The organism is Pseudomonas sp. Rh2 (genome assembly GCF_040762985.1).
GTDB lineage: Bacteria > Pseudomonadota > Gammaproteobacteria > Pseudomonadales > Pseudomonadaceae > Aquipseudomonas > Aquipseudomonas taiwanensis.
In genome coordinates, this window is record NZ_CP142890.1 from 2,787,844 (window position 1) to 2,902,014 (window position 114,171).

Sequence of the window (114,171 nt, forward strand, 5' to 3'; positions counted from 1 at the left end):
CAGGTAGCCGACCTGGCCGCGGGTTTCGCGGATCAGCTTGCCGTTGTCGCGGCTTTCGAGCTGGGCGAGGTGCTCTTTGTTCTGGGCGATCAGATCGCCGAGGCGACGCAGCAGCTTGCCTCGGGCGGTCGCGGTGAGGCTGCGCCAGGCTCTGCTGTCGAAGGCACGCTGGGCGGCCTGCACGGCCAGTTCGACATCGGCCTCACCGGCGTCGGGCAGTTGCGCCCAGGCCTTGGCGGTAGCCGGGTCGAGGCTGTCGAAGGTCTTGCCGCTCTGGGCATCGAGCCATTGGCCGTCGATGCACATCTGGAAACGAACGAGGGTCATGCAACAATCCCCTTGGCGGATTCGGTAAGGGTGCGGGCTTGCGCCAGGAAGTCCAGAAGCATCTTGTTGACTTCCCGCGGCGCTTCCACCGGCATCATATGCCGTTGCTCGGCGAGGACCACGCTTTGCGCACCAGGAATGCGCGCGGCAAGCTGGCGAGTCATGGCCGGGGTGGAGCCTGCGTCGAGTTCACCGGTGGCGATCAGCGTCGGCACCTGGATGCTGCCCAGGTCGTCGGCGCGATACATGTCTTGGGTGGCGAACAGCGCATAAGTGGTGTGATAGCCCTGCGGATCGTTGCTCGCCAGCACCTGGCGGATGGCGGCGACCTGCGCGGGGTTGGCGGCTTTGTATTCGCGGCTGAACCAGCGGTCGAGCGCGGCATCGACGTTGGCGTCCGGGCCTTGTTGCGCAGCCTGGGCGGCACGGGCGATGACGCCGGCGCTCTGCTCGGGGGTGCGGTTGAACACGCTGTTGAGCACCACCAGCGCGGCAAGGCGCTGCGGGTGGTGAAGGGCGAATGCGCGCGCCACCAGGCCACCCATCGAGAAGCCAATCACGGTGGCTTGGGCAATCTGCAGGTGATCGAGCAGTTCGGCCAGTTGGTCGGCGTAGCCTTCCAGGCCTACGTCGGGCGGTGGCAGGGCGCTCTGGCCATGGCCGAGCATGTCATAGGCGATGACCCGATAGTCGTTGGCCAGGCCCACGAACTGCCCGCCCCACATTTCTTTGTTCAGGCCCACGCCGTGGATCAACACCACAGGTTGGCCCTGGCCTTGGACCAGGTAGCTGGTTCCGGCCGGTGTACGTTCAGCGACAGGCTGAATCATGGAGGGCGCTCCTTGAAGGTCGGGCGTGGCGCTTGCACGCAACGCCCCGGCCCGTCTTGGTTGTTGTTATTGAGCGTTGGCTTTTTCGGCAGCCAGTTCTTCCAGGTCGATGTAGCGGTTGCCGATGCGCGGGTGCAGGCGACCGCCGTCGGAGGCGCCCAGGACCACGACGATTTCATCGGCGCGCGGGGCGTCTTCGATCTGCATTTCCAGGGTGATGTAGTGAGAACGCAGGCCTTCGTCGTCCTTCTGCATCATCGGGATCTGAATCGAGGTGCCTGGGCCGCCGCGCTTGTTGGTGAAGCTCAGGTAGCTCTTGGCCTTGACGGCTTCGCGGTAATGGTTGCCGAAGCGCAGGGTGTGGATCACGGCGGAAGCGTGTTCGATTTCGCCATCGGCGCCGACCACGGCGGCCTTGCCGTAGGCTTCGATCTTGTCGGCACCGCCGATGGCGGCGGTCAGGCGCTCGACCATCAGCGCGCCCAGCTCGGAGCAGTTGGCGCGGATTTCCGGCTTCAGATCCTCAACGAAACCGCGACCGGCCCATGGGTTCTTGATCACCACGGCCAGGCCGACCATGGTCACTGGCTTGTCGGTGGCTTTGCCGCCTTCGATGCGGGTCTCTTCGGAGTAGGTGACGATCTTGCGGATTTCGAAACTCATGGGGGGCTCCTGGTGAGGGTTATCAGCTCTTGTTGTCTGATGGTATACCATAATATTTGTTGTGCAAGAGGTGCCGAACAATTTCTCTGGTCAGGGGGACGAAAGGTGGGCTGATCCCTTGGTTTTTGGGCTGTCTGTGCTGGACTTCTCGCGGGTAGCCATGCACCTGCAGGTGCTGCACTGTTCTCGATTTCAGTGGGCTGGCGATGGGAACGCCGCCCATGCAAAAAAATGCCCGCTCACGCGGGCCACGAGGGCCCGCGGGAGCGGGCTCATCCCGCAACGGTTTCAGGCAATGGGAATTCAGGCGAACGCCGGCACCACTTCCTTGATGAAGAGTTCGAGCGACTTTTTCTTCTCGGCGTGGGGCAGGCTGTTGTCGCACCAGAAGCTGAACTCGTCGACGCCCAGTTCCTGGTAGTACTTGATGCGCGCGATGATTTCTTCCGGCGTGCCGATCATGGTGTTCTTGCGGATATTCTCCAGCGCGAACGCCGGCACTTCAGCGAACTTGGACTCCGGGCTTGGCTCTAGGAATCCGTTGACCGGCGTGGTCTTGTTGCCGAACCAGGCGTCGAAGGTGCGGTAGAAGCGCGAGATGGCCTGGGCGCCAACCTTCCAGCCTTCGGGCTCCGACGGGCTGTGTACGTGGGTGTGACGCAGCACCATCAGTTGCGGGCGCGGTACTTCGGGGTTGTTGTCGAGTGCGGCCTGGAACTTGTTCTTCAGGTCCAGCACTTCTTCGTCGCCCTTCATCAGCGGGGTGACCATGACGTTGCAGCCGTTTTTCACAGCGAAATTGTGCGAGTCCGGGTCGCGCGCGGCGATCCACATCGGGGGCATGCCTTTTTGCACGGGCTTGGGCACGCTGGTGGAGGTCGGGAACTTGTAAACCTCACCCTCATGGGCGTAATCGCCTTCCCACAGTTTGCGTACGGCCGGCACCATTTCACGCAGCGCCTTGCCGCCGTCGGTGGCGGGCATGCCGCCGGCCATGCGGTCGAACTCGAACTGATAGGCGCCACGGGCCAGGCCCACTTCCATGCGACCGTTGCTGATCACGTCCAGCAGGGCACATTCACCGGCCACGCGGATAGGGTTCCAGAACGGCGCGATGATGGTGCCGGCGCCCAGGCGGATTTTCTCGGTGCGCGCGGCCAGGTAGGCCAGCAGCGGCATCGGGCTCGGCGAGATGGTGTATTCCATGGCGTGGTGTTCGCCGATCCACACGGTGCTGAAACCGCCGTTCTCGGCCATCAGGGTCAGTTCGGTCAGGTCTTCGAACAGCTGGCGATGGCTGACCTGTTCATCCCAACGTTCCATGTGCACGAACAACGAAAATTTCATGGGGCTTTCCTCGGAGCTTTAAGGTGTCGCCTGGTGCGCCAGGCGTCATTGATGACGATAGGTGGCTCAGGCGAAGGCGGGCAGGCTGGCCATCTTGCCGCGGCAGTAGACCATCGGCCGTGGGGCCTCTTCGGGCACGATCAGGTTGTGCACCTTGCCGACCATGATGGCGTGGTCGCCGCCTTCGTATTCACGCCACAATTCGCATTCGATGACGGCGGTGGCGCCGGCCAGAATGGGGTTGCCAAGCTCGCTCAAAGTCCACTCGATACCAGCGGCCTTGTCCTTGCCTTTCTTGGCGAACGCGTAGGCTTCGGTCTGTTGCTCGCCAGAGAGCAGGTGGATGGCAAAGCGCTTGTTGCGCATCAGTACCGGGTAGGAATCGGAGCTGTAGTTCGGGCAGAACAGCACCAGCGGCGGGTCCATGGACAGGGAAGAAAATGCGCTTGCGGTAAGGCCGACGATCGAACCATCGTCGTCCAGGGTGGTGATGACCGTGACGCCGGACGGGAAGGAGCCCAGGACATGCTTGTAGACGGTTGCATCGATCATGGCGAATACCTCGAGAGGGCTGCGGTGGTCCGCGGTTTTTATCGTTGATGTGTCTGATGGTATACCGTAATACTCGATTTGCAAGTGGAATTTTACACCGGGTAAAAATCACGATGAATGGCGCAAGGCCGCATGAACAGCGGCTTTGAAAAAATCAAGCAAGCATTGCGGGTGCTGCTGAACCGGATCAGTTACACATTTTTCAGCCGCATCAGTGTTGTCAAAAGTTTGGAATACCATAATATGGTCTTCAGCTGAGAGGCCGCCCCGCGCGGTTTCCTTACAAAGATAAAAACGACCTTTCGAGCTGAAAACCTATGTCCCAACCGTCGTCGCAACACCAGTTTGTCGAGAATCACACGGTCGATTACGTTCCACCTGCCGAGCGCCATGGGAAGGCGCGTGATCTGTTCACCCTTTGGTTCAGCACCAACATAGCGCCCCTGCCCATCGTCACCGGCGCCATGGTGGTCCAGGTATTCCACCTGAATCTGTTGTGGGGGTTGGTCGCCATCGTGCTGGGTCATCTTGCCGGGGGCGTGGTCATCGCCTTGGCCTCTGCCCAGGGACCGCAGTTGGGCATTCCGCAGATGGTCCAGAGCCGTGGCCAATTCGGCCGCTATGGCGCCTTACTGATCGTGTTCTTCACGGCGCTCATTTATGTGGGCTTCTTCATTTCCAACATCGTGTTGGCGGGCAAGTCGATCCATGGCATCGCCCCCAGCGTGCCGATGCCCACTGCCATCGTCATTGGTGCGCTGAGCGCAACGGCCATTGGTGTGATCGGTTACCGCTTCATCCACACCTTGAACCGTATTGGCACCTGGGTGATGGGCTCGGCATTGCTGGCAGGCTTCATCATGATGTTCGCCCAGCAGCTGCCGGCTGACTTCTTCAGCCGCGGAGGGTTCAACCTGTCAGGCTTCATCGCCACGGTGTCGCTCGGCACTATCTGGCAGATCAGCTTCTCGCCGTACACCTCCGACTACTCGCGCTACCTGCCGCGTGAGGTAGGCATCGCCAAGCCATTCTGGGCGACCTATTTCGGCGCCACACTGGGCACCATTTTGTGCTTCAGTTTCGGTGCCGTGGCGGTGCTGTGCGTGCCGCAAGGTACCGATGCGATGGACGCGGTCAAGCAAGCCACCGGTTGGCTGGGGCCGATCCTGATGGTGCTGTTCCTGCTCAACATCATCAGCCATAACGCCCTCAACCTCTATGGCGCGGTGCTGTCGATCGTCACGGCCATCCAGACCTTCGTCGCCCAGTGGACCCCGAGCATCAAGGTGCGGGTGATTTTGGCGTCGCTGATCTTGGTGGGCTGCGGCCTGGTAGCGCTCAATGCATCGGCGGACTTCATCGGTCAGTTCATCGGCCTGATCCTGGCGCTACTGCTGGTGCTCGTACCGTGGGCATCGATCAACTTGATCGACTTCTACCTGATCAAGAAAGGCCAGTACGACATTGCCTCGATCTTCCGCGCCGATGGCGGTATCTACGGGCGCTTCAACCACCATGCGATTGTCGCCTATGCCTGCGGGATCCTGGTGCAGTTGCCGTTCGCCAACACTTCGCTGTATGTCGGGCCCTACTCGAACATCGTCGAGGGGGCCGACCTGTCGTGGCTGTTTGGCTTGTTGGTGACGGTGCCGCTCTATTACTGCCTGGCGACCCGAGGCAAGGAAGAGAAAGCGGGGCAGGTTGTCAGTGCGAATGACTGACTGGGCTTCGTAACGACCGTGATGGCGCTGCTTTGGCAGCGCCATCTTCGTTTTCGGGGGGCCTACAACGGATAGTGCTTCAGTTCCCGAGCGATCAGCATCCGCTGGATCTCGCTCGAGCCCTCATAGATCTGCGTGATCCGCGCATCGCGGTAATACCGCTCCACCGGATAGTCTTCCAGGTAGCCATAGCCTCCGTGCACCTGAATCGCCATCGAACACACGCGCTCGGCCATTTCCGAAGCGAACAGCTTGGCCTGGGATGCTTCCGACAAGCACGGCTTGCCCGCGCTGCGCAGGCGCGCAGCATGCAGTATCAACAGGCGCGCGGCATTGACCTGTACCTGCATGTCGGCCAGCAGGTTAGCGATGCTCTGGTGTTCATTGATCGGCTTGCCGAACTGCACACGGTCGCGCGAATAGAGAAGGGCAGCCTCGAATGCCGCGCGGGCTATCCCCAAAGCTTGGGCGGCGATGCCTATCCGCCCGCCTTCGAGGTTGGAGAGGGCGATAGCCAGGCCCTTGCCGCGCTCGCCAAGGATGTTGGCGGCCGGAATACGGCAGTTGTCGAGGGAGACCGCGCAGGTATCCGAAGCGCGGATGCCCATCTTGTGCTCGCTACGGTCGACCTTGAACCCCGGATTGTCGGTCGGCACCAGAAAGGCAGAAAGACCCTTCTTGCCCAGCTCCGGGTCGGTGACGGCGAAGACGATGGCCAGTCCGGCACGGCGGGCGTTGCTGACGAACTGCTTGGAGCCGTTGATCACCCATTCGCCGTTGACCAGCTCTGCACGGGTGCGCAGGTTGTGCGCTTCGGAGCCGGCTTGCGGCTCGGTCAGGCAGAAGCAACCGATGACTTCGCCGCTGGCCAGGCGCGGTAGCCAGGCCTGTTGCTGCTCGGGCGTGCCATAAGCCAGCAGCGGGCCGCAACCGACGGAGTTGTGAATGCTCATCATCGCCCCGGTAGCGCCGCAGCCAGCAGCGATCTCCTCGACGGCCAGGGCATAGGCGACATAGTCGGTGTAGCTGCCGCCAAAGTCTTCAGGCACCACCATGCCAAGCAGGCCCAGTTCGCCCATTTTCTTCACCACGGCGTCATCGATCCAGCCGGCCTTTTCCCAAGCCTGGGCGTGGGGGGCGATCTCGCCGCGGGCAAAGTCCCGGGCCATGTCGCGGATCATGATCTGCTCTTCGCTCAGTTCCAGGTCTTGCATGTGCGTACTCCCAGGCTCACAGGCCTTCGAAGAATTGGTCGACCCGCTGGCGGCTCAGCCCGCTCAAAGTCGGCGGATTCCAGCGTGGTTGTTTGTCCTTGTCGACGATCAGGGCGCGTACGCCTTCGATGATATCGCCGTGCTGGAACCACTGGCGGTCCAGGTGCAACTCCATGGCGAAGCAGTCTTCCAGTGCCAGGTGGCGGCCTCGGCGCAGCATCTCCAAGGTCACTGCCATGGCCAGCGGCGAACGGCTTTCCAGCAGGTCGGCTGTGGCTATGGCCCACGGGCGACTGTCACCGATGCTGACCGCGCGCAGTTGCTCGATGATTGCGAGCGGGTCGGGTTGGGCGAAGAAGTGGTCGATGACGGGGCGCAGCTTTTCCAGAGGGGCATCGTTCAGGGTCTGGGTGCCGAGGGTGGCCATCAGGTTTTGCAGGTCCTTGAGTGGGTATTCGCCGAACGTGATGTTATCCAGGCCTTGCTCCAGGGCAGTGAGGGCGTCGCTGGCCAGGTACCAGTCGGCCAGCCCGCAGTACAAGGCATCGGCGGCCTGGATCTGCACGCCACTGACCCCCAGGTAGATGCCTAGTTCACCGGGAATGCGCGGCAGGAAATAACTGCCGCCCACGTCCGGGAAGTAACCGATGCCCACCTCGGGCATGCCCAGGCGGCTGCGCTCGGTGACGATGCGCAGGTCCGCGCCTTGGGCCAGGCCCATGCCGCCGCCGAGGGTGAAACCGTCCATCAGCACCAGAACCGGTTTGCGGTAGCGATGGATGAGCAGGTCGAGGGCATATTCCTCGACGAAGAAATCTTCGTGAAGCCTGTCACCAGCCTTGAAGCTGTCATGCAGCGAGCGGATATCGCCACCGGCGCAGAAGCCCTTGGGGCCTTCGCCGCGCAGAACCACGGCCTTTACCTGTGCGTCCTCGGCCCACCGGTCCAAGTGCTGGCGCAGGCTGCGCACCATGTCGAGGGTCAGGGCGTTGAGGCCGGTAGGGCGGTTGAGGGTGAGGTGGCCAATGTGGTTGCGAACCTCGGCCAAAACGTGATCCGTTGCCGAGATGTGAGCATGCGCGGTCATCGCGTTCTCCCTGCTTTGTTATTGATTTTCCAAGTGAAGTCTGGAGTGCGCTGGAGTGTCGCAGGATCGTGGCATGCGAATTTACCGTGCACAATCGACAAATCTGCAGGGGTGTCCTGCATTTTTGCCTTATGTGCGCGCCTTCCGGACAAGTCATGCAACTTTAGCGCTGTCGCGTCCCCGCGTCGTCCGTCGCTGGCCACCTTCGATCCTTGCACCGTGAAACGTCACGCTTACCGATCTCGCCCGATGTAGTCCGTATCCCACGAGTCGTGTCGAACTGCATCTGACATACATGGGAAGCGCGTCCCCGTACCGTTCTCGCACCGCGACTTGCCACGTTCACCTGTCAGGTCGCAGTCGTTTTCACTACGTTTTCCTAAAGGAGGACAGGGATGTTTGCCGCCGCGAACCAGACCCATTTCAGCTTGCACATCGACGGCCTGGAGCACGATTTCCAGGTCCTCGCCTTCAACGGCACGGAAGCCATCAGCCACGCCTATGCCATTGACCTCGAGCTGGTGAGCGAATGCCCTTCGCTGGACCTGGAACGCCTGCTACACAAACCCGCCTTCCTCCAGCTCGACGACAGCGGGCGTGGCCTGCACGGCCTGATCCATCGCGCCGCCCAGGGCAAGCTCCTGGCCTGCACCGGCATGAGACTGGCCCAGAGCGGCCAGGCCGCGCTGCAACAGGTGCAACTGCCCACGCTGCCGACGCTGAGCCCTCCCGCCAACCCGGCCAAGCGCCCGCTGGGCAGTGAGGTGCTGGCATGAGTGGCGAATCCAAGCAACGCGAAGCGCAAGTCGCGGTCGCCCCGCTCAACACCATCGACGCCAAGGACGTGGGCCGCGGCGCCGCCGCCTTCGACGCCTGGTTGCAGTCGGTCAGCAGCGGCTACGTCACCCTCGAACGGATCAAGACCGTGGCCGGTGCCTTGCCGGTGGTGGGCAACATCATGGCCCTGGTCGACGCCCTGGGCGATGTGGTCACCCTGGTCAAGAGCAAGCACCGCCAGGTGCTCGACTGGGTCAGCCTGGGCATCAACCTGATCGGCGTATTGCCGGCGCCGCCGACCATGGCAGCCGCCCGCATGAGCTTGCGCCCGACCTTGTTCCTGGTCCGCCAGGAGCTGCGCAACAGCGCCAAGATGCTGCTGGGCGACTCGCTGATCACGGTGCTGATGGGCCACCTCAACGCCACCATCGCCGGGACCCTCGACGACTTTGTGACCCAGGCACAGCCAAAGATCGCCGGCATTCTCAAGGACGCGGGCGATCTGGGTACCAAGGTGACTGGCGAAATTGCCACGGGCCTGGAGAAAGTCGTGCTCGGCCAACTCGACGCCCAGGGCGACAAGGCGGCGGCGAGCAAGCAGATGGCAGCCGCCAGCGACCAGTTGCTCAACGACCCCAAGGCGGCGATCAGCAACTTCTTCGGGGCGGTGCACAGCGCCTGCAAGGCGGCTGGTAAAGGCATGGCCAACAGCGCTACCAGCAAGCTGTTGCCCGATGACATCAAGAACAGCGTGCTGGCCAATACCGGGCAGCTGCGAGCGCTGGGCGGGGAAATGGCCACGCAGCTGAACAAGCTGTCCGATCCTGCGACGCAGATGAGCATCGGCTGGATGCTGACGGTGCTGGGTGGGGCGGTGGCAGGCTTCCGCAGCCGCAACAAGAACGGCCAGCCAGGGGTGGCCAAGCCGGATACCGTGACCAAGGTGGAGCGGGAGCAGAGCAAGGGTGAGCTTGCTGTCGTGGGTAAACAGGCCCCAGCCGAGCAGACCCCAAGCCCCAAGCGTCCACCGTGCCCCGCTGAACCGAAGGCCCGTACCGGCCACAGCATCAGCTTCTCGCTGGGCTCGGAATTCATTCAGCACACCGATTTCAGCTTGCCTGGCCCATTTCCCATCGAGTGGGAGCGGATCTACCACTCGCGCCTGGCCGAGTACGACCAGGGCAGCCTGGGCGCTCGTTGGGTAACCGAGTTCACCACCCGCATCGACATCGTCGGCAAAGGCGTGCTGTTCCACGACTTCGACGGCCGCAGCCACGCATTCGAGCTGCCCAAGGTCGGCAAGGCGCTGTTCAACGCCATCGAAGACTTGCTGCTGGTGCGCAGCACCGACAGCGAACTGGTGATCTGCCGTGGGTTCGTGCGCAAGGAATACTACCTGCGCGTGGGCGATCGTTATTACCTGCGCAAGATCCTGCTGGAGAACGACGCCGGCTGCATGCTGCATTACGAGCATCGCCACGAAGGCCGCCCGGTGCTGTCCGACATCATCACCTTCCAGGGTGATGCGAAGAACGTGCTGCGTCACCTCGGCACCCTGATCGATGATCACGGCCATATCAAAGGCCTGTGGGAAATGCGCGATGGCCAGCCGCTTCGTCAGCTCTGCGCCTACCACTACGACGACCAAGGCGACCTGATCGCCGCCCAGGACGAGAACGGCGCCGCCTGGCATTACCAGTATCAGCACCACCTGGTTACCCGCTACACCGACCGCACCGGGCGCGGCATGAACCTGGAATGGGAGGGCAGCAGCGCCCAGGCCAAGGCCATCCATGAATGGGTCGACGACGGCAGCTACGACACGCGTCTGGCGTGGGACGAGAACATCCGCCTGACCTACGTCACCGACGCTCACGGCCAGGAGACCTGGTACTACTACGATATCCAGGGCCACCTGTATCGCATCCGCTACCCGGACGAACGCTCCGAGTGGCTGTTCCGCGATGAGCGCAAGAAGCTCCTGCGCCACGTGCACGCCGATGGCAGCGAAGACCGCTACGACTACGACGATCAAGGCAGCGTCATTCGCCATATCCGTGCCGACCACAGCAAGACGCACTTTGCCTACGACGACCGTCGTCACCCGATCAAGATCCGCGACGCAGAAGGCGGCCTGTGGCTGCGTGATTACGACCGGAAAGGCAACCTGGTCGAAACCACCGACCCGCTGGGCAACAAGACCGAATTCGCCTACACGCCTTCGGGCCTGGTGAAGGCGATCAAGGATGCCAACGGCAACGAGAAGAAGCTGGCGTACAACGCGGCGGACCAGCTGATCGAGTACACCGACTGCTCGGGCAAGACCAGTCAATGGGAGTACGACGACGTCGGTCGTCTGGTGCTGTTCACCGATGCGGCGGGCAACAAGGCCACCTACGTGTACAAGGCCGGTCAGCTGGCGAAAGTCACCCACCCCGACAACACCGAAGAGCGTTTCGAACGCGATGCCGAAGGCCGCCTGTTGGCCCACGTCGACGCGCTGGACCGCTGCACCACCTGGTCCTACGACGCGGCCGGCAAACTGGTCGAACGGGTCGACGCCAACGAGCACAGCTTGCGCTATCGCTGGGACAAGCTGGGCCGCCTGATCGGGCTGGAGAACGAGAACGACAGCAAGGCCACGTTCCTGTACGACCCGGTCGGTCGCCTGCTGGAAGAAAAGGGCTTCGATGGTTTGGTCACCCGCTACCAGTACGACCCGGACAGCGGTCGACTGGCCAGCACCCAGGTCGGTCAGCGTCTTACCCAGGTGTCCTTCGACGCCGTGGGAAGGATCGTTTCCCGAGTCGCCCGCCAGGGCGACCAGCGCCAGGAAGAAACCTTTGCCTACGACGGCAACGGCAAGCTGATCCAGGCCGTCAATGCCGACAGCAAGCTGCAATGGTTCCATGACGAAGCGGGCAACCTCACTCGCGAGCATCAGTACTACCTCAAGACCGCTGTGCCGATGGTCGCGGTGTGGAGGCACGAGTACGACGCGCTGAACCTGCGCACGGCGACGATTCGCCCCGATGGCCATAAGGTCAGCACGCTCACCTACGGCAGCGGTCACGTGCTGGGCATGACCATCGACCAGCATGAGCTGCTGGCCTATGAGCGCGATGCTCTGCACCGTGAGGTGGTTCGGCACCAGGGCAACCAGCTGATGCAGACCCAGGCGTGGGACCCGGCAGGTCGCCTGCAGGCGCAATGGCTGGGTAGCCACGACGGCAAGTCCACGTTGCTCAAGCGCCAGTATCAATACGATGCCGTCGGCCAGCTGACCGACATCCACGACACCCGCCGTGGTCACCTGGCCTATCAGTACGACCCGGTGGGCCGCCTGCTGCAAGCCACCAGTCGCCTGGGTGTCGAGACCTTCGCCTTCGACCCGGCCGGCAACCTGCTGGACCAGAAGACCCAGGAACTCAACCGCCCGCTGGAAAGCGACCCGCGTCGCAACAAGCTGATGGACAACCTGCTGCGCGAGTACGCCGGCACGCATTACCAGTACGACGAACGCGGCAACCTCATCCACCGTCTGCATAACGGCGACAAGGCCCGCCTGACCTGGGACCTGTTCGACCGTCTGGTCCGCTTCGACGATGGCAAGCTCAGCGTGGCGTACAGCTACGACGCGCTGGGCCGTCGCCTGCACAAACACTCGACCGCGCATCACTACGACGATCCCCGTGCGGGCAGCGGCTGGAACCAGATGCAACGCGCCAAGCGCCAGCGCGAACTGGGTTGCGGTTACACCCTGTACGGCTGGGATGGCGACAACCTCGCCTGGGAAAGCTCGCCGCCGCAGGACGAAGGCGAGATACCTGTACAAACCGGACAGCTTCGTGCCCGTCGCGCAGGCGCTGCGCAAGGTACCGATTCGCCTGTTGCGTCAGCCGGACTGGCGTGGACGAAGCCGTGCTGATCCCCCTGCAGTCGTCACGGTGCTCAATGCCCCGCCATCGTTAACCTGAGCGTAACGATCACGCACCCAGCTTGATTGATCGAGCCGACAGTACCGCCCTAATGTGCCTCCACGACAGCGAACCGTGGAGTCACCCATGACCATAACAACGAATCCACCGCCGCAATGGTCGAGGCGGCGCGCCGAGAAGCAGCGTCGTCTCGATCGGGTCCGGCACCTCGCCGACAGTGTGGTGCTGCCCACCGAGCGGATCGTCGAGGCCCTGGAGTTGCTGATCGCTCCCGGCGACCGGGTCGTGCTCGAAGGCAACAACCAGAAGCAGGCCGACTTTCTCTCGCGCGCCCTGGCCAAGGCCGACCCCGAGCATCTGCATGACCTGCACATGATCATGCCCAGCGTGAGCCGTGCCGAGCACCTTGACCTGTTCGAACGCGGCATCGCCCGCAAGCTCGACTTCTCCTTCGCCGGCCCGCAGAGCCTGCGCATCGGCCAGCTGCTGGAAGACGGCCTGCTGGAAGTCGGCGCCATTCACACCTACATCGAACTGTATTCGCGGCTGCTGGTCGACCTGATCCCCAACGTCACCCTGGTCGCAGGTTTCATGGCCGACCGCGACGGCAACCTGTATACCGGCCCCAGCACCGAGGACACCCCGGCCTTGGTGGAACCGGCAGCCTTCAGCGATGGCATCGTCATCGCCCAGGTCAACCAATTGGTCGAGCGTACCGATGACCTGCCACGGGTGGACATTCCGGCTTCCTGGGTCGATTTCGTGGTCGTTGCCGACAAGCCGTTCTATATCGAGCCGCTGTTCACCCGCGACCCGCGTCACATCAAGCCGGTGCATGTGCTGATGGCGATGATGGCCGTCCGTGGCATCTACGAAAAGCACCAGGTCCAGTCGCTCAACCATGGCATTGGCTTCAATACCGCCGCGATCGAACTGATCCTGCCAACCTACGGCGAGTCCCTGGGCCTCAAAGGCAAGATCTGCCGCAACTGGACCCTCAACCCGCACCCAACCCTGATCCCGGCCATCGAGACCGGCTGGGTCGAAAGCGTGCACTGCTTCGGTACCGAGCTGGGCATGGAGGACTACATCGCTCAGCGCCCTGACGTGTTCTTCACTGGCCGCGATGGCTCGCTGCGTTCCAATCGCATGATGTGCCAACTGGCAGGGCAATACGCAGTGGACCTGTTCATCGGCGCCACCTTGCAGGTCGATGGCGATGGCCATTCCTCGACCGTCACCCGTGGCCGCCTGGCAGGTTTCGGCGGTGCGCCGAACATGGGGCACGACCCCAGGGGACGGCGCCATGCTACTCCGGCCTGGCTTGACATGACCGTGCCGCAAACCCTGCTCGAGCGTGGTCGCAAACTGGTGGTGCAGATGGTCGAGACCTATCAGGAGGGCGGTAAGCCCACCTTCGTCGAGACGCTCGACGCGGTCGAGGTCGCGAAGAAAACCGGCATGCCCCTGGCCCCCGTAATGATCTACGGCGACGACGTCACCCACCTGTTGACCGAAGAGGGCATCGCCTACCTGTACAAGGCACGCAGCCTTGAACAACGTCAGCAGATGATCGCCGCCGTGGCCGGGGTTACCGCCATCGGCCTGCGTCACGACCCGAAAGTCACCCTGCGGCTGCGCCAGCAAGGCCTGGTGGCTTTGCCCGAAGACCTGGGCATTCGACGCACCGACGCCGGCCGCGAACTGCTCGCCGCGCGCAGCATCGCCGATCTGGTGGAGTGGTCCGGCGGTTTGTACAACCCGCCTGCGCGTTTCAGGAGTTGGTGATGGAAACCTTGAATCCCCAATCGGATTGGCCATCGCGCCGCCCCCTGAGCCTTGAGCCTCCTGCAGGAGCGAGCTTGCCCGCGATGAGGCCCGAACGGTCATCGGCCATCACCTTGCCCGAGCACCTCGCCGACCTCGCTGTGGCGGCCTTGATCGACGAGGCCGACCTGTCGCCCAAGCCTGGGTTGGTGGACCGCCGCAGCAGCGGTGCTCACAACGACATGACCCTGAGCTTGATGCATGCTTCGGCAATGGCGCTGTGGCCTTGTCTGCGACAGATGGCCGAGGCTGCCCAGGATCATGGGTATATCGACCAGCCACTGCGCGGCGCGCTCGGTCGCATCGGCCGTGAAGGCGAAGCCGCCATGCTGAGTGTCACGGCCGGGGTGAATACCCATCGAGGCGCAATCTGGGCGCTTGGCCTGCTGGTTGCGGCCTGCGCCCTGGACCCTGGCGCAGGCGCCCAGGTAGTGGCCGCCCGCGCAGGGCGTATTGCGCTGCTCGACGACCCGGCCGCCATCGCCCCGGACAGCCACGGCAACCAGGTACGCCGTCGCTACGGCGCCAGTGGGGCGCGTGAGCAAGCTCAGCAAGGCTTCCCAGCCGTCATCGAGCATGGCCTGCCGCAACTGCTGCGAAGCCGCGCCGCCGGAGCCAGCGAAACCCATGCCCGTCTGGACGCCTTGCTGGCGATCATGGCCGCACTGAGCGATACCTGCGTCCTCTGGCGCGCTGGGCCACAGGGTCTGGCCACGGTCCAGCAGGGGGCCCGCGCCGTGCTCGATGCTGGGGGCAGCGCCACCCTCGGCGGGCGCCGGCAACTGCGTCAGCTGGAGATGCAACTGCTGCAACTGAATGCCTCACCGGGCGGTGCCGCCGACTTGTTGGCCGCTTGCCTGTTCCTCGACTTTGCCGGGAGCCTGTGACATGCAAACCCTTACGTTTCAATTTCCCGCCGCCGGACCGGGGCGTGGCCGCACCCTGGTGGGGTGCGTCAGCTCCGGGGACCTGGAGGTACTGATCGAGCCCGGCACCGCCGGCCGCCTCGATATTCAGGTGGTAACTTCGGTCGACGGCAGCGACGCCCGCTGGACGCAACTGTTTCAGCGCTTGTTCGAAGGCCGCACATTGCCGGCGGTGAAGATCGACATCCACGATTTCGGCGCCACTCCAGGAGTGGTGCGACTGCGCCTGGAGCAAGGTTTCGAGGAGATTGCCCATGACTGACATCGACCGCCTGCTGCGCAGCCGCAGCTTCGTCGAACTCGGCGCACGCCAACGCGCCCGCGCCTTGTTCGATCCTGGCACCTTTCGCGAACTGCTTGGCCCGTTCGACCGACTCATGTCGCCTTGGCTACCGCGTCAGGGCATCGTGCCCCAGGCCGACGATGGCGTGGTGATCGGCAAAGGCCGTTTGAAAGGCACACGTGCAGTGATCGCGGCCATCGAGGGCGGCTTCCAGGGTGGCAGCATGGGCGAAGTAGGAGGTGCCAAGATCGCTGGGGCGCTGGAGTTGGCCATCGAGGATAACCGCAAGGGTATTCCCACGTGCGCGGTGTTGTTGCTGGAAACCGGTGGTGTGCGCCTACAGGAAGCCAACCTGGGCCTTGCTGCCATTGCCGAGATTCAGTCCGCCATCGTCGAGTTGCGCGCCCATCAACCTGTGGTAGGCCTGATCGCAGGCTCGGTCGGCTGTTTCGGCGGCATGTCCATCGCCGCTGGCTTGTGCAGCCACTTGCTGGTCACCCGCGAGGCCCGGTTGGGGCTCAACGGCCCCCAAGTAATCGAACAGGAAGCCGGTATCGAGGAATACGACGCCAAGGACCGTCCTTTCATCTGGAGCCTGACCGGCGGTGAACAGCGTCATGCTTGCGGGTTGGTCGACGCCTACGTTGCCGATGATGTCGACCGTATCCGCCAGCGACTGGTGCAGTTGCTCGACAGTCCCTCTGCCAATCGGGTCGCTCGCCATGCCTGGTTCCTCGATCGCCTGGCAAGCCTCGGTGATGACTGCCCGCAATTGGACGCCGCTGCCGTGCGAACTCTCTATCAAGGAGCAATCTCATGAACCGTGCCTTGAACTGGCTGCCCGGCCTGGCCGGAGGTGAGGCTCTGCCTGGTTACCCGGCGTCGATACAGGTGATCGATGGTGAGCTGGATAATCGTCTGGCGCGCTTCATCGCGGTGGTGCCAGATGCCAGCAACCCCTTTCCCCGCGCGCGCTCGGGGGAGGTTGGGCTACTCGAAGGCTGGGGCTTGGCCAAGGCGGTGAGCGAAGCTGTGGAAGCCGATCGCTCGGGTGAAAAACGTGCCATCGTCGCCGTCATTGACGTACCGAGCCAGGCCTACGGCCGACGGGAGGAGGCGTTGGGCATACATCAGGCCTTGGCCGCCGCGGTGCACGCCTATGCCCAGGCGCGCCTGGCCGGCCACCCGGTGATAGGCCTGCTGGTCGGCAAGGCCATGTCTGGCGCGTTCCTGGCCCACGGCTACCAGGCGCAGCGCCTGATTGCTCTGGAGGATGACGGCGTCATGGTTCATGCCATGGGCAAGGCCGCCGCGGCGCGCATCACCCTGCGCAGCGTCGAGGCACTGGAGGTGCTGGCCGCCGAAGTTCCGCCAATGGCCTACGACCTGGCCAGCTATGGGTCGCTTGGCTTGTTGTGGCGGCGGCTGTCGGTCGACAACGCCCGGACCCCGAGCGTCAGGGACCTGGCTCAGGTGCGCGCCTGCCTGGCTGATGCCGTGCGCGATATTGGCAGCTCCACGTCGCTTGCATCACGCCTGCTGGGTGAAAACCGCCGTGCTTCGCGCGAAGTTCGCGAACAGTTGCGTCGCCAGTGGCAGGAGGCCTGAGATGGGCGTCCCATACCCCCACGACCTGCTCTGGGGCATGACCCCGCAGAACCTGCCTGATGCAGCGCCGGCCTGGGCGCATCAGGTATTGGCAGGTGGCGAGCCCGTGGTGGTCCGTCGGGCCTGCAGTCCACCCGGCTGGGTGGCGGTGGGGCTTCGTGGGCACGGACGCGAGCAGCGCCTGGGCGTGCAGATGCCTCTGGCCAAAGTCCAGCGGCGGTTGAGCCCGCAAGCGCTGCGCTGGCAGGGCGATAGCCCCTGGCCGGCACTGCAGGCCCTGGCTTCGGTGGCTCCGGTGCTCGATAGCACAGGCTTGGAATGGGGGCCGACCGGAAGCGTGGGGTACCAGATCGCCACCGCTCGCAATGTGCTGCACCTGGCCAGCGATCTGGATCTGCTGCTGCGCACACCGCAGCCGGTAGCACGGGCAAAGGCGCGGGAACTGCTGGCCATTCTGGACTGCGCTCCCTGCCGTATCGACCTGCAACTGGACACCCCAAATGGCGCCATCGCCCTGCGCGACTGGGCGGGGATGGCACGGCGGGTTCTGCTCAAGTCGGCCAATGGCGCCCGCCTGGTGACAGACCCCTGGAACGCCTTGGAGTGTGCGGCGTGAGCAGTCTGTTCGCATTTCCCGGCCAGGGCGTTCAGCAGCCAGGCATGCTGCATCGTTTGCCCGAGGGTTCCGGGCGGCTGCTCGAAGAGGCCAGCGATACCTTGGGCGAACAGGTGCTGGACCTGGACAGTGAAGCAGCCCTGCACTCCACCCGTGCCGTGCAGTTGTGCCTGCTGCTGGTCGGCGTCGCGTGGGCACGTTGGCTGATGCAGCGCGGCCCAGCCCCGGATTACGTGGCGGGGCTGTCGATCGGGGCCTATCCCGCCGCAGTGACCGCCGACGCGCTGGATTGGCGTGATGCCGTGCGCTTGGTAAGCCTGCGTGGCGAGTTGATGCAACGCGCCTATCCGCAAGGGTACGGCATGATCGCCATCAGTGGCCTGGACCTGGCCTGTGTCGAGCGTCTGCTGGCGCAGGTGGGGGGCGAGGTGTTTCTGGCCAACCTCAACAGCGACAACCAGATCGTCATCGCCGGCCGAGACACTGCGCTGGATGAAGTCGCCGCTCGCGTTCGCCGCCAAGGCCAGGGCGTCGCTCGTCGCCTGGCTGTCAGCGTGCCGTCCCATTGCGCCTTGCTCGACGAACCCGCGCGGACGTTGGCCGAAGCCTTTGCCGATGTGCCATTGCGCCGTCCACGTATCACCTACCTGAGCAGCACCAGCGGCCGGCCGATCTTCGACCCAGAGCGCCTGCGCGACGACCTGGCAGGCAACATGGCGCGGCTGGTGAACTGGCGTGCTACGTTGCGCAACGCATATGAGCGCGGTGTGCGCCTGCACCTGGAACTGCCGCCAGGCAGCGTATTAAGCGGCCTGGCGCGTCCTGTATTCGAACAGGGCAGGGTGCTGGCAGTCGAGTCGACCCGGCCCGATACCATGGACGTCTTGTTGCGTCAGGAGGTGGCCAACGACCGATGATGTCCCTGGGCTAGCTGTCTCCTTCAGCCGCGGTAGCCGTCGGCTTGCCGGCGATGAGGCTGGCACGGGCAGCGCAACAAAAGCGTTATCGAAGAACAACAACAAGCAACTTCGACACAAGCTGAGGACAACGACAATGATTATCTATGGTGTGGCTCTGCTGGCGGTATGCACGCTGGCCGGCGTTATCGTCGGCGACTTCCTGGGCGTGCTGCTTGGGGTCAAATCCAATGTGGGCGGGGTTGGCATCGCCATGATCCTGCTGATCTGCGCGAGGCTGTACATGCACCGCCACGGCGGCATGAGCAAGGAATGCGAATTCGGCGTTGGGTTCTGGGGCGCGATGTATATCCCGGTGGTGGTGGCCATGGCGGCCCAACAGAACGTGGTCACGGCCCTGCATGGTGGGCCTGCCGCACTGCTGGCGGCGGTCGGTGCCGTGCTGGTTTGCGGCTTGACGATCGCCCTGATCAGCCGCAGCCATCGCGGCGAACCCTTGCCCGCGCTGAATGCGGACCCCGCAACCCAGACGCAGGTCGTCCCTGCGGGAGGTCGTTGATCATGTGGCCGATCATTGACAATGCCCTGGAGCACAACGGCCTGATCACCGCGTTCGCGGTGGTGGGTGGGATCATGTGGTTGTCGGTACTGCTGTCGAAATACCTGACCTTCGGCCGGGTGCACGGATCGGCCATCGCCATCGTCATTGGCCTGGCACTGGCCTGGGTCGGCGGCACCGTGACCGGCGGGCAGAAAGGCTTGGCCGATATGGCGCTGTTCTCGGGCATCGGCCTGATGGGAGGGGCCATGCTGCGTGACTTCGCGATTGTCGCCACAGCGTTCGAGGTGCAGGCCACCGAAGCACGCAAGGCGGGGATGATCGGTGCAGTATCGCTGCTGCTGGGAACGGTGCTGCCGTTCATGGTCGGGGCGGCGGTTGCTTATGCCTTCGGTTATCGCGATGCGGTGAGCATGACCACCATCGGAGCCGGCGCAGTGACCTATATCGTCGGGCCGGTCACTGGCGCCGCGCTGGGGGCGAGTTCGGACGTGGTCGCGCTGTCGATTGCCACCGGTTTGATCAAGGCGATCTTGGTAATGGTGTTCACTCCGGTCTCTGCGCGCTTGCTGGCCCTGGACAACCCACGTTCGGCCATGGTGTTCGGCGGGCTGGCGGGAACAGTCTCGGGTGTAACAGCGGGCCTTGCGGCGACGGATCGACGGTTGGTGCCCTATGGCGCTCTGACGGCGACCTTCCATACCGGGCTGGGGTGTTTGATGGGACCTTCGATACTGTACTTCTGTGTGCGTGGGCTGGTGGGCTAGGCGTCTGCGTTGCGGTGCAGCCTATCGCCAGCAAGCCGGCGCCTGCAGGTTCAATCGGCAGGCGTCGGCTTGACGGCAATGAAACTCGCTCAGTTTTCCCGGCTATACATCCGGCATTCAGCCAACAACGCCAACAGGTTCGGCTCTCGCTCCCGGGCCTTGAGAAACACCACGCCAATGTGCTGTTGCAAGCGGTAGCGCGGTTGCAGCGGTAGCAGCCGCACGCGGTTCTCGTACACTGCGGCGATGCGCCCCGGTAGCAGGGCATAACCCACGCCCGAGCTGACCATGCTCAACAGTGTGAAGATATCGTTCACCTGCATCGCTACCTTTGGCTCGAAGCCGGCCTGTTGGAACACCCGCGCGCCATCACGGTGTGTGGCGAAGCCCTGGGTCAGGGTTATGAAGGTAGAATCGGCCAGGTCCGCCAAGTCCACCTCGGCCTGTGCCGCAAACGACGAATCGGTGGGCACGGCAAGGAAGATATCGTCCGAGAACAGCGGCAACTGTTCGCAGGTCGGGTCATCGACGCTGTCGTCCAGCGACACCAGAATCGCATCCAGTTCGTGGTTTTTCAGGCGCTGTAGCAGGTCGATGTTCGAGCCAAGGGTCAGGTCGATATTCAGTTCGCTGCGCCGCAGCTTCAGGCCCATCACCAGCTTGGGCACGGTCTTGACCGTCAGCGAGTACAGCGCACCCAGCCGAAAGCGCTCGGCATAGAAGCCTGCCGCTTCCCGGGTCTGCCGCACCATTTGCTCAGCATCCTGAATCAGCTGGCGGGCTTTCTTCTCCAGCACATAGGCGCTTTCCAGCGGAATCAGCTGACGGCCTTCGTGCTTGAACAGCGGGCAGCGCAGGGCGCTTTCCAGGGAGTGGATCGCCCGGTGCACGCTCACCGCGCTGGTCGACAACTCAGCGGCGGCACGGCCGAGGTTGCCGCTGCGCATGAAGGCGAGAAAAGTCTCGAGCTTCTTGAGGGTCAGTTCTTCGTCGATGAGCATGGAATGGCTCGCAGTCGAGGGAGACTGATCTTGCCACAAGCGCAGTGGATTTAGGTCAGCTCAAGCTTGCAGCGCCTGGCCCTCGGGCGGTTGTCTCTGCACCCGCGACTTGATGCGTGGAATCAGCGCTTGGCCGTACTCTACGGCATCGCGAAGCTGATCGAAGCCACGGAACAGGAAGGTGGTAACACCCAGCTCGTAGTAGGCCAGTGCTGCCTCGGCGACCTGATCGGCAGTGCCAACCAGCGAGGTGGAGTTGCCAGCTCCGCCGCCCAGCGCAGCGATCTCGGTCCACAAGCGGGTGTCGTGAACCTTGCGTTGGCTGGCCAATTGCACCAGGCGCTCCGAGCCGACGTTGCTCTTGCCGACGTTTTTATCGCGGCGGTTGCCCTGGCGCAAGCCGATGCGGTGCTGAGCGTCGGCGAGGATGCGTTCGGCCCGTGCCCAGGCCTCTGCCTCGGTGGCACCAAGGATCGGCCGTAGCGACAGGCTGAAGCGGATCTTCTGTTCGCGGCCATAGCGTGCCGCGGCCTTGCGCACCTTGGCGATGCGCTCGCGTACTTGCTCCAGCGGTTCGCCCCACATCATGTAGACATCGGCATGCTTGGCCGCCACCTCCACCGCCGCGTCAGAGGCACCGGAGAAGTAGACAGGCAGCTTGGCCACCGGCTTGACCAGGGTCAAGTTGTCCTCGACCCGGTAGTGTTCACCGTGGTGGTCGAAAGGTTCGGTGCGGGTCCAGGTCTTGCGCATCACCTCCAGGTACTCGTCGGTGCGGGCGTAACGTGCATCCTTGTCGAGGAAGTCGCCGTCGCGTTGCAGATCACCGCTATCGCCGCCGGTGATGATGTTGATCGAGGCGCGGCCACGGCTGAGCTGGTCGAGGGTGGCGAGCTGTCGAGCGGCGAACGTCGGCGCTTGGAACCCGGGGCGGTGCGCCACCAGCAGGCCGATGCGCTCGGTTAGCGCCGCCACATAGCTGGCCAGAATCAGCGAGTCCGGCTCGCTGGTGTTGACTGCCAGCAACGCTTTGTCGAAACCGCCGTATTCCTGGGCGTGGGAAAAGGCCCTGATGAATTCGAGGTCGACCAGCGGGCCACGCGGCGCCTGCGATTCGCTGCCTTCCTGGGGGCCGATGAGGCCGATGAATTCGAGACTCATGAATCAGAACTCTCTGTCGTGGTGGGCTCAGGCCGCCGCGTCTGTCCGGTCGAGGCGAGCCAGGCGGCCGGGAAGTGGGTGGTTGTCGGCCTCCGCCAGGAAAGGGGTCGGTCTGCAGTGAACTTAGCGGTTGTGGGGTGAGGTTGTGAAAGGCTTTGTGGTTCTATTCTAATTATGTTTATTATTCATAAAAAATATATATATAAATGCATTATTGTAATTTTGCGATGGGCTTGGGTGCCGATCCAGAACGCCGCCGACGTGCAGTCGATGAGGCCGATCCAATCAGCGCTGGTAATCAAGCCCCTCCCGGTCCAGTTGCCGAATCAGTGCATCCCAGTGCCGCTTGATGCCCTCACCCTGCCCATCGGAAAACCGCTTGGATTGCTCATGGACCTTGGCGATCGCTGCCGGCGATGCATGCAACAACTGATCATGGCCGCCAACTTGCGCCGCCACTTGGATGTTGCAGGCGCGCTCCAGCCCATGCAGTTCGCGAAAGGCATGCTCGACACTGATGCCGCCCGTCAGCAGGCCGTGATTGCGCAGAATCAGGATATTGCCGGTGCCCAGGTTGGCCACCAGTCGTTGTTGCTCGTCAAGGTCCAGCGCGACGCCTTCATAGTCGTGGTAGGCCACCCGGCTGTAGTAAGCCAGGGCATGTTGCGAGATCGGCAGCAGACCCTTGCGCTGGGCCGACACGGCGGCACCGTCACGGGTATGGGTATGCAGCACCGCCTTGAGGTCGGGGCGGGCACGATGGATAGCGCTGTGAATCACGTAGCCGGCCTGGTTGATGCCCAGGCCCAGTGGGTCGTCGATGATCGTGCCGTCGACATCCACCTTCACCAGGTTCGAGGCGGTGATTTCGTCGAACCACAGGCCAAACGCGTTGATCAGGAAGTGTTCATCCGGCCCAGGCACGCGGGCCGAAAAATGTGTGTAGATATGGTCGGTCCAGCGGAACAGTGCCGCCAGCCGGTAGGCCGCGGCGAGCTTGACTCGCACCTCCCATTCTTCGGCGCCGACCCGCTGGCGCACGCCGCTTTCGTTGGGGGATACCGCAGACAATGAACTCATGATGCTCTCCAGAAGTCAGGAACGGTAGCCGCGCTGGGTGTCCACCCGCGCAGCGGGGCTTGCTTGGGGGAACGGGCACAGTTGTCGAGGAAGGCGTCCTGCAGGGCGAGGTAGCCTTCTTCGAAAATCACCGAGGCGTGAGGCGACAGGTACACCCGCCGATGGCGATAGAGCGGATGTCCGACAGGAAGTGGCTCCGGGCGGTGACCTTGAGGCTGGGCCGAGCGATCAGGCCCCATCGCATCGGCCGGCTCGTCCAGTTGCAATTGGCCGGTGATCACCGATTGGCTCTTGCGGCCACCTCCGCCAGCGCAGTGCGCACGGTCTGGCCGAGCACCATATCGTCTTGCGGGGCGTGGACGGGGGTGACTCATGGGGCATTCATCCATCCCTGGAACACGTTAGGTTTCAAAGAACGTATTCGTAGGAGCGGATGCTGTAAAAGTCTTTTTGGTTCTATGCTAATTATTTGTTTTGAGAATAAAATAATTTCTTATTTATGCGGTATGTGCATTTAGCGATGGTGCCGGCGCGGATCGGCTCGCCCCTCGCAAGCCCACTCTCACAAGGGCCGGCGATAGGAGCGTGCGAGCTCACTCCGCTTTCAATCGATTGCCCGCGATTTCCCCGAACAACTCAACCGGCTCTTGCAGATTCCCCAGGTATCGGGGGTGGAACAACCACAAGTCGACCTGCGGCTTGAAGTCGGACACATTGACCACCTCCAGTGCATCGCGATGGCGGCTGCCCTCCAGCAGCGGTTCTGGCACAAGGCCCAGTCCTTGGCCTGTGGCGACCAGGCCCAGTTGCAACTCGGTACCGAAGGTCTCCAGGTTGATCGTCAGGCTCAGGCCCTGTTCGCTCAGTGCCCGCTGCAACCCGGCGCGAAAGCCGCAACCATCGGGGTTGAGTACCCAGCCGCGGGTGTAGCAGTCCTTGAGCTTGAAGCTACGTTTGCTGGCACTCCCCTTGGCAGCCACTACTCGCAACGGCATTCGTGCAACCGACTGGCTGGCGATGCCCTCCGGGAAAATCTTGCCCGGCGGGAACAGCGCCGCAGCGGCGTCGAGTTCGCCATTTTCCATACGGGCGATCAGGCTGCTGCCCCAACCGCTGGTGACTTGGGTACGCAGTTGCGGATAGGTTTCGCGCAACTGCGCCAGGGCATCGAGCAATATCACATCGCCCAGTGTCTGTGGCACGCCAAGTCGCAGGGTGCCGGACGGTGCACCGTCGTTGGCCACCAATTCGCGCAGCGAGTCGATCTCGCGCAGGATGGCCTTGCACTGCTCGTATACCCGCAGTCCCATGGGTGTCGGTCTGAGCGGTTTGGTGTTGCGGTCGAGGAGGGTGGCGCCCAGGTCTTGCTCGAAGTTCTGCACCCGGCGCGTGATGGCCGGCTGGGTCAGTTGCAGGGCCTCGGCGGCAAGGTTGGTCGACTGGCAACGGATGACCGCCACGAAGGCGTCCATGTCATCGATTTTCATATTCGGCGCTCACATATTGAAACGTGGGGACATGCCTACAGAGCATAATCCCCGTGACGCCGATTGTCACAGCGAGTTGGGCTGCCAGGCCGTTCCGCCTCAGCCGTGGGCGAAGCCCAGCAAGGTTTCACCCTCCATCCGATACCGGACCCACTCATCCTGGGCCTCTGCGCCCAACGATTTGTAGAACCCGATGGCGGGCTCGTTCCAGTCCAGCACGCTCCACTCCAGGCGCCCACACTGGTTTGCCACCGCCTCACGGGCAATGTGCCGCAGCAGTTGCCGTCCTGCGCCATCGCCGCGTTGCTCGGGGGTGATGTACAGGTCTTCCAGGTAGATGCCGTTGCGCCCCAGCCAGGTCGAGTAACTGTAGAAATACACGGCAAAGCCGATGGCCCGGCCGTCTCGCTCGCAGATCAGGCTATGCACCGTGCTGCCCTCGTCGAACAGGCTGTGCTCGATGTCGGCTAGGGAGGCGACCACTTCGTGGCGGGCACGTTCGTAGTCGGCGAGCTCGGTGATGAAGGCCAAAATCTGCGCAGCATCGCTACGAACGGCAGGGCGGATGTTGAGGCTCATGGGGCGTCCTTGTGGGTGGAGAACATCGCGGGTCGGTACAGTGATTTGTATCTGTTTAATTTAACCCAACTGTATCGGTTGCAGTCAGGGCGACTCGGCTAGTGTGGCAGCAACGACAATAAATGCGGAATGCCGATCATGCTTGCCTCTGCCGATTTGCTCATGGCCTTCATGTTATTCGCCTTCGTTTCCTCCATCACCCCAGGGCCGAACAACACCATGTTGCTGGCGTCGGGGGTGAACTTCGGCGTGCGTCGGACCATTCCCCACGCCATCGGAATCAGTGTCGGCTTCATGGTGATGGTGCTGGCGGTGGGCTTTGGCCTGGGCGAAGTGTTCAAGGCCTGGCCGCCGCTGTATACCGTGCTGCGTTATACCGGCGCCGTTTACTTGCTTTACCTGGCCTGGAAAATCGCCACCTCCGGACCGGTCGGCAGCTCTTCTTCCGGCGCCCGCAAGCCCCTTGGGTTCTGGGGCGCGGCAGCGTTTCAATGGGTCAATCCCAAGGCCTGGGTAATGGCCGTGGGGGCGATCACCACTTACACACCGGCCCAAGGCTATGTGCTCAATGTCATCGTGATCGCTGCGGTGTTCGCCCTGGTCAACCTGCCCAGCGTCGGGGTCTGGGTGATGTTCGGCAGCGCCTTGCGCAATGTGCTGCAGAACCCGCGCTGGCTGATGCTGTTCAATGTCCTGATGGCCTTGTTGCTGGTGATTTCGCTGTACCCGTTGCTGTTTGTAGAATCGGCGTTTTCCTAGAACGATGAGTAGCGCGCGCCGATGGAGTTGATTCCCTGGTCCCATACCTGCACCGAAGGTTTCACCTTGCGCGGCTGGCGTTCGCCAGCCAGTGGCAAGCCGCTGGTGCATTTTCTCCATGGCAATGGTTTTTGCAGCCTGGCTTACCAGCCACTGTTGATGCGTCTGGCAGAGCATTTCGACTTGTGGCTGAGCGACGTGCAGGGGCATGGAGACAGCGACCACGGCGGTGATTTTCTGGGCTGGAACCGCACGGCGGCACTGGCCTTGGAGGCCTTCGAAGCGGGACGCGGCGAATATGGCGATGTACCTCGATATGCCGTCGGGCATAGCTTCGGTGGCGTGCTCACCGGGCTGATGCTGGCCAGCGACCCGCTGGCCTTCGCGCGAGCCGTTTTGCTTGACCCGGTATTGTTCAGTCGGCGGATGATCGGGGTCATGGGCGCGGCCGCAATGGTTGGCCTGCATCGTCGTCATGCCCTGGCGCGCAAGGCGGCCAGCCGCCGCAGTCACTGGCCGGATCGCGAAGCCGCACTGGCCTCGCTTCAAGGGCGGGGTATCTTCAAGGGGTGGAGCGCCGCAGCGCTGCAGGCCTACGTCGAACACGCTATCGGTGACTGCGGGGAAGGGGTGGTGCTCAAGTGCCGGCCCAGCCGCGAAGTGGAGATATTCAGTTCTTTCCCCACCCGCATGTGGCCCAATCTTGCCCGTATCCAGGTGCCGACCCTGGTGCTGTACGGCGAGCACACCTATCCCTTCGTCCCTCGCTCGGTAAACCGCCTGGCCACGCTCAATGCCAATGTCACCGCGCTACCCGTACCCGGTGGTCACTGCTTCATGCAGGAAGACCCTGTCATGGCGGCGGAACAGGTGCTCTCCTTTCTTCACCAATGAGCGTATTGTCCTGTCAGTGGAACGATCCATGCCATTTGAGCCGTCTTCCGGCGGATTGACATGGTTGTTAAGGTGAGCCCAGCCGAGAGAGGAGACTTCTCATGAAAACGATACTGGGTATCCACCGCAGCCCCCATGCGCACTGGGTGGGGGACGGTTTTCCGGTACGCAGCCTGTTCACCTATGACAACCTGGCCAGCCAGATCAGCCCATTCCTGCTGTTGGACTACGCGGGGCCCCATGACTTCACGCCCACCCATGACCGGCGTGGGGTTGGGCAGCACCCGCACCGGGGCTTCGAGACCGTGACAATCGTCTACCAGGGCGAACTGGAGCACCGTGACTCCACGGGTGCCGGCGGCCTGATCGGCCCAGGCGACGTGCAATGGATGACCGCCGCCAATGGCATCATTCACGAAGAATTCCATTCGCCAGCGTTCGCGCGCCAAGGCGGTACCCTCGAAATGGTGCAACTTTGGGTCAACCTGCCTGCGCGGGACAAGCGCGCCGCTGCGGGCTACCAGACGCTGCTGGCCTCTGACATTCCTGTGGTGCCGTTGGCGCATGAGGGGGGCAGTGTCCGGGTGATTGCCGGTGAGTACGAAGGCCGGCGAGGCCCCGCCCGCACCTTTACCCCGATGGACGTCTGGGACTTGCGCCTGAAAGCCGGTACTTCGCTGCAGTTGCCGGTGGCGCAGGGGCGCACGGCCGCTCTGGTGGTGTTGCGCGGTATGCTGCGCGCCAACGGCGAGCGAGAAGCCGGCCCGGCCAGCCTGGTGCTGTTCGAGCGCGACGGAGAGCATGTGGTGATCGAGGCGCAGCAGGACAGCAGTGTGTTGCTGCTCAGTGGTGAGCCGATCGACGAACCGATAGTGGGCTATGGTCCGTTCGTGATGAACAGTCAGGTCGAGATCGCCGAGTCGTTCGATGACTTCCATGCCGGTCGGTTCGGACAGATGGCCGAGGACCGCGACGGTGCCGCGCACTGACCGCCCGTCGCGAACTGCCAGCATCCAGTCGAACCACCCGGCCCGGATCGCATTCTTCCACTAAGGTGCTTAGGGATATCTGAGCCGATCATTGTTCAGGCACATGGAGTGCCGCTTGGACATGCGCATTATCAATTGGCACCCCACGCGGCAAAGGCGTACTCACACAACAGGCCATCCAGTACAGAGAGGGTCGTACCATGTCGTTGATTGGAGTTTCGATGCTAGAGATGCGGCAGATGATCGAGCAAGCCTGCCTGCCCGATCGTTGCGAGGTAAGCTGCCCGGACGGCGCCACCCTGACAATCCGCCTTGGCCAGGGACAATCGCTCGATGACGGTGTAACGTTGACATCGATCCCGCTGCAGAATCTGAACAGTTGCCGTGACCTGGTGCATCTGGTCAGTCAGTTGCACGCCCTTCGTGACGCACAGCCAACGGTGCTGAAAGCCATTGCCTGACAGTGTCTAGCCTCTAGCCCCGGCTGGCCTAAGCTGGCCGGGGGCGATCCCCGCTACTGCAGTTCGAGCAACAGGTTCAGCCCGCCGTCTCCGCACTTTCCATGGTCCCGTACCACTCCACGGTAGTCTCGCCCGTCCCAGATGAAGGCGACGCTATGGGCACGGTCGACTTTATCTGGCAGCGGGGGGCAGATGTGCAGGCGTAACGCGGGGCGGCCCTGGAGCGTGAGGGCGGCCAGTTGGCATTGGCATTCGACGCTCTGGGCCACGGGCCCGAAAAGCGTATCGCGCACATAGTCCAGTTGTAGGCAGGCATTGGGCGAGCGACCGGGCATTTTCATGGGCGTGGCGTCCCCATGGGCGGTCGCTGTCCAGATTGGACGCGGGTCATGACAGGCTCCTCGCAGGTGGCGATTGGTATCTTCGTTTGAAGCGTGTTTTTCGCAGATGTTCAATCGATTTGATGAACATGCGACCGATCGCTAGCGGGTGCTGAACTTGAACGACGGTACATACCCTGAGCCAAGCAAGTACGGGCATTTGGACGGTACAAACGCATCGGTCATCAGGTCGTGGGCGCTGTTGTATTCATTGGTCAGCACACCCGTGATACCAAGCAGCGTATGGGGTAGCGAAGAGGTACTGATGGGTTGGTCGGCCCGGTCCTTGAGTTTTGCGAGCCTGAGGTTGAGCGGTGCCGGCAGGTTGTCGGATGCCCAGATGAACGAAGAGACCGCCAGGTCGTATTCATTGCCGATGCCATGACCCAGCAGCTCGCGGTGATCGTCCAGGATATTTTCGCCATGGTCGGACGCGTAGACCAGCAGGGCAGGCCGTCGACGGGCCTGCAGTTGGGTGATGAGGCTGTTCAGCAGCCAGTCGGTGTACAGAATGGTGTTGTCGTAGTCTGCGGTGATCTGGTCTTTCGCACTGCCGCTGGCCGGTTTGAATTGCTTGAAGTTGTCGGGGTAGCGCCGGGCGTAGTCGAAGTGGCTGCCCTTGATGTGGATGAAGATCGCCTGTTTGCGCGTGCCGCCGTCGCGCACTATTTTTTCGTAGGCAGGAAGCAGGGCGCCGTCATGACTGCGTTCGAAATACTGACGGTACTGCGCTTCCGCGGCGATGTGCGGGATGATGCCGCCGAAGCTGTCGACTTCCTGGACCGAAAGCCAGTGGGTGTCGTAGCCCGCTTTTCGGTAGATGCCGACCAGTGATTGGGTCGAGGCAATCATGTCCCAGTTGGAAATGGGCGACAGGCTGAGCATGGCGGGAACGGCCACCGACGTATACGGCGAGGTGGTGCACACGTTGTCCAGCCTGTAGATACCCTTTTGCCGGTCGAGGTTCGGCGTGGTGGGTTTGTGGTAGCCATAGAGTGACCAGTTATGTGGCCGTGACGATTCGCCGATCACGAACACCACTGTTTCGATACTCGCTTCGTCGGCCTGGCTGATGATGTCGATCTTCGCGGTGCGACGTTTGCTGATGTGTTCCTGGGATTGCATGTGCAGGTAGGTGGTCAGGCCGATCTGCGACAGGTAGCCGAACGGCGTGCTCTGGTCCTTTGCGGCAAGGTCCAGGACTGCACTTGTGCCAAGGCTGTTGAGTTTGACTGTCTTGTAGAAGTAGGCGCCGTAACCTAGCAGCAGGGTGCAGGCCGTCAACAAGGCGAGGGCCGGGCTTCTGTAGTAGCGCCGTTTGTACAGCCCGGCCAGTCCCAGGCCGTAGCACAGGGCGAATATGGCCAGCACCGAGACGACCGGCTTCCAGTAGGTGGCTGCGAAATCGCTCGCCTCCTTGTAATTGGTCAGGGCAATGAATACATAGGTAGCAGTCAACCGGGAGTTGAAGTTCAGTACCAGGAACAGGTCGATCGTGGCCAGCAGGTAGAAGGGCAGCAGCAGCGCGTGGACTTTGAACTGATTGGACGAAACGAGCCGCAGCAACACCAGCCAAAGCCCGGAGATGGCAAGGTTATAGAGGGCCAGCAAGTCGATGCTCGCATGCTGCTGGTTGGCAATGCCCCGTATCAACAGGGGGGACAGAAGGTATGCCCACAAGACCAGGGTTGGCCATTGCGATATCAGTGAATGAGGGGTAAGCGGGGGCGTTCGTTCCGAGGTCTGCATGTTTGAATCGTCCTCGTGATAAGCCCAACCACCCCAGCGCGGGTAGCGCCTGAAGAAGGTGTGGCGAGCTACAACGTTCCATGCGCAAGCGTGCAATAGCCAATTGCCGGTAGCTAAGCACCAGCATAGTCAGCCCAACACACTCCCAGCACTCAGTGCCCTGATATTTTGTGTAACCGCCCGATAAGCGGTGGCGTCGCATCAACCTGTGCGTGACTTTTTCTTCCGCTGCCGGTTTATTTGGCGGCAGTTTGAGGCTAGCTTCCTCGAGTCGCTGTCCCAGTTGTCCTGCTCGCGCCGCCGTGCTTCTGGGGCAGACCACGCTCCTTACTTAACCAACAGACATCGCTCCCTATGCCCGAAGGCTTCCCGAACCTGCCATCGTTGAACGCCCTACGGGTGTTCGAAGTGGTTGCGCGCCATCTGAACTTTCGCCTGGCGGCCGAGGAACTGGGTGTTACCCAGGCTGCGGTGGCCCAGCAGATTCGCGGGCTGGAAGCCAGCCTGGAGATTCGTCTGTTCGAGCGCTTGCCGCGAGGGCTAGGCATGACCGATGCCGGGCGCTCCTACGCCAGCCGCGTGCGCAGCGCCTTGTCCATGATCGACGAGGCGACCCGTCTGCTCAGGCCGCAGCCGCTTCACCTCACGGTCAGCGTCACCCCCTCCTTTGCCTCGAAGTGGCTGATCCCAAGGTTGGGGGCCTTCGCCGAGGACTACCCGGATATCGACCTGCGCGTACTGGCCACGGACAAGCTCTCGCACTTCAGCACGGATAGTGTCGATTTGGCGGTGCGCTATGGCCAGCCCCCGTTCGGGCCAGGGCTGAATACCGAGTTGCTGATGGACCAGCGGATCGTGGCGGTGGCCAGCCCACGGTTGCTGGCCAGCAAGGGGGCCCCCGACAGCTTCGAGGCATTGCAGGACTTCGTGATGCTGCATGATGCGCATGATTTCTGGCCAGAATTTACCGGTGCGTTGTTTGCGCAGCACGCCCAGGGCACGGCGAAAAACGTGCGGTTCAACCAGACGTCGCTGGCCATCGAAGCTGCCATCAACGGCCAGGGCATTGCCTTGGCCAGCCAGATGTTCGTTCAAGGAGACATCGATGCCGGACGACTGGAGCAAGTGTTTGCCCAGCAGTTGCGGCTCGATAAGGCGTTCTATCTGGTCTGGCCACGCAAGGCTGGTACACCGCCAGGTTTGGCGGTGGTCAAGGATTGGCTGTTGCGTCAGGCTCATCTGTAGACAGTAGTTTTGCTACTGCCAGCACCAACTTCGGCTGCCTCCCTCACCGGCGACTCTGCTGCTAGTGTGATGACATCAATTCACACGATGTCCATCCAGAGGAGGCATTATGTCCACAGAAAAAGTAGCGATCATCACGGCAGGCGGCAGTGGTATGGGCGCGGCAGCTGCGCGGCGTCTGGCAGCGGATGGCTTCAAGGTCGGCATCCTCTCATCGTCGGGCAAAGGTGAGGCGTTGGCCAACGCACTGGGAGGCGTCGGCGTGACCGGTAGCAATCAGTCGAATGAGGATCTCCAGCGCCTGGTCGATGCCGTGGCGGAAAAATGGGGCCGTGTCGACGTGCTGGTCAACAGCGCAGGTCACGGCCCGCGCGCGCCGATCCTGGAAATCTCCGACGCCGACTGGCACCTGGGTATGGACACCTATCTGCTCAACGCCATCCGTCCGTCCCGCCTGGTCACGCCTATCATGCAGCGCCAGGGCGGTGGAGTGATCATCAATATTTCGACGGCCTGGGCATTCGAGCCCAGCGACATGTTCCCCACTTCGGCGGTGTTCCGCGCAGGTCTGGCCGCGTTCACCAAGATTTTCGCCGATACCTACGCCGGCGATAACATCCGCATGAACAATGTCTTGCCAGGCTGGATCGACAGTCTGCCCGCCACCGAGCAGCGCCGCGACAGCGTACCGCTCAAGCGCTACGGTACCTGCGAGGAAATTGCAGCGACCATTGCCTTCCTGGCCGGGGAGGGTGCCGCTTACATCACCGGGCAGAACATCAAGGTCGATGGCGGTATCACTCGCCATCTCTGACAGGAGCACGCGCCCACGGCATCGGCCCTGTTGTGCGATTGGATGGTTCATCGGATAGCCGCTCGTGGCTTTTACCTGTGATGCCAAAAGCGGCCTGGCAGCTGGCCGTCGATGGTCCAGACTGTCTGATGCGAGCGGCTTGCGATGCCATCGCTGCCATTGAACCATGGCAGCGATGGCATTCATGTCTGGCCGTCGAATGCCAACCGTGCCGAGGGTCGTACATGGATGAGCGTGGTCCTTGCCTGGCGATTCTGCTGGTCTGCGTCCTGGCGGTGCTACCAAAGACGGCACTGGCGGCGCGAGACTGCCATTATCTCACTGCAACAGGTAATCCCGAGTATCCGCCTTACCTGTGGCGTGACCCGGACAATCCACGGCAGCTGATCGGCGCCAATGCCGACCTGCTCCTGCACCTGGGCAGAAGCCTGGGCCTGGAGGTACAGGTGTTGTATACCGGGCCCTGGTCCCGGGCGCAGGAGGAAGTACGCACTGGCCGTATCGACCTCATGGCGGGCTACTTCCTGACCCAGGCGCGGCAACAGGTGATGGATTTCGTGATGCCGGCGTTCCTGCATACGCCCAGCGTGGTCTGGGTGCGCCAGGACAGCGTCTTTGCCTATCAGGGGTGGGCTGACCTGCAAGGACTCAAGGGCGGGACCTTGGTCAGCAACAGCCATGGCCAGCAGTTCGACGACTACGCCAAGGCACACCTGAACCTCGAAGCGGTGCCCAGCGCCAGGCAAGCCTTCGAGAAACTGCTGCACAAGCGCAACGACTATGTGGTCTACGAGCAATACCCCGGCATGGCGCTGGCGCGTACGCTGGGCATGGACCCGCTACTGAAGGTGTTGGAGCCACCGGTGGCCAGCGAGGGGCTGTATCTGGCGCTGTCACATCAATCGCCGTGCAACCAGCCTCTGCTTCGGCAACAGCTGGCGCAGAAAATGAAAGCGATCGTCGATGGGCCGCTGCCGGCGCAATGGCTTGAGCAAAACCTCGAGCGCTGGAAAAAACAGCAGAAGAACGCGGCGCAACCCTGAAGGAGGCTGGCCCACGATGGCCAGCACCGCGGCCCCTTCTGACCCTAACCGAGCAAATCAGTCGGGGTATCGACATCCCGCAAGACGCCGGAATCTTCCACGTCCACCCTGCGCCAGGCATGCCGGTTGTCCAGAATGACCTGCCGACCACCCTGGTCACCCTGCACGCATTCAAGCGCCGGCCAGAACGCCCGCCCGAACAGCACCGGATGGCCGCGCTCGTCCTGGTGGAACGGCATCACGATATGCGTTTCGCTGGCCTCGGCGCGCAGGCGTCGCAGTGTGTGCGCTGTTACCCAAGGCATGTCCCCAAGCATGATCGCCACCGCCTGGGCCCGCGACGCCTGCAGCGCTTGGATGCCGGCGGCCAGGCTGGCTGACAGGCCGTTTTCGGCGTGCGCGGCGTAGACGAGCTTCGCGTCTGGCCCGATGCCCAGTCGCTGTGGCTCATCCCCCGGGCGCACCACCACCAACACTTCGTCGAAGTGCTCAAGCGCTTGCCTGAGTGTCTCGGCCAGCAGTGTCTGGCCCGAGGGCAGGGCGGCGACGCGTTTGTCGCTGCCAAAGCGCGTTGCCCGCCCAGCCGCCAGTACCAGTGCTGCGCAGGTCGCCAGGCCCGCCGTCACGCGCCCTCCTCTTGGGCGTACTTGGCCTGGCTGACATCGAGGGTACCAGGCAGTACCACGCCATTCTTGGCCGCGAGCAACTCGGCCATGACGCTGACGGCGATTTCGGCCGGGGTCTTGCTGCCGATGTAGATGCCGATGGGGCCGTGCAGGCGCTGCAGCGAGGTTTCGCTCTCGCCGAAGTGTTCGATCAAACGCGCGCGGCGCAGCTCATTGTTGCGCCGCGATCCGATAACGCCGATATAGAACGCCGGGCCTCGCAGGGCTTCGAGCAGGGCCAGGTCGTCGAGCTTGGGGTCGTGGCTCAGGCCAACGATGGCGGTACGCATGTCGGCGGCGTAGGCGCGCACCACGTCATCCGGCATGCCGACGAGCTTCTCGACACCGGCAACGTTCCAGCCATCCATGTACTCCGGGCGCGGGTCACAGACCGACACCTTGAAGCCATTGAATAAAGCCATGGTCGCCAGGTATTCGGCCAGCACACCAGCGCCTATCAGCAGCAGGCGGTAGCCTGGCCCCAAGGTATTGACCATGCGTTGGCCGTCGAAGCTGAACGGGACCGGCGTATCGGTAACGTTCAGCCGAGCCTCGCCAGTGCCAACTTCCAGCGTGCGCTGTACCAGGTTGCCGGCGTCGAGCTGGACCAAAAGTTGATCCAGGCTGCGCCATGCTGGGTTGGCCTCCAGGATCAGTTCCAAGGTGCCGCCACACGGCAGGCCGAAGCGATGAGCTTCATCGGCGCTGACGCCGTAGCGCAGCACTTGCGGGCTTCGTTGCGCAATTCCGCTGCCGCCATAGGCGGTGGTGTGGCGATGAATGAGGTCGTCCTCGATACAGCCACCGGAAACGCTGCCAACCACTCGACCGTCGTTGCGCAGGGCCATCATCGAGCCGACGGGCCTGGGCGACGAGCCCCAGGTCCGAGCCACCGTGGCAAGCAGCACGGACTCGCCGGCTTGCAGCCAGTCTCGGGCGGTGCGTAGGACCAGCAGGTCGATACTTTCCATCGGTCAATCCTGTTCAACGCATATGCAGAATGATCGGGCTGCTACTGGCTGGGTTGGTGTGCCCGCGCAGCTTGGCCACTGCCGGGGCATCGACCGCGCCGCCATGGTTGCCCCAGGTGGTGCGGATATAGCTCAATACTTCGGCAATCTCCTGGTCGGATAGCTGTTCGCGGAACGCCGGCATGCGATAGGCATCCGGCAGCCCGGCCGTGACCACCCGCTGCGAGCCATTGAGGGTGATATTGATTGCCGATGCTTGCTCCTTGGCCAGCGCCGACGTGGCGCCAGCCAGCGGTGGCATCCACTCTTTCTGGCCTTTGCCGTCCAGGCCATGGCAGGCGGCGCAGCGGGTAATGTAGGTGTGCGCGCCTGGCGTGTCCGGCTGGGCGTCGGCAGCGACGGCCTGGTACTGCCACGGCGTGCCGTCACGTTGCGGGTCGCCAGGCAACGACGCCAGGTAATGGGCGATCGCTGCCAGGTCCTGGTCATTCATGAACTGGGTGGAGTTGTTGAAGGCCTCGGTCATCGAGCCGAACACAACCGTGTGTTGGTTGCGACCGGTCTTGAGGAACTGCACGATGTCGGCCTCGCTCCAGCGCCCCAGGCCAGTGTTCGGGTCAGCACGCAGGCTTGGCGCATACCAGCCATCGAGCAGGGCGCCGGACAGGAACGTGTCGCCAGCCTCGTCCAGGGCTTTTTCGTTGAACGCCAGGCCCCGTGGGGTGTGGCAACTGCCGCAATGGCCCGGACCCTGGACGATGTAGGCGCCGCGGTTCCACTGGGCATCCTGTGCGGGTTTTTCCGCATAGGGCATGTCGGGGGCGAACAGCCCGTTCCACAGCGCAATCGGCCAACGCAGGTTCAGCGGCCAGGGAATCTCGCCAGGGAGGTTGGGCTGGTTGGCCGGTTGCACGCCTTTCATGAAGAAGGCGTACAGCGCACGCACATCGTCGTCACTGAGCTTGGCGTAGGAGGGGTAGGGCATGGCCGGGTAGAGCCTGCGTCCACCCGGCGCGACCCCGTGGCGCACGGCGCGGTCGAAGTCGGCAAGGCTGTAGTTGCCGATGCCGGTAGCGCGGTCGGGGGTGATGTTGGTGGCATGGATGGCACCCAGCGGGGTGGCCATTTCCAGTCCGCCTGCGAAGGGAGCCTGCCCAGGCAAGCTGTGGCAGGCCACGCAGTCGCTGAGCCTGGCCACGTACTCGCCGCGGCTGATGAGCGACGGTTCATGTTGGGTGATGGGCTGGTTCTGGAACGGCGAGGCGGGCTCGCGGCTGACATACCAGGCCAGCAGGCCTGCCGCCACGAGGCAGGGCAGCGCGAGCCAGCCTGCGGTGCTTGCGAAACGGCTTTGGGTCATGGGCAATCCTTGCTCGGTCAGCTGAAGGTGTAACGGCTAAGGGGCATGCTGCGAATGCGCTGGCCGGTCAGCCGCGCCACGGCGTTGGCCACAGCCGGGGCGACTGCCGGCAGTGGTGGTTCGCCGATGCCGCCCATCTTCGCGCCGCTTTCCACGATCCGCACATGCACGTTTGCCATCCGCGACGGTGGCAGGATCGGGTACAAGTCGTAGTTGCGCGCCTTGGGCTTGCCGTCGACGTACACCGCTTCCTCAAGCAGCGCCTGAGACAGCCCCAGGGCCACTGCACCGTTGACCTGCGCTTCGATGATCGCCGGGTTGACGATGCTACCAGGGTCGATGGCCTGCCAGATGTCGTGCACCTTGACCTGGCCATTCTCGATGGAGACCTCGGCGATGACCGCTGCCTCGGAGCCGAACGGAGAGGCCATGGCCACGCCACGGGCGCGCTTGCTGCCATCTTCGGCGGTGAACGGGCCGCGCTTCCAGCCGCCGGAAAGCTCACCGACAGCCTGTAGCAGTTGGGTCAGCCGTGGGTTACCTTTGAGCAACTGCAGGCGCAGTTCGAACGGGTCCTTGCCGCCTTTGTCGGCCAATTCGTCGAGAAATGCCTCGTAGAAGAAATCGTTCAGCGAATTGCCCACCGAGCGCCAGTAGCCAAGCATCACCGGACCTTTCACATAGATCTGCGCAATGCGCTTGTTGGCAATGGCATAGGCCTTGCCGGACAGCCCTTCCAGCGCGGTAGGGTCGATCTTCTCGCCCTGCTTGCCGGCCAGCGCCTCGGTTGGACCCTCGGTGGCACTGACGGCCTCGATGGCGACTGGCAGGCCCTCGGCATCCAGCGCGGCGCGAAACTTGACCACCGCCATGGGCCGATGCACGTCGCGCAGGAACTCTTCCTCGCGACTCCAGATGAGCTTGACCGGTCGGCCGACCGCCTTGGCCAGCGCGATGGCCTGTGGGTAGGGGTTGGCCGAGTCGTACAGGAAGTGTCGCCCGAAGAAGCCACCCAGCAGCGGTGAGTGCAGGGTGATGCGTGCCGGGTCCAGGCCGGTGCGCTTGGCGATGTCGTCGCGGAACATGTCCGGCGCCTGGTTGGGTAGCCAGACTTCCAGCGAGCCATCCGGGTTGAAGCGTGCGATGGCCGACGGCGGCTCCAATTGGGCATGGTTCAGGTACTGGTTGTGGTAGGTGGCCTCGACCGTGGTCTTGGCTTCGGCCAGTACCTTGGCCACGTCTCCCTCTACCTCGTCATCACGGGCCGGTCCTTGCTGGGCAGCCAGGTGGTCGCGGTAGGCGTCGCTGGAGAAGTCGGCCGGCATGGCCCGCACTTTTGAGTCGGCGGCAGGTTCTTGCCAGTCGACCTGAAGGGCCTCGACCGCACGCTTGGCGTGCCACCAGCGCTCGGCCACCACCGCAACGGCGCCAGGCAGGCGGTGCACCGAATGCACGCCTTTCATGGCCTTGACCTGGTCCTCGTTGCGCAGGTTGCCGACGGTCATGCCCAAGCGTGGCGCATGTTGCACGGCGGCGTGGAGCATGTCGTCGACCTTGATATCGATGGTATACAGCGCCTTGCCGGTGGACTTGTCATAGGCATCGACCCGGCGCACCGGTTTGCCGATCCAACGGAACTGACTGGGGTCGCGCAGCTTGATGCTGGCAGGGTCCGGCACCGGCAGGTCCATGGCGCGCCCTGCCAGCTCACCGTAGGCCAGCGAACGGCCAGATGCGGCATGGACGACTTTGCCAGGCTCGGTGGACAGCTCGCCGACCGGCACGCCCAGCTGTTGAGCGGCGGCCTGCAGGAGCATGGCCCGGGCCAGGGCGCCGAGGCGGCGCATGGTCGGGTAGCTCATGCGCACCGACATGCTGCCACCGGTAATGCGCATGCCGTTTTCCATCACCACATAGGTTTCGCCGGGCGGTGCACTGTCGAGCACGAAGGTGGCGGGGTCGGCATCCAGTTCTTCGCCGACGATCTGCGCCATGGCGGTGTAGATGCCCTGGCCGCCTTCCATGAATGGGCACAGCAGGCGCACGGTGCTGTCCGGGCGGATTTCCAGAAATGCCGGAACCTGGGTGCCGCGCGCTTCGGGGGCAGCGGTTGCGGCCTGGATCCGGGCCGAGCCCAGTGGCAAGCCGAAGCCCAGGACCAGCGCGCCTACCGCGCTGCTGGCCAGGAAGCGTCGGCGCGACAGGTTGACCGTTTCGCCCGCCGTTAGCTTCAGCAGGTCTTCAGGGGTGTCGATCCGAGGTTTCATTACGCCTTACCCCCTTCGGCCAGCGCATGCACCGCCGCATGGATGGCGTTGTAGGTGCCGCAGCGGCACAGGTTGACCATTGCCGCATCGATCTGCTCGTCACTGGGTTTCGGGGTGTGCTTGAGCAGAGCCGTGGCAGCCATCACCTGGCCGGACTGGCAGTAGCCGCACTGAGCCACCTGGTGCTCGACCCAGGCAGCCACCACGCGTTTGCCCACCTCGTCGGTTTCGATGGCCTCGATGGTGGTCACCTCGCGGCCGACCACGCCTGCCACCGGCGTCACGCAGGCGCGCACCACATTGCCGTCCACCAGCACCGAGCAGGCGCCACATTGGGCCAGGCCGCAGCCGTACTTGGTGCCGGTCAGGCCCAGGTCGTCACGGATCACCCACAGCAAGGGCGTGTCCGCATCGGTCTCGACCTGATAGGTCTTCTGGTTGATCCGTAGTTCCATGGTTCACCTGCTGATCATCGGTTGCTGTCGCATGTTCTGGGTGGGCTGGGAATACACTGTTCCCTGACCCAGAAACGCTAGCACAGGAGGGTGACCGCTGGTCTGGTGCGGGGTGCAGGTCAGGAGGATCAGGCAAGTAATTCGGTGAAATGCGCAAGCCAGCAACGATGATGCCGGTGCAGACAAACAGGACTTCCGGGTCGAAAACCCGGATAATGCCGGCCAATTTCGTTTTGCACGCTTAAATCACGGTAATCCCGCATGGAAATCAAGGTCAATTTTCTCGACAACCTACGTCTTGAAGCCAAGTTCGACGACTTCACGGTAATCGCCGACCAGCCGATCCGCTATAAAGGCGATGGCTCGGCGCCGGGGCCGTTCGACTACTTCCTGGCGTCGTCGGCCTTGTGCGCGGCTTACTTCGTGAAGTTGTACTGCCAGACACGCAATATCCCCACCGAGCACATCCGTCTTTCGCAGAACAACATCGTCGACCCGGAGAACCGCTACAACCAGATCTTCAAGATCCAGGTCGAGCTGCCCGAGGACATTTCCGAGAAGGACCGTCAGGGCATCCTGCGCTCCATCGACCGCTGCACGGTCAAGAAGGTGGTGCAGACCGGTCCGCAGTTCATCATCGAGGAAGTCGACAACCTCGACGCCGATGCCCAGGGCCTGCTGATGCCGGTGGCCGACACCACCACTTACATCGCCGGCAAGGACCTGCCTCTGGAGCAGACCATCGCCAACATGTCGTCGATCCTGGCGGGGTTGGGCATGAAGATCGAGATCGCGTCGTGGCGCAACATCGTGCCCAACGTGTGGTCGCTGCATGTGCGTGACGCACAGTCGCCGATGTGCTTCACCAACGGCAAGGGTGCGACCAAGGAGGCTGCGCTGGCTTCGGCGCTGGGCGAGTTCATCGAGCGGCTGAACTGCAACTTCTTCTACAACGACCAGTTCTGGGGCGAGGAAATCGCCAATGCGCCGTTCGTGCACTACCCCAATGAGCGCTGGTTCAAGCCAGGGCCAAAGGATGCGCTGCCGGTGGAGATCCTCGACGCGTATTGCCTGGACATCTACAACGCCGATGGCGAGTTGCGCGGCTCGCACCTTTACGACACCAACTCGGGCAATACCGAGCGCGGTATTTGCTCGCTGCCATTCGTGCGCCAGTCGGACGGTGAAGTGGTCTATTTCCCGTCCAACCTGATCGAGAACCTGTTCCTTAGCAATGGCATGAGCGCGGGCAATACCCTGGCCGAAGCCCAGGTGCAGTGCCTGTCCGAGATCTTCGAGCGGGCGGTCAAGCGCGAAATCCTCGAAGGCGAACTGGCGCTGCCGGATGTGCCGCAGGAAGTGCTGGCCAAGTACCCAGGCATCCTGGCCGGAATCCAGGGGCTGGAAGAGCAGGGCTTCCCGGTGCTGGTCAAGGATGCGTCGCTAGGCGGTGAGTTCCCGGTGATGTGCGTGACCCTGATGAACCCGCGCACCGGTGGCGTATTCGCCTCGTTCGGCGCCCACCCGAGCTTCGAAGTGGCACTGGAACGCAGCCTCACCGAATTGCTGCAGGGCCGCAGTTTCGAAGGGCTGAACGACTTGCCGCAGCCAACCTTCGAAAGCCATGCCCTGACCGAGCCGAACAACTTCGTCGAACACTTCATCGACTCCAGCGGCGTGGTGTCGTGGCGCTTCTTCAGTGCCAAGGCCGATTTCGAGTTCGTCGAGTGGGACTTCTCCGGGCACGGCGAGGATTCGAACGTCCAGGAAGCCCAGACCCTGTTCGGTATTCTCGAAGACATGGGCAAGGAAGTGTACATGGCGGTGTACGATGACCTCGGCGCCAATGCCTGCCGCATCCTGGTGCCGGGCTACTCGGAGATCTACCCGGTCGAAGACCTGATCTGGGACAACACCAACCGTGCCCTGGCGTTCCGCGCCGACATCCTCAACCTGCACAGCCTCGACAACCGTGCGCTGCGGGCGCTGCTCAAGCGCCTGGACAACTGCGAGGTGGATGACTACACCACCATCACCACCCTGATCGGCGTCGAGTTCGACGAAAACACCGTGTGGGGCCAGTTGACCATCCTTGAGCTCAAGTTGCTGATCTGCCTGGCCTTGCAGCGTTTCGACGACGCCAAGGAGCTGGTGGAGGCCTTCCTGCAGTTCAACGACAACACCGTCGAGCGCGGCCTGTTCTACCAGGCCTTGAACGTGGTGCTGGAGGTCGTGCTGGACGATGAGCTGGAAATGGCGGATTACGAAGTCAACTTCCGTCGCATGTTCGGCAACCCGCGCATGGACGCGGTGCTGGGTTCGGTGGACGGCAGCGTGCGCTTCCATGGGCTGACCCCGACCAGCATGAAGCTCGAAGGCCTCGACCGCCACTTGCGTTTGATCGAAAGCTACAAGAAGCTGCACGCGGCACGGGCCAAGGCCGCCCAGTAAGGGTCAGTCGGGCGCGACGTTGCAACGGTTGCGTCCGAGCCGCTTGGCTTCGTACATCGCCTTGTCCGCGCGCGCCAATACCTCTTCCGGGGTGTGGCTACCGCCCCCAGCACCGCGCACGTAGATGCCAATACTGGCACCGATGGTGACCTGCGTATCGGCCAGGCGGAACGGGCTGGCCAGGGTGTCGCAGAGCTTGCGTCCGATATCCCGGGCAGCGGCCTGGTTGGCCACGGACTGGGCAATGACGATGAATTCGTCTCCAGCCAGACGGGCAACCACATCATCGGCCCGCATGACCGCCAGCATCCGACTGGCGGCCGCCTGCAGCAGGAGGTCGCCGGTTTCATGGCCGCATTCGTCGTTGACCTTCTTGAAACCGTCCAGGTCGATGAAGTACAGGGCGAAGGCAGTCTGCTGGCGCAGCGCGTAGGTCAGCTCGTGCTGCAGCACCGCACGATTGGGCAGGCCGGTCAGCGGATCGAGGGTCGCCTGGTCCAAGAGCGATTTTTCGCGTTTCTTGCGTTCGGTCACATCCAGCGACATCACGAAGAAACCTTCAACCTTGCCCTGGCGCACGTCGGGTACATAGCTGGTGTGCCAGATGCGCGGGTCGGCCGGGTTGTAGCGGACATCGTCGGCCTCCACGCGCTCGCCGGCCAACGCCTTGCCAAAGTATGGGAGCAGGTGTTCGTAGACATGCTCTGGCAGCACTTCGGCGACCTTGCGCCCCTTCAGGTGAGCGGGGTCCAGGCCGAAGATTTCCTTGTACAAGGCATTGTTGAAACGGTACCTGAGCGCCGTGTCGATGTGTGCGATCAACACCGGCAGGTTGTCGGCGATGGCCTGCAGCGTGGTCTGGCTGCGCTGCAGATCTTCGGTGCGCTGGGCCACTTGTTGTTCCAGCGAGGCCTGGTATTGCTGCAGGCGTGACTGGGTGCGGCGCAACTCGGTGATATCGCGCACCGAAGCCACCAGTTGCGCGGGCAGACCGTGCTCATCGCGCAGCGCCGACATGCTCAGTTCCACCCACACCACGCCACGAGCATGGCTGTGCAAGCGCAAGGTCTGCATGGCGTTGTCCTGCTCACCGGTCAGCAGGCGATGGACCAGGGCGGTGTACAGTTCGCGATCCTCGGCATGCACTTGCTGCAGTAGGGTTTGCAGCACCAATGCCTCGGGCGGCTGGCCCAGCAATTGGCAGAACTCCCGATTGGGCTCGTAGATACGGCCTTCCAGGCTGATGATTGCCTTGCTCGAAGGGCCCTCCTGGAAGACCGCGCGGAAGCGCTCGGCCGAGGACACCAGGGCGCTGCGTTCGGCTTCATCGACGATACGCGCGTCGATGGCCAGGCTGCGGTGCAGCAACTCACGCTCGACGATCCGGGCCAGGTCGCGCAGGTGCTCCAGGTCTTGCTCGCCGAGTTGCCTCGGACGGGTGTCCAGCGCACACAGCGTGCCGACGGTCAGCCCGCCGGCAAAGCGCAGTGGCACGCCAGCGTAGGAGCGGATGAACGGGGCACCGACCACCAGCGGGTTATCCGCGAAGCGTGGGTCGGTTTTGGCGTCGGCGATCACCAGGATGTCATCGGCGTGTAGGGCATGGGCGCAGAAAGCGACATCCCGCGAGGTCTGTTGCGCATCGAGGCCGTGGCGTGACTTGAACCATTGGCGGTTCATGTCCACCAGCGAAACCAGCGCCATTGGCACGTCGAGCAGGCGGCTGACCAGCCGTGTGATGCGGTCGAAGTTTTCCTCTGCCGGCGTGTCGAGGATATTCAGGCTGTCCAGGAAGCACAGTCGGGCAGCTTCGTTGAGGGGTGGTGGGGCAATTAGCATGACGGATTTTGTTTTCCAGGCTGCGATGTCCTGAAGCCAACCTTAGCGGGACGTTCGGCAAGCGCAAGCCCCTGCAACGGGCATCTAAACAGATGCATCGTTGTAATGAACCGTTCTTGCCATTCAGCCAGGTGCTGCTTGCCGCGCAGCGAATGTGGGGTTTAGCTGGTGAATGGCCCTCAGCGGGTCTCAATTCTTTCTGACTCAAGGCGCATCGACCGCCGCAAAGTCGTCCGGTCGAGCACTACACAGTAGGCGTGGACCATGAGCACATCCCTGGATTTCAATGCGTTGAAGACCCGCCAGCAGGCCGCCTGGGCCAGCGGCGATTATGCCGTGATCGGAACCACCCTGCAGATTGTCGGTGAGCGCCTGGCCGAAGCCTGCGACTTGCGCTGGGACGAGCAGGTGCTGGATGTCGCGGCCGGTAACGGTAACGCCACACTGGCTGCCGCGCGGCGCGGGTGCAAGGTGACGTCTACCGATTATGTACCCGCGCTGCTCAAGCGCGGCGAGGAACGCGCCCGTGCAGAACACCTGAGCGTGGACTTCCAGGTGGCGGACGCCGAGGACTTGCCATTTCGAAACGGTGCCTTCGATGCCGTGATCTCAACCTTCGGCGTGATGTTCGCCCCCAACCAGGCGCAAGCGGCCCGCGAGCTGGCCAGGGTTTGCCGTTCTGGTGGGCGTATCGGCATGGCCAACTGGACGCCCCAGGGCTTCGTTGGGCAAATGTTCAAGACCTTGGGACGACATGTCCCGCCACCTGCCGGGGCGTTACCACCGTCGCGCTGGGGGGACGAGCCGCAGTTGAGGGAAATGTTCAGTGGTGAGATCGGCTCGATGACGGTCAGCCATGAGCTGTTCAATTTCCGTTATCGTTCGGCTTCGCATTTCATCGATGTCTTCCGTACCTGGTACGGCCCGGTGCACAAAGCCTTTGCCGCGCTGGAGCCGGAAGCGGCGAGGGCGCTGGAGGATGACCTGACGGAGCTGCTCAATGAAAACAACATCGGCGGTGCGTCGCTGGTGGTGCCCAGCGAGTACCTTGAGGTCGTGATCGTGCGGCGCTGAACCGGGTTGTCGCGGCCCGGGTACCCGTCAGTTCTTGCACTTGGCCAGGACCACCTGGCACGTGTCCGGGGTGCCCCCGGACCTGCTGGCATAACGGATGCAGTTGTTCAGTGATTTTTGCTGGGCGATGCTCAACGTGTTGCCCCAGGCCAGGCCGCCTTCGCCGCTGCTGGGCAGTGCTTTTGCGTAGCATTTGGAGCCCGTTGTCGCCATGGCGTAACGGGCCTTGCTGGTTTTGTTGGAACACCCGGCCGTCATGGCCAGACTGATGGCGATCAGAGCACTGGCGAACAGGTAGTTGCAGTGCCGTAGAGGGTGCGCATTCATGACATGCCCCAAGCTCGGTGAACGCTACGGTCCGGTTGGTGAATGCGCGTCAGGATATGTCATTCCGGCCAAGCGGTGAACCCGACGGTCCCTCTTTCCTGGGGGGTACAGCAAATGTAGTCGAGCCGCGAAAGGGCCGCAGGGTCGCCCCAGCGCTTCATCCATCGAGGCTGAAGTCTGGGGCCACTTTTGTGGCACTTTCGCGGCACGAGGCCGCTTCCACAGCAGGCGCGTAGGGTCAGAAACGGTAGTTCAGGCTGGCTTCCAGGGTGCGCGGCGCACCTGGGGTTATCAGGTCGACCGAGCCGTGCGCGGAGGCATAGTAGTCGCGGTCGAACAGGTTCTTCAGGCGCAAGGCCATGTCCCACTGCGGCACGCTGTACAGCAGCGCCGCATCGAAGGTGGTGTAGCCAGGCATCACCACCTTGTTATCCAGCGCGGTGTAGCGCTCGTCGACGTAGTTGGCGCCTGCAGCCACCCGCCATTGCGGGGTGAGGGTGCGCACCAGCCACAGGTTGGCGCTGTTGCGAGGGGTCAGCGTGGGCGTCTGGCCTTCGTTGGACACCCCGTTGGTCTTGCTGTTGGACTTGGTGATTTCCGCATCCAGGTAGGCGTAGCCTGCGTAAATCTGCCACTTGTCGGTCAACTGGCCGCTGACGGTGGCTTCGAAGCCGTCGGTGCGTTGTTCGCCGGCCAGTATGGTGAGGTTCGGGTTGGCTGGGTCCGCCGTCTTCATGTTGGTGCGTTCGAGGCGGAAGATCGCCGCCGTCAGCGAAAGACGGTTGTCCAGCAGGTCCCACTTGGCGCCCAGCTCGTAGTTGGTGGTCTCTTCAGGTTCCAGGTGCTGGTTGCTCGGGCTGACCGCGAACACTTCACCAGACGGCTGGTAACTGCGGCTCACCGAAACGTAGTACGACTGGATCGCGTCAGGTTGATACACCAGGCCGGCACGCGGGCTCCAGGTCTTGTCGGTGCGGTCGAGGTCGACATTCTGGCGACGGTCGTCGTCGTACTCTTGGCCGAAGATGTCATAGCGCACGCCGACCAGGGCTTTCCAGTGCTCGCTCAGCTCGACCAGGTCCTGCACGTACAGGCCTGTGGTCTGCTGATAGTTGGTGCCCTTGGACGACAGGTTGGCCGCATGCTCTGGTACCGGTACCAGGCCGTCGCGATACACCGGTACCTGGGCCACGTTGTTCTGGCTGAAGACCCGCTGGTGCTTGTCCTGCATGCCCACTTCCACGCCGTACAGCAGGTTGTGCTGCATGCCAAGCAATTGTGCCTGCTGCTTGAGCTCGGTCTGGTTGAACACGCCGTACTCGTCACGCGCCACGTTGCCGCGGTTGAGCTTGACGAGCAACTCGCCGTTGGGCGCGGTGACGAAGCGGGTAGGGCTGCTGTCGGCCAGCGTGTTGTTGCGGTCCAGGTCGTAGCGGTAGAAGCGGCTGGTGTTGGTCAGGGTGAAGTCGTCGTTGATGCGGTAGTCGAGGCTGGCGGTGAACGAGAATACCTCGCTGCGGGCGTAGTCCTGGTCGGCATCGCCTGAGCCGAAGCGCTTGTCGCGATCGACATCCACTGGACGGTTGCCCAGGGCGGGGATACCGAAGTCGATCAGGCGCTTGTCGTACAAGTAGGTAGCACCCAGGTTCAGCTCCAGGTCGTCGGACAGCCTGAAGTAAGCCGACGGGGCGATGGCCTTGCGGTCGATGTAGCCATCGTCGCGGAAGGTGTCGCTGTCTTCGAAGGCGCCAGTGACGCGGTAGGCCTGGTTGCTTCGCTGGTCAGCCCAGCCGGTGTCGAACTGGGTGCGGCGCTTGCCTTCACTGTCGAAACTGACGCCGACCTCGCGCGTGGGCGCAAAGCCAGGTTTCTTGCTGATGCTGTTGATCAGGCCGCCCGAGGAGCCACGGCCGTAGAGCACGGCGGCAGGACCTTTGATGACTTCGACCCGCTCGATGTTGGACAGGTCGCGAAAGTACAGGGCGTCGTCCCGAACACCGTCGATGTACATGTCGCCGATGGCGCTGAAGCCGCGGATGGTGACCTGGTCGCGCTGACCATCGCCGTTGGACAGGCCGACGCCGGGCACGTTCTTGAGCACGTCCGCCATGGACTGAGCGCCCTGGTCCTTGATCACGCTCTCTGGAACGACGTTCACGGTCTGTGGAATGTCGCGCAGCGGCGCATCGATCTTCAGCGCGCTTTTGCTTTCGCTGGCCTTGTAGCTTTGCTGCTCGTAGGCGCTGGTAACGGAAGTTGCGGGGAGGGCAAGGGCCTCCTGGGTGTCGGCATGAGCGGTGGGGGCGACCAGCAAGCCGAGTACTGACAATGAGGCAGGAGCAGCAGACAGTTTTGCCATGAAGGGCGACTCAGTTGTTGTTTTGAAGTCGCGAATGGTAATGGTTAACAAATGTAAAGCAAGTGTAAAGGTTAATCATTCCCTAATAATTTTGTAATGGCTTTTGGGATCCAAAAATGGCGCCCGCTGCTAACGGGGGCGGCGGGTTGGTACGCAGTGGCTATGCTTGTCTGCGCGTAAGGATTTCCCCACTCATTCGCTCTGAATCACATGGAAGCTGCCTATGAAACCCATTAGCTCCCTGGCTCGCGCCGTTGCCCTTGCTTCGATGCTGACCACTGTCAGCCTCCTCGCCCAGGCGGCGGACGTACCGATTGGAAGTGAGGCGCTGGAAAGTCATGTCACCACCCAGGTGCAGGCCATCGACCTGGAAAAGCGTCAGGTGACGGTTAAAGGGCCTAACGACAAGGATGTAACCTTTCAGTTGACCGAGAAGGCCAAGGCGTTGCCCAACCTGAAGGTCGGTGACACCGTCGACATCTATGTCACCCGCGCGGTGGCCTACGTGCTCAACACCCATGTAGGTGGGGCGCCAAAGATGAGCGATGAGTCTGGCACCCTCCGTGCCACTGCCGACAACCCCAACCCAGGGGGCGAAGCGTTCCGCCAGGTCAGGGTGACGTCACAGATCCAGAAAGTCGACCTTAAGAACCATGAGGTAAGCCTGCTGCCGCCTGAGGGCAAGTTACAGGTGGTCAAGGTCGAGAACCCTGACCTTCAGGCCCGGATGAAGAACCTCAAGGTCGGGCAGACGGTCGATGCCATCTACACCGAAGTATTGCGCGTGGAGACGTCACGCTAGCGACGGGATGAGGCGCCGTCCCCGCATAACGCTCGTACTCGCCGGCTGAGCGGTTTTCGAAGACCCAGGGCGTTATACTCGGCGCCCGTTTCATTGAAATCCGAGTATTGTGATGGGTCTTTCCTCTGCCGCCACACCCGAACCGCGCCGCTTGGGCGCCCCCTCGATCGCCCTGGTCTTGTTGCTGGCCGGGGCCTGGTTTCTCAACCGCAATGCCGGTTTCAAGCAGGTATTGCTGCTGCTTGTCGGCGCGGCCTTGGGCCTGACGCTCTACCACGCAGCGTTCGGCTTCACATCGGCCTGGCGAGTGTTCATCAACGAGCGCCGTGGCGCCGGTCTGCGGGCCCAGATGGTCATGCTGGCACTGGCGGTACTGCTGTTCTTTCCGGCGCTGTCGGCGGGTAGCCTGTTGGGTAACCCGGTAAGCGGACTGGTGGCTCCGGCAGGGGTCTCGGTGGTGTTCGGCGCGTTCATCTTCGGCATCGGCATGCAGTTGGGCGGTGGTTGCGCTTCCGGGACGTTGTTCACCGTCGGCGGTGGCAACGCGCGAATGCTGGTGACCCTGTTGTTCTTCATCATCGGTTCGGTGTCGGCGACCCATCACGCTGATTGGTGGTTTGCGCTGCCATCGTTTCCGGCCACTTCGATCGTTCAGGTGTGGGGTGTCGGACCCGCTTTGCTGGTGAGCCTGGCGCTGTTCGGCCTGATTGCCTGGACGACCGTGGTGCTTGAAAAGCGTCGGCATGCAACCCTGCAAGCGCTGGTTGCCCGCGAACACCAAGGCTTGCAACGCTTTGTGCGTGGCCCGTGGCCGCTCTTGTGGGGCGCTATCGCCCTGGCCTTGCTGAACTACGCCACCCTGGCCCTGGCGGGGCGACCTTGGGGGATCACCTCGGCGTTCGCCCTGTGGGGCGCCAAGACTCTGAACGGCCTGGGGGTGGACGTGAGCAGTTGGGCGTTCTGGCAGATGCCAGCCAACGCCAAGGCGCTGGCGGCGCCACTGTGGCAGGACATCACCACGGTCATGGACCTGGGTATCGTTCTGGGGGCTTTGCTCGCCGCGGGGCTGGCAGGCCGTTTCGCACCTAGCCTGAAGATTCCCCTGCCATCGTTGATCGCTGCCATGGTCGGCGGCTTGATGCTGGGTTATGGTTCACGCTTGGCTTACGGTTGCAACATTGGCGCTTATTTCAGCGGCATCGCCTCGGGCAGCGTGCACGGTTGGTTGTGGTTGCTGGCGGCCTATGCCGGCAACGTGATCGGTGTGCGCCTGCGTCCGTGGTTCTTTGCCGGTGAGCGTGGTCCCGTGGCGCTCACCGGCTGCTGAATTCTAATGATGATCTGAACAAGGAGGTTTGCGTGGCGCAATACACGGCACAAGTAGCCTGGGCCCGTGAGGGGCAGGATTTCCTCGGTAACCAGTACAGCCGCAGGCACCTGTGGCGTTTCGATGGCGGTGTCGAGGTAGTGGGTTCCTCGTCGCCCCATGTGGTGCCGTTGCCGCTGTCCGATGCTTCGGCGGTCGACCCCGAAGAAGCCTTCGTCGCATCGCTGTCCAGTTGCCACATGCTGTGGTTTCTGTCGCTTGCGGCCAAGCAGCGTTTCTGCGTCGAGCAGTACGTGGACGATGCTGTCGGCGTGATGGATCGCAATGAAGCGGGGCGCACGGCGATGACCCTTGTGACCCTGCGCCCCCGGGTGGCGTTCTCGGGCGAGCGCCAGCCGACTCGGGAGCAGTTGGAGCGCTTGCACCATCTTGCTCATGAAGAGTGCTTCATCGCCAACTCGGTGAGGACAGAGGTGCGTTGCCAGCCAATCTACCCAGGCTGACCCTTACTTCACTGCGTGCGGCAATGATAAACATGCAGCTGATTGCGGTGACAGGGTGGCCTATTTTCTCGATTTTGATTCATTTTGTGCAATTAAGTTATTGATCGAAAAAGGAAAATACTTCTGGATGTAATGGATCGCCAGCTAGATTATTCATCAGTATTTAGCCATAACATTTTGATAAATAAGAAATTATCTCTTGGCGACCGCATGCTGCACGCACTGCTCGTAATACGTCTGCTTGATAGCCGCCGGCTTGAGTCGCGAGCGGCTGTTGTAGGTCTGCTCGGTGATGCCGAATGCGGTCATGCGCATCCATGGTTTGGGGAATTTACGTACCTGCAGCTTCTTGCGGGTGGCGTACAGCGTAACCCCGGAGAGCTTGGCCTGCTGAGCCTCGGCGGCGATCTGCGAACCCCAGGCGCAGACGTGGCGATCATTCTGGCTCAACGTCCTGGCTTGGACGCCGAAGGCGATCGTGGCCAACAGGCAGCCGGCCATGGTTGCTAGAAATACCCGCATGTTGCTGTCCTAAGCTTCTGAAGGAGAAGGGAGTTTGCCTCGCCTGCGAAGGGCTGGGGGCCAGCAGTTTGCTGGCAGGTGGGGGCAATGCGACCGCCAATCGCCAGTTCAAGTGGGGAGCGGTGCGGCACGGTAATAAATACCGGGCGGGGTGTATGTGATCGTACAACTGCTTGCGCTATCATGACGGCTGTCTTTCAAGGTGAAATACAGGGCATGACAGAGCAACAGGTACAGGCAAGAACCCGGCGCAAGCCGCGCAGTCTGGCCCAGGAACTGGTTACGGTGCTGACCGAGCGCATTCGCAGCGGCCAGCTCAAGCGTGGCGACAAGTTGCCGACCGAATCGCAGATCATGGCCGAGGAAGGCGTGAGCCGCACGGTCGTGCGTGAAGCGATCTCGCGGCTGCAGGCAGCCGGTCAGGTCGAGACTCGCCATGGTATCGGCACTTTCGTGCTGGACGCTCCGGCCTCTAGCGGTTTTCGCATCGACCCGGCGACCGTGGTCACGCTGCGTGAAGTGCTGGCGGTGCTGGAATTGCGCATCGCTCTGGAGATCGAGTCGGCAGGCCTTGCGGCGCAGCGGCGCAGCGACGAGGAACTGGCCGGCATGCGTGCTGCGCTGGACGAGCTCAACGAAGGTGTTGCCCATGCCTTCGATGCGGTGTCGGCGGACTTCCAGTTTCACCTGCGCATCGCCCAGGCCAGCGGCAACCATTACTTCGCCGATATCATCAACCACCTGGGCACCAGCATTATCCCGCGCACCCGGCTGAATTCGGCGCGCCTGGCGCGTGACGACCAGGCCCATTACATGAGCCGGCTGAGCCACGAGCATGAAGCGATCTATGAAGCGATTGCCCGGCGCGATAGCGAGGGGGCGAAGATGGCCATGCGCATGCATTTGAGCAATAGCCGCGAGCGGTTGCGCCAGGCGCATGAGGAGGCTGAGGCGCAAGAGGGCTGAGGTTTTTAGGGCAGGGTTGGAGTGGGTTGGTGTGTGTGAGATCGAGCGCCGCCCGCGCGGCGCATCGCGAGCAAGGCTCGCTCCTACGTTTGTTTCGGGCCAGTAACCCCAGCAATAGACGTGCGCGACCGCCTCGTTTGTACGGCTCAATCGCGCCCAGCACCAAAGTGGTCGCGCGCAACTCTCACAGGAATAATTGGCCCGAAACAGACGTAGGAGCGAGCCTTGCTCGCGATGCGCCGCGCGGGCGGCGCTCGATCTACCGGACGGCGCAACTCTAACGCCGAACAGCCAAAAACGCCCCGCATCAGCAGGGCGTTCTTGCATCAGGCCACTTAGATCGCCCCATCGCTCCATTGCCCATTCACCAGCCGACGCAGCCCAAGCGGATTGCTGTCACGCAGCGCCTCGGGCAGCAGCGTCTGCGGGTAGTTCTGGTAGCACACCGGGCGCAGGAAGCGATCGATGGCCAGGGTGCCGACCGAGGTGCCACGGGCATCGGACGTTGCCGGGTACGGCCCGCCATGCACCATCGCATCGCACACTTCCACGCCGGTCGGATAGCCGTTGACCAGAATGCGGCCGACTTTTTCTTCAAGCAAGGGCACCAGCCAGGCGAAGGCTTCGAAGTCTTCAGGCTCGCCGATCAGGGTAGCCGTCAGTTGCCCGCGCAGGCCTAGTAGGGCAGCGCGTAATTCGGCATTGTCCTTGGCTTGCACGGCTACCGTGGCCGGGCCGAACACCTCCTCCTGCAGCAGCGGGTCGGACTCGACCAGCAGGCGGGTGTCCGCCTTGAACAACTGTGCGCGGGCCTGGCCGCCTTCCTGCGGCTGGCCGGCCAGGTGTTCGATGCCAGCGTGGGCATGCAAATGCTTCAGGCCGTCCACATAGCTGCGCAGGCCGCCCGCGTTGAGCATGGTCTGGCCGGCTTGCTGCTCCAGGTGTCGGCCAAGGTCGGCGAGTAGCTGGCTGAATGGCGCCGACTGCAGCCCTATCACCAGGCCCGGATTGGTGCAGAACTGGCCGGCGCCAAGGCATACGGATCCCGCCAGTTCACGGGCGATGGCGTCGCCACGCCTGGCCAGGGCGCCCGGCAGGATGATGACCGGGTTGATGCTGGACATCTCGGCGAACACTGGAATCGGCTGAGGGCGTTCGGCGGCCATGCGGCACAGGGCATCGCCACCTTTGAGCGAACCGGTGAAACCGACCGCCTGGATAGCCGGGTGCTTGACCAACCACTCACCGACCCCGCCACCAAAGACCATGTTGAACACGCCTTTGGGCATGCCGGTACGCTCGGCGGCCCGGATGATCGCGGTGGCGACCATGTCGGCGGTTGCCATGTGGCCGCTGTGGGCCTTGAACACTACCGGGCAGCCTGCGGCGAATGCAGCGGCGGTGTCGCCGCCGGCGGTGGAGAAGGCCAGCGGGAAGTTGCTGGCACCGAAGACGGCGACCGGGCCTACACCGATGCGCATCTGGCGCAGGTCGACGCGGGGCAGCGGTTGGCGCTCTGGCAGGGCCAGATCGATGCGCGCGCCAAGGAAGTCGCCACGGCGCAGCAGCTGCGCGAACAGGCGCATCTGGCCGCTGGTACGACCGCGCTCACCCTGGATGCGTGCGGCGGGCAGGGCAGTTTCACGGCAGACGATGGCGACGAAGGCGTCATCGAGTTCATCCAGTTCGGCGGCAATGGCGTCGAGGAACTCGGCGCGGCGGGCCGGGCTCGACTGGCGGAATTCGGGGAATGCCGCGGCAGCGGCCTTGGCGGCTTGGTCGACTTCGCTTTCGGTGGCCTGCATGAAGCTGAAAGGCAGGGCTTCGCCGGTGGTGGCGTCCAGGCTCTGCAGGCGCAGCGAACCTGTGGCGCTGCGCTGGCCGGCGATGAAGTTGTGGCCGAGGATCTCAGGCATGGGGTACTCCTTTGGAGAAAAAGACTGGAGGACAACGTCGTTCCTGTAGGCGCCAGGCGCCAGGCGCTGGGCGAGTGCTGCGCACTCCAATCGCCGACAAGCCGGCCGCCACAGGGCAGGTGGCGTATCAGGTGATCGGCGCCGGGTTGAACAGCGTGATGTCGTTGTGCAGCTTGTGCTGCTCGGCCCAGGTCCGCTTGCGGCCGCTGGCCACGTCCAGGTAGTAGTGAAACAGCTCCCAGCCCAGTTCCTCGAGGGTCGAACGGCCACTGGCAATGCGCCCGGCGTCGATGTCGATCAGGTCAGGCCAGCGCTGGGCCAGTTCGGTCCGGGTGCAGACCTTGACCACCGGCGTCATGGCCAGGCCATAAGGCGTGCCGCGACCGGTGGTGAACACATGCAGGTTCATGCCTGCGGCCAGTTGCAGCGTGCCGCAGACGAAATCGCTGGCGGGGGTGGCGCAGAAGATCAGGCCTTTGCGCTTGACCCGCTCGCCAGGGCCAAGCACACCCTGGATGGCACTGCTACCGGACTTGACGATAGAGCCCAGGGATTTTTCGACGATGTTGGACAGGCCGCCTTTCTTGTTGCCCGGTGTCGTGTTGGCGCTGCGGTCGGCCGCGCCTTGTTGCAGGTAGCGGTCGTACCAGTCCATCTCGCGCACCAGGGCATCGGCGACTTCCTGGTTCTCGGCGCGGGAGGTGAGCATGTAGATGGCGTCGCGCACTTCAGTCACTTCCGAGAACAGTACGGTAGCGCCGGCGCGTACCAGCAGGTCAGCGGCAAACCCCAGCGCCGGGTTGGCGGTGATGCCCGAGAAGGCATCGCTGCCACCACACTGCATGCCCAGAATCAACTCGCTGGCGGGTACCGTTTCGCGGCGGCGTTGATCGAGCTTCTTCAGGCGCGTTTCGGCCAGTTCCATGATCTGCTCGATCATTTCGACGAAGCCCAGGCTGGCATCCTGCAGGCGGTATAGCCACGGTTCGCTGAGGTCCACCGACGGGTCGTCATCGTGCATCACCTGACTGGCCTGTAGCTTTTCGCAACCCAGACTGATGACCAATGCCTCGCCGCCGAGATTCGGGTTGCGTGCCAGGTTGCGCACGGTACGGATGGGGATGTAGGCGTCGCGCGCATTGATCGCCACGCCGCAGCCGTAGCTGTGGGTCAGTGCCACCACGTCGTCGACGTTCGGGTACTTGGGCAGCAGTTCGCTGCGGATGCGCTTGACCGCATGTTCGAGAACGCCGGTCACGCATTGCACCGTGGTGGTGATGCCAAGGATGTTGCGGGTACCGACGGTCCCATCGGCATTGCGATAGCCTTCGAAGGTAAAGCCTTCCAGTGGCGGCAGGGGCGCGGGCACTGCGTCGCAGCGTGGCAGGCTGTCCAGTGCCGGGGCCGCTGGCATGGCCAGTTGGCTTTCCTGGACCCAACTGCCCTGGCGCAGGTCCTCAAGGGCGTACCCGATTATTTGCCCGTAACGGCGCACCGGCTCGCCCTTGGCGATGTTCACGGTGGCGACCTTGTGGCTCTGCGGTACACCCTCGATCAAGGTCAGGCCGTCGGCGAAGCGGGCGCCTTCGCCCAGGCCGCCGTCGTTGACCACCACCACGACGTTATCGTCGTCGTGAAGGCGAACGTAGCGGGGCGAGTCTGAGTGTTCGATCAACTGCATATGGGGGCCCTGTTTGTCAGATTCTCAGGCGTTGTACGTCCGCCCGCCCACGGCATCCGCCGGCGCGGGCGTGCTCTGTCAGTGGCGAGAGCTGGCCAGCTCGCCAGTGGCGCGTAGCTCGGCTTCAGTCTTTGGGTCGTCGCGCAACTCGATCCGTTTGATCGGGCCGACGATCACCAAGTAGCTGAACACCGCCACCAGCGCGTTGGCGCCTACATACACCAGCGCCCACTTGAACGAACCGGTGGCGCTGATGATGTAGCCGATGACGATTGGCGTGGTGATCGAGGCAATGTTGCCGAAGGTGTTGAACAGGCCACCGGACAACCCGGCGATCTGCTTGGGCGAGGTGTCGGCGACCACTGCCCAGCCCAACGCGCCGATGCCTTTGCCGAAGAAGGCCAGGGTCATGAATCCTACGACCATCCATTCGGCATCGACGTAGTTGCAGAAGACCATGGTGGTCGACAGCAGCAGGCCACAGACGATGGGCAGCTTGCGGGCGAAGGTCAGCGAGTTGCCCCGTCGCAGCAGCCAGTCCGAGATCACCCCGCCAAGCACGCCACCGATGAAGCCGCACACTGCCGGCAGCGAGGCGATGAAGCCGGCCTTGAGGATGGTCATGCCACGTTCCTGCACCAGGTATACCGGGAACCAGGTGAGAAAGAAGTAGGTGATGGCGTTGATGCAATACTGGCCAAGATAGACGCCCAGCAACATGCGGCTGGTCAGCAGTTGCTTGATGTAGCCCCATTTGGGGCCTGCGTTATCGCCACGCTTTTGGTCCATGTCCACGAGGCCGCCGTTCTGCTCGATGTGTTCGAGCTCGTCCTGGCTGATGCGTGGGTGCTGACGTGGGTTGTAGATGGTCTTCATCCACACCATCGAGAACAGGATCCCGAGCGCGCCCATCACCACGAATACGTGCTCCCAGCCGAAGCTGAACACGATCCAGCCCATGATCGGGGCGAACAATGCGGTGGCGAAGTATTGTGCCGAGTTGAAGATGGCCGAGGCGGTGCCGCGTTCCTGTGTAGGAAACCAGGCCGCGACGATGCGGGCATTGCCCGGGAACGACGGGGCTTCGGCAAAACCGACCAGAAAGCGAAGGGTGAACAGGGTCACCACTGCCCAGGCCACGGGCAAACCGCCGACGAAGCCTTGCAGCAGGGTGAACAGCGACCAGGTGAAGATGCTGAAGGCGTAGACGTTCTTGGAACCGAAACGATCGAGCAGCCAGCCACCAGGAATCTGGCCAGCCACGTAAGCCCATCCGAAGGCGGAGAAGATATAACCGAGGGTTACGGCGTCAATGCCGAGGTCTTTCTGCAGGCTGGAACCTGCGATGGCGATGGTTGCTCTGTCGGCATAGTTGATCGTGGTCACCAGGAACAGCATGAACAGGATCAGGTAGCGCACATGCGTCTTTTTAGTCGCTTGCATGCTGGCAATACTCCCACTAGTTATTTTTGTGCGGGCTCACGAGTTGTAGCCGGAGTGGGGCATCCCACTCCGGTGGCGGCGATGGCAGGCCGCCGGGGGCGCTTATTGCGGACCCATCTTGTCCATCAGCGCTGCGAGCATTTCGTATTCTTCGCCAGTCAGGTCGGTCAGCGGGGTGCGTACCGGCCCTGCGTCGTAGCCGGCGAGCTTGGCCCCTGCCTTGACGATGCTGACGGCGTAACCGGCCTTGCGGTTACGGATGTCCAGGTATGGCAGGAAGAAATCGTCGATCAGCTTGGCCACGGTGGCGTGGTCGTCGCGGGCGATGGCGTTGTAGAAGTCCATCGCAGTTCTCGGGATGAAGTTGAATACCGCCGACGAGTAGACCGGCACACCAAGTGCCTTGTAGGCGGCAGCATACACCTCGGCGGTCGGCAGGCCACCCAGGTAGCTGAAGCGTTCGCCCAGACGGCGACGGATCGACACCATCAGCTCGATGTCACCCAGGCCGTCCTTGTAGCCGATCAGGTTCGGGCAACGCTCGGCCAGCCTCTCCAGCTGTACCGCGTTAAGGCGGCAGACATTGCGGTTGTAGACCACCACACCGATGTTCACCGATTTGCACACGGCCTCGACATGGGCTGCAACGCCGTCCTGGCTGGCTTCGGTCAAGTAGTGTGGCAGCAGCAGCAGGCCTTTGGCGCCCAAGCGCTCGGCTTCCTTCGCATATTCGATGGCCTGGCGGGTGGAGCCGCCGACGCCGGCGAGGATCGGCACCGACGTGGCGCAGGTGTCGACCGCGGTCTTGATGATCTGGCTGTATTCGCTGGCGGCCAGCGAGAAGAATTCACCGGTGCCGCCTGCGGCGAACAGGGCGCTGGCGCCATAGGGGGCGAGCCATTCCAGGCGTTTGATGTAGCCGGCCTGGTTGAAATCGCCCTGGGCATTGAAATCGGTTACCGGGAACGACAGCAGGCCGTGGGAGAGGATGGATTTGAGTTCTTGTGGAGTCATTGTTGTTGGCATCCTATGGCGCTTGGGTGACGAGTGATGTTTAGCGATGGATGTAAGTTATCGTACAACTATGGTGTTGGCTAGTCCCTTTTGGGGATTTTTTGCTTGGGTGGTGCTTGTCTTGGGATTTGCGGCGTATGTCCGAAGAGGCGTAGCGCCTGGGAGATCGAGCGCCGCCCGCGCGGCGCATCGCGAGCAAGGCTCGCTCCTACGCTTGTTTCGGGCCAGTGATGTCGGTGGCCGATGCGCGACCGTTTTGTTTGTACGACCTCATATCGCGCCGTGCACTGAAGCGTTTGCACGCCAATCCCACGGGATTCATTGGCGCGAAACAAACATTGGGGTATGCGGTGGGGGGGAGATCGAGCGCCGCCCGCGCGGCGCATCGCGAGCAAGGCTCGCTCCTACGCTTGTTTCGGGCCAGTGATGTCAGTGGCCGATGCGCGACCGTTTTGTTTGTACGACCTCATATCGCGCCGTGCACTGAAGCGTTTGTACGCCAATCCCACGGGATTCATTGGCGCGAAACAAACATTGGGGTATGCGGTGGGGGGAGATCGAGCGCCGCCCGCGCGGCGCATCGCGAGCAAGGCTCGCTCCTACGCTTGTTTCGGGCCAGTGATGTCAGTGGCCGGCGCGCGACCGTTTTGTTTGTACGACCTCATATCGCGCCGTGCACTGAAGCGTTTGTACGCCAATCCCACGGGATTCATTGGCGCGAAACAAACATTGGGGTATGCGGTGGGGGGGAGATCGAGCGCCGCCCGCGCGGCGCATCGCGAGCAAGGCTCGCTCCTACGCTTGTTTCGGGCCAGTGATGTCAGTGGCGCGATGCGCGACCGCCTTGTTTGTACGACCTGATATCGCGTCAGGTGCCAAAGCGTTCGCGGGCAATCTCACAGGCATAGTTGGCCCGAAACAGACGTAGGAGCGAGCCTTGCTCGCGATGCGCCGCGCGGGCGGCGCTCGATCTCGCAGGCGTAGGGTCTGTCACGACGACCACACTCAGTCATCGTATCTCTGGCTGCGAAAAGGGAAAAAACGATCGCGGAGACAGGCACAAGCCCGCCGCCCGCTTCCACGGGAAGTATTCTGGGACCAGCAGAGGGTGACCGGGGAAACGGGGGCGACGTTGCGCCGCCCCGCGATCAAAGCTAACGAAGCAGAGGAATCAAGCCGCCAGGTGGCGTTTGCCGGCCTGGGCCTTGCGGACCTGGGCACGGCAGGCGTCGCCAAAGGCCTGGAACATTTTGATCGAGTCAGGGTTCTTCGCAGCTTGCCACTCTGGGTGCCACTGCACAGCGAAGAGGAAAGGCGAAATGCTTGGCGCGTGGATGGCCTCGACCAGGCCGTCTTCGGCGTGAGCGATCGGCTCGATGCCTTCACCCAGATTGCGCAGGCCCTGACCGTGCAGCGAGTTGACGCGGATCTCATCGGTACCGAGCGTTTCGCGCAGCCAGCTGCCTGGCTTGATCTTCACGCTGTGGACCTGGGCGTATTGCACCTCGACCGGGTCTTCCGGGTTTTCCCGGTGATCGTTGAAACCTGGCTCTGCGTAGACCTTCTGGTAGATATCACCACCCAGGGCCACGTTGATTTCCTGCATACCCCGGCAGATGCCGAAGATCGGCAAGCCACGCTTGATGGCTGCCTTGACCAGCGGGATATCGAACAGGTCGCGGTTCTTGTCCTGGCCTTTGCCTGGGGTCTCGTTTTCCTGGCCGTACAGGGTGGGGTCGATATTGCTGCCAGCACCGGTCAGGTACACGCCGTCGGCCATGTCCAGATAGGTCTCCAGGTCTTCGGTACCGCAGCAAGTGGGCACCAGTACCGGGACGCAATCGGAAAACTCGACCAGCGGGGTGATGTATTTGTGGGTCATGACCTGGTAGTCATGGCCTTTGCGCTCTTGCATGCCCATGGTCATCAGGACGACGGGTTTGCGCAGGGAGGGTTGTTTGCTGCCAATGTTGCTGTTGGACATATGTCACCTTGAGACAGGTTCGACCTGTCGTTGTTGTGCAGGCGCACGGCCTTGGCCTTCTGTGCTGCCTGGAGCCCCGAGCACTGCCGGCTCGTCCGAGTCGACGATTCCGGTCGGGGCTTAAGCGATAGATTGCCAGAGCCGTTCGATATGTCAAACGACACGCAGGGGCTTTGATGGGGGGCGGGCGCCGAAATACGGGGGGTTAAACCCTTGCGAGCCTCAGGCGGCAAGGGTTTGACGTAAGGTGAGGTCAATTATATTTAACGATGCAGTCGGCTCATTGCAGCCGTGCAATGAATCGCCGCCAATTCGGCGCCGGCAAAGGCTCCGCAACCCCAGCAGGCATCGGCTTGCCGACGATCAGGCCTCAATGCAGTATCTGCGCAAGGAACGCCTTGGCTCGCGCAGTGCGTGGCTGGCCGAAAAAGACCTCTGGCGGGCTGTCTTCGATGATCTGACCACCTTCAAGGAACAGCACGCGCTCGGCGACCTGCCGGGCAAAGCCCATCTCGTGGGTCACGCACAACATGGTCATGCCCGTGCCAGCCAGTTGTACCAGCACATCCAGCACCTCGGCGACCATCTCCGGGTCGAGCGCCGAGGTCGGTTCGTCGAACAGCATGATCCGCGGCTTCATGCACAGTGCACGGGCAATCGCAACCCGTTGTTGCTGGCCGCCGGAAAGCTGGCTGGGGTACTTGTGCGCCTGGCTCTCGATGCCGACCTTGCTCAGGTACATCCGCGCGCGTTCCTCTGCGTCCTTGCGTGACAGCCCGCGCACGCTGGTGGGGGCCAGCAGGCAGTTGTCGAGCACGCTCATGTGCGGAAACAGGTTGAAGTGCTGGAATACCATGCCAATTTCGCTACGCACCTGGGCAGCTTGCCGGCTGGTCGCAGCAAGGTCGGTGCCGTCGACCCGAATGGTGCCTTGCTCGGCCACCTCCAGACGGTTGATGCAACGGATCAGGGTCGACTTGCCCGAGCCGGATGGGCCGCACAGGACGATGCGCTCGCCTTCGCGCACCTTGAGGTTGATGTCACGCAATACATGGAAGGCGCCGTAATGCTTGTTCAAGCCCTCGATGCTGATCAGCGTTGGACGCGGATCGGGTTCAGGAGCAAGGCTGGCAACGCTCAGGGGGGCGGTCATATTGTTGTTCTCCCGCGTGGGTTCAGTCGAAACGTGCAGCGCTGTAAGGCGCAGGGTCGGTGAATGGCCGTTCGCCGGTGACCATCTCGGCCAGCAGGCGGCCGCTGACCGGGCCCAGGGTCAGGCCATGGTGGGCATGGCCGAAGTTGAACCACAGCCCTTTGTGCCTTGGCGCAGGCCCGATCACCGGACGCATGTCCGGCAGGCAGGGGCGACGACCGAGCCAAGGGCTGTCGTCCAGGCGCTCGCCGAGGGCCGGGAACAGTTGGCGGGCCAGGATTTCGCAGCGCCTTAGTTGGATTTCATTGCCCGGCGCGTCGCTGGCGGCGAACTCGATGCCGGTGGTCAGGCGCACGCCTCGGGCCATCGGTGCCAGCACGTAGCCGCCTTGTGTATCGCAGATCGCATGTTCGAGCTGTGCACCGTCACGGGTGCCGTAGTGCATGTGGTAGCCGCGCTTGATACCCAGCGGGATGCGGTAACCCAACCGCTCGTAGACTTGGGCGGATTGCGGGCCGAGGCAGGCGACGACTTCGTCGGCGGTGATCGGGCCGCGCTGGCTGTTCACCTGCCAGCGACCTGCGACCTGGCTCAGGCTGCGTGCATCGCCATGCAGGAACTGCCCGCCGCGCTGGACGAATAGCGCAGCGTAACCCTGGGTGAGGGCGCCGGGGTTGTTCACGGTTTTCGGGTCGAGCCAATGAATGCCACCGACCACCGCGCTGTCGAGCTGATGCTCTCGCGCCTGCAACTGGCCGCGCTCGAGAATCTCGTACTGCAGACCATAGCGGGCAAGCCCCCTGATCTCGGCCTTGGCCTGTTCGAACAGGGCCGGGTCGCGGTACACCTCGATCCAGCCTTTGGCTTGCACCAGCCCTTCGAGGCCAGCAGCACCGATCAACGCGTCATGCTCTTCGACGCAGCGCTGCACCAGCGGCAGCATGTCGGCGGCCGCGCCCGCCAGACGCCCAGGAGCCGACTGGCGCCAGTAACGCAGCAGCCATGGCGCTGCCTTGGGCAGGTGCAGCAGGCTGTAGCGAACATCGGGCTGGCGGTTCAGGCCATAACGCAGCAGAGCGCCCAGTTGGCGGGGGAACGCGTAGGGGATCACGCTCGAGCGCTCGATCAGGCCCGCGTTGCCGTGGCTGGTACCGCTGCCGGGTTCGTCGCGGTCGATCAGGATCACCTGGCGACCACGCGCTTGCAGGTGCAGCGCGGTGCTGACGCCGACGATACCGGCGCCGAGGACAAGGGTCTGGCAATGCATGGAACGTATCCTTCCGTCAGTTCAAGTGGCGGCCCAGGCGGGCTTCCAGGTGTTTGAGCAGGCGCCGTACCAGTTCCACGATCACCAGGTAGAGCACAGCGGCCCACAGGTAGATCTGGAAGTCGAAGCTGCGCGAGAAGGCCAGCTTGGTCACGCCCATCAGGTCGTAGATGGTCACCAGCGAAGCGATGGCGCTGGCCTTGATCATCAGGATCAACTCGTTGCCCAGCGGGCCGATGGCCACCAGCAGCGATTGCGGCAGGATCACCTTGAAGAAGGTGGTCGAGCGTTTCAGGCTCAAGGCTCGCGCGGCTTCGTACTGCCCTGGGGCGACCGCCATCAGGCTGCCGCGGAAGATTTCGGCTTGGTACGCCGCGGTGTTCAGGGTGAAGGCCAGCAGGGTGCAGAACCACGCCTCGCGGAAGAACCACCACAGCCCTACGTCCTGCCAGAAGCCTTTGAGCGAACCCAGGCCGTAATAAAGTAGGAACAGCTGCGCGAGCAGCGGCGAACCCCGGAAAAAATAGATGTAGCCAGCGGCCATGCGCTGCAACAACAGGCTGTGTGACATCCTCGCCAATGCCAGCAGCAAGCCAAGGACGGCGCCCAGACTGAAGGAGATGGCCACCAGTTTCGCGGTCACCAGCAGGCCATCGACGAAGCGTGGCCCGTAGCGCTCCAGCAGGTCAGGGTCTAGTACCAGGCCCAGCAGTTGTTCGAAGCTCATGCCCGTGCTCCTTGCAGATGTCGGTTGCAGCGTCGTTCGATCCAGGCGAATACCCGCCCCGACAATGCCGAGAACAGCAGGTAGCCCACGCAGGCAACGCCATAGAAGAACATCGGCTCTTTGGTCACGCTGACTGCCAGATTGGTCTGGCGCATCAGGTCGACCAGGGAAATGGTCGAGACCAGCGAGGTGTCCTTGAGCAACGACAGCCAGTTGTTGGAAAGGCCGGGCAGGGCGATGCGCGTCAGTTGCGGCAGCACCACCTTGAAGAACGCCGTGCGCTTGCCCAGGCCCAGGGCCGAGCAGGCCTCCAACTGGCCTTTGGGCAGGGTCTTGAAAGCGGCCAGCCAGATCTCGCTGGAGAACGCCGCGAATACCAGGCTGAAGGCGACCATGGCGGCCAGGAAGGTGTTGATCAGGAACTCACCTTCATAGCCCATGGCTGTCAGGATCTTTTGCGCGGCGATCTGGCAGCCGTAATAGATGATGAGCAGGGTGAGCAGTTCGGGCAGCCCACGAAACACGGTGGAAAAGGTGGTCGCCCAGGCTCTTGGCAGGCGTTTGCGAGAACGCGCAGCCATGGCCACGCCAAGGCCCAGCGGCAGGCCGATGGGCAGGCAGGCCAGGGCCAGCGAAACAGTGACCAGGGCACCGGCCAGCAGGGCCTGGCCCCAGCCTCCGCTGGCGAACGACAGAAGTGACAATTGGTCGAGCATGACAAGCCCTCACGCGGGATCACTTACCCTCCCTGCAGGACCGGGTTTATCCGCGAAAGTGCCAGCAACAGCGGCACCTGTCGCCCGGTCGGGCGCATTCGCGGGCAAACCCGCTCCCACAGGGCAGCAGGTCAGTTGTAGATGTCGAAGTCGAAGTACTTGCTGGCGATCTTCTGATAAGTGCCGTTGGCGACGATCTCGGCCAGGGCGGTATTCAATCGCTGGCGAAGCGCATCGTCGTCCTTGCGCACCGCGATGGCGGCGTCGGCCTTGGTCCCGGCCACATCACCGAGGATCTTGCAGCAATCCTTGCCATTTTTGTTGACCCACTCCTGCAGCGGGAACTTGTCGGCGATCACCCCGTCCAGGCGGCCGGCTGCCAGGTCGGCGTTGGCCTCGTCCATGGTTGGATAGAGCTTCACCTCGGCGCCGGCCTTGGCGTAAACGTCCTCGGCGTAGATCGCCTGGGTGGAGGAGGACTGGGCGCCCACGGTGTAACCTTCGAACGTGGTCTGGGCGTCGTCGATCTTGCTGTCCTTGGCCACGGCGACGGCCAGCGGCGTACGGTAGTAGTGGTCGGTGAAGGCGATCTTTTTGCGGCGCTCTTCGGTGTCGATCATCGAGGCGACCACGGCATCGTACTTGCGCGCCATCAACGCCGGAATGATGCCTTCCCAGTCTTGTGCCACCAGGGTGCACTCGACTTTCATCTGTTCGCACAAGGCGTAGGTAATGTCGATGTCGAAACCGTGCAGCTTGTTATCGGCGTCGACATAGTTGAAGGGCGGGTAGCCGCCCTCGGTGGCGAAGCGCACGGTTTCGGCACTGGCAGCACCCGCCAGCAGCAGGGCACACGCACCCACCATAGCCATGGTCTTGTTCATCTCGCACCTCTTGCACTCTTGCTATTGTTGTTTGCCCGACGGCCACGAGGTGTAGCCGACGAACTCGTTATGTAGAGCGGCAGTTGCTTCCAAGCGTCTTTCAACATCCGGTCCGAGCTTCTTGCAGACCTCGTTGACCATCAGGTGCACCCACGACAGCATGGGGGCAGTAGATTCCCAGAACAGATTGAACTCGGTAGGTACGCGGAACACTTCGTCGGCGTGGGCATCTGCCCAGTCGCAGAAGGTATCGGTCACCAGGGTGACGGGTATACCGGCGGCCCGTGCCTTCTGGCACAGCAGCAGGGCGTGGCGTGAATAACGGCGGGCCTCGAACACCACCAGGGCGCTCTGTTCGGCGGGCCCGAGCAGCACTTCGCCGAAGTGCCCGGCGCTGCCATCGACCTGTTGCACGCCATCGCGTAGGTATTGCAGCAGGTGGGTCATGCACAGGGCGACGCCGCGCTCGGTCTGGAAGCCGGCGATGAATACCCGTGGTTTCTGCGCCAGGCGCTGGGCGACCTGGTGCCAGGCGTCGGTCTGACGATACTCGTGGACCCGTACCAAGGCGGCCATTTCCAGCTCCAGGCTGCCAGAGATATCGCTGGGGTCATGGTTCTGGCGGTATTCTTGCAGACGATCACCCACCAGCCAGGGGCCGTCGCCCAGGTCGCTTTGCAGATCTTGCTTGAGCGCTTTGAGGTGAGGGTAACCGAGGGCGCGGCAGAAACGGCCGACACTGGATTCGCTGACACCCAGCTTGGCAGCGATGCTGGCCGAAGTCTGGAATGGCAGTTCGTGCAGATTGGCGAGCATGTACGTGGCGATCTTGCGGCCTGAGGCAGCGGCCCCTTGCAGGCTGTTTTCCAGGCGTTGCTTGATCGGTTGGCTCATGCTGTGGCTCCCGGTGAGGCGTGGAAAAGAAAATGGATGTTTTCTGTCATCAAGTCAACATTTGACAGGTAGCTGTCACTTGCAGGAAAGTTTTTGTCGTTGCCAACGCTGTAGCCACTCCAAATCCAATAAGGAGCTTCAGATGTCCGCACCCTCCACCAGCCCCGTCGTGCGTGTGCCTTTCGCCGAGTTGCAGGCGCTGTTGCAAGCGATTTTCCAGCGCCACGGTTGCAGTGAGGCAGTGGCCGAAGTGCTGGCCCACAATTGTGCCAGCGCCCAGCGCGACGGCGCCCATAGCCACGGGGTGTTCCGTATTCCGGGGTATGTCTCGACACTGGCCAGCGGCTGGGTCGATGGCCGCGCAACACCGCAGGTCACCGATGTCGCCTCCGGTTATGTCCAGGTGGATGCGGCGGGCGGTTTTGCCCAGCCCGCCTTGGCAGCCGCACGTGCGCTGCTGGTGAAAAAGGCCCGCAGTGCCGGAATCGCCGTGTTGGCAATCCACAACTCGCACCATTTCGCAGCCCTGTGGCCGGATGTCGAGCCGTTCGCCGAGGAAGGCCTGGTTGCACTGAGCGTGGTCAACAGCATGACCTGTGTGGTGCCCCATGGCGCACGCAAGCCGTTGTTCGGTACTAACCCCATCGCCTTCGCTGCTCCGTGCGCCGACCATGACCCCATCGTCTTCGACATGGCCACCAGCGCCATGGCCCACGGCGATGTGCAAATCGCCGCCCGTGCCGGCCAACAGTTGCCTGAAGGCATGGGGGTCGATGCCAATGGGCAGCCAACCACCGACCCGAAGGCCATCCTCGAGGGCGGGGCGTTGTTGCCGTTCGGTGGACACAAGGGCTCGGCACTGTCGATGATGGTCGAGCTGCTGGCGGCGGCCCTGACCGGAGGTAACTTTTCCTGGGAGTTCGATTGGTCCAAGCACCCTGGGGCCAAGACCCCATGGACCGGGCAGTTGATCATCGTCATCGACCCCAGCAAGGCCGAAGGCGAACGGTTTGCCCAGCGCAGCCGTGAGCTGGTCGAGCAGATGCAGGCCGTGGGGTTGACGCGCATGCCTGGCGAGCGCCGCTACCGCGAGCGAGAAATGGCCGATGAGCAAGGGGTGGCGTTGACGCAGTGTGAGTGGGAGTCCCTTCAGGGAATGATTGGCTGAGCGGGTTCGAGGCCAAGGTTGCTTCGTCGCGAGCAAGGCTCGCTCCTACCTGGTCGTGTCGCACAGGCATGGCGGGACAGGGGCGAACCTTGCTCGCCATCACCGCGCAGGTGGCGTTCGATCCAAAGGGCGAAGAAAACGCTCCCGTCATGCAATCTTGCATAGACAACCTTGCACGATAGGTGATGTTTCTTGGCCCCGACTCCGGGTATCCTCAGGGCAGCCTTTCCGAACTGTCCTGATCCAAGGAGCTGCACGCTGTGTTCAAACATGTCGATGCCTATGCCGGCGACCCGATCCTCTCGTTGATGGAGACCTTCAAGGCCGACCCACGCGCCGATAAGGTCAACCTGAGTATCGGCCTGTACTACGATGAGGCCGGCGTGGTGCCGCAATTGGCGGCTGTGGATGCGGTGGAAAAACGCATCGCGGGCCAGGACCACGAAGCCTCGCTGTACCTGCCGATGGAAGGCCTGGCCAGCTACCGTCAGGCCATCCAGGCGCTGCTGTTCGGTGCTGACCACCCGGCCGTCACCGGCAAGCGTGTGGCCACCGTGCAGACCGTCGGTGGTTCCGGCGCGCTGAAAGTCGGTGCCGACTTCCTCAAACGCTACTTCCCAGGCTCCGAAGTCTGGGTCAGCAACCCGACCTGGGATAACCACCGTGCCATCTTCGAAGGTGCCGGTTTCAAGGTCCACACCTATCCGTACTTCGACCAGGCCACCCGTGGCGTGGACTTCGCCGGCATGCTCGCCACCCTGCAGACCCTGCCGGAAAACAGCATCGTCCTGCTGCACCCATGCTGCCACAACCCTACGGGTGCCGACCTGGAGCAGAACCAGTGGCAACAAGTGGTGGAAGTGGTCAAGGCGCGCAACCTGATTCCGTTCCTCGACATCGCTTACCAGGGCTTCGGCGAGGGCCTGGTGGAAGACGCCTACGCCATCCGTGAAATGGCCCGCGCCGGCGTGCCGTGCTTGGTCAGCAACTCGTTCTCGAAGATCTTCTCGCTGTATGGCGAGCGGGTAGGGGGGCTGTCGGTGGTCTGCGACGACGAAGCCACCACCCAGAGCGTGCTCGGCCAGCTCAAGGCCACCGTGCGCCGCAACTACTCCAGCCCGCCCAACTTCGGTGCCCAGTTGGTGGCCGGCGTGCTCGGCGACCCGGCCCTCAACGCCCAGTGGGTCGCGGAAGTCGAAGTCATGCGCAAGCGCATCCTCGACATGCGTCAGGCCCTGGTGGACGCCCTGGCGGTATTGCTGCCAGGCCAGGACTTCCAGTTCTTCCTGCGCCAGCGCGGCATGTTCAGCTACACCGGCTTCAGCGTCGAGCAGGTGCGTCGCCTGCGTGACGAGTTTGGGGTGTACCTGATCGACAGCGGCCGCGTGTGCATGTCGGGCCTGCGCCCGGCCAACCTGCAAAGGGTTGCCGAAGCGTTCGCTGCCGTCCAGAAGTAAGCCTTCATCACAGCCCATCGCCGGTAGGCCGGCGATGTGGCTTGTCCGGTAACACCGCCTCTTGTAAAGACAAGTGCAACCGTCCCTCGGACGGGGCTTCCCCAAGTGCAACCTTTGCAGGCACAATCGCGCCCCTCTTTTCCGGTTGAGTTGGGCGAAACGTCTATTTCGCCATTCTCAGCCTGTTGCAGTCTTGCGAGTGGAGCTTCACCCGGAATGAATGAGCAGGCCCCAAGCGTTGAACAACGCTTTGCAGAATCGACCCCCGCCACCCTCGGCAGCTGGTCGCGTCACGACACCACCTGGATGCTGGGCCTGTTCGGCACAGCCATCGGCGCTGGAACCCTGTTCCTGCCGATCAACGCAGGCCTCGGCGGTTTCTGGCCGTTGCTGATCCTCGCCGCGTTGGCGTTCCCCATGACGTATTTCGCCCACCGTGGCCTGACCCGTTTCGTGCTGTCGGGGCGCAACGGTGGCGATATCACCGAAGTGGTGGAAGAGCATTTCGGGCTCAAAGCCGGTGCCCTGATCACCGTGCTTTACTTCTTCGCCATCTTTCCGATCCTGCTTATCTACAGCGTGGCGTTGACCAACACGGTGAGCAGCTTCATGGAGCACCAGTTGCACATGACCCCGCCGCCACGCGCGATCCTCTCGTTCGTGCTGATCCTCGGCCTGCTGGCCATCGTCCGTTGCGGTGAGCAGGCCACGGTCAAGGTCATGAGCCTGCTGGTCTATCCGTTCATCGTCGCCCTGGCGCTGCTGGGCCTTTACCTGGTGCCGCACTGGACCGGCGGTATCCTGGACAGTGCCAACCAGGTGCCGTCCGGTTCGGCCTTTCTGCACACCGTGTGGCTGGCGATTCCGGTGATGGTGTTCTCGTTCAACCACTCGCCCATCATTTCCGCGTTCGCGGTGGACCAGAAGCGTCGCTACGGTGAGCACGCCGACGAGCGCAGCGGCCAGATCCTGGCCCGTGCCCACCTGCTGATGGTGGCCATGGTGCTGTTCTTCGTCTTCAGCTGCGTGCTGACCCTTAGCAGCGCCCAGCTGGCCGAAGCCAAGGCGCAGAACTTGTCGATCCTCTCGTACCTGGCCAACCACTTCAGCAACCCGACCATCGCCTTTGCCGCGCCGCTGATCGCCTTCATCGCCATCGCCAAGTCGTTCCTGGGGCACTACATCGGTGCCAGCGAAGGCCTCAAGGGCATCATCGCCAAGGCTGGCCTGCGCCCCGGCGCCAAGACCCTGGATCGCGTGGTCGCCGCGCTGATGCTGGTGGTGTGCTGGATCGTCGCCACGCTCAACCCGAGCATCCTCGGCATGATCGAGTCGCTGGGCGGCCCGATCATCGCGGTACTGCTGTTCCTGATGCCGATGTACGCCATCCGTCGCGTGCCGTCGATGCGCAAGTACAGCGGGGCGCTGTCCAACGTCTTCGTCGTTGTGGTCGGCCTGGTCGCACTGACCTCGGTGGTCTACGGCCTGCTGGGCTAATCCACCGCCAAAACTAAAAATGTCCGGATGGTCTGTGGCCATCCGGACATTTTTTTGTCCACAAGAATTGTCCGGCAATAAAACAATTTCTCCGCCACCCATAGGCACCCGGCTGCCTTCATGCTTAACTCAGTGTCCTTTTCAAACCCCGCATAAGGATTTCTGCCCATGGCTCAAGTGACTCTCAAAGGCAACCCGGTTCAGGTGAACGGCGAGCTGCCAAAAGTCGGTGCCCAGGCTCCCGCTTTCTCGCTGGTCGCTGGCAATCTGGCCGACACCTCGCTGAAGGACTTCGCCGGCAAGCGTAAGGTGCTGAACATCTTCCCAAGCGTCGACACGCCAACCTGCGCCACCTCCGTGCGTAAGTTCAACGCCCAGGCCAACGACGTCGCCAACACCGTGGTGCTGTGCATCTCCGCCGACCTGCCATTCGCCCAGGCGCGTTTCTGTGGTGCCGAAGGCCTGGAAAACGTGAAGAACCTGTCGACCCTGCGCGGCCGCGAGTTCCTGGAGAACTATGGCGTAGCCATCGCCGATGGCCCGCTGGCTGGGCTGGCCGCCCGCGCCGTGGTAGTGCTGGACGAAAATGATAACGTGCTGCACAGCGAGCTGGTTGGCGAAATCGCTGACGAGCCGAACTACGCGGCGGCGCTGGCGGTTCTGAAGTAAACGCTGCGTGGGGGCAGGCCGTTGTGGCCTGCTCCGGCCCTGTCGCCGGCACCTGACATCGCAGTGCTTGCAGGCGCCCGGTACTAGGGCTTCAAGCAATACCCTGTAAACGGCCCGGAACGCGTTCCGGGCCGTTTTCATTTAAAGTTCAGCATCTTGGCAACGTCAGCCGAAGGTAAACCTCTGGTAAAGGGCCTTTGCTAAAACGAAGCCAGTGCTTATCGTTCAAACTTTCCAAGCCGTCCTTTTCTGAACAAGGTTCGTTCAATCCATGCAAGCTTCTGTCTCCCGTTCCCCCCGTCGCTGGCTCGTTGGCCTGCTGATCCTGCTGCTGGTGGCCCTGCTGGCCTGGTGGTTGTGGCCTGCAACGCCGGCACATAAAGAGGCCGGTGGTGGTCGCATGGGCATGGGAATGGGCAAGGGGCGCCCAGGCTTCGGTGCATCCACCGACCCGGTGCCGGTGCGGGTCGAACCGGTGCGGGTTGGCGACTTCCCGCTCTACTACAAAGCCCTCGGCACGGTAACGGCGACCAACACGGTCAATGTGCGTAGCCGGGTTGCAGGCGAACTGGTGAAGATCCACTTCAAGGAAGGCCAGCAGGTCAAGGCCGGTGACCTGCTCGCTGAAATCGACCCGCGCAGCTACCGCATCGCCTTGCAGCAGGCTGAAGGCACCCTGGCGCAAAACCAGGCGCAACTGAAGAACGCCCAGGTCGACCTGGCGCGTTACAAAGGTTTGTACGCCGAAGACAGCATCGCCAAGCAGACCCTGGATACCGCCGAAGCCCAGGTCGCGCAGTTCCAGGGCTTGGTCAAGACCAACCAGGCGCAGGTCAACGATGCCCGTTTGAACCTCGATTTCACCCAGATTCGTGCGCCGATCAGCGGCCGTGTAGGTCTGCGCCAGCTCGACCTGGGCAACCTGGTCGCCGCCAATGACACCACGGCCCTGGTGGTCATCACCCAGACCGAACCGATCAGTGTCACGTTCACCTTGCCGGAAACCGAACTGAGCAGGGTGCTCGAGCGCTACCGCAGTGGCGCCAGCCTGCCCGTCGAGGCCTGGGACCGCAGCGACAGCAAGCTGCAATCGACTGGCGTGCTGGGCAGCCTGGACAACCAGATTGATACCACCACTGGAACCCTCAAGTTCAAAGGCCGTTTCGAGAACAAGGACCAAGCCTTGTTTCCCAACCAGTTCGTCAACGTGCGCCTGCTGGCCGACACCCTCAAACAGGTGGTGCTTGCCCCTGCAGCGGCCATCCAGTTCGGAAACGATGGCACCTTCGCCTACGTCGTCAATGCCGATAACAAAGTCAACATCCGCAAGCTGAAGGTCGGCGCCAGCGACGGCGAGCACAGCGTGATCCTCGAAGGCCTGGCCGCAGGCGACCGACTGGTGCTCGAAGGTACCGACCGCCTGCGAGAAGGCACCCAGGTGGAGGTGGTGGAAGACAGCTCGCAGGTCCCCACCACGCCCGGTCAGCACCTGCAGGGCCAGGATGCCAAAGGTTCGGCCCAGGCGGGTGAAGCAGGCAAGGCGGGCGCATGAACCTCTCGCGCCTGTTCATCCTGCGCCCGGTCGCAACCACGCTGAGCATGCTGGCCATCGTCCTGGCCGGCCTGATTGCCTACAAACTGCTGCCGGTCTCGGCCTTGCCCCAGGTCGATTACCCGACCATCCGGGTCATGACCCTGTATCCCGGTGCCAGCCCTCAGGTCATGACCAGCGCGGTCACCGCACCGCTGGAGCGCCAGTTCGGCCAGATGCCAGGCCTTACCCAGATGGCCTCGACCAGCTCGGGTGGGGCTTCGGTGCTGACCCTGCGCTTCAGCCTGGACATGAACATGGACGTTGCCGAGCAACAGGTGCAGGCCGCGATCAACGCCGCCAACAACCTGCTGCCCAGCGACCTGCCTGCACCGCCGGTGTACAACAAGGTCAACCCCGCGGACACCCCGGTGCTGACCCTGGCCATTGCCTCCAAGACCATGCCGTTGCCCAAGCTCAACGACCTGGTGGATACCCGCGTGGCGCAGAAAATCGCCCAGATTAGCGGCGTGGGCATGGTCAGCATCGCCGGCGGCCAGCGCCAGGCGGTACGTATCAAGGTCAACGTCGACGCCCTGGCTGCCAACGGCCTTAATCTCGAAGACGTGCGCACCTTGATCGGCGCGTCCAACGTCAACCAACCCAAGGGCAACTTCGATGGCCCGACCCGGGTGTCGATGCTCGATGCCAACGACCAACTGCGCTCGCCCGAGGAGTACGCCAACCTGATCCTGGCGTACAACAACGGTGCGCCACTGCGCCTCAAGGATGTCGCCGAGATCGTCGACGGCGCCGAGAACGAGCGCCTGGCCGCCTGGGCCAACGAGAACCAGGCCGTGCTGCTGAACATCCAGCGCCAGCCGGGCGCCAACGTCATCGAAGTGGTCGACCGGATCAAGCAGATGCTGCCAACGATCACCGACAACCTGCCTGCCGGCCTGGACGTTTCAGTGCTGACCGACCGCACCCAGACCATCCGCGCAGCGGTCAAGGACGTGCAGCACGAGCTGCTTATCGCCATTGTCCTGGTGGTCATGGTCACGTTCGTGTTCCTGCGTCGCGTCAGTGCAACCCTCATTCCTTCGATCGCCGTGCCGCTGTCGCTGATCGGTACCTTCGGCGTGATGTACCTGGCCGGTTTTTCGATCAACAACCTGACACTGATGGCCCTGACCATCGCCACTGGCTTCGTGGTGGACGACGCCATCGTCATGCTGGAGAACATCTCCCGTCATATCGAGGAAGGTGAACCCCCCATGCAGGCGGCGCTCAAGGGCGCCCGGCAGATCGGCTTCACCCTGGTTTCCCTGACCTTCTCGCTGATCGCGGTGCTGATCCCGCTGTTGTTCATGGCCGATGTGGTCGGCCGGCTGTTCCGTGAATTCGCCATTACCCTCGCGGTGGCGATCCTGATTTCGCTGGTGGTGTCGCTGACCCTGACCCCAATGATGTGCGCGCGCTTGCTCAAGCGTGAGCCCAAGCCTGAAGCGCAGGGCCGCTTCTATCGCGCCAGCGGCGCCTGGATCGACTGGCTGATCGCGCACTATGGTCGTGGCCTGCAATGGGTGCTCCGGCACCAGCCGCTGACCCTGCTGGTGGCGGTGGCGAGCCTGGCACTGACGGTGGTGTTGTACCTGGCAGTGCCCAAGGGCTTCTTTCCGGCCCAGGACACCGGCGTGATCCAGGGTATTTCCGAAGCTCCGCAATCGACTTCGTTCGCCGCCATGAGCGAACGCCAGCAGGCCTTGAGCAAAGTGATCCTGCAAGACCCTGCGGTGCAAAGCCTGTCATCCTACATAGGCGTGGACGGCGACAATGCCACGCTCAATAGCGGCCGTCTGCTGATCAACCTCAAGCCCCACGGCGATCGCGATGTGACTGCTGCGCAAGTCATCGAGCGCCTGCAACCGCAGCTCGACAAACTGGTGGGCATTCGCCTGTTCATGCAGCCGGTGCAAGACCTGAGCATCGAAGACAGGGTCAGCCGCACCCAGTACCAGTTCAGCTTGTCGTCGCCCGACGCCGAGTTGCTGGCGCAATGGAGCGGCAAGCTGGTCCAGGCTCTGCAGCAGCGTCCCGAACTTCAGGACGTGGCCAGCGACCTGCAGGACAAAGGCCTGCAGGTGTACCTGGTGATCGACCGCGACATGGCCAGCCGCCTTGGCATCAACGTGTCGCAAATCACCAATGCCCTGTATGACGCCTTCGGTCAGCGGCAGATCTCGACCATCTATACCCAGGCCAGCCAGTACCGTGTGGTGCTGCAGTCCCAGACCGCGGCGAGCATTGGCCCACAGGCCCTGGAGTCGATCCACGTCAAGGCTTCAGACGGTGGCCAGGTGCGGCTGTCGGCACTGGCGCGCATCGAGCAGCGCCAGGCCCAGCTGGCCATTTCGCACATTGGCCAGTTCCCGGCGGTGATGATGTCGTTCAACCTGGCCCATGGCGCGTCCCTGGGCGAGGCAGTGAAGGTGATCGAGCAGGTGCAGCAGGAGATCGGCATGCCGATTGGCGTGCAGACCCGCTTCCAGGGCGCCGCCGAAGCTTTCCAGGCCTCGCTGTCGAGCACCTTGCTGCTGATCCTGGCCGCCGTGGTGACCATGTACATCGTGCTGGGCGTGCTCTACGAGAGTTACATCCACCCGATAACCATCCTCTCCACCCTGCCATCGGCAGCCGTCGGTGCCTTGCTGGCGCTGATCCTGAGCGGCAACGACCTGGGTATGATCGCCATCATCGGCATCATCTTGCTCATCGGCATCGTCAAGAAGAACGCGATCATGATGATCGACTTCGCCCTCGAAGCCGAGCGCAACCAGGGCATGGCACCGCGTGACGCGATCTACCAGGCGGCGCTGCTGCGCTTCCGGCCAATCCTGATGACCACCCTGGCGGCGCTGTTCGGCGCCGTGCCGTTGATGCTGGCGACCGGTTCCGGTGCCGAGCTGCGACAACCCCTGGGCCTGGTGATGGTCGGCGGGCTGCTGGTCAGCCAGGTGCTGACGCTGTTCACCACGCCGGTCATCTACCTGTACTTCGACCGCCTGGCGCGCCGCTGGCGTCCGGTCGCTGACGTGAAGCAGGCCGAGGCATGAACCTGTCCGGACCTTTCATCCGTCGCCCCGTGGCGACCATGCTGCTGAGCCTGGCGATCATGTTGCTCGGTGGCGTCAGTTTCGGCCTGTTGCCTGTGGCACCGTTGCCGCAGATCGACTTCCCGGTGATCGTGGTACAGGCCAACCTGTCCGGTGCCAGCCCCGAAGTCATGGCGGCCACGGTCGCCACGCCGCTGGAGCGCAAGCTGGGCACCATCGCCGGCGTCACCACCCTGACCAGTAGTTCGAACCAGGGCTCGACCCGGGTGATCATCGGTTTCGAACAGGGCCGTGACATCGATGGCGCGGCGCGCGAGGTGCAGGCGGCGATCAATGCCACTCGCAACCTGCTGCCCAGTGGCATGCGCAGCATGCCCACCTACAAGAAGATCAACCCGTCCCAGGCGCCGATCATGGTGCTGTCGTTGACGTCGGATGTGCTGCAGAAAGGCCAGCTGTACGATCTTGCCGACACCATCCTGTCCCAGAGCCTGGCCCAGGTGAGTGGGGTAGGCGAGGTGCAGATCGGCGGTAGCTCGTTGCCGGCAGTGCGTATCGCGGTGGAGCCGCAACTGCTCAACCAGTACAGCCTGTCGCTGGACGAAGTGCGCACAGCGGTGGCCAATGCCAACCAGCGGCGGCCCATGGGTTTTGTCGAGGATGCCGATCGCAACTGGCAGGTGCGTGCCAACGACCAGCTGGAAAAAGCCGAGGACTACGCGCCGATCGTGATCCGGCAGGAAAATGGCACGATCCTGCGCCTGTCCGACGTGGCTACCATCACCGACGGGGTGGAGAACCGCTACAACAGCGGTTTCTTCAACGACCAGAGCGCGGTGTTGCTGGTGGTCAATCGCCAGAGCGGTGCCAACATTATCGAAACCGTCGACCAGATCAAGGCACAGCTCCCGGCGTTGGAGTCGCTGTTGCCGGCCAGCGTCAAGCTGAACGTGGCCATGGACCGCTCGCCGGTGATCAAGGCCACCTTGAAGGAGGCCGAACATACCCTGCTGATCGCCGTGGTGCTGGTGATCCTGGTGGTCTACCTGTTCCTCGGCAACCTGCGTGCTTCGCTGATTCCTAGCCTGGCGGTGCCGGTGTCGCTGGTGGGCACCTTCGCGGTCATGTACCTCTGCGGCTTCTCGCTCAACAACCTGTCGCTGATGGCGCTGATCCTGGCCACCGGTCTGGTGGTGGATGACGCGATCGTGGTGCTGGAGAACATCTCCCGGCATATCGAGGGCGGCGAACCTCCGATGCGCGCTGCGTTCCTCGGCGCCAAGGAGGTGGGGTTCACCTTGCTGTCGATGAACGTCTCGCTGGTGGCGGTGTTCGTCTCGATCCTGTTCATGGGCGGTATCGTGCGCAGCCTGTTCCTGGAGTTCTCGGTCACGCTCGCGGCGGCAATCATCGTCTCGCTGGTGGTTTCCCTGACCCTGACGCCGATGCTCTGCGCCCGCTGGCTCAAGGCGCAGCACCGCGAGCAGACTCGCCTGCAACGCTGGAGCGACCAGCTCCACCAGGGTATGGTCGATGCCTACGATCGCAGCCTGGGCTGGGCCCTGCGCCACAAGCGACTGACCCTGATCAGCCTGTTGCTGACCATCGGGGTCAACATCGCCTTGTACGTGGTGGTGCCCAAGACCCTGATGCCGCAGCAGGATACCGGCCAGCTGATCGGCTTCATTCGCGGTGACGACGGCCTGTCGTTCAGCGTGATGCAGCCGAAGATGGAAATCTACCGACGCGCCTTGCTGGCCGATCCGGCGGTACAGAGTGTCGCCGGCTTCATCGGCGGCAACAGCGGTACCAACAATGCCATGGTGCTGGTGCGTCTGAAACCGATCGGCGAACGAAAGATCAACGCTCAGCGTGTCATCGAACGCTTGCGCAAGGAAATGCCCAAGGTGCCGGGTGGGCGACTGTTCCTGATGGCCGACCAGGACCTGCAGTTGGGCGGCGGTGGTCGCGACCAGACTTCGTCGCAGTACCTCTACACCTTGCAGAGCGGCGACCTGGCAGCGCTGCGCGAATGGTTCCCGAAAGTGGTCGCCGCCTTGCGTGCGCTGCCGGAGCTGACCGCCATCGACGCCCGTGACGGCTCGGGTACCCAGCAAGTGACCCTGGTGGTCGATCGTGACCAGGCCAAGCGCCTGGGCATCGATATGGACATGGTTACCACCGTGCTCAACAACGCCTACAGCCAGCGGCAGATCTCCACCATCTACGACAGCCTCAACCAGTACCAGGTGGTGTTGGAGATCAACCCGAAATACGCCTGGGACCCGACCACGCTCGAGCAGGTCCAGGTCATCACCGCCGACGGTGCCCGGGTACCACTGTCAACCATCGCCCGTTACGAGAACAGCCTGGCCAACGACCGGGTCAGCCACGAGGGGCAGTTCGCCTCCGAAGACATCGCGTTCGACGTCGCCGAAGGCTACAGCCCCGACCAGGCCATGAGCGCGGTGGAGCGGGCGGTGGCCAAGGTTGGCCTGCCTGAAGAGGTGATCGCCAAGCTCGGCGGTACTGCCGATGCTTTTGCCAAAACTCAGGAAGGCCAGCCACTGATGATCCTCGGCGCCCTGGTGCTGGTGTACCTGGTGCTGGGCATTCTGTATGAAAGCTACATTCACCCGTTGACCATCCTTTCGACCCTGCCTTCGGCTGGGGTTGGAGCCTTGCTCGCGCTTTACGCCACCGGTGGCGAGTTCAGTCTGATTTCGCTGCTGGGGCTGTTCCTGCTGATTGGGGTGGTAAAGAAGAACGCCATCCTCATGATCGACCTGGCCTTGCAGCTTGAACGTCATCAGGGCTTCACGCCGGAGGAGTCGATTCGACAGGCCTGCCTGTTGCGCTTGCGACCGATCCTGATGACCACTCTGGCGGCTATTCTGGGGGCCTTGCCATTGCTGCTCAGCCGTGCCGAAGGCGCTGAAATGCGCCAGCCCCTGGGCCTGACCATCATTGGCGGCCTGGTGGTCAGCCAGGTCCTGACCCTCTACACGACGCCGGTGGTATACCTGTACCTCGACCGTTTGCGTCACCGATTCAACCGTTGGCGTGGCGTGCGCACCGACGCCGCCCTGGAAACCCCGCTATGAACTTTGCCCAGACACCTCTTCACCGTGCCCTGCAGTTACTGACACGTGGGCGTGGCTCGCGCCTGGTCGGCGCGGGGCTGTGCGTGGCGCTGCTGAGTGCCTGTACCCTGAGCCCCGACTACCATCGTCCGCAGATGAGCACCCCGGTCCAGTTCAAGCAGGCCGAAGGTTGGACCCAGGCCAAGCCGTCCGATGCCATTGACCGTGGGGCGTGGTGGGAGATCTACGGCGATGCCGGGCTCAACGCGCTGGTCGAGGAGCTCAATCGCAGCAATCAGACCGTCGCCCAGTCCGAAGCCCAGTATCGTCAGGCCCAGGCGCTGGTGCGCAGCAGCCGTGCCTCGCTGTTCCCCAGCCTGGACCTGACCACCAGCAAGAACCGCTCGGCCCAGGGCACCGGTAGCAGCAGTTCGAGCTTGTCCAACAACAGCAGCGGCATCCGCAACACCTACAACGCGCAGCTGGGGGTGAGCTGGGAGATCGACCTGTGGGGCAAGTTGCGTGAAACGCTCAATGCCAATGAGGCGAGCGCTGAAGCCAGTCTTGCCGATCTGGCGGCCATTCGCCTGAGCCAGCAGTCGGAGCTGGTGCAGAACTACCTGCAACTGCGGGTCATCGACGAGCAGAAGCGCTTGCTGGAGGCCACGGTGGCCGCCTACCAGCGGTCGCTGCGGATGACCGAAAACCAGTACCGAGCGGGCGTCGCCGGGCCCGATGCGGTGGCCCAGGCCCGGACCCAGCTCAAGAGCACCCAGGCCGACCTGATCGACCTGGTGTGGCAGCGCGCCCAGTTCGAGAACGCCATTGCGGTGCTGATGGGCAAGGCCCCGGCCGAATTCAGCCTGGCTGATAACCAGTCGATACCGGCGTTGCCGGACATTCCGGTAACATTGCCGTCGCAATTGCTCGAACGTCGTCCCGACATCGCGTCGGCCGAGCGCAATGTAATGGCTGCCAACGCCAACATCGGCGTGTCTCGCGCGGCATACTTCCCCGACTTGTCCCTGAGCATGAGCGGCGGTTATTCCAGCAGCAGTTTCAGCAACTGGATCGAGCTGCCCAACCGTTACTGGTCGGTGGGGCCATCGCTGGCCATGACCCTGTTCGATGCTGGCAAACGTAGCGCCGAGGTGGATCGCACCGTGGCGGTGTATGACCAGACGGTGGCGCAGTATCGGCAGACGGTGCTCGACAGCTTCAAGGAAGTTGAGAACTACCTGGTGCAGCTCAAGGTCTACGCCGACGAAGCGGTGGTGCGTCAAGAGGCGCTGGATGCCGCGCGTGAGTCGTTGCGACTGACCGAGAACCAGTATCGTGCAGGCTTGATTGGCTATTTGGATGTGGTGAACGTGCAGACCACGGCATTGAGCAACGAGCGCAGCGTGCTCAACGTGCTGCAGGGGCGGTTGGTCGCGAGCGTCCAGCTGATTGCCGCGCTTGGCGGTGGCTGGCAGTCCGACGAGGCGTTCGCCCGGCAGGAGTGACAGGTACCGTCGCCAGCCAGCTTCTCTCTCCCGGAGCGGGCTGGCTGGCGGTCGACCTTGACAGCAGCCTGGATCCGTTCCCATTCGCAAAAACCCCGTGCGTTTCGCTAACGCTTGAGTACAATCGTCAGCTTTTTCCGGGCCCTTCGTCCCGACGCTGGAACTCCTGATGCTGACCGGTAGCTACTCTTCCTCGCTGGTGCTGATTTCGCTGTGCGTGGCGATTCTAGCGTCCTACACCGCCCTCGACCTGACGGGGCGCATCGCCACGGCCAAAGGCCGGGCTGTTCATCTGTGGATGGTGGGCGGAGCGCTGGCCATGGGTATTGGCATCTGGTCGATGCACTTCATTGGCATGCTTGCCTTCAGCCTACCTATCCAGCTGGGCTACGACTTCGGCCTCACCGCGTTCTCGCTGTTGATCGCCGTGTTGTCCTCGGCTTTCGCTTTGTGGCTGGTCAGCCAGCCGAGCCTGCCCTGGACGCAGTTGGGGTTCGGTGCACTGATCATGGGAGCCGGCATCAGCTTCATGCACTACACCGGCATGGCCGCGTTGCGCATGCTGCCAGGGATCGACTACGACCCGGTATTGTTCAGCGCATCCCTGGCCATTGCCGCGAGTGCCTCGGCGGCAGCCTTGTGGATCGCTTTCCGGCTACGCCAGCATACGCCTTATGTCCGGCATGTTCGCGGCCTGGCGGCGATCATCATGGGCTTCGCCATCGTCGGCATGCACTTCACCGGCATGGCCGCGGCGAATTTTCCCGAAGGCAGTTACTGCGGTGCGTTGGCAGAGGGGCTCAAGGGTGACGGGCTGGTCTACCTGGTGCTGATCACCACGCTGGCGGTGCTGTCGGTAGCGTTGCTCACCTCGGTGCTCGACGCCCGTCTGGAAGCGCGCACGGCCGAGCTTGCCCGCTCGCTGACACGGGCCAACCAGGAGCTGATCCAACTGGCCCTGCACGATACCCTGACCGGCTTGCCCAACCGTACACTGCTGGCCGACCGCATCGAGCAAGCCATCCGCAAGGTGGCGGAGCAGGGCGGTTGTTTTGCGCTGATGTTCATCGATCTGGACGGCTTCAAGCCGGTAAATGACGCCTTTGGTCATCATGTGGGCGATCAGCTGCTCAAGGAGGTGGCGGCGCGCCTGCGAGGCCATCTGCACAGCCAGGACACCCTGGCACGGATTGGCGGCGATGAATTCGTGCTGTTGGTGGAGCTTCAGGAACCGGACGATGCCATGGGCGTGGCGGTCAAGCAGGTCAACCTGGTATCGCGTCCCTTCCGCGTTGCCGAACATGACCTGCAATTGTCGGCAAGCCTGGGCATCGTGCTTTATCCCGGCAATGGCCAGGACCAGCACGAACTGCTGCGTAATGCCGACGCCGCGATGTATCACGCCAAGAGCGCCGGCAAGAATGGCTACAGCTTCTTCGACGTGTCGATGAACAGCAATGCCCGTCAGCAGCTGCAACTGCTCCAGGACCTGCGCGTGGCCCTTGAGCTGGGCCAGTTCCGTCTGCATTACCAGCCCAAGTTCGATGCCCAGGCCTGCCGCCCCATCGGTGCCGAGGCCCTGTTGCGCTGGGAGCACCCCCAGCACGGGCTGCTGTTGCCAGACCGCTTCATTGGCCTGGCGGAGAAGACCGGTCTGATCATTCCCATCGGCGAATGGGTGATGCAGGAAGCCTGCCGACAGATGCGCGCCTGGATGGAGCAGGGGCACGAGGACTGGCGCATTGCGGTCAACCTCTCGGCGATTCAATTCTGCCATGCCGGGCTGGTCGACAGCGTTGCCCGAGCGTTGCGCGCAAACAACCTGCCGGCCAACCGGCTGACCCTGGAAATCACCGAAACCACAGCGATGCACGATGCCGATGCCAGCCTCACGGTACTGCAGCGCCTGGCCGACATGGGGGTCGACCTGTCCATCGACGATTTCGGTACTGGCTATTCCAGCCTGATGTACCTCAAGCGCCTACCAGCCAACGAGCTGAAGATCGACCGAGGTTTTGTGCGCGACTTGGAGCAAGACAGCGACGATGCGGCCATCGTTTCGGCGATTGTCGCATTGGGTCAGGCGTTGGGCCTGCGGATCGTCGCCGAGGGAGTGGAAACTGACCGCCAGCAGGCTTTTCTGACCCGTCTGGGGTGCGATTCGTTACAGGGTTATCTGCTCGGGCAGCCGGTGCCGGCCGAGCAGTTCATGGACAAGCTGCAGGCGTTGCGTCAGGCGAGCGACGCAGTGGCTTAACCTGCGTCGCGCAGTGCCATGGCAGGCACGAACGCCTCCATCTCGGCCTCGACGGCTTCGATGATCCGTTCCACGTCGGAGGCCGCCATGATGGCTGCGCAGGGGATACCGGCAATGGCGAGCAGGGTTTGCCCCGTGGCGCGGTCGAACAGGCGGGCGACCATGCTGCGCGGTGCATCCATGCTGGCCTCGAAGCCCAGCGGATGGAAATGCCAACGCATCACCTGGCAGGCGTTGGGGAACGTCATTTTGTTCAAGCCAGCCTCCTTGTCCAGTCCTGGACGCCTCGTTTGGATGGCCGCATGCGCGGTTGCCGGGAACTTAACCATAGCACTTGGATCGCCATTGTCCCGCGCCGCTCAAGACAATTGCATGAAGGCTTGAAGGCGGTCACAGATCCGTCATGCCTACCATTGGGCTATTAACGTCCAGGCAAACGTTTTCCTTCGCGGCCTGCCGCTAGCTGAGCCGTGGCCTCTGCTATGTTTAACCCCAGTTGGCGCACAGCGTTTTCGGACGAGCGGTGCGGGCTGGGCAGACAGGGAGACAGTCATGCGCTATTCCACGCTCACGCAATGCATCGCCGGGGACGCCAGCTCTGCCTGGGACATCCATTATCAGGCTCAGGCCCTGCGACGCGAAGGGCGAGAGATCTTCCTGCTGTCGGTGGGCGACCCCGATTTCGACACGCCCAGACCCATCGTCGAGGCGGCGGTCAGCAGCCTGCGCCGCGGCGATACCCATTACAGCGATGTGCGCGGCAGCCTGGCCTTGCGTCAGGCCATTGCCCGGCGTAACGGCCCGCAAGTCACGGCGGACCAAGTGGTGGTGCTGGCGGGCGCGCAGTGTGCCTTGTACGCCGTCGCCCAATGCCTGTTCGAGGCGGGAGACGAGGTGATCGTCGCCGAACCCATGTACGTTACCTACCCTGCGGTACTCGCCGCCTGTGGGGCGCTACCGGTCGTGGTGTCGGTCAGCCCCGAGCAGGGGTTCCGGCTCGATCCGCTGGCCGTGGCCCGGGCCGTCACCCCCCGTACCCGGGGCTTGTGGCTCAATACCCCGCACAATCCCACCGGCGTCGCCATCCCAGCCCAGGACATGGCGCAACTCGCGCAGCTATGCCGCGAGCACGACCTGTGGCTAGTGTGCGACCAGGTCTACAGCGGGTTGTTGTTCGAGGGCGAGGTGATCGACCCGACCAGCCTGCCGGGCATGGCCGAGCGCTGCGTGATCATCGACAGCCTGTCCAAGTCCCATGCCATGAGCGGCTGGCGAATCGGTTGGGTGGTCGGACCGCTCCCGCTCGCCGCGCACTTGGCCAACCTGGCCATGGCCATGCTGTTCGGCTTGCCGGAGTTTGTGATGCAGGCAGCCTGTGTTGCGTTGGAAGGAGACCTGCCGGCGGTGCGGGAGATGCGCGAAGCGTATCGACAGCGTCGTGACCGGGTGTGCTCGGTCCTGGCCGATTGCCCGGGGGTCAGGGCTCACAAGCCCGCAGGCGGCATGTTCGTCATGCTCGACATCAGCGCGACCGGGCTTAGTGCCCAGGCGTTCGCCCAGCGTCTGCTAATGGAGGAGGGCGTAGCGCTGCTACCGGGCGATGCCTTTGGCCCCAGCGCGGCAGGGCATGTACGCATGGGGCTGGTGCTGGAGACTGGTCAGTTGGAGGACGTTTGTCGCCGTGTCGCTGCTTGTGCCTGGCGTGCGCTAGCCCAGCAACCCGGCGGCGATGTTGATCGTGAACCCCAGGATGGCCGTATTGAACACGAAACCTACCAATGAGTGCGCCAGCACTACCCGTCGCAAAGCCCGCCCTGCGACGCCGACATCCGACGTTTGCACCGCCACGTTGAGGGTGAACGAGAAATAGTGGAAGTCCCAGTAATCCGGGTTGCATTCATTGTCCGCGAAGCGCAGGGGCGGTGCCTTGCCATCGTCGGTGTAGAACAGGCGGGCGTAGTGCAGGCTGAAGATGCAGCCAATCATCAACCAGGAGCCGGCAACGGTCAGCCCAGTATAGAGGTAGTGTAGGACAAGGTCGCTGCCGTGCAGCCCGCGGCTGGATACCAACTGCAGGGTGACCGCCGCCAGGCTGGCGATGGCTGCGATGCAGACGGTGAACAGCACCAGGCCTGCGTTCTCGTCTTCGATGCGGGCGACCCGGCGCACGGTATCGGGACTGGCCCGCCAGGTCAGCCACAATACCAGCAACAGGTAAAGCCAGACGCCGATGTTCCAGCCGATCAGCACCTGCTGGACGGTGTCGTCGGCGGGAACCAGCCAGGCGCCGACAACGCCTGCCAGGGTGGCGATGCTCAGGCGGGGATGGGTGCGGGTCAGTCGATGGAACGCCATGCGGCCTCGGCGATGGGGAGTCATGGCTACCACGATAGCCTATGGGGTACCATCATGGGCCGTGCCACCGTCAAACCCCTTGAATATCAAGGTGATGGCATTGATTCGCTTCACGCCTGGCGTGGCGTCACGCCGCCCTGGGCTTCGCTACAGGATCACGTTTTGTCCGACCTCACGCAAAACCCGCTGCTGCAGTACCTGGCCCGGCTGGCGCCCTCCAGCCAACAGACGATGCGCTACATTCTCCAGGATGCCGCCGACCGGCTTGGTTTCGTCGATTACGATATCGTCGATGTACCCTGGCACCAGCTCGAGCCTGGGCATGTCATCGGTCTGGTGGCCGCGTTGCGGTCGGACGGTTACGCGCCGAACAGTTCGTCGTTGTACGTCAATGCGGTGCGCGGGGTGATGAACGAAGCCTGGCGCCAGGGGCTGATCGAGCATGAGCGGCTGCTTCGAATCCGCGAAGTCAAGCCAGACACCGGCAGCCGTCTGCCACCGGGGCGCAACCTGCGACGCAGTCTGATTCGCGAACTGATGGACGTCTGTGCAGCCGACCCACGCCCACAAGGCGTGCGTGACGCGGCGATCATTGCGCTGTTGTATGGCACCGGCATGCGCAAGTCCGAGTCGGTGGACATCGACCTGACACAGGTCGATTTCATCGAACGCAGCTTGCAGGTGGTGGGCAAGGGTAATCGGCAGTTGGTCAAGTACGCGCCAGCCTGGGCCTTCGAAAAGCTTCAGGCCTGGCTCGACCTTCGTCGCCAGGCGTTGCCCGAGGGGGCTGCGGACGACCCGTTCCTGTTCAACCGTATCCGCCGTGGCAACCACATCACCCGCGCGCGCATCACCAAGCATGCGATCTACTACATCGCTCGCCAACGCGGTGCCCAGGTGGGGGTCAAGATCATGCCCCATGATTTTCGCCGTGCGTTCATCACCCGGGTGATCGAAGAGCACGACCTGTCGATTGCCCAGAAGCTTGCGCACCATGCCAACATCCAGACCACTGCCAGCTATGATCGGCGGGATGACAACGAACGGCGGCGTGCGGTCGATCGCTTCGATTACTGAAAAAGCGCCGGTGCCCAAGGCATTCCCATGCGCAGGCTTTTCCCCTATTGTCGGTGACTCCCAACCAAGCGATTGGCAGTGACATGGACAACGTTATCGTCATCACCGGTGCCAGCCGTGGCATCGGCGCCGCAACGGCATTGTTGGCGGCAAAGCAGGGTTACCGTATCTGTATCAATTACCACGCCGATGATCAGGCTGCCGAGAGCGTTCTGGCCCAGGTCCGGGCGTTGGGCGCCGACGCCATTGCCGTGCGTGCCGATGCCAGCGTCGAGGATGAGGTGATCCAGTTGTTCCAGCGGGTCGACCACGATCTCGGTCCGGTCACCGCGCTGGTCAACAATGCCGGCACCATCGCCCAGCAAAGCCGGGTCGAGGACATGTCGGAGTTTCGCCTGCTCAAGGTGATGAAAACCAATGTGGTCGGGCCGATGCTATGCGCCAAGCACGCGCTGCGGCGTATGTCCCGACGCCACGGCGGTCAGGGCGGCGCCATCGTCAATGTCTCATCGGTGGCGGCGCGCCTGGGTTCTCCTAACGAATACGTCGACTATGCCGCATCCAAAGGGGCGCTCGATACCTTCACCCTCGGCCTGGCCAAAGAGGTGGCGGGCGAGGGCGTGCGCGTCAACGGTGTGCGGCCCGGCTACATCCACACCGGTTTCCATGCCCTGTCCGGCGACCCGGGGCGGGTGAGCAAGCTCGAACCGGGCCTGCCCATGGGGCGCGGGGGGTACCCCGAGGAAGTCGCCGAGGCGATTCTCTGGCTGCTATCGGACAGGGCGTCCTATTCCACCGGCAGTTTCATCGACCTCGGCGGTGGGCGCTAAGCCCGCCGTCACTTCTGCCCATTGTCGAGCAACTGGCGCACCTGGTCAGCCAGTGCTCCGAGTTCGAAGGGCTTGGTCAGAACGCGCGTGCCCTGGAGCAGTTGCCCCTCGCTAAGCGCCGCACTCTCGTCGTAACCGGTGATGAACAGCACGCTCAGGTCCGGGTAGCGGGCCCGGCAGCGCTCGGCCAATTGGCGACCATTGATCCCGCCGGGCAGGCCAATGTCGCTGAGCAGCAGGTCGGGCCGTTCGCCATTTTGTAGATGATCCAGTGCCGCCAGGCCGTTTTCGAATGCCTCGACCTGGTACCCCAGCTCTTCCAGCACCTCGCTGACCACCATGCGCAGCGCCACTTGGTCCTCTACCAGGAGGATTCGCTGGCCGCTCGGGTGTGTGGACGCTGTCGGATTGCTTGCCGATTCGACACTGCAAGCAACCGGCTGCTCGTAATGGCGAGGCAAGTAGAGTGCTACCTCGGTGCCCTCGCCGAGGGTCGAGCGCAGGCGCATTTGCCCGCCGGACTGGCGCACGAAACCGTAGGTCATCGACAACCCCAGCCCCGTCCCTTGGCCCATCGGCTTGGTGGTGAAGAACGGATCCACCGCCCTTGCCATCACCTCCGGCGTCATCCCACGGCCGTTGTCCGAGATGGTCAGGCACACATATTCACCGGAAGGCAGCTCCACTGCACGTGCCTGGTCGGCATCCAGCACCCGATTCTCGCCCTCGATGACGATGGTGCCACCAGCAGGCAGCGCATCGCGAGCGTTGATGCACAGGTTCAGCAGGGCACTTTCCAGCTGAGGTGGATCGATGAACACCGGCCACAGGGGCGAATGGAACCGACTGCTCAACTCAATCGATGGCCCGATGGAGCGGCGCACCAATTCCTCCATGTCATGCACGAGCGCGGTGATGTGGGTGGAACGTGGTTGCAGGGTTTGCTGGCGGGAGAAGGCCAGCAGGCGGTGCACCAGCGATGAGGCGCGCTTGGCCGAGCTGTTGGAAAGGTCGAGCAAGCGGTGCAGGTCGTCGTACTGCTCCCGGGCCAGGCGCTGGCGCATCAGGTCCTGGGCGCCAAGTATGCCGCCGAGCAGGTTGTTGAAATCATGGGCGATACCGCCGCTGAGCTGTCCCACGGCCTCCATTTTCTGTGCCTGGCGCAAGGCTTCTTCGGCCTTTAGCCGCCGTTGCTGCTCCTGGAAACGCTCGGTGACGTCGTAGGCGAACAGGTAAGCGCCCTGGATCGTGCCGTCATGGTCGCGCAAGGCGTTGAAGTGCAGCTCGAAGTGGCGCACGTAGTGCTCGCTGCCGAAGACGCTCATTTCGAGGAAGCGCTCGCCTGCCAGGGCCCGACGCCACATTGGCAGGAACCGCGCGCGGTCGTCATCGGCATCGCCCATCAGGGCCGGCATGGACGCACCGACTTGCGGCGTGTGCCCATACAGTTTGTGGAAGTCTTCCTTGGCCTGCCGGTTGACGGCCAACCAGCGCATGTCGGTGTCGACCACATGCACATTGACCACGCTGTGCTCGATCAACTCGGCAAATAGCCGGCGTTCGGCCAGTGCTTCGCTAACCCGTTGCTCGAGTTCCTCGTTTAGCCGCTGCAGGGCAAGCTCGGCCTTGCGGCGTTCGGTGACATCCTTGAACAGCACCGCGACCTGACGTTTCTCGGGGGGCTCGACACGAAAGGTGGTGACCGAAAGTACACGGCCGGTGGCGACCAGTTCCTGCTCGAAGTGCAGCGGTTCGCCGGTGCGCAGCACCGCGCCGTAGCGCTCCACCCAGTCATCGGCCTCGTCGGGGACCATCTGGCGAAGCTTTTGCCCCACAACGTTGGGGATGCCGGCGTGCTTGGTGTAGGCGGCATTGGCCAGCACATGCACATAGTCGCTCAGTGGGCCATGGGGGCCATCGAAGAACTCGATGATGCAGAAGCCTTCGTCCATGGTGTCGAACAGGAAGCGATAGAGACCATCACCGAGCGTCTGTTGCTGCGCCAGCGTGGCTTCGAGTTGGCTGGTGCGCTGTTGCAGTGCGTCGAGTTGCTGGCGCAAATGGAGCAATTCGCGAGAGGGCATGCGGTCGTCCGACAGTGGGGCATGGCCCCACTGTAGCCTGCCCGTCATGGTGGCGGCTAGAAGGATCGCACGATGCGGCCCAGTGTCTCCATGGCCTGCTCGGCGCCATCATGCCAAGGGCTGCCGTAGTTCAGGCGAATGCAATTGCCGAAGCGTCGGGTCGGCGAGAAGATCGGCCCCGGGGCGATACTGATGCCTTGGGCCAGCGCCATGTGGAACAGCTTCAGCGCGTCCATCTGCTCGGGCAGTTCCAGCCACAGGAAGTAGCCCCCGGAAGGCTGGCTGACCCGTGTCTGCGCCGGGAAATACCGGGCGATGGCCGCCAGCATGTTGGCCTGCTGGCCTTCGAGGGCATAGCGCAGCTTGCGCAGGTGGCGGTCGTAGCCACCGTGCTGCAGGTAATCGGCAATGGCGGCCTGGGCGGGCATCGAGGCGCATAGCGAGGTCATTAACTTCAAGCGTTCGATTTTCTGGGCGAATCGCCCGGCTGCGACCCAGCCGATCCGGTAACCGGGTGCCAGGCTCTTGGCGAAGGAGCCGCAGTGCATCACCAGGCCTTCGGTGTCGAACGCCTTGGCCGGCTTGGGGGCTTGCTGGGCGTAGTACAGTTCGGCATAGACATCGTCTTCGATCAGCGGCACCTGGTGGCGGCGCAACAGTTCGACCAATGCCTGCTTCTTGGCCTCGGGCATGCTGGCGCCCATGGGGTTCTGGAAGTTGGTCATGCACCACACAGCCTTGATCGGGTGCTTGTCCAACGTTTGTGCCAACACGCCGAGGTCCATGCCTTCGCGTGGCTGAACGGGAATTTCCACCGCCTTGAGCTTGAGTCGCTCCAGTACCTGCAGGCAGGCATAGAAGGCAGGGGCTTCGATGGCTACCAGGTCACCGGGTTCGGTGACGGCTTGCAGGCACAGGTTCAGCGCTTCGAGTGCGCCATTGGTGATCAACAGCTCTTCCATGGGCAGCATCAGGCCGCCGACCATGTAGCGCAGTGCGATCTGCCGCCGCAACTGCGGGTTGCCAGGCGAAAGGTCGGTCACCACCATGCGCGGGTCCATCGTGCGGCTGGCGCTGGCCAGCGAGCGCGACAGGCGCTGCAAGGGGAACAGTTCGGGGCTGGGGAACGCCGAGCCGAACGGCACGGTGTTGGGGTCCTTGATCGACTCGAGGATCGAGAACACCAGGGCGCTGACATCTACCTCGGTGGATTCGCTGAGCGGCTGTAGCGTTTGCGGCTCGCTGAACGGGCGCGGTGCGTGAGCGTTGACGAAATAGCCTGAGCGCGGCCGGGCACGAATCAAGCCGCGTCGCTCAAGCAGGTAATAGGCCTGGAACACCGTGGACGGACTGACCCCATGGGTCTGGCTGGCATAGCGCACCGAAGGTACGCGCTGGCCTGGGCCGAGCACCCCGGTGCGGATCAGTTCGGCGATGTCGTCGGCAAATCGTTCGTAGCGTTTCATCGTGGCTGTTTGTCGTGGCCTGGCGGGCAAGGTGAATGGGCAGTGTAAGGGATCAGCGGTTCATCGGTGCCACGAAGCGGCTCTGGGCCACGCTCCGCACCTCGGGCTCGTCGCTGTCCTGAACCACGAAACTCAGCGCCTGCGAGCTGCTGGTCGGGCGCTCGGCGAGCAGGGCGACCGATACCGGCACTTCGCTCATTTCCCCGGCTGGCACGATCAGTTCGTCCGGGCCTTGCAAGGCAAAGCCTTCGGCGTCGTCCAGGCGCAGCCGATAGCGCTGTGTCTGTTCGGTCTTGTTGATGATTTTCAGCAGGTAGATGTTCTCGATCTGGCCCAGGGCATTCTCCCGGAACAGGCCGCGGTCCTTGATCACGTCCAGCGACACCATCGGGCGCACCTGCAAGGCCACCACCAAGGCGCCGAGCATTACCACCAGGGCGCAGGCATAGCCTAACAGACGTGGGCGCAGCCAGTGGGTGGTGCCGCCTTGCAGGCTGTGTTCGGACTTATAGCCGATCAGGCCACGTGGGTAGCCCATCTTGTCCATCACGCCATCGCAGGCATCGATACAGGCGGCGCAGCCGATACAGGCCATCTGCAAGCCGTCGCGGATGTCGATGCCGGTGGGGCAGACCTGCATGCACAGCGTGCAGTCGATGCAATCGCCCAGGCCCTGGGCGCGGGCCTCGGCGCCCTTCTTGCGTGCCCCGCGTGCCTCGCCTCGGCGTGGGTCATAGGCCACGGCCAGGGTGTCCTTGTCGAACATCACGCTCTGGAAGCGCGCGTACGGGCACATGTGCAGGCACACCGCCTCGCGCAGCCAGCCGGCGTTGATGTAGGTGGCGGCAGTGAAGAACAGCACCCAGAACAGTGCCGTCCCCCCCAGTTGCAGGGTGAACAGCTCAGCCGCCAAGGGGCGGATCGGCGTGAAGTAGCCCACGAAGGTGAGGCCGGTTAGTACACCGATCGCCATCCACAAGCTGTGTTTGAGTGTACGGCGGGCCGCCTTCGCCAGGCTCCAGGGCGCAGTGGCGAGTTTGATGCGCTGGTTGCGGTCGCCTTCGGTGACCTTTTCGCACCACATGAACAGCCAGGTCCAGGTGCTCTGTGGGCAACTGTAGCCACACCACACCCGGCCGGCGTATACGGTGATGGCGAAGAGGCCGAAGGCACAGATGATCAGAACTGCCGAAAGCAAGATGAAGTCCTGTGGCCAGAAGGTGGCGCCAAAGATGTGGAACTTGCTGTTGGACAGATCCCACAGCACGGCCTGGCGCCCGTTCCAGTCGAGCCAGGCGGTACCGAAGAACAACACGAACAGACTGCCGGCGAAGACGATTCGCAGGTTGCGGTACAGACCTTTGAAGCTGCGGGTATGGATGCCGCTGTCGACGGGTTTGGCGGTGCTTCGCGGGGCAGCGATCTCGACGAAGGGAATGCGTTCGCTCATGGTTCTGTGCTCATCAGGCCTGCATCAGGGTTGCTGCACTATCGCCGTCAAACTGTTTTCAGCACAGACTCAGGTTTTGCAATAAAAACCGTATCAGATGGCCAGGCGTGTTGCTCGCCAGCCGGTAGGCGGCACTCCTGGCACACAGCGCGGTCCACCGTTCATGTGAGTGGCCTGATGCGGGAGGCGGTTATGGAACCTTGGTGGCGACCTGTGGTGCTGGCCATTGAGTCCGAATTTGCCGATGTGACCGACGAAGGCGAGGTGACGCGGATTCTGCTGCGTTTGCTGATGGCGGCATTGCTGGGGGCGGTGCTGGGGTTCGAGCGTGAGCACAAGGGTAAATCGGCAGGTGTGCGCACCCATATGTTGGTGTCGCTTGGGGCCGCGCTGTTTGTCCTGGCGCCAGCGATGGCCGGGGCGGATGAGCAAGCCTTGAGCCGGGTGATCCAGGGCATCGTCGCGGGCATTGGTTTTCTGGGGGCGGGCACCATTCTCAAGGGCAATGGGCAGGACACCAGCCATGTGAAGGGGTTGACCACCGCTGCCGGACTCTGGATGACCGCTGCCATCGGCACGGCGGCAGGCATGGGGCGAGAAGTGACGGCGCTGGTAAGCACGGTGATGGCGCTACTGGTGCTGGGCACGATGCCCAAGGTGGTGGAAAAGGTCGAAGGGCATGAGGAGGCGAAGCAGGAGGAGGGCGAAGGCAGGAAGCACTGAGGGGAGCCGGAGCTCCCCTCAAAGCGTTGTTGCTTGCTCTTTTTTATTATTGAAGACCGACCATTTGTTGTTTTTGTTAGCCTGTCTTGGTACTGCGGCCGACCCCCATCCGGGGTCAAGAGCAAACGTATTTTTTTGAGCGCTGATCTGCTTTCACCAGGGCTGGTCCGGTCCTGACCGTCTCTACCTGAAGGTAGTTTTATTGTTCTGTGTCAGACCGCGGGGCGAACCCCTCAAAAGCGTATCTACTCCAAAAAAATCTGCTTGCTACGCCTCTGCCGTGTTGTTTTTTTTATGTCAGAGCCGTTATCTGTTGTTTTTATTGGGTATCACGTTTTTGTTCTTGTTATGCCAAAGATATAGCAGGTGGCGTGCCAACTTTTCAAAATCCTTTAAAATCAATAGGTTGGCATTCTGGGCGTGTGGCGGGTGACCTGAGATTTTGTCGATTTGTTTCCCTGTTACCCGATTTTTTGCTGGTTTTTGTGGGGGCGGTAACACTCCACCCACACAAATGTGACAGCCGTGTGAACTAGCCCGCAGTGCGCGCCCGCGCCACCCGTGAACCATTGGCTCGGCCCAGCACGGTACTGATACGCTGACCGGCTGCAATCAGTCGGTCCAAATCGATACCGCTGTCGATGCCCAGCCCCTGCAACAGGTAAAGCACGTCCTCCGTGGCGATATTGCCGGTGGCGCCCTTGGCGTAGGGACAGCCCCCAAGGCCTGCGACCGAGCTGTCGAACACGTTGATACCCTCCAGCAGGCTGGCATAGACGTTGGCCAGGGCTTGCCCATAGGTGTCGTGGAAATGCCCGGCCAGTTGCTCGCGTGGCACCTGTTTCGACACCACCTCGAACAGGCGCCGGGTATCGCCGGCGGTTCCGGTGCCAATGGTGTCGCCCAGCGACACCTCGTAGCAGCCCATGTCATGCAGGGCACGGGCGACCGGTGCGACCTGTTCGGCGCTGACCTTGCCTTCATAAGGGCAACCGAGCACGCACGACACATAGCCGCGAACACGCACGCCGTGGCTGCGTGCCGCGTCCATGATCGGTTCGAAGCGCGTGAGGCTTTCACTGATCGAGCAATTGATGTTGCGCTGCGAGAAGGCCTCGGAGGCGGCGGCAAATACCGCGACCTCCTTCACACCGGCCGCCAATGCGTCTTCGAACCCGCGCAGGTTGGGTGCCAGGGCGGCATAGGTAACGCCTGGGCGCTGACGAATACCGGCGAACACCTCGGCGGAACCGGCCATCTGCGGTACCCATTTGGGCGAAACGAAACTGCCGACTTCGATGTAGCTCAGCCCGGCTTCGGTGAGGTCGTCCACCAGGCGCACCTTGTCGGCAACACTGATAGGTTGGGCTTCGTTCTGCAGGCCGTCGCGCGGGCCGACTTCGACCAGGCGAACGTGTTTGGGCAAGGACATGGCAGGGTTCCTGTGGCGGATCAACGGTTGTCGTTCTTGTTCAAGGTGGCAGCCAGGGCTTGTTCGCAGCGCTCCTGGGCGGTGTCCAGTTCCAGTTGCATCTGGTGGATATCGAGCATCTGCTGTTCCAGCTGCGCACGGCGCTCGGCGATTTTCGCCAGCATGCTGTTGAGCTGCTTGAGGTTGCCGCTGGTGGGGTCGTATAGCTCGATCAATTCACGGCATTCGGCCAGCGAGAAACCGATACGCTTGCCGCGCAGGATGAGCTTGAGGCTGACCTTGTCGCGCGCCGAATAGATTCGCTCCAGGCCGCGGCGCTCTGGGCTCAGCAGGCCCTGTTCCTCATAGAAGCGGATAGCGCGGGTGGTGATGTCCAGCTCGCGGGACAGGTCGGAAATGCTGTAGGTCTGGCTGCTCATGCTCGGGCTCGCAGGATGGTATGTGGCTAACCTAATGGCAGGTTGACGTATACGTCAAGCGGGCGCGTGCGAAGCCGAACGCCTGAATGCATTGGGCGTCTGGCCGGTCAGCCGTTTGAAGAACCGTGCAAAGTAGGTGGGGTCGCTGAACCCCAGGCTGTCCGACAGTTGGCTGATGCTCATACGCGTGTAGATCAGGTTGCGCCGGGCCTCCAGCAGCAGGCGCTGATGGACGACCTGCAAGGCCGTCTGGCCGCTGAGCTCGCGGCATAGCTGGTTCAGTTGCAGGCTGGAAATATTCAGGTGCGCGGCGAAGTCCTCCACCGACAGGTGTTCGCGGTAATGAGCCTCGACCAGGCGCAGGTACTGGCCCAGCAACAGGCGGTCGCGTTCATCGCGGTTGCGTGGTGCCAAACCTTGTTGCTGGCGACGGCTGATCCACACCACCAGTGCGGTGACCAACGCCTGGAGCATGGTCGACCGCGCCGGGGCACTGCCCTGGTATTCCTGCTGCAAGGTGTCGATCAGCGTGCGCAGGTGCTGACGATCCTTGCCCAACGGGTAGCAGGCCGGTGTCGAAAGCACCCGCAGCGGCGTGCCCAAGCGCTGTTCCAGATCGGCTACCAGGGCTGCGCCGAACGTCACCACATGCCCTTGAATGTCCGCGCTAAAGCGAAAGCCATGCACCGTCAGTGGCGGCACGACCTGGATCGCGGCCTCGCGGATTTCGCTGTGCCGGCCCTCGATCTCCACCTCGGCCCGACCCCGCTGCACGTAGAGCAACTGGAACAACTCGGCATGTTGGTGCGGCTTGATTTCCCAATGGTGCAGGCGGCTGCGCACCGGGATGGTCTCGCAATGCAGCAAGTCGGTGGCGGGCCAGGCTTGGTTTTCGCCATACAACTGGAACAGCGGGACGCCGGGGAGGGTGGATTTCATTGTTCTTGTTCCTGTCCGTTAATCGAACGCTTTTTGCAAAAGTGCAGTTTTTATATTGGATAGCACACTTTTTAGCGGTGCATTGCCAGTAAAAATGCAGGGGCAAACCCTAACAGCAGATGCCCAGCCACTGCCAGTCGTGGGCTGGCATCGCCAGACAAGAGACAAGAACAATGAACACTCAGGTTGCAATCATCGGCGCAGGTCCGTCCGGCCTGCTGCTTGGCCAGTTGCTGCATAACGCTGGCATCGACACGGTCATCGTCGAACGCCAGACCCCTGAATACGTGTTGGGCCGGATCCGTGCAGGCGTCCTCGAACAGGGCACGGTCGACCTGCTGCGCGAAGCCGGTGTGGCCGCCCGCATGGACTGCGAAGGGTTGGTTCACGAAGGCGTCGAGCTGCTGGTTGGCGGGCGTCGCCAACGCCTGGACCTCAAGGCCCTGACAGGTGGCAAGACCGTCATGGTGTACGGCCAGACCGAAGTGACCCGCGACCTCATGGAGGCCCGCAAGGCCAGCGGCGCACTGACCATCTATTCCGCCAGCAACGTCCAGCCCCACGAACTCAAGGGTGAACGCCCTTACCTGACCTACGAGAAAGACGGCCAAACCTATCGCCTGGACTGCGACTACATCGCTGGCTGCGACGGTTTCCACGGTGTGTCGCGACAGAGCATTCCTGAAGGTGTGCTCAAGCATTACGAACGGGTCTACCCCTTTGGCTGGCTGGGTATGCTGGCCGACACCCCGCCGGTGAACCATGAACTGATCTATGCCCACCATGAACGCGGCTTCGTGCTGTGCAGCCAGCGTTCCCACACCCGCAGCCGCTATTATTTGCAGGTTCCACTGGAAGATCGCGTGGAGGAATGGTCCGACGAGCGCTTCTGGGAGGAGCTCAAGGCGCGCCTGCCTGATGACGTTGCCGAACGTCTGGTCACCGGCCCTGCACTGGAGAAAAGCATCGCTCCGCTGCGCAGCCTGGTGGTCGAGCCCATGCAATACGGGCACCTGTTCCTGGTTGGCGATGCCGCGCACATCGTCCCGCCCACCGGCGCCAAGGGCTTGAACCTGGCCGCTTCCGACGTCAACTACCTGTTCCGTATCCTGGTCAAGGTGTACCGCGAGGGCCGCACCGACCTGCTGGCGCAGTATTCGCCACTGGCGCTGCGCCGGGTGTGGAAGGGCGAGCGCTTCAGCTGGTTCATGACTCAGTTGCTGCATGACTTCGGCGACCACAAGGATGCCTGGGACCAGAAGATGCAGGAGGCCGATCGCGAGTACTTCCTGACCTCGCCGGCTGGTCTGGTGAACATCGCCGAAAACTACGTCGGGCTGCCCTACGAAGCGGTGGAGTAGGCGCAGTTTCCGTGGGAAATTCCAGGGTTGGGGGCAAAGCTTTCTTGCCCCCCCGCCAACTCTTCACCCCAGGTAAAACCAGGGGCCACCAAACGATCCCGTCCGAACCCACGCCACTTCCACCGCCATGGCCCAAAACGGGGCTCTGTACCGCCCCTCGTTTGTGCGCCATAGCCCTGTGTGCCCGATGCCAGAGCAGTCGCCACACACGTTTCATTTTCCTTCACCTGCGTAGTTGGCCCGCAACCTGCTATATCCAGCCATCGAATTTGATCGAGTGGTCAGGCAGGCAATGCTCAGCGGCGCCGCGCCAAACCCTCACAACGGCCGTCAGGCCACGGATATCAGGGGCCGCAGGATGTCGCTCGCGGAGCAGATCGAACATACCGAACAGGATGCTGGCTGGAGCGCGCACTTGCAGTTGCGCTTTGTCGAACGCGCCGGCGTGACCCGTCTTGGTGCGCGCCATCATTTTGGTCCTCTTTTGGTGCAGCGACCGTTCTACCCGGAAGGTGCACCGTGTCACGTCTATGTGCTGCACCCACCCGGCGGCATCGTTGCTGGCGACCGCCTGGAACTGGACATTCATCTGGAACCAGGCAGTCACGCGCTGCTGACCATGCCCGGCGCCAGCAAGTTCTACCGCAGCATCGGCCCTACCGCCCGATTACGTCAGCGCTTTCACCTGCAGCCGGGCAGCACGCTGGAATGGCTGCCTCAGGACAGCATCTTCTTCTGCGGTGCCCGAGCGAGCCTCGACAGCTGTTTCACCCTGGAGCCTGGTGCCCGGCTACTGGCCTGGGAAACCCTCTGCCTGGGGCGGCCAGTGATGAACGAACGCTTCGAGCAAGGCGCCCTGGATAGCCGACTGCGCATCGACATGCCCGGTGACCCGGGGCTGCACGAGCGCCTGCGTATCGAAGGCGGGCGCCTGGACAAGGTCGCTGACCACCCGCTGCTGGCCACCTTCTGCGCCGCGCCCGCCGACCAGGCGCTGCTGGAGCAGGTGCGGTCTTTGCTCGAAGCACTGGGCAACCCCGCTGGCGCCACGCTGCTGGGGCAACTGCTGGTGATCCGTCTGCTCGATCACGACAACCAACATCTGCAACGCACCCTGCAGCGCCTCTGGCATGTGCTGCGGCCGGCCGTTCTCGGCCTGCCGGCATGTCCGCCGCGCATTTGGGCTACCTGAGAACGCGCCATGGAACTGACCCCGAGAGAGAAAGACAAACTGCTGCTGTTCACCGCCGCGCTATTGGCGGAGCGGCGCCTGGCCCGCGGCTTGAAGCTGAATTACCCGGAAGCGGTGGCATTGATCAGCGCCGCGGTGCTCGAAGGTGCCCGCGATGGCCGGACTGTGGCCGAGCTGATGAGCCTGGGCCGCGAAGTGTTGAGTCGCGAGCAGGTCATGGAAGGCGTCGCCGAGATGCTCCACGACGTGCAGGTCGAAGCCACCTTCCCGGACGGCACCAAGCTGGTGACCGTGCATGACCCCATCGTCTGAGGAGCCACCCATGATTCCCGGAGAAATCCAGGTCGCCGATGGCGACATCGAGCTCAACGTCGGCCGCGCCACTGTCAGCGTCAGCGTGGCCAACCATGGCGACCGGCCGGTGCAAGTCGGCTCGCACTACCACTTCTACGAAGTCAACGACGCGCTGGTGTTCGAACGTGAACCTACACGCGGCTTTCGCCTGGACATCCCCGCCGGCACCGCCGTGCGCTTCGAGCCCGGCCAGTCACGCACCGTGCAACTGGTGGCCTACGCCGGCAAGCGGGAAGTCTACGGCTTCCAGGGCAAGATAATGGGCGCACTGGAGGGCCAGGCATGAGCCGTATTTCCCGTCGAGCCTACGCCGACATGTTCGGCCCCACTGTCGGCGATCGCGTGCGCCTTGCCGACACCGCGCTGTGGGTAGAGGTGGAGAAGGACTTCACCCTCTATGGCGAAGAGGTCAAGTTCGGAGGTGGCAAGGTCATCCGCGACGGCATGGGGCAAGGCCAGATGCTGGCGGCCGAGGCCATGGACCTGGTGCTGACCAACGCGCTGATCATCGACCACTGGGGCATCGTCAAGGCCGACATCGGCGTCAAGCATGGCCGCATCGCCGTCATCGGCAAGGCCGGTAACCCCGATGTGCAGCCTGGCGTGACCGTGCCGGTCGGGCCAGGCACCGAAGTGATCGCCGCCGAAGGCAAGATCGTCACCGCCGGGGGCATCGATTCGCATATCCACTTCATCTGCCCGCAGCAGGTGGAGGAGGCGCTGACCAGCGGCGTCACCACCTTCGTCGGTGGCGGCACCGGGCCGGCTACCGGCACCAACGCCACTACCTGCACCCCAGGTCCGTGGTACCTGGCGCGCATGCTCCAGGCCGCCGATTGCCTGCCGATCAACATCGGCCTGCTGGGCAAGGGCAACGCCTCGCAACCTGAAGCCTTGCGCGAGCAGATCGCCGCGGGAGCGGTGGGCCTGAAGCTGCACGAGGACTGGGGGTCGACACCCGCGGCCATCGACTGCTGCCTGGGCGTGGCGGAAGAAATGGACATCCAGGTGGCCATTCATACCGATACGCTCAACGAATCCGGCTGCATCGAGGACACCCTGGCCGCCATCGGTGACCGCACCATCCACACCTTCCACACCGAAGGTGCCGGGGGCGGTCATGCCCCGGACATCATCCGTGCGGCAGGCCAGGCCAATGTGCTGCCATCCTCGACCAATCCGACGCTGCCTTACACGGTCAACACGGTCGATGAGCACCTGGACATGCTCATGGTCTGCCACCACCTGGACCCTAGCATTGCCGAAGACGTGGCTTTCGCCGAGTCGCGCATCCGCCGTGAAACCATTGCCGCCGAAGACATTCTCCACGACATGGGCGCCTTTGCCATGACCTCGTCCGACTCCCAGGCCATGGGCCGGGTCGGCGAAGTGGTGCTGCGCACCTGGCAGGTCGCGCACCAGATGAAATTGCGCCGTGGACCGCTGGCCCCGGATACCGCCTACAGCGACAACTTCCGGGTCAAGCGCTACATCGCCAAGTACACCATCAACCCGGCGCTGACCCATGGTATCGCCCATGAAGTCGGCTCGGTGGAAGTGGGCAAGCTGGCCGACCTGGTGTTGTGGGCACCAGCCTTCTTCGCCGTGAAGCCGGCCCTGGTGATCAAGGGCGGCATGATCGCCACTGCACCGATGGGCGACATCAACGGCTCGATCCCGACGCCGCAGCCGGTGCACTACCGTCCGATGTTCGGCGCCCTGGGCGCTGCCCGGCATGCCACGCGCATGACCTTCCTGCCCCAGGCCGCCATGGACCGCGGTCTGGCCGAGGAGCTGGGCCTGCGCAGCCTGATAGGGGTGGCCCACGGCTGCCGCCGGGTGCGCAAGGCCGACATGGTGCACAACACCCTGCAACCGGTGATCGAAGTCGATTCGCAAACCTATCAGGTGCGTGCCGATGGCGAGCTGCTGGTGTGCGAGCCAGCCACCGAATTGCCGCTGGCTCAGCGTTATTTCCTGTTCTGAAGGAGCAAGCATGATTGTCCTGACCCGCCGGATCCCTGCATCCGACACTGTTACCGGCACTGTCACCCTGGATGTGGACAGCCGAATCAAGAGCCGCTTGCGCGTCACGCTCGACGACGGTCGCGAGGCTGGCCTGATGCTCGAACGTGGCCACCTGCTGCGTGGCGGCGAGTTGTTGGCCGATGCCCAAGGCAGTCAGGTGATACGTGTGCTGGCTGCCCCGGAAGCGGTGTCGACGGTGCGTTGCGCTGATCCACACCTGCTGGCCCGTGCCGCGTATCACCTGGGCAACCGTCATGTGCCGCTGCAGATCGAACCGGGCCTGCTGCGTTTTCAGCACGACCATGTGCTGGACGACATGCTGCGCGGCCTGGGCCTGACGGTGGAAGCCGAACAGGCCCCTTTCGAACCCGAGGCCGGCGCCTACCAGAGTGCGCCGCATAGCCACAGCCATGGCCACGATCACCCGTTCGTGCGCATGCCAGCCCATTCTTGAGTACACGGAGTCAACCATGAAAAAAACGATCGCCTTTGCCTTGCTGATGGTGGCCTTGCCAGCCTTCGCCCACCCTGGCCACGATGCCAATCCGTTGCAGGACGGTCTGCTTCACCCGCTGACTGGCCTTGACCACTTGCTGATGCTGCTAGGTACCGGCGTGCTTGCTGCGCTGACCCGCCGCAACCTGACACTGCCGCTGGCCACCTTGGCGGCGATGTTCGGTGGCGCCATCTGCGGTCACGTGTTCGGTGACGTGTTAGGCATGGAAACCCTGATTACCGTCTCGCTGCTGGTTGCCGCTGGCGCGTTGTTGCTGCCCAGCCGCCAGCTGGTGTTGGCTCTGCTCATGCCGGTGTTCGCGCTGTTCCACGGCTGGGCCCACGGTGTGGAAGCTACCCCTAGTGCCTTCTGGCTGTTCAGTGCAGGCTTCGTCACCGTCAGCGGCCTGCTGCTGGTGGTCGGGTTCGCCGTCGGTTGCCTGCTGCGCCGCCATAGCGGCCTGCAGAAGGCCTTCGGCGGTGGCCTGCTGGCCGGCGCCGCCTTGGTGCTGGCCGGTTGATGAACAGCGACCTGGCACTGCTACGCCTGCTGCAGCTGGCCAGCCCCGGCCTGCCAGTAGGCGGGTTCACCTATTCGCAAGGTCTGGAGTGGGCTGTCGAGGCAGGTTGGGTGCGCGACATCGCCAGCTTCAGTGCCTGGCAACGAGAGCAGTTGCACGACACCCTCGGCCACCTCGACTGGCCGCTGCTGGCGCGCTTGTACCGGGCCAGCCAGGCCGATGATGCCGAGGCGTTCGGCCGCTGGAGCCGGTTCCTGCTGGCCAACCGCGAAACCGCCGAGCTGCGCCTGGAAGAACAGCAGCGCGGCTCGGCCCTGGCGCGCATGCTCGACGGCTGGCAATTGGGCCAGGACCCGGCCTGGCGCGCCAGCCTGGAACTCAGCCAGCTCGGCGGCATGGCCTGGCTCGGCGCCCACTGGTCGATCCCGCTACGCCAGTTGGCCCTGGGCCATGGTTTTGCCTGGCTGGAAGGCGCCGTGATGGCAGGCGTGAAGCTGGTGCCCTTCGGCCAACAAGCGGCCCAGACACTGCTGCGCGACCTGGGCCAAGCGCTGCCCGGCGTGCTCGACCATGCCTTGGCGCTGGACGACGATCAGCTCGGTGGCGGCCTGCCGCTGCTGGCTATCGCTTCGTCGCGCCATGAAACCCAATACACCCGTTTGTTCCGTTCTTGAGGACTGCCTGCATGCAAAACTATCAGCAACCCCTGCGCGTCGGTGTCGGCGGCCCGGTCGGCTCGGGCAAGACCGCCTTGCTCGAAGCCCTGTGCAAGGCCATGCGCGATCACTATCAGATCGCCGTGGTCACCAACGACATCTATACCAAGGAAGACCAACGCATCCTTACCGAGGCCGGCGCCTTGGAACCTGAGCGCATCGTCGGCGTGGAAACCGGCGGCTGCCCCCATACCGCCATTCGTGAGGACGCTTCGATGAACCTCGCGGCGGTGGAAGCCCTGGCGCGCAAGTTCGGCAACCTCGAAGTGATCTTCGTGGAAAGCGGCGGCGACAACCTCAGCGCCACCTTCAGCCCTGAATTGGCCGACCTGACCATCTACGTGATCGACGTGGCTGAAGGCGAGAAGATTCCGCGCAAGGGAGGCCCTGGCATCACCAAGTCCGACTTCCTGGTGATCAACAAGACCGACCTTGCGCCCTATGTCGGCGCTTCGCTGGAGGTGATGGAGCGCGATACCCAGCGTATGCGCCCCGAGCGCCCCTGGACCTTCAGCAACCTGAAGAAAGGCGAAGGCCTGCAGGCGGTGATCGACTTCATCGTTGAGCGGGGGATGTTGGGTGTGCGGGGCTGAAGCCCAGCACTTCCACACGGTTGCGGCCATTCTGCTTGGCCTTGTAGAGCTGCTCGTCCGCCTGCTTGAGCAGCGTCTCGGCTTGATCGCTATCGGTCTGCCGGCAGACCACGCCAATGGACAACGTGAGTCGGCCAACATGGGCGGTATCAGCTTGTTCGACCGCCTCACGAATTCGCCCGGCGATGCGCCGTGCATCGGCATGGCCGGTGTCGGGCAGCAGCAGGGTGAACTCCTCGCCAGCCACCCGGCAAGGCAGGTCTTGCTGGCGTGACTGCTGGCGCAGCAAAGCGGCGAGGTGTTTGAGCACTTCGTCGCCTGCGTCATGGCCAAAGGTATCGTTGACCCGTTTGAAATGATCGATATCCAGCGCCAGCACGGCGAACGGGCGTGTGCCTTGCATCAGGGCGTCGAGGGTATGGTGCAGCGCCCGTCGGTTGGCCAGGCCGGTGAGCGCATCGCTCTGCGCTCCCTGGCGCAAACGACCGAATTTATCCCGCAACAGTTGATCGCACGTCAGCAAGGCCTGGCGGATGGATTTCCGGCGAGCGCTGGCGGCGGCTGGCGATCTGGCGGATGTCGGGGTAGGCCATCAGTACCTGGCTATCGGGGTTAACCATGACGATCGAGTTGAAGTCCTTGTCCTGCGCTTGCAGGCGGTGCGCTTCGCTTTGCAGCAGGGCTGTATCGTTCAGGCCTGTGGCCAGTTTTCGAGCGCTGTAGCGCAGGTGGCTGTGGGGCGAGCGCAGAAACTCGGCGATGCTGGACGCTACCTTGCTGGCGTGGGCCTGGTTGGCCCGTAGGGAAAGCTGTATCAGGGTGCCGTGCTGGACCCGATTGGCCACGTAGAGGGTGTTGCCCAAGGTGGCCAGGCAGGCCAGCAGCACCATGCCCAGCACAAGGGTACGCATATCGGTACGCGGACGGATACTGGGCATGGCGGGCCTGTGAGGCGGGGGACGGCCTCAAGTATGGCTGCTTTCCTGGCGAATGCCCGCCATGGGCGTAGTGCTACTGATGGCAGCAATGCGGTGCTGCTGGCGCCTGTTCGTAACGGTCGTGGTGGCGTACCCAGTCCATGGTGCCGCCCTCGTTGCGGCCCAGGGGCGCGATATCGAGGAAATTGTAGGTGTTGACCAGGATGTCGAGGCCGCGGGCATAGGTGGAGTAGGTGTGGAAGACCGTCCCGTCGTGGTCGCGGAAGAACGCGCTCAGGCCGGGCAATTCGCTTTCGTTGCCGGTGTATGGCGCGTAGTTGTACTGGCGTTGGCCCTGGCTGGCGACACTGACGCCAAAGTCTTCGTTGAACGTGCTGCCGTGGGAGGAGTACCACGGGAAGCGCCAGCCCATGCGCTGGCGGAATGCCTGGAACTGGGGGTAAGGCGCCCGCGAGACGGCGACCAGCGAGACATCGTGGTGCGCCAGGTGCAGGTTGGCGCCGTCGAAGTGGTCGGCGAGGAACGAACAGCCTGGGCAACCTTCGCTCCAGCCTTCGGCGAACATGAAGTGATACAGCAGCAACTGGCTGCGGCCAGCGAACAGGTTGGCCAGGCTCAGATCGCCGTCGGGTCCCTGGAAGCGATAGGGCTGCTCGACCTTGACCCAGGGCAGGGCGCGGCGGGCGGCAGCCAGTTCGTCGCGTTGGTGGGTGAGGGCTTTTTCGTGCAGCCACAGTTGCTGACGGGCGGCCAGCCATTGACTGCGTGAGACCACTTCGTGCTTCGGTTCCGGGGTGCTCATGATACTGACTCCGCGCTTGGGGATTCAGTAATGGTCGTGTGGGAGGGGTGAGATTCGACCGGGGAATCGAGAGGGCGACGAATGGTGGTTGGCCGGTGGCGTTTTGGGCGTATGCCGGAAGTGGTGTAGCGCCTGGGCGATCGAGCGCCGCCCGCGCGGCGCATCGCGAGCAAGGCTCGCTCCTACGTCGGTTTCGGGCCAATGAATCCTGTGGGATTTGCGCGCGAACGCTTTAGAGCACGGCGCAATATGGGGTCGTACAAACCAGGCGGTCGCGCGCGCCCGTCACTGACGTTCCTGGTCCGCAACAGACGTAGGAGCGAGCCTTGCTCGCGATGCGCCGCGCGGGCGGCGCTCGATCGTCCAGGCGCTACACCGCTTGCGTCATGCACCAGCAAACCCTCACCCCTGCATCCGCTCGACCACCTCCCACAGCCGCGAATCAGCGAAATCCGCGACCACCAACTGTGCACCTGCCGCCAGCAACCGCTCAGGCGTCTGGGTCGTGGCAATCCCCACGGTGAAGATCCCGGCCCCGCTGGCCGCCTTCACCCCCGGCAACGAGTCCTCGAAGGCAAGTGCCTGTCCGGCCTCTGCCCCAAGGCGTTGCAGGCCGGTGAGGTAAGGCAGGGGGTCTGGCTTGGGTCGGGCCAATTCCTCAGCCACCAGCACATGCTCGAATCGCGCGCCCAGGCCCATGGCCGAGAGCATGTGCTCGGCGTTGAGCCTAGGGGCGTTGGTCACCACGCACATGCCGATGCCTTGCGCCTGGGCATGCTCCAGCAGGCGCAACAGCCCTGGCATGGGCTCAAGCGCCGGGGCCAACTCGCGGAACAGCGCCTCCTTGCGGTCAGCCAGCGCCAGGCGCTGCACCGTACTGGCCTTGGGGAACAGCTCGGCAAACAACTCGCCATTGGCCCGGCCACTGACCTGGGCATCGAACTGCGCCTGGGTCAGCTCGCGGCCATCATGTTCGCGCAGCAGTTGGCGAAAGGCCTGCAAGTGCAGGGTGTCGGTGTCGGTAAGGGTTCCATCGAGGTCGAACAGCAGGGCAGTCAGCATCAGGCATCCAGGCATTGAAAAAACACACGCCTGGGGATGATAACCAAACCTGGCGACGAGGGGGGCTGTTCAGTGCGCTCCGAAAAGAGTACAAATGTGCTCCATGGACAACTTGACCCCCAAACGCCGCGCAATCCTCGACTTCATCCGTGAACGCATCGCCGATCACGGCCAGCCGCCGAGCCTTGCCGATATCGCCACACGCTTCGGCTTCGCCTCGCGCAGCGTGGCGCGCAAGCACATCACCGCCTTGTGCCAGGCTGGCTACATCGACGTCACGCCGAACCAGGCGCGGGGTATTCGCCTGGCCGAGCCGCTGCGGCGCCCGGAAATCCTTGAAGTGCCCGTGCTGGGTCGCGTCGCGGCGGGCGCGCCTATAGGCCCGGACCTGGACATCCACGAGCAACTGTTGCTCGACCCCAGCCTGTTCCGCCGCCCCCCGGACTACCTGCTGAAAGTGCGCGGCGACTCGATGGTCGACGATGGCATCTTCGACGGCGACCTGGTGGGCATCCGTCAGCAGGCCGATGCCCGCGATGGCGAAATCGTGGTGGCGCGCCTGGACGGCGAAGTCACCATCAAGCGCCTGCAACGCCAGCCTGGCGGCTACCGGCTGGTGCCGCGCAACCCGGCCTATGCGCCGATCGAAGTGGGGCCGGAGCATGAGTTCTTCATCGAAGGCGTGTTCTGCGGCCTCTTGAGGCGTGACTGATGGGCGCGGTGGTCGAACTCGACAGGCTGCTCGACCAGCGCCAGGTGTGGCGCGGTCGGCAGGTCCGGGCACGCCCACTCGGGTTGCAGCCTACCGGTCACGACGCCCTCGATCAGCGCCTGCCCGATGGTGGCTGGCCCGCCGCCGCACTGACCGAACTGCTGCTGGCCAGCCCCGGTTGCGGTGAACTGCAACTGTTGTGGCCCTCCCTGGCGCGCCTGAGCGCCGACGGGGGGCGGGTGGTGCTGGTGGCACCGCCTTTCATCCCCTATGCACCGGCCTGGCAGGCGGCCGGCGTCGACCTGCGCTGGCTGGCCCAGGTCGACGCCGAGCCAGCCGACGCGTTGTGGGCCGCCGAGCAATGCCTGCGCTCCGGCAGTTGCGCCGCCGTGCTGTGCTGGCCGCAGCGGGCCGACGACCGCTCCCTGCGGCGCCTGCAGGTGGCCGCCGAGACCGGTCAGGCCCTGGCGTTCGCCTGTCGACCCCAGCAGGCCGCGCACAACCCGTCGCCGGCCGCGTTGCGCATAGCCATCGACACCCGACCGGCGCAATGGCGGGTGCTCAAGTGTCGGGGTGGCCTGCCGCCGGCGGTTCCCATTGCCTGTCCAGGGCGGGGCTGATGCGCCATGCTCTGGGCCTGCATTCTTCTGCCACAGCTGGCGCTGGATTCGGTCCTGCGCGAGCGGGACGATGCCGATACGCCGTTGGTGTTGATCGGTGGCCCGACCCAGCGCCGTGTGTTGCAGGCGGTCAACCCGGCTGCAGCGGCGCTGGGCCTGCGCGCCGGGCAGACCCTGACCGCGGCACGGGCCCTGGCCGATGGCTTTACCTGCGTTGAGGTCGATGCGGCGCACATCGAGCAACTGCAACAGCTGCTGGCCGCCTGGGCCTACCGTTTCAGCGCCCAGGTGAGCCTGCATTATCCCCGCGCCTTGCTGTTGGAGGTGGGCTCCAGCCTGCAGTTGTTCGGCCCCTGGCCTGCGTTCGAGGCCCGCTTGCGTCAGGAGCTGGGTGAACTGGGGCTGCGCCAGCGCATCGTGTTGGCCAGCAACCCGGTGGCGGCCCGCATGCTCGCCAACGCCCACGACGGCCTGGCCGTGGCCTGTGCTGAAGATACCCGCGCAGCGCTGGCACGCCTGCCCATCGAGCGGGTCGGCTTGCCCCGTGACGCCGCCGAGGCCTTTGCCCGCATGGGCCTGCGTCAGCTCGGGCAGGTCCTGGCATTGCCCCGTGATGCCCTGGCCAAGCGTTTTGCTGCCCAAGTGCAGTTGCATCTGGATCAACTGCTGGGCCTGCGCAAACTGGCGCTGGACTTCTACCAGCCGCCTGACCGCTTCGAGACGCGGCTGGAACTCAACTTCGACGTCGAATCGCACCAGGCCCTGCTGTTTCCGTTGCGGCGCATGCTCGGCGACCTGGCCGCCTTCCTTGCTGGCCGTGATTGCGGCGTACAGCGCTTCAGTCTGCACCTGGAGCATGCCGAAGGGCCGGACACTGTGCTCAAGGTCGGCCTGCTGGCCGCCGAGCGCGACGCCGGCATGTTGTTCGAGCTGTCTCGCGGACGGCTTGAACCATTGCGCATTCCCGCGCCGGTGCGCAATCTGCGTCTGGTTGCCGATGACCTGCCGCCATTCGTGCCCCAGCACCAGGCCTTGTTCGACTCCCGTGCGCAACAGGCCCAACCCTGGGAGCAGCTGCGCGAACGCCTGCGCGCACGCCTGGGCGACGAGGCCGTGAAGGGACTGCGCGCCGAGGCCGACCATCGTCCCGAATGCGCCTGGCAGCGGGCAGAGCAGGGCGCGCAGGGCAGCCTGCCGGTGGCGCCTGGCAGCCGCCCGGGCTGGCTGCTTCCGACCCCCCAGGCGCTGGACGAGGCAGGCCACCGCCTGCTGGGGCATGCCGAGCGCATCGAATCGGGCTGGTGGGACGGTGGCGACGTACGCCGTGACTACTATCGCATCGAAACCCGTGAAGGCTTGCGCGGCTGGGCCTACCGCGACCTGGCCCAGCCCGGTCCGCTGTGGCTGCAAGGCTGGTTCGCATGAGCACCCCCGGCTATGCCGAGCTGCACTGCCTATCGAACTTCAGCTTCCAGCGCGGCGCCTCGAGCGCCGACGAGCTGTTCCGGCGCGCCCTTGAGCAGGGCTATGAGGCGCTGGCGATTACCGACGAGTGCACCTTGGCGGGCATCGTGCGTGCCTGGCAGGCGGCCAAGGCCCACCCGCTGCGGCTGATCGTCGGCAGCGAGGTGCGTCTGCAGGACGGGCCGAAACTGGTGTTGCTGGTGGAGAACCTCACGGGTTACCAGAACCTCTGTGCGTTGATAACCCGGGCGCGGCGGCGGGCGCGGAAGGGGGCTTACCAACTGTTGGGCGAAGACCTGCAACACCATCATCAGGGGCTGCTGGCGTTGTGGGTGCCCGATGACCTGGGCGACACGGCTTCCGGCCAATGGTTGCAAGCGCTGTTCGGCGAGCGCCTGTGGCTGGCAGTGCACCTGCACCGGGGCAGCGATGACCAGGCTCGTTTGGTCCGCCTGCGGGCCTTGGCGGCAGGCTTGGGTGTTCGCGCCGTGGCTTGTGGCGATGTGCACATGCATAACCGCCGCCGTCGTGCCCTGCAAGATTGCATGGTCGCCATCCGCGAGCATTGCAACGTGGCCGAGGCCGGTCGTCACCTGTTCGCCAATGGCGAGCGGCATCTGCGCAGCTTGGCGCAGTTGAGCGAACTGTACCCCGACGACCTGCTCGCCGAGACCCTTGTCATCGCCGAACGCTGCCGCTTCGAGCTGAGCGAAGTGAAGTATCAATACCCACGGGAATTGGTGCCCGAAGGGCACTCCCCGGCAAGCTGGCTGCGTGAACTGTGCGAGCGCGGCCTGCCCATGCGCTGGCCGCAAGGGCCAAGCGACAAAGTACGCACGGTGCTGGCCCGGGAGTTGGCGCTGATCGCCGAGCTGGGCTATGAAAGCTACTTCCTGACCGTACACGACATCGTCGCCTTCGCCCGTAGCCAGGGCATCCTCTGCCAGGGGCGGGGCTCTGCGGCCAACTCGGTGGTGTGCTTCGTGCTGGGTATCACCGAACTCGACCCCATGGTGCATCGCCTGCTGTTCGAGCGGTTCCTGTCCCGTGAGCGCAACGAGCCGCCGGATATCGACGTGGATTTCGAGCACGACCGCCGGGAGGAGGTGATCCAGTACATTTTCCGCCGTTATGGCCGGCACCGGGCGGCACTCACCGCGGTAGTCAGCACCTATCATGCCGCGGGTGCGGTACGGGACGTGGCGCGCGTGCTGGGGCTTCCGGCCGACCAGGTGGATGCCCTGGCCAAGTGCTGTGGCCGTTGGAGCGACCGCATCCCCGATGCCCAGCGCCTTGCAGAGGCCGGTTTCGACGCTGCCAGCCCTTCGCTGCGACGCATCCTGGTGCTGGCAGGCGAGCTGATCGGCTTTCCACGGCACCTGTCGCAGCATCCGGGGGGCTTCGTCATCTCCCAGCAGCCGCTCGACCAACTGGTGCCCGTGGAAAACGCCGCGATGCCCGAACGCACGGTCATCCAGTGGGACAAGGACGACCTGGACATGCTCGGCCTGCTCAAGGTGGATGTGCTGGCTCTGGGCATGCTCAGCGCCTTGCGCCGCTGTTTCGACCTGCTGCAGCGCCATCGTGGGCGGCACCTGACTCTGGCGACCATCCCCGCCGAGGATGCCGCCACCTACGAGATGATCGGGCGCGCCGAGACCATGGGGGTGTTCCAGATCGAATCACGGGCACAGATGGCCATGTTGCCCAGGCTCAAACCCTGCAAGTTCTACGACCTGGTGATCGAGGTCGCCATCGTGCGTCCGGGGCCGATTCAGGGCGACATGGTGCACCCCTATCTGCGTCGGCGTCTGAAGCAGGAGCCAGTCACTTATCCATCGCCGGCGCTTGAAGAAGTGTTCGAGCGCACCCTGGGGGTGCCGCTGTTCCAGGAGCAGGTCATGGAGCTGGCCATGGTCGCCGCCGAGTACAGCCCCGGCGAGGCCGACCAACTGCGTCGCAGCATGGCCGCCTGGAAGCGTCATGGTGGGCTGGAGCCACACCGCGAACGGCTGGTGCAAGGCATGCTGCGCAACGGCTATGACCTGGCGTTTGCCGAGCGTATCTTCGAGCAGATCAAAGGTTTCGGCAGCTATGGCTTCCCCGAGTCCCACGCCGCCAGTTTCGCCTTGCTGTGCTATGCCAGCAGCTGGCTCAAGTGCCATGAACCGGCGATTTTCACCTGTGCGCTGGTCAACAGCTGGCCCATGGGTTTCTACAGCCCTGACCAACTGTTGCAGGATGCGCGGCGCCAGGGGATCGAGGTCAGACCGGTGGATGTGTACCACAGTGACTGGGATTGCACCCTTGAGCCTATGGCCAATGACGCCTTGGCCATTCGACTCGGGTTGCGGCAGATTCGTGGCTTTGCCGAAAGCGATGCCCGTCGGTTGGTGCAGGCGAGGGCAGGGCGGCCCTGGCGCGATGTCGAGGACCTGTGCCTGCGCGCCGGCCTCAACAGTCAGGCCCGCGCCCGCCTGGCCGATGCCGGTGCGCTACGGGCCTTGGCCCGCAACCGCCATCAGGCGCGCTGGCAGGTGGCGGCGGTGCAGGCGCAGTTGCCGTTGTTCGCGGATGTGCATGCGGCCCCTGAAGCCGAGGTGGTGCTGCCTGCACCCACGGTCGGGGAGGATCTGTTCGCCGATTACCAGAGCTTGGGCACTACCCTCGGCCCCCATCCACTGAGCTTGTTGCGACCCCGCTTGCGGGCGCTGGGCTGCCGCAGCTCAAGCGAACTGCCGGGCGTCGAGCATGGTGACAACATCGCCGTGGCAGGGCTGGTGGTGGGGCGGCAACGGCCGCAGACGGCCAGTGGCGTGACCTTCGTGACCCTTGAGGACGAGGCCGGCATGGTCAATGTGGTGGTCTGGCGCGACCTGGCCGAACGGCAGCGGCGGGCATTGGTAGGGTCGCAGTTGCTCAAGGTGAGTGGGCGGCTTGAGCAGGAGAATGGGGTGCGGCATCTGATCGCCCGGCGCCTGGAAGATATCACCCCGTTGCTGCAAGGGCTGGATGTACGGAGCCGGGACTTCCACTGATTGCAGCGACCTTTTCGCGGGTAAGCCTGCGCCTGCAGGTCTCCCTGGATTCTCGAGGGCAATGCAAAAACCGTAGGAGCGGTTCTACCCGTGAAAAGGGCTGTCAACGGCCGTTCAGACCATCGCCAGGGGCTGCTTGCGTGTCGGCGCCGGAAATGCCCGGTCGATCGCCCGCAGGTCCTCGCTGTTCAAACTCAGCACCCCGGCCGCAGCATTCAAGCGCACATGCTCCGGTGTGACTGCTTTGGGGATGGCAACGACCCCATCGTTGCGCGTCACCCATGCCAGGCTTACCTGGGCCGGGGTTGCGCCGTGCCGCTCGGCGATTTCGCTGAGCACCGAGTGCTGCAACAGCTGTCCCGCCTGGGCCAGTGGGCAGTAGGCCATGGTCGGCAAGCCGCGCTTCTGGCTCCAGGGCAACAAGTCGAACTCGATCCCGCGTTGCGTCGGGTTGTACAGCACCTGGTTGGTCGCGCAGTTGGCATCGTCGAGTTCGCGCAGGTCGTCGACATCGAAGTTGGATACCCCCCAACGACGGATCTTGCCTTGCTCGCGCAGCCGCTCGAACGCCTCGACGGTTTCCTCCAGCGGGTACTGCCCGCGCCAGTGCAGTAGATACAGGTCGATGCAGTCGGTGCCCAGGCGCTTGAGGCTGCGCTCGCACGCGGCCGGCACGCCGCGCTGACTGGCGTTGTGCGGGTAGACCTTGCTCACCAGAAACACTTGGTCACGGCGCCCGGCGATAGCCTGGCCGACCACTTCCTCGGCGCCGCCCTCGGCATACATTTCCGCGGTGTCGATCAGGGTCAATCCCAGTTCGATACCTTGCTGGAGGGCCGCAACCTCCGCAGCCTTGCGATGTGGGTTTTCGCCCATGTACCAGGTGCCCTGGCCAATGGCCGGAACGCTGGAGCCTGCCAGTTTCACGTAACGCATGTCACCTCCGGGGGCTGAGTGTGGGAAAGCAGTACCTCGAGCAGCGCCTGCGCTGCGGTGGACAGTTTGTGGTCACTCAAGGCGATCACGCCGATACGTCGTTCGACGATCGGGTCGACCAGCGCCACGCAACGTGCGCCGAGCTCCTGCATCTGGTTGATGCACAGCGCAGGCACTGCGCTCACGCCCAGCCCGCTGGCCACCATTCGGCCGATGGTCGACAGCTGATGGCTCTCGAACGCCACCGCCAGCTTGCCGTGCTGCGCCGCCACATTGTGTTCGAGCAACAGGCGAACCGCAGAAGGGCGTTGCAAGGCGATGAAGTCCTCGCCCAGCAGTTGGTTCCAGGTGGCCTGTTGCTGCGCTGCCAGTGGCGAATCGGCCGGCACCACGGCGACGAAACGGTCCAGGTAGAGAGGGTGGAAGTCCAGGCCTTCGTTGTTGTCCGGTTCGAAGCCGATGCCCAGTTCTACGCGACGATGACGCACCAGCTCCAGCACTTGCTCGTTGATCACATCATGCACTGTGACGTTGACCTTGGGGTACCGCTGGCGAAAGACCTTGAGCGAGTGTGGTAGCAGATTGCCGGCGAAGGCGGGTATGGCGGCCACCGACACTCGCCCCAGCTGCAGGGTGAAGCGCTGGCGCAGCATCTCCTCGGTGTCGTCCCAGTCGGCCAGCAGGCGTCGGGCCATGGGCAGCAGCACTTCACCTTCGGCCGTCAGGCTGACGCTGCGGGTGGTGCGGGTGAGCAGGGCGCCGCCGAGGTTGTCCTCCAGCGCCTTGATGGTCAGGCTCAGCGCCGGTTGCGACACATGCAGGTGTTCGCCGGCCTGGGCGAAGCTCTGGTATTTGGCCACGGTGACGAAGGCACGCAGTTGCTTGACGTTCATGACAGGGCTTGGCCTTTGTTTTGAATTTATTATCAATTGATGATTAAAACAAAATTAACAAATCAGTCGCCAGCAGTGAAGATGCCTCCACACGCTCACCGACAGCCTCGTCGGTTCAACAACTACAAAAGGCGGATCAGCATGGCCGGACTGGACAAGCGCGTAGCAACCTATGAACAGGCCCTCGAAGGCCTGAACGACAACATGACGGTACTGGCCGGTGGCTTTGGCTTGTGCGGTATCCCCGAAAACCTCATTGCCGAAATCAAGCGCCGTGGTGTCAAAGGCCTGACCGTGGTGTCCAACAACTGCGGCGTCGATGGCTTCGGCCTGGGTGTGCTGCTCGAAGACCGGCAGATCCGCAAGATGATCGCCTCCTACGTCGGTGAGAACGCCGAGTTCGAACGCCAGCTTCTGAGCGGTGAACTGGAGGTCGAACTGACCCCGCAAGGCACCCTGGCGGAAAAAATGCGTGCGGGCGGTGCGGGCATCCCGGCGTTCTATACCGCCACCGGTTATGGCACTCCAGTTGCCGACGGCAAGGAAGTGCGCGAGTTCAACGGCCGCAAGTTCATCCTCGAAGAGTCCATCACTGGTGACTTCGCCATCGTCAAGGGCTGGAAGGCCGACCACTACGGCAACGTGGTGTACCGCAACACCGCACAGAACTTCAACCCGTTGGCCGCCACTGCCGGCAGGATCACCGTGGTGGAAGTCGAAGAGATCGTCGAGCCTGGCGTCTTGCTGCCCAGTGAAATCCACACTCCGGGCATCTATGTCGACCGCGTGATCGTCGGCACTTTCGAGAAACGTATCGAAAAACGCACCGTCAAGGCCTGAGCGCCGTCCTGAAGAACAACAAAGAGATCCTGACCATGGCATTGACCCGCGAACAGATGGCGCAACGCGTCGCCCGTGAACTGAAGGACGGTTACTACGTCAACCTTGGCATCGGCATTCCGACGCTGGTCGCCAACTACGTACCCGCCGATATGGACGTTATGCTGCAGTCGGAAAACGGCCTGCTGGGCATGGGCGAGTTTCCGACCGAAGGCACCATCGACGCCGACATGATCAATGCTGGCAAGCAGACCGTCACCGCCCGTCGTGGTGCCTCGATCTTCGACTCGGCCCAGTCGTTCGCCATGATTCGTGGCGGCCATGTCGACCTCACCGTGCTGGGCGCTTTCGAGGTGGACGTGGAGGGCAACATCGCCTCGTGGATGATTCCCGGCAAGTTGGTCAAAGGCATGGGCGGCGCCATGGACCTAGTGGCCGGAGCCGAGAACATCATCGTCACCATGACCCACGCCTCCAAGGACGGCGAGTCCAAGCTGCTCCCGCGCTGCAGCTTGCCGCTGACCGGTGCGGGCTGTATCCGCAAGGTGCTCACCGACCTGGCCTATCTGGAAATTGAAAACGGTGCGTTCATCCTGCGCGAGACGGCGCCAGGGGTGAGCGTCGAGGAAATCATCGAGAAGACCGCCGGCAAGCTGATCGTGCCCGATGATGTGAAGGAAATGACCTTCTAAGGTCATTCCCCATCCCCTGTGGGAGCGGATCTGCCCGCGAATGCATTGGCCAACTGACTGCTGCATTCGCGAGTGAACCCGCTCTCACAGGGTTTTTGCGTTTCCGGCAGATTTGCCGTTGCAACCAATAAAACCAATAAAAGGAAGTTTACCGTGGCCGCTGAAATTCAAGACAGCCGCTCCGCCCGCTTTGCCTTGCGCTGCTCCAACTGGGCCGAACGCTGGTTCCCCGACTCCTGGGTATTCGCTGCCCTGGCGGTGATGCTGGTGTGCCTGGGCGCCCTGGTCATGGGCGCCAAACCGACCGACACCGCCAAGGCCTTTGGCGATGGCTTCTGGAGCCTGATCCCATTCACCATGCAAATGGCCTTCGTGGTCATCGGCGGCTACGTGGTCGCCAGCTCGCCGCCGGCTGCGCGGTTGATCGACCGCCTGGCACGCCTGCCCAAGAACGGCCGCTCGGCTGTGTGCTGGGTCGCGCTGATTTCGATGTTGGCCTCGCTGCTCAACTGGGGCCTGTCGTTGGTGTTCGGCGGTCTGCTCGTTCGCGCCCTGGCCCGCCGTACCGAGCTGAAGATGGACTACCGCGCCGCTGGCGCAGCCGCCTACCTGGGCCTCGGCGCCGTCTGGGCACTGGGCCTGTCGTCTTCGGCCGCGCAGTTGCAGGCCAACCCTGCCAGCCTGCCGC

General features: G+C 63.2%; 101 protein-coding genes and 2 pseudogenes (2 of these 103 cut by a window edge). 54 read left to right on the forward strand and 49 right to left on the reverse strand.

All coding sequences use genetic code 11. From position 1 onward, the window contains the following. The 5 genes from VXM67_RS12565 to VXM67_RS12585 form a co-directional block, all read right to left on the reverse strand. Window positions 1-327, reverse strand: partial view of an aldehyde dehydrogenase gene (locus VXM67_RS12565; RefSeq protein ID WP_023380264.1) — the 5' end (the start) only. Its footprint begins 1,155 nt before the window's first position; only the first 327 of its 1,482 coding nucleotides appear in the window; the start codon lies at window positions 325-327; its stop codon lies beyond the left edge, outside the window. Next, on the reverse strand, window positions 324-1,157 hold the full coding sequence (locus VXM67_RS12570) for an alpha/beta fold hydrolase (RefSeq protein ID WP_104882530.1): 834 nt from the start codon (window positions 1,155-1,157) through the stop codon (window positions 324-326). The genes VXM67_RS12565 and VXM67_RS12570 overlap by 4 nt, the downstream gene beginning before the upstream one ends. Window positions 1,158-1,223: 66 nt before the next feature. Next, window positions 1,224-1,820: an amino acid synthesis family protein gene (locus VXM67_RS12575; protein WP_023380267.1), complete on the reverse strand. Its 597-nt coding sequence runs from the start codon at window positions 1,818-1,820 to the stop codon at window positions 1,224-1,226. Window positions 1,821-2,123: 303 nt separating this feature from the next. Then, the gene (locus tag VXM67_RS12580; RefSeq protein ID WP_023380268.1) at window positions 2,124-3,167 is read right to left on the reverse strand and encodes an LLM class flavin-dependent oxidoreductase; all 1,044 of its coding nucleotides are present in this window, start codon (window positions 3,165-3,167) and stop codon (window positions 2,124-2,126) included. Window positions 3,168-3,233: 66 nt separating this feature from the next. Beyond that, complete coding sequence (locus VXM67_RS12585) at window positions 3,234-3,719, reverse strand: flavin reductase family protein (RefSeq protein WP_023380269.1); 486 nt, start codon at window positions 3,717-3,719, stop codon at window positions 3,234-3,236. Window positions 3,720-4,036: 317 nt separating this feature from the next. Here VXM67_RS12585 and VXM67_RS12590 point away from each other — a divergent pair, with 317 nt between their 5' ends. Further along, window positions 4,037-5,440: a cytosine permease gene (locus tag VXM67_RS12590; protein ID WP_023380270.1), complete on the forward strand. Its 1,404-nt coding sequence runs from the start codon at window positions 4,037-4,039 to the stop codon at window positions 5,438-5,440. Window positions 5,441-5,502: 62 nt separating this feature from the next. Here the strand turns inward: VXM67_RS12590 and VXM67_RS12595 are convergent, their stop codons facing one another. Both VXM67_RS12595 and VXM67_RS12600 read right to left on the reverse strand, forming a co-directional pair. Further along, window positions 5,503-6,654: an acyl-CoA dehydrogenase family protein gene (locus tag VXM67_RS12595; protein ID WP_023380271.1), complete on the reverse strand. Its 1,152-nt coding sequence runs from the start codon at window positions 6,652-6,654 to the stop codon at window positions 5,503-5,505. A 16-nt stretch (window positions 6,655-6,670) separates the two neighbouring features. Continuing rightward, a complete protein-coding gene (locus tag VXM67_RS12600; RefSeq protein WP_023380272.1) occupies window positions 6,671-7,741 on the reverse strand; it encodes an enoyl-CoA hydratase/isomerase family protein in 1,071 nt (356 codons plus the stop codon). Between the two features lie 395 nt (window positions 7,742-8,136). Here VXM67_RS12600 and VXM67_RS12605 point away from each other — a divergent pair. The 11 genes and pseudogenes from VXM67_RS12605 to madM form a co-directional block, all read left to right on the forward strand. After that, window positions 8,137-8,379: pseudogene (locus VXM67_RS12605) on the forward strand (type VI secretion system tip protein VgrG); the annotation flags it as partial. A gap of 134 nt (window positions 8,380-8,513) precedes the next feature. Further along, window positions 8,514-12,426, forward strand: a pseudogene (locus VXM67_RS12610) (DUF6531 domain-containing protein); the annotation flags it as partial. 156 nt (window positions 12,427-12,582) lie between these two features. After that, window positions 12,583-14,244: a malonate decarboxylase subunit alpha gene (gene mdcA, locus VXM67_RS12615; RefSeq protein ID WP_023380288.1), complete on the forward strand. Its 1,662-nt coding sequence runs from the start codon at window positions 12,583-12,585 to the stop codon at window positions 14,242-14,244. A gap of 83 nt (window positions 14,245-14,327) precedes the next feature. Continuing rightward, window positions 14,328-15,170, forward strand: coding sequence for a triphosphoribosyl-dephospho-CoA synthase (locus VXM67_RS12620; RefSeq protein ID WP_023380289.1), 843 nt, complete (start codon window positions 14,328-14,330; stop codon window positions 15,168-15,170). A gap of 1 nt (window position 15,171) precedes the next feature. Next, window positions 15,172-15,471 carry a malonate decarboxylase subunit delta gene (locus VXM67_RS12625; RefSeq protein WP_023380290.1) on the forward strand — a complete coding sequence of 100 codons (300 nt, stop codon included), beginning with the start codon at window positions 15,172-15,174 and terminating at the stop codon, window positions 15,469-15,471. Next, window positions 15,464-16,312, forward strand: coding sequence for a biotin-independent malonate decarboxylase subunit beta (locus tag VXM67_RS12630; protein WP_023380291.1), 849 nt, complete (start codon window positions 15,464-15,466; stop codon window positions 16,310-16,312). Before VXM67_RS12625 ends, VXM67_RS12630 begins: the two co-directional genes overlap by 8 nt. Then, window positions 16,309-17,100 (forward strand): biotin-independent malonate decarboxylase subunit gamma, encoded by a 792-nt coding sequence (gene mdcE, locus VXM67_RS12635; protein ID WP_027907784.1) that lies wholly within the window; start codon window positions 16,309-16,311, stop codon window positions 17,098-17,100. The genes VXM67_RS12630 and mdcE overlap by 4 nt, the downstream gene beginning before the upstream one ends. 1 nt (window position 17,101) lies before the next feature. Beyond that, a complete protein-coding gene (locus tag VXM67_RS12640) occupies window positions 17,102-17,716 on the forward strand; it encodes a malonate decarboxylase holo-ACP synthase (protein ID WP_027907785.1) in 615 nt (204 codons plus the stop codon). Beyond that, on the forward strand, window positions 17,713-18,633 hold the full coding sequence (gene mdcH / locus VXM67_RS12645; RefSeq protein ID WP_027907786.1) for a malonate decarboxylase subunit epsilon: 921 nt from the start codon (window positions 17,713-17,715) through the stop codon (window positions 18,631-18,633). Before VXM67_RS12640 ends, mdcH begins: the two co-directional genes overlap by 4 nt. Before the next feature lie 136 nt (window positions 18,634-18,769). Beyond that, the gene (gene madL, locus VXM67_RS12650) at window positions 18,770-19,192 is read left to right on the forward strand and encodes a malonate transporter subunit MadL (protein ID WP_023380295.1); all 423 of its coding nucleotides are present in this window, start codon (window positions 18,770-18,772) and stop codon (window positions 19,190-19,192) included. Between the two features lie 2 nt (window positions 19,193-19,194). Next, the gene (gene madM / locus VXM67_RS12655; RefSeq protein WP_027907787.1) at window positions 19,195-19,959 is read left to right on the forward strand and encodes a malonate transporter subunit MadM; all 765 of its coding nucleotides are present in this window, start codon (window positions 19,195-19,197) and stop codon (window positions 19,957-19,959) included. 89 nt (window positions 19,960-20,048) lie between these two features. Here madM and VXM67_RS12660 read toward each other — a convergent pair whose 3' ends face one another. The 6 genes from VXM67_RS12660 to VXM67_RS12685 all read right to left on the reverse strand — a co-directional run bounded on the left by VXM67_RS12660 (window position 20,049) and on the right by VXM67_RS12685 (window position 25,267). Then, window positions 20,049-20,960, reverse strand: a complete 912-nt coding sequence (locus VXM67_RS12660) for a LysR substrate-binding domain-containing protein (protein WP_027907788.1) — start codon at window positions 20,958-20,960, stop codon at window positions 20,049-20,051. Between the two features lie 60 nt (window positions 20,961-21,020). Next, on the reverse strand, window positions 21,021-22,121 hold the full coding sequence (locus VXM67_RS12665; RefSeq protein WP_186599189.1) for an LLM class flavin-dependent oxidoreductase: 1,101 nt from the start codon (window positions 22,119-22,121) through the stop codon (window positions 21,021-21,023). A gap of 285 nt (window positions 22,122-22,406) precedes the next feature. Continuing rightward, complete coding sequence (locus VXM67_RS12670; RefSeq protein WP_367237049.1) at window positions 22,407-23,201, reverse strand: class II aldolase/adducin family protein; 795 nt, start codon at window positions 23,199-23,201, stop codon at window positions 22,407-22,409. Beyond that, entirely contained in the window at window positions 23,198-23,575 is a 378-nt protein-coding gene (locus VXM67_RS12675; RefSeq protein ID WP_238346520.1) for a hypothetical protein, read from the reverse strand. Before VXM67_RS12675 ends, VXM67_RS12670 begins: the two co-directional genes overlap by 4 nt. Window positions 23,576-23,794: 219 nt before the next feature. Continuing rightward, window positions 23,795-24,688 (reverse strand): LysR family transcriptional regulator, encoded by an 894-nt coding sequence (locus VXM67_RS12680; protein WP_023380301.1) that lies wholly within the window; start codon window positions 24,686-24,688, stop codon window positions 23,795-23,797. A gap of 99 nt (window positions 24,689-24,787) precedes the next feature. Continuing rightward, entirely contained in the window at window positions 24,788-25,267 is a 480-nt protein-coding gene (locus VXM67_RS12685) for a GNAT family N-acetyltransferase (protein ID WP_023380302.1), read from the reverse strand. 129 nt (window positions 25,268-25,396) lie between these two features. On the opposite strand from VXM67_RS12685, the gene VXM67_RS12690 reads away from it, so the two are divergent. From VXM67_RS12690 to VXM67_RS12705, 4 genes are all read left to right on the forward strand, one after another. After that, window positions 25,397-26,026: a LysE family translocator gene (locus VXM67_RS12690; RefSeq protein WP_023380303.1), complete on the forward strand. Its 630-nt coding sequence runs from the start codon at window positions 25,397-25,399 to the stop codon at window positions 26,024-26,026. A 21-nt stretch (window positions 26,027-26,047) separates the two neighbouring features. Beyond that, window positions 26,048-26,920, forward strand: coding sequence for an alpha/beta hydrolase (locus VXM67_RS12695; RefSeq protein ID WP_023380304.1), 873 nt, complete (start codon window positions 26,048-26,050; stop codon window positions 26,918-26,920). A 101-nt stretch (window positions 26,921-27,021) separates the two neighbouring features. Beyond that, on the forward strand, window positions 27,022-27,909 hold the full coding sequence (locus VXM67_RS12700; protein WP_027907791.1) for a pirin family protein: 888 nt from the start codon (window positions 27,022-27,024) through the stop codon (window positions 27,907-27,909). 200 nt (window positions 27,910-28,109) lie between these two features. Further along, window positions 28,110-28,370, forward strand: a complete 261-nt coding sequence (locus VXM67_RS12705) for a DUF1652 domain-containing protein (protein WP_027907792.1) — start codon at window positions 28,110-28,112, stop codon at window positions 28,368-28,370. Between the two features lie 53 nt (window positions 28,371-28,423). Here the strand turns inward: VXM67_RS12705 and VXM67_RS12710 are convergent, their stop codons facing one another. Next, window positions 28,424-28,711: a hypothetical protein gene (locus VXM67_RS12710; RefSeq protein ID WP_023380307.1), complete on the reverse strand. Its 288-nt coding sequence runs from the start codon at window positions 28,709-28,711 to the stop codon at window positions 28,424-28,426. 141 nt (window positions 28,712-28,852) lie between these two features. Beyond that, on the reverse strand, window positions 28,853-30,499 hold the full coding sequence (locus VXM67_RS12715; RefSeq protein ID WP_367237050.1) for a phosphoethanolamine transferase: 1,647 nt from the start codon (window positions 30,497-30,499) through the stop codon (window positions 28,853-28,855). 354 nt (window positions 30,500-30,853) lie between these two features. On the opposite strand from VXM67_RS12715, the gene VXM67_RS12720 reads away from it, so the two are divergent. The 3 genes from VXM67_RS12720 (at window position 30,854) to VXM67_RS12730 (ending at window position 33,601) form a co-directional block, all read left to right on the forward strand. Next, window positions 30,854-31,744 (forward strand): LysR substrate-binding domain-containing protein, encoded by an 891-nt coding sequence (locus tag VXM67_RS12720; RefSeq protein ID WP_023380309.1) that lies wholly within the window; start codon window positions 30,854-30,856, stop codon window positions 31,742-31,744. 109 nt (window positions 31,745-31,853) lie between these two features. Continuing rightward, window positions 31,854-32,558, forward strand: a complete 705-nt coding sequence (locus tag VXM67_RS12725) for an SDR family oxidoreductase (RefSeq protein WP_186599191.1) — start codon at window positions 31,854-31,856, stop codon at window positions 32,556-32,558. 224 nt (window positions 32,559-32,782) lie between these two features. Beyond that, window positions 32,783-33,601, forward strand: a complete 819-nt coding sequence (locus VXM67_RS12730; RefSeq protein WP_041925654.1) for an ABC transporter substrate-binding protein — start codon at window positions 32,783-32,785, stop codon at window positions 33,599-33,601. A 44-nt stretch (window positions 33,602-33,645) separates the two neighbouring features. Here VXM67_RS12730 and VXM67_RS12735 read toward each other — a convergent pair whose 3' ends face one another. From VXM67_RS12735 to VXM67_RS12755, 5 genes are read right to left on the reverse strand one after another with little or no spacing between them, the layout of a single operon-like run. Beyond that, window positions 33,646-34,227 (reverse strand): NTP transferase domain-containing protein, encoded by a 582-nt coding sequence (locus VXM67_RS12735; RefSeq protein WP_027907795.1) that lies wholly within the window; start codon window positions 34,225-34,227, stop codon window positions 33,646-33,648. After that, on the reverse strand, window positions 34,224-35,237 hold the full coding sequence (locus VXM67_RS12740) for an XdhC family protein (protein WP_023380313.1): 1,014 nt from the start codon (window positions 35,235-35,237) through the stop codon (window positions 34,224-34,226). The genes VXM67_RS12735 and VXM67_RS12740 overlap by 4 nt, the downstream gene beginning before the upstream one ends. 13 nt (window positions 35,238-35,250) lie before the next feature. Next, window positions 35,251-36,597 carry a cytochrome c gene (locus tag VXM67_RS12745; protein ID WP_367237051.1) on the reverse strand — a complete coding sequence of 449 codons (1,347 nt, stop codon included), beginning with the start codon at window positions 36,595-36,597 and terminating at the stop codon, window positions 35,251-35,253. Window positions 36,598-36,614: 17 nt separating this feature from the next. Further along, window positions 36,615-38,864, reverse strand: coding sequence for a xanthine dehydrogenase family protein molybdopterin-binding subunit (locus tag VXM67_RS12750; RefSeq protein ID WP_186599192.1), 2,250 nt, complete (start codon window positions 38,862-38,864; stop codon window positions 36,615-36,617). Further along, window positions 38,864-39,319, reverse strand: a complete 456-nt coding sequence (locus VXM67_RS12755; protein WP_023380316.1) for a (2Fe-2S)-binding protein — start codon at window positions 39,317-39,319, stop codon at window positions 38,864-38,866. The genes VXM67_RS12750 and VXM67_RS12755 overlap by 1 nt, the downstream gene beginning before the upstream one ends. Window positions 39,320-39,580: 261 nt before the next feature. On the opposite strand from VXM67_RS12755, the gene VXM67_RS12760 reads away from it, so the two are divergent. Next, entirely contained in the window at window positions 39,581-41,770 is a 2,190-nt protein-coding gene (locus VXM67_RS12760) for an OsmC domain/YcaO domain-containing protein (RefSeq protein WP_027907797.1), read from the forward strand. A 3-nt stretch (window positions 41,771-41,773) separates the two neighbouring features. Here VXM67_RS12760 and VXM67_RS12765 read toward each other — a convergent pair whose 3' ends face one another. Then, window positions 41,774-43,609: a diguanylate cyclase gene (locus tag VXM67_RS12765; RefSeq protein ID WP_049818814.1), complete on the reverse strand. Its 1,836-nt coding sequence runs from the start codon at window positions 43,607-43,609 to the stop codon at window positions 41,774-41,776. Between the two features lie 264 nt (window positions 43,610-43,873). On the opposite strand from VXM67_RS12765, the gene VXM67_RS12770 reads away from it, so the two are divergent. Then, complete coding sequence (locus VXM67_RS12770; protein WP_023380319.1) at window positions 43,874-44,683, forward strand: class I SAM-dependent methyltransferase; 810 nt, start codon at window positions 43,874-43,876, stop codon at window positions 44,681-44,683. 27 nt (window positions 44,684-44,710) lie between these two features. On the opposite strand, the gene VXM67_RS12775 is transcribed toward VXM67_RS12770, so the two are convergent. After that, window positions 44,711-45,010 (reverse strand): hypothetical protein, encoded by a 300-nt coding sequence (locus tag VXM67_RS12775; protein ID WP_023380320.1) that lies wholly within the window; start codon window positions 45,008-45,010, stop codon window positions 44,711-44,713. 238 nt (window positions 45,011-45,248) lie between these two features. Continuing rightward, complete coding sequence (locus VXM67_RS12780) at window positions 45,249-47,369, reverse strand: TonB-dependent siderophore receptor (protein ID WP_023380321.1); 2,121 nt, start codon at window positions 47,367-47,369, stop codon at window positions 45,249-45,251. Between the two features lie 223 nt (window positions 47,370-47,592). Between VXM67_RS12780 and VXM67_RS12785 the strand changes: the two genes are divergently transcribed. The 3 genes from VXM67_RS12785 to VXM67_RS12795 all read left to right on the forward strand — a co-directional run bounded on the left by VXM67_RS12785 (window position 47,593) and on the right by VXM67_RS12795 (window position 50,001). Beyond that, window positions 47,593-48,171, forward strand: coding sequence for a hypothetical protein (locus VXM67_RS12785; protein WP_023380322.1), 579 nt, complete (start codon window positions 47,593-47,595; stop codon window positions 48,169-48,171). A 112-nt stretch (window positions 48,172-48,283) separates the two neighbouring features. Continuing rightward, window positions 48,284-49,498 carry a YeeE/YedE family protein gene (locus tag VXM67_RS12790; RefSeq protein WP_367237052.1) on the forward strand — a complete coding sequence of 405 codons (1,215 nt, stop codon included), beginning with the start codon at window positions 48,284-48,286 and terminating at the stop codon, window positions 49,496-49,498. Between the two features lie 32 nt (window positions 49,499-49,530). Further along, complete coding sequence (locus VXM67_RS12795; protein WP_023380324.1) at window positions 49,531-50,001, forward strand: OsmC family protein; 471 nt, start codon at window positions 49,531-49,533, stop codon at window positions 49,999-50,001. 192 nt (window positions 50,002-50,193) lie between these two features. Here VXM67_RS12795 and VXM67_RS12800 read toward each other — a convergent pair whose 3' ends face one another. Beyond that, the gene (locus tag VXM67_RS12800) at window positions 50,194-50,523 is read right to left on the reverse strand and encodes a hypothetical protein (protein WP_027907799.1); all 330 of its coding nucleotides are present in this window, start codon (window positions 50,521-50,523) and stop codon (window positions 50,194-50,196) included. A 216-nt stretch (window positions 50,524-50,739) separates the two neighbouring features. Here VXM67_RS12800 and VXM67_RS12805 point away from each other — a divergent pair, with 216 nt between their 5' ends. Further along, window positions 50,740-51,489, forward strand: a complete 750-nt coding sequence (locus VXM67_RS12805) for a FadR/GntR family transcriptional regulator (RefSeq protein ID WP_023380326.1) — start codon at window positions 50,740-50,742, stop codon at window positions 51,487-51,489. A gap of 335 nt (window positions 51,490-51,824) precedes the next feature. On the opposite strand, the gene VXM67_RS12810 is transcribed toward VXM67_RS12805, so the two are convergent. The 11 genes from VXM67_RS12810 to VXM67_RS12860 form a co-directional block, all read right to left on the reverse strand. Continuing rightward, window positions 51,825-53,405 carry an aldehyde dehydrogenase (NADP(+)) gene (locus tag VXM67_RS12810; protein WP_186599148.1) on the reverse strand — a complete coding sequence of 527 codons (1,581 nt, stop codon included), beginning with the start codon at window positions 53,403-53,405 and terminating at the stop codon, window positions 51,825-51,827. A 127-nt stretch (window positions 53,406-53,532) separates the two neighbouring features. Continuing rightward, on the reverse strand, window positions 53,533-55,086 hold the full coding sequence (gene garD / locus VXM67_RS12815) for a galactarate dehydratase (protein ID WP_023380330.1): 1,554 nt from the start codon (window positions 55,084-55,086) through the stop codon (window positions 53,533-53,535). A gap of 78 nt (window positions 55,087-55,164) precedes the next feature. Continuing rightward, on the reverse strand, window positions 55,165-56,529 hold the full coding sequence (locus VXM67_RS12820) for an MFS transporter (protein WP_023380331.1): 1,365 nt from the start codon (window positions 56,527-56,529) through the stop codon (window positions 55,165-55,167). Between the two features lie 102 nt (window positions 56,530-56,631). After that, window positions 56,632-57,543, reverse strand: coding sequence for a 5-dehydro-4-deoxyglucarate dehydratase (gene kdgD, locus VXM67_RS12825; protein WP_023380333.1), 912 nt, complete (start codon window positions 57,541-57,543; stop codon window positions 56,632-56,634). A gap of 1,171 nt (window positions 57,544-58,714) precedes the next feature. Further along, window positions 58,715-59,527 carry a gamma-glutamyl-gamma-aminobutyrate hydrolase family protein gene (locus VXM67_RS12830; protein ID WP_023380334.1) on the reverse strand — a complete coding sequence of 271 codons (813 nt, stop codon included), beginning with the start codon at window positions 59,525-59,527 and terminating at the stop codon, window positions 58,715-58,717. A 370-nt stretch (window positions 59,528-59,897) separates the two neighbouring features. Then, window positions 59,898-60,680, reverse strand: a complete 783-nt coding sequence (locus tag VXM67_RS12835) for an amino acid ABC transporter ATP-binding protein (protein WP_023380336.1) — start codon at window positions 60,678-60,680, stop codon at window positions 59,898-59,900. A 22-nt stretch (window positions 60,681-60,702) separates the two neighbouring features. Then, window positions 60,703-61,947 (reverse strand): FAD-binding oxidoreductase, encoded by a 1,245-nt coding sequence (locus VXM67_RS12840; RefSeq protein WP_023380337.1) that lies wholly within the window; start codon window positions 61,945-61,947, stop codon window positions 60,703-60,705. 16 nt (window positions 61,948-61,963) lie between these two features. Next, on the reverse strand, window positions 61,964-62,674 hold the full coding sequence (locus VXM67_RS12845) for an ABC transporter permease subunit (RefSeq protein ID WP_023380338.1): 711 nt from the start codon (window positions 62,672-62,674) through the stop codon (window positions 61,964-61,966). Further along, window positions 62,671-63,390 carry an ABC transporter permease subunit gene (locus VXM67_RS12850; protein ID WP_023380339.1) on the reverse strand — a complete coding sequence of 240 codons (720 nt, stop codon included), beginning with the start codon at window positions 63,388-63,390 and terminating at the stop codon, window positions 62,671-62,673. The genes VXM67_RS12845 and VXM67_RS12850 overlap by 4 nt, the downstream gene beginning before the upstream one ends. 131 nt (window positions 63,391-63,521) lie before the next feature. Further along, a complete protein-coding gene (locus VXM67_RS12855) occupies window positions 63,522-64,274 on the reverse strand; it encodes a transporter substrate-binding domain-containing protein (protein ID WP_023380340.1) in 753 nt (250 codons plus the stop codon). A gap of 21 nt (window positions 64,275-64,295) precedes the next feature. Then, window positions 64,296-65,168: a MurR/RpiR family transcriptional regulator gene (locus VXM67_RS12860; RefSeq protein WP_023380341.1), complete on the reverse strand. Its 873-nt coding sequence runs from the start codon at window positions 65,166-65,168 to the stop codon at window positions 64,296-64,298. 142 nt (window positions 65,169-65,310) lie between these two features. Here VXM67_RS12860 and VXM67_RS12865 point away from each other — a divergent pair, with 142 nt between their 5' ends. The 9 genes from VXM67_RS12865 to VXM67_RS12905 all read left to right on the forward strand — a co-directional run bounded on the left by VXM67_RS12865 (window position 65,311) and on the right by VXM67_RS12905 (window position 81,451). After that, window positions 65,311-66,336, forward strand: coding sequence for an Ldh family oxidoreductase (locus VXM67_RS12865; RefSeq protein WP_023380342.1), 1,026 nt, complete (start codon window positions 65,311-65,313; stop codon window positions 66,334-66,336). A gap of 260 nt (window positions 66,337-66,596) precedes the next feature. Beyond that, window positions 66,597-67,793: an amino acid aminotransferase gene (locus tag VXM67_RS12870; RefSeq protein ID WP_027907604.1), complete on the forward strand. Its 1,197-nt coding sequence runs from the start codon at window positions 66,597-66,599 to the stop codon at window positions 67,791-67,793. Window positions 67,794-68,009: 216 nt separating this feature from the next. Next, window positions 68,010-69,290 carry a serine/threonine transporter gene (locus tag VXM67_RS12875; RefSeq protein ID WP_023380345.1) on the forward strand — a complete coding sequence of 427 codons (1,281 nt, stop codon included), beginning with the start codon at window positions 68,010-68,012 and terminating at the stop codon, window positions 69,288-69,290. A 168-nt stretch (window positions 69,291-69,458) separates the two neighbouring features. After that, a complete protein-coding gene (tpx, locus tag VXM67_RS12880) occupies window positions 69,459-69,959 on the forward strand; it encodes a thiol peroxidase (RefSeq protein WP_023380346.1) in 501 nt (166 codons plus the stop codon). Window positions 69,960-70,230: 271 nt separating this feature from the next. Continuing rightward, window positions 70,231-71,511, forward strand: coding sequence for an MdtA/MuxA family multidrug efflux RND transporter periplasmic adaptor subunit (locus tag VXM67_RS12885; protein WP_023380347.1), 1,281 nt, complete (start codon window positions 70,231-70,233; stop codon window positions 71,509-71,511). Further along, on the forward strand, window positions 71,508-74,606 hold the full coding sequence (locus VXM67_RS12890) for an MdtB/MuxB family multidrug efflux RND transporter permease subunit (protein ID WP_027907606.1): 3,099 nt from the start codon (window positions 71,508-71,510) through the stop codon (window positions 74,604-74,606). Before VXM67_RS12885 ends, VXM67_RS12890 begins: the two co-directional genes overlap by 4 nt. Then, on the forward strand, window positions 74,603-77,710 hold the full coding sequence (locus tag VXM67_RS12895) for an efflux RND transporter permease subunit (RefSeq protein WP_023380349.1): 3,108 nt from the start codon (window positions 74,603-74,605) through the stop codon (window positions 77,708-77,710). The genes VXM67_RS12890 and VXM67_RS12895 overlap by 4 nt, the downstream gene beginning before the upstream one ends. Beyond that, window positions 77,707-79,194, forward strand: a complete 1,488-nt coding sequence (locus tag VXM67_RS12900; RefSeq protein ID WP_023380350.1) for an efflux transporter outer membrane subunit — start codon at window positions 77,707-77,709, stop codon at window positions 79,192-79,194. Before VXM67_RS12895 ends, VXM67_RS12900 begins: the two co-directional genes overlap by 4 nt. Before the next feature lie 169 nt (window positions 79,195-79,363). After that, on the forward strand, window positions 79,364-81,451 hold the full coding sequence (locus tag VXM67_RS12905) for an EAL domain-containing protein (protein ID WP_023380351.1): 2,088 nt from the start codon (window positions 79,364-79,366) through the stop codon (window positions 81,449-81,451). Here the strand turns inward: VXM67_RS12905 and VXM67_RS12910 are convergent. Continuing rightward, window positions 81,448-81,708: a DUF1652 domain-containing protein gene (locus VXM67_RS12910; protein WP_027907608.1), complete on the reverse strand. Its 261-nt coding sequence runs from the start codon at window positions 81,706-81,708 to the stop codon at window positions 81,448-81,450. The genes VXM67_RS12905 and VXM67_RS12910 overlap by 4 nt on opposite strands. A 295-nt stretch (window positions 81,709-82,003) precedes the next feature. Between VXM67_RS12910 and VXM67_RS12915 the strand changes: the two genes are divergently transcribed. Further along, window positions 82,004-83,233, forward strand: a complete 1,230-nt coding sequence (locus VXM67_RS12915; RefSeq protein WP_367237053.1) for a pyridoxal phosphate-dependent aminotransferase — start codon at window positions 82,004-82,006, stop codon at window positions 83,231-83,233. Here the strand turns inward: VXM67_RS12915 and VXM67_RS12920 are convergent. Next, window positions 83,159-83,806 carry a DUF1345 domain-containing protein gene (locus VXM67_RS12920; protein WP_023380354.1) on the reverse strand — a complete coding sequence of 216 codons (648 nt, stop codon included), beginning with the start codon at window positions 83,804-83,806 and terminating at the stop codon, window positions 83,159-83,161. The genes VXM67_RS12915 and VXM67_RS12920 overlap by 75 nt on opposite strands. A gap of 162 nt (window positions 83,807-83,968) precedes the next feature. Here VXM67_RS12920 and xerC point away from each other — a divergent pair, with 162 nt between their 5' ends. Both xerC and VXM67_RS12930 read left to right on the forward strand, forming a co-directional pair. Beyond that, complete coding sequence (gene xerC, locus VXM67_RS12925) at window positions 83,969-84,883, forward strand: tyrosine-type recombinase/integrase (RefSeq protein WP_023380355.1); 915 nt, start codon at window positions 83,969-83,971, stop codon at window positions 84,881-84,883. An 83-nt stretch (window positions 84,884-84,966) separates the two neighbouring features. Continuing rightward, a complete protein-coding gene (locus VXM67_RS12930) occupies window positions 84,967-85,713 on the forward strand; it encodes an SDR family oxidoreductase (RefSeq protein ID WP_023380356.1) in 747 nt (248 codons plus the stop codon). 8 nt (window positions 85,714-85,721) lie between these two features. Here VXM67_RS12930 and VXM67_RS12935 read toward each other — a convergent pair whose 3' ends face one another. The 3 genes from VXM67_RS12935 to ccoG are packed head-to-tail and all read right to left on the reverse strand — an operon-like array spanning window position 85,722 to window position 90,713. Next, window positions 85,722-87,797 carry a PAS domain-containing protein gene (locus VXM67_RS12935; protein WP_023380357.1) on the reverse strand — a complete coding sequence of 692 codons (2,076 nt, stop codon included), beginning with the start codon at window positions 87,795-87,797 and terminating at the stop codon, window positions 85,722-85,724. Window positions 87,798-87,853: 56 nt separating this feature from the next. Continuing rightward, window positions 87,854-89,263, reverse strand: coding sequence for a GntR family transcriptional regulator MpaR (gene mapR / locus VXM67_RS12940; RefSeq protein WP_023380358.1), 1,410 nt, complete (start codon window positions 89,261-89,263; stop codon window positions 87,854-87,856). Between the two features lie 52 nt (window positions 89,264-89,315). Next, window positions 89,316-90,713, reverse strand: a complete 1,398-nt coding sequence (gene ccoG, locus VXM67_RS12945; protein ID WP_186599142.1) for a cytochrome c oxidase accessory protein CcoG — start codon at window positions 90,711-90,713, stop codon at window positions 89,316-89,318. A 192-nt stretch (window positions 90,714-90,905) separates the two neighbouring features. Between ccoG and VXM67_RS12950 the strand changes: the two genes are divergently transcribed. Next, a complete protein-coding gene (locus tag VXM67_RS12950) occupies window positions 90,906-91,436 on the forward strand; it encodes an MgtC/SapB family protein (protein ID WP_023380360.1) in 531 nt (176 codons plus the stop codon). A 532-nt stretch (window positions 91,437-91,968) separates the two neighbouring features. Here the strand turns inward: VXM67_RS12950 and VXM67_RS12955 are convergent. Genes VXM67_RS12955 through VXM67_RS12965 form a run of 3 tightly spaced genes read right to left on the reverse strand, consistent with a single transcriptional unit; the run spans window position 91,969 to window position 94,226 of the window. Next, the gene (locus tag VXM67_RS12955; RefSeq protein ID WP_023380361.1) at window positions 91,969-92,868 is read right to left on the reverse strand and encodes a hydroxymethylglutaryl-CoA lyase; all 900 of its coding nucleotides are present in this window, start codon (window positions 92,866-92,868) and stop codon (window positions 91,969-91,971) included. A gap of 20 nt (window positions 92,869-92,888) precedes the next feature. After that, on the reverse strand, window positions 92,889-93,287 hold the full coding sequence (locus VXM67_RS12960; RefSeq protein WP_023380362.1) for a MerR family DNA-binding transcriptional regulator: 399 nt from the start codon (window positions 93,285-93,287) through the stop codon (window positions 92,889-92,891). Between the two features lie 54 nt (window positions 93,288-93,341). Beyond that, window positions 93,342-94,226 (reverse strand): helix-turn-helix domain-containing protein, encoded by an 885-nt coding sequence (locus tag VXM67_RS12965; RefSeq protein WP_023380363.1) that lies wholly within the window; start codon window positions 94,224-94,226, stop codon window positions 93,342-93,344. 173 nt (window positions 94,227-94,399) lie between these two features. Between VXM67_RS12965 and pobA the strand changes: the two genes are divergently transcribed. The 9 genes from pobA (at window position 94,400) to ureG (ending at window position 101,486) form a co-directional block, all read left to right on the forward strand. Next, window positions 94,400-95,587 carry a 4-hydroxybenzoate 3-monooxygenase gene (pobA, locus tag VXM67_RS12970; RefSeq protein WP_023380364.1) on the forward strand — a complete coding sequence of 396 codons (1,188 nt, stop codon included), beginning with the start codon at window positions 94,400-94,402 and terminating at the stop codon, window positions 95,585-95,587. A gap of 358 nt (window positions 95,588-95,945) precedes the next feature. After that, a complete protein-coding gene (locus VXM67_RS12975; protein ID WP_367237054.1) occupies window positions 95,946-96,779 on the forward strand; it encodes an urease accessory protein UreD in 834 nt (277 codons plus the stop codon). A gap of 9 nt (window positions 96,780-96,788) precedes the next feature. Next, window positions 96,789-97,091 (forward strand): urease subunit gamma, encoded by a 303-nt coding sequence (locus VXM67_RS12980; RefSeq protein ID WP_023380367.1) that lies wholly within the window; start codon window positions 96,789-96,791, stop codon window positions 97,089-97,091. Window positions 97,092-97,101: 10 nt separating this feature from the next. Continuing rightward, the gene (locus tag VXM67_RS12985; protein ID WP_023380368.1) at window positions 97,102-97,419 is read left to right on the forward strand and encodes an urease subunit beta; all 318 of its coding nucleotides are present in this window, start codon (window positions 97,102-97,104) and stop codon (window positions 97,417-97,419) included. Further along, window positions 97,416-99,119 (forward strand): urease subunit alpha, encoded by a 1,704-nt coding sequence (ureC, locus tag VXM67_RS12990; protein WP_023380369.1) that lies wholly within the window; start codon window positions 97,416-97,418, stop codon window positions 99,117-99,119. Before VXM67_RS12985 ends, ureC begins: the two co-directional genes overlap by 4 nt. A 10-nt stretch (window positions 99,120-99,129) precedes the next feature. Further along, on the forward strand, window positions 99,130-99,615 hold the full coding sequence (ureE, locus tag VXM67_RS12995) for an urease accessory protein UreE (RefSeq protein WP_023380370.1): 486 nt from the start codon (window positions 99,130-99,132) through the stop codon (window positions 99,613-99,615). Window positions 99,616-99,631: 16 nt separating this feature from the next. Next, window positions 99,632-100,177, forward strand: a complete 546-nt coding sequence (locus tag VXM67_RS13000) for a HupE/UreJ family protein (RefSeq protein WP_023380371.1) — start codon at window positions 99,632-99,634, stop codon at window positions 100,175-100,177. Further along, a complete protein-coding gene (locus VXM67_RS13005; RefSeq protein ID WP_023380372.1) occupies window positions 100,177-100,851 on the forward strand; it encodes an urease accessory protein UreF in 675 nt (224 codons plus the stop codon). The genes VXM67_RS13000 and VXM67_RS13005 overlap by 1 nt, the downstream gene beginning before the upstream one ends. Before the next feature lie 11 nt (window positions 100,852-100,862). Further along, entirely contained in the window at window positions 100,863-101,486 is a 624-nt protein-coding gene (gene ureG, locus VXM67_RS13010) for an urease accessory protein UreG (RefSeq protein WP_023380373.1), read from the forward strand. Here ureG and VXM67_RS13015 read toward each other — a convergent pair. The 4 genes from VXM67_RS13015 to VXM67_RS13030 all read right to left on the reverse strand — a co-directional run bounded on the left by VXM67_RS13015 (window position 101,449) and on the right by VXM67_RS13030 (window position 104,288). Beyond that, complete coding sequence (locus VXM67_RS13015; protein WP_238546549.1) at window positions 101,449-101,988, reverse strand: GGDEF domain-containing protein; 540 nt, start codon at window positions 101,986-101,988, stop codon at window positions 101,449-101,451. The genes ureG and VXM67_RS13015 overlap by 38 nt on opposite strands. Further along, window positions 101,978-102,424, reverse strand: coding sequence for a hypothetical protein (locus tag VXM67_RS13020; protein WP_367237055.1), 447 nt, complete (start codon window positions 102,422-102,424; stop codon window positions 101,978-101,980). Before VXM67_RS13020 ends, VXM67_RS13015 begins: the two co-directional genes overlap by 11 nt. Window positions 102,425-102,497: 73 nt before the next feature. Further along, entirely contained in the window at window positions 102,498-103,226 is a 729-nt protein-coding gene (locus VXM67_RS13025; RefSeq protein ID WP_023380374.1) for a thioredoxin family protein, read from the reverse strand. 402 nt (window positions 103,227-103,628) lie between these two features. Further along, window positions 103,629-104,288, reverse strand: coding sequence for an HAD family phosphatase (locus VXM67_RS13030; protein WP_023380375.1), 660 nt, complete (start codon window positions 104,286-104,288; stop codon window positions 103,629-103,631). Window positions 104,289-104,382: 94 nt separating this feature from the next. On the opposite strand from VXM67_RS13030, the gene lexA reads away from it, so the two are divergent. From lexA to VXM67_RS13050, 4 genes are read left to right on the forward strand one after another with little or no spacing between them, the layout of a single operon-like run. Continuing rightward, the gene (lexA, locus tag VXM67_RS13035) at window positions 104,383-105,000 is read left to right on the forward strand and encodes a transcriptional repressor LexA (RefSeq protein WP_027907615.1); all 618 of its coding nucleotides are present in this window, start codon (window positions 104,383-104,385) and stop codon (window positions 104,998-105,000) included. Then, complete coding sequence (gene imuA / locus VXM67_RS13040) at window positions 105,000-105,620, forward strand: translesion DNA synthesis-associated protein ImuA (RefSeq protein ID WP_023380377.1); 621 nt, start codon at window positions 105,000-105,002, stop codon at window positions 105,618-105,620. The genes lexA and imuA overlap by 1 nt, the downstream gene beginning before the upstream one ends. A 6-nt stretch (window positions 105,621-105,626) precedes the next feature. Then, complete coding sequence (locus tag VXM67_RS13045; protein WP_023380378.1) at window positions 105,627-107,045, forward strand: DNA polymerase Y family protein; 1,419 nt, start codon at window positions 105,627-105,629, stop codon at window positions 107,043-107,045. Continuing rightward, window positions 107,042-110,122, forward strand: a complete 3,081-nt coding sequence (locus tag VXM67_RS13050; protein ID WP_104881834.1) for an error-prone DNA polymerase — start codon at window positions 107,042-107,044, stop codon at window positions 110,120-110,122. Before VXM67_RS13045 ends, VXM67_RS13050 begins: the two co-directional genes overlap by 4 nt. Before the next feature lie 114 nt (window positions 110,123-110,236). Here the strand turns inward: VXM67_RS13050 and VXM67_RS13055 are convergent, their stop codons facing one another. After that, window positions 110,237-111,058, reverse strand: a complete 822-nt coding sequence (locus VXM67_RS13055) for an aldo/keto reductase (protein ID WP_023380380.1) — start codon at window positions 111,056-111,058, stop codon at window positions 110,237-110,239. After that, window positions 111,046-111,951, reverse strand: a complete 906-nt coding sequence (locus VXM67_RS13060) for a LysR family transcriptional regulator (protein WP_023380381.1) — start codon at window positions 111,949-111,951, stop codon at window positions 111,046-111,048. The genes VXM67_RS13055 and VXM67_RS13060 overlap by 13 nt, the downstream gene beginning before the upstream one ends. A gap of 141 nt (window positions 111,952-112,092) precedes the next feature. Here VXM67_RS13060 and VXM67_RS13065 point away from each other — a divergent pair, with 141 nt between their 5' ends. From VXM67_RS13065 to VXM67_RS13075, 3 genes are all read left to right on the forward strand, one after another. Continuing rightward, entirely contained in the window at window positions 112,093-112,791 is a 699-nt protein-coding gene (locus VXM67_RS13065) for a CoA transferase subunit A (protein ID WP_023380382.1), read from the forward strand. Window positions 112,792-112,826: 35 nt separating this feature from the next. Next, entirely contained in the window at window positions 112,827-113,483 is a 657-nt protein-coding gene (locus tag VXM67_RS13070) for a CoA transferase subunit B (RefSeq protein WP_023380384.1), read from the forward strand. Window positions 113,484-113,636: 153 nt separating this feature from the next. Further along, window positions 113,637-114,171, forward strand: partial view of a TIGR00366 family protein gene (locus VXM67_RS13075; protein WP_023380385.1) — the 5' portion only. The gene runs 884 nt beyond the window's last position; the window shows 535 of its 1,419 coding nt (coding positions 1-535); the start codon lies at window positions 113,637-113,639; the stop codon falls past the right edge of the window.

Bases quoted from the DNA above. Each gene is read 5' to 3' on its own strand.
- VXM67_RS12725 (WP_186599191.1), top strand. From the start codon at position 31,854: ATGTCCACAGAAAAAGTAGCGATCATCACGGCAGGCGGCAGTGGTATG.
- VXM67_RS12850 (WP_023380339.1), bottom strand. From the start codon at position 63,390: ATGCTCGACCAATTGTCACTTCTGTCGTTCGCCAGCGGAGGCTGGGGC.
- VXM67_RS12595 (WP_023380271.1), bottom strand. From the start codon at position 6,654: ATGCAAGACCTGGAACTGAGCGAAGAGCAGATCATGATCCGCGACATG.
- VXM67_RS12715 (WP_367237050.1), bottom strand. From the start codon at position 30,499: ATGCAGACCTCGGAACGAACGCCCCCGCTTACCCCTCATTCACTGATA.
- tpx (WP_023380346.1), top strand. From the start codon at position 69,459: ATGGCTCAAGTGACTCTCAAAGGCAACCCGGTTCAGGTGAACGGCGAG.
- VXM67_RS12575 (WP_023380267.1), bottom strand. From the start codon at position 1,820: ATGAGTTTCGAAATCCGCAAGATCGTCACCTACTCCGAAGAGACCCGC.
- VXM67_RS12830 (WP_023380334.1), bottom strand. From the start codon at position 59,527: ATGTCCAACAGCAACATTGGCAGCAAACAACCCTCCCTGCGCAAACCC.
- VXM67_RS12740 (WP_023380313.1), bottom strand. From the start codon at position 35,237: ATGGAAAGTATCGACCTGCTGGTCCTACGCACCGCCCGAGACTGGCTG.
- VXM67_RS12885 (WP_023380347.1), top strand. From the start codon at position 70,231: ATGCAAGCTTCTGTCTCCCGTTCCCCCCGTCGCTGGCTCGTTGGCCTG.
- VXM67_RS13020 (WP_367237055.1), bottom strand. From the start codon at position 102,424: ATGCCCAGTATCCGTCCGCGTACCGATATGCGTACCCTTGTGCTGGGC.
- ccoG (WP_186599142.1), bottom strand. From the start codon at position 90,713: ATGAGCGAACGCATTCCCTTCGTCGAGATCGCTGCCCCGCGAAGCACC.
- VXM67_RS12900 (WP_023380350.1), top strand. From the start codon at position 77,707: ATGAACTTTGCCCAGACACCTCTTCACCGTGCCCTGCAGTTACTGACA.
- VXM67_RS12780 (WP_023380321.1), bottom strand. From the start codon at position 47,369: ATGGCAAAACTGTCTGCTGCTCCTGCCTCATTGTCAGTACTCGGCTTG.
- VXM67_RS12955 (WP_023380361.1), bottom strand. From the start codon at position 92,868: ATGTCCTTGCCCAAACACGTTCGCCTGGTCGAAGTCGGCCCGCGCGAC.
- VXM67_RS12950 (WP_023380360.1), top strand. From the start codon at position 90,906: ATGGAACCTTGGTGGCGACCTGTGGTGCTGGCCATTGAGTCCGAATTT.
- VXM67_RS12935 (WP_023380357.1), bottom strand. From the start codon at position 87,797: ATGCCCTCTCGCGAATTGCTCCATTTGCGCCAGCAACTCGACGCACTG.
- VXM67_RS12860 (WP_023380341.1), bottom strand. From the start codon at position 65,168: ATGAGCCAACCGATCAAGCAACGCCTGGAAAACAGCCTGCAAGGGGCC.
- VXM67_RS13000 (WP_023380371.1), top strand. From the start codon at position 99,632: ATGAAAAAAACGATCGCCTTTGCCTTGCTGATGGTGGCCTTGCCAGCC.
- VXM67_RS12820 (WP_023380331.1), bottom strand. From the start codon at position 56,529: ATGCAAGCGACTAAAAAGACGCATGTGCGCTACCTGATCCTGTTCATG.
- VXM67_RS12680 (WP_023380301.1), bottom strand. From the start codon at position 24,688: ATGAAAATCGATGACATGGACGCCTTCGTGGCGGTCATCCGTTGCCAG.
- VXM67_RS12670 (WP_367237049.1), bottom strand. From the start codon at position 23,201: ATGAGTTCATTGTCTGCGGTATCCCCCAACGAAAGCGGCGTGCGCCAG.
- mapR (WP_023380358.1), bottom strand. From the start codon at position 89,263: ATGAAACGCTACGAACGATTTGCCGACGACATCGCCGAACTGATCCGC.
- VXM67_RS13055 (WP_023380380.1), bottom strand. From the start codon at position 111,058: ATGCGTTACGTGAAACTGGCAGGCTCCAGCGTTCCGGCCATTGGCCAG.
- VXM67_RS12845 (WP_023380338.1), bottom strand. From the start codon at position 62,674: ATGAGCTTCGAACAACTGCTGGGCCTGGTACTAGACCCTGACCTGCTG.
- VXM67_RS12690 (WP_023380303.1), top strand. From the start codon at position 25,397: ATGCCGATCATGCTTGCCTCTGCCGATTTGCTCATGGCCTTCATGTTA.
- VXM67_RS12745 (WP_367237051.1), bottom strand. From the start codon at position 36,597: ATGACCCAAAGCCGTTTCGCAAGCACCGCAGGCTGGCTCGCGCTGCCC.
- VXM67_RS12790 (WP_367237052.1), top strand. From the start codon at position 48,284: ATGGGTCTTTCCTCTGCCGCCACACCCGAACCGCGCCGCTTGGGCGCC.
- VXM67_RS12755 (WP_023380316.1), bottom strand. From the start codon at position 39,319: ATGGAACTACGGATCAACCAGAAGACCTATCAGGTCGAGACCGATGCG.
- VXM67_RS12770 (WP_023380319.1), top strand. From the start codon at position 43,874: ATGAGCACATCCCTGGATTTCAATGCGTTGAAGACCCGCCAGCAGGCC.
- VXM67_RS12570 (WP_104882530.1), bottom strand. From the start codon at position 1,157: ATGATTCAGCCTGTCGCTGAACGTACACCGGCCGGAACCAGCTACCTG.
- VXM67_RS13025 (WP_023380374.1), bottom strand. From the start codon at position 103,226: ATGAGCACCCCGGAACCGAAGCACGAAGTGGTCTCACGCAGTCAATGG.
- kdgD (WP_023380333.1), bottom strand. From the start codon at position 57,543: ATGACTCCACAAGAACTCAAATCCATCCTCTCCCACGGCCTGCTGTCG.
- madM (WP_027907787.1), top strand. From the start codon at position 19,195: ATGTGGCCGATCATTGACAATGCCCTGGAGCACAACGGCCTGATCACC.
- VXM67_RS12810 (WP_186599148.1), bottom strand. From the start codon at position 53,405: ATGCCTGAGATCCTCGGCCACAACTTCATCGCCGGCCAGCGCAGCGCC.
- VXM67_RS12730 (WP_041925654.1), top strand. From the start codon at position 32,783: ATGGATGAGCGTGGTCCTTGCCTGGCGATTCTGCTGGTCTGCGTCCTG.
- VXM67_RS12660 (WP_027907788.1), bottom strand. From the start codon at position 20,960: ATGCTCATCGACGAAGAACTGACCCTCAAGAAGCTCGAGACTTTTCTC.
- VXM67_RS12920 (WP_023380354.1), bottom strand. From the start codon at position 83,806: ATGGCGTTCCATCGACTGACCCGCACCCATCCCCGCCTGAGCATCGCC.
- VXM67_RS13060 (WP_023380381.1), bottom strand. From the start codon at position 111,951: ATGAACGTCAAGCAACTGCGTGCCTTCGTCACCGTGGCCAAATACCAG.
- VXM67_RS12840 (WP_023380337.1), bottom strand. From the start codon at position 61,947: ATGCATTGCCAGACCCTTGTCCTCGGCGCCGGTATCGTCGGCGTCAGC.
- VXM67_RS13030 (WP_023380375.1), bottom strand. From the start codon at position 104,288: ATGCTGACTGCCCTGCTGTTCGACCTCGATGGAACCCTTACCGACACC.
- VXM67_RS12700 (WP_027907791.1), top strand. From the start codon at position 27,022: ATGAAAACGATACTGGGTATCCACCGCAGCCCCCATGCGCACTGGGTG.
- VXM67_RS12865 (WP_023380342.1), top strand. From the start codon at position 65,311: ATGTCCGCACCCTCCACCAGCCCCGTCGTGCGTGTGCCTTTCGCCGAG.
- imuA (WP_023380377.1), top strand. From the start codon at position 105,000: ATGGGCGCGGTGGTCGAACTCGACAGGCTGCTCGACCAGCGCCAGGTG.
- VXM67_RS13065 (WP_023380382.1), top strand. From the start codon at position 112,093: ATGGCCGGACTGGACAAGCGCGTAGCAACCTATGAACAGGCCCTCGAA.
- VXM67_RS12785 (WP_023380322.1), top strand. From the start codon at position 47,593: ATGAAACCCATTAGCTCCCTGGCTCGCGCCGTTGCCCTTGCTTCGATG.
- VXM67_RS12975 (WP_367237054.1), top strand. From the start codon at position 95,946: ATGTCGCTCGCGGAGCAGATCGAACATACCGAACAGGATGCTGGCTGG.
- VXM67_RS12805 (WP_023380326.1), top strand. From the start codon at position 50,740: ATGACAGAGCAACAGGTACAGGCAAGAACCCGGCGCAAGCCGCGCAGT.
- ureE (WP_023380370.1), top strand. From the start codon at position 99,130: ATGATTGTCCTGACCCGCCGGATCCCTGCATCCGACACTGTTACCGGC.
- VXM67_RS12875 (WP_023380345.1), top strand. From the start codon at position 68,010: ATGAATGAGCAGGCCCCAAGCGTTGAACAACGCTTTGCAGAATCGACC.
- VXM67_RS12665 (WP_186599189.1), bottom strand. From the start codon at position 22,121: ATGAGTCTCGAATTCATCGGCCTCATCGGCCCCCAGGAAGGCAGCGAA.
- VXM67_RS12750 (WP_186599192.1), bottom strand. From the start codon at position 38,864: ATGAAACCTCGGATCGACACCCCTGAAGACCTGCTGAAGCTAACGGCG.
- VXM67_RS12590 (WP_023380270.1), top strand. From the start codon at position 4,037: ATGTCCCAACCGTCGTCGCAACACCAGTTTGTCGAGAATCACACGGTC.
- madL (WP_023380295.1), top strand. From the start codon at position 18,770: ATGATTATCTATGGTGTGGCTCTGCTGGCGGTATGCACGCTGGCCGGC.
- VXM67_RS12620 (WP_023380289.1), top strand. From the start codon at position 14,328: ATGAGGCCCGAACGGTCATCGGCCATCACCTTGCCCGAGCACCTCGCC.
- VXM67_RS12855 (WP_023380340.1), bottom strand. From the start codon at position 64,274: ATGAACAAGACCATGGCTATGGTGGGTGCGTGTGCCCTGCTGCTGGCG.
- VXM67_RS12890 (WP_027907606.1), top strand. From the start codon at position 71,508: ATGAACCTCTCGCGCCTGTTCATCCTGCGCCCGGTCGCAACCACGCTG.
- VXM67_RS13070 (WP_023380384.1), top strand. From the start codon at position 112,827: ATGGCATTGACCCGCGAACAGATGGCGCAACGCGTCGCCCGTGAACTG.
- VXM67_RS12675 (WP_238346520.1), bottom strand. From the start codon at position 23,575: ATGAGTCACCCCCGTCCACGCCCCGCAAGACGATATGGTGCTCGGCCA.
- mdcE (WP_027907784.1), top strand. From the start codon at position 16,309: ATGAACCGTGCCTTGAACTGGCTGCCCGGCCTGGCCGGAGGTGAGGCT.
- VXM67_RS12685 (WP_023380302.1), bottom strand. From the start codon at position 25,267: ATGAGCCTCAACATCCGCCCTGCCGTTCGTAGCGATGCTGCGCAGATT.
- VXM67_RS12775 (WP_023380320.1), bottom strand. From the start codon at position 45,010: ATGAATGCGCACCCTCTACGGCACTGCAACTACCTGTTCGCCAGTGCT.
- ureC (WP_023380369.1), top strand. From the start codon at position 97,416: ATGAGCCGTATTTCCCGTCGAGCCTACGCCGACATGTTCGGCCCCACT.
- VXM67_RS12895 (WP_023380349.1), top strand. From the start codon at position 74,603: ATGAACCTGTCCGGACCTTTCATCCGTCGCCCCGTGGCGACCATGCTG.
- mdcA (WP_023380288.1), top strand. From the start codon at position 12,583: ATGACCATAACAACGAATCCACCGCCGCAATGGTCGAGGCGGCGCGCC.
- VXM67_RS12930 (WP_023380356.1), top strand. From the start codon at position 84,967: ATGGACAACGTTATCGTCATCACCGGTGCCAGCCGTGGCATCGGCGCC.
- VXM67_RS13050 (WP_104881834.1), top strand. From the start codon at position 107,042: ATGAGCACCCCCGGCTATGCCGAGCTGCACTGCCTATCGAACTTCAGC.
- VXM67_RS12905 (WP_023380351.1), top strand. From the start codon at position 79,364: ATGCTGACCGGTAGCTACTCTTCCTCGCTGGTGCTGATTTCGCTGTGC.
- VXM67_RS12600 (WP_023380272.1), bottom strand. From the start codon at position 7,741: ATGACCGCGCATGCTCACATCTCGGCAACGGATCACGTTTTGGCCGAG.
- VXM67_RS12640 (WP_027907785.1), top strand. From the start codon at position 17,102: ATGGGCGTCCCATACCCCCACGACCTGCTCTGGGGCATGACCCCGCAG.
- VXM67_RS12625 (WP_023380290.1), top strand. From the start codon at position 15,172: ATGCAAACCCTTACGTTTCAATTTCCCGCCGCCGGACCGGGGCGTGGC.
- garD (WP_023380330.1), bottom strand. From the start codon at position 55,086: ATGCAGTTGATCGAACACTCAGACTCGCCCCGCTACGTTCGCCTTCAC.
- VXM67_RS12585 (WP_023380269.1), bottom strand. From the start codon at position 3,719: ATGATCGATGCAACCGTCTACAAGCATGTCCTGGGCTCCTTCCCGTCC.
- VXM67_RS12720 (WP_023380309.1), top strand. From the start codon at position 30,854: ATGCCCGAAGGCTTCCCGAACCTGCCATCGTTGAACGCCCTACGGGTG.
- ureG (WP_023380373.1), top strand. From the start codon at position 100,863: ATGCAAAACTATCAGCAACCCCTGCGCGTCGGTGTCGGCGGCCCGGTC.
- VXM67_RS12835 (WP_023380336.1), bottom strand. From the start codon at position 60,680: ATGACCGCCCCCCTGAGCGTTGCCAGCCTTGCTCCTGAACCCGATCCG.
- VXM67_RS12980 (WP_023380367.1), top strand. From the start codon at position 96,789: ATGGAACTGACCCCGAGAGAGAAAGACAAACTGCTGCTGTTCACCGCC.
- VXM67_RS13045 (WP_023380378.1), top strand. From the start codon at position 105,627: ATGCTCTGGGCCTGCATTCTTCTGCCACAGCTGGCGCTGGATTCGGTC.
- VXM67_RS12760 (WP_027907797.1), top strand. From the start codon at position 39,581: ATGGAAATCAAGGTCAATTTTCTCGACAACCTACGTCTTGAAGCCAAG.
- VXM67_RS12960 (WP_023380362.1), bottom strand. From the start codon at position 93,287: ATGAGCAGCCAGACCTACAGCATTTCCGACCTGTCCCGCGAGCTGGAC.
- VXM67_RS12800 (WP_027907799.1), bottom strand. From the start codon at position 50,523: ATGCGGGTATTTCTAGCAACCATGGCCGGCTGCCTGTTGGCCACGATC.
- VXM67_RS12705 (WP_027907792.1), top strand. From the start codon at position 28,110: ATGTCGTTGATTGGAGTTTCGATGCTAGAGATGCGGCAGATGATCGAG.
- VXM67_RS12965 (WP_023380363.1), bottom strand. From the start codon at position 94,226: ATGAAATCCACCCTCCCCGGCGTCCCGCTGTTCCAGTTGTATGGCGAA.
- VXM67_RS13005 (WP_023380372.1), top strand. From the start codon at position 100,177: ATGAACAGCGACCTGGCACTGCTACGCCTGCTGCAGCTGGCCAGCCCC.
- VXM67_RS12985 (WP_023380368.1), top strand. From the start codon at position 97,102: ATGATTCCCGGAGAAATCCAGGTCGCCGATGGCGACATCGAGCTCAAC.
- VXM67_RS12915 (WP_367237053.1), top strand. From the start codon at position 82,004: ATGCGCTATTCCACGCTCACGCAATGCATCGCCGGGGACGCCAGCTCT.
- VXM67_RS12580 (WP_023380268.1), bottom strand. From the start codon at position 3,167: ATGAAATTTTCGTTGTTCGTGCACATGGAACGTTGGGATGAACAGGTC.
- VXM67_RS12695 (WP_023380304.1), top strand. From the start codon at position 26,048: ATGGAGTTGATTCCCTGGTCCCATACCTGCACCGAAGGTTTCACCTTG.
- lexA (WP_027907615.1), top strand. From the start codon at position 104,383: ATGTGCTCCATGGACAACTTGACCCCCAAACGCCGCGCAATCCTCGAC.
- VXM67_RS12765 (WP_049818814.1), bottom strand. From the start codon at position 43,609: ATGCTAATTGCCCCACCACCCCTCAACGAAGCTGCCCGACTGTGCTTC.
- pobA (WP_023380364.1), top strand. From the start codon at position 94,400: ATGAACACTCAGGTTGCAATCATCGGCGCAGGTCCGTCCGGCCTGCTG.
- VXM67_RS12710 (WP_023380307.1), bottom strand. From the start codon at position 28,711: ATGAAAATGCCCGGTCGCTCGCCCAATGCCTGCCTACAACTGGACTAT.
- VXM67_RS12630 (WP_023380291.1), top strand. From the start codon at position 15,464: ATGACTGACATCGACCGCCTGCTGCGCAGCCGCAGCTTCGTCGAACTC.